A 94614-nucleotide genomic window follows, 5' to 3' on the forward strand; every position below is an offset into this window, starting at 1 on the left:
CCCATAAGCACCCAGATTTTTATTTTTTAATCTGTCTACTTATAGGGGAGCATATCAGAATCATAGGGGTTTATTTTTTGTGGATTTTGCTAAATGAATACAACAAAGGAGTAGGACGATTGATTGATTTTTTAAATAGGTGGTACCAATTAATAAGCCAAACATACATTAATAGAAAGAAAGCGCTTTCTTAAGTTGGAGTAAAAGGGGTATAACAATGAGATTTCTACCTGTATTTACAATGGTCTTATTAATTATTGGTGGTTTAAATTGGTTGTTTGTTGCACTTGATTTTAATCTTGTTCAAGAGTTATTCGGATCCATGCCACAAGTTGTGACATTCGTTTACTGGTTAGTTGGATTATCTGCTATTTATCAACTATACACTCAATTTTTAAAAGGGAGATAAAGAATAAGAAAGCTGGGACATAAGTCTTTCAGTTGGTAATAGATCCGAACTATTGTAAGTTAAATCTTCTTGCTAGTTCGGATCTTTTTTTTGATTAAAAAAGTTTAAAAGAATAGTGAAATGGAGCGTAGGACACTCGACTCCTGCTCAAGCAGCGCACTGCATATCCTATAGACTTGAGTAAATCAATCACTTTCTACTACTTGTGCTTGTTAACTAGCAAAAAAGTTTATAAAAACAGCCTATGATCAACAAATATTCTTTTCATTTACTATCAATATACGTTAAAGTATACATAATAGTTTTTAAGAGATGAAGTGAAGTTTATGGAAAAAGAGTTATTTCATGAATTAGTAAAAGAAACTTTATTACCGTATTTGCAAATTTCAAGTGATCGTTTACATGAGCCAGTCGTTGTGACAAATACACCTCAGTACTGGAAATGCATTGGTGTAGGGAATTATGCTGCTGTATTTGAACATCAAGACTATGAAAATTGGGTTGTGAAAGTATATAGTAGAGAGCCTCAGCAAATTAAGCAAGAAGTAAAGGTGTATAAGCAGCTTGGTATTCATCCTGCTTATTCCGAATTAATTGGATATGGTGAAAATTATTTGATTTTGAAAAAGTTAAAAGGTGTAACGTTGTATGAAGCCGTGCATCAAGGCATTCCAATTCCTGAGCAGGTGATTAAAGATGTAAGTGAAGCGTTAGATTATGCGAGAAAACGTGGATTGAATCCGTTTGATATTCATGGGAAAAATGTGATGATGAAAGAAAACAGAGGATACGTTGTTGATGTATCTGACTTTTATAAGTCGGGAATTGATCGAAAATGGCGCGACTTAGTAAAAGCTTACTATAAAGTTTATGTACCATTTTTTTATAAATATAATATTCGAATTCCTTACTTTTTATTAAACGGTGTTAGACGGGGGTATCGTTTATATCGCACTATCAAACGGAAAAAGAATGTACACAAATAAACCGGTTCGCTCATTTCATCATGAGGAACCGGTTTATGTTTGGTTGAACAGCATTATACACATCTAAATAACTGCATCTCCTTTAAGATAGGTTTTAATCGAAACATAACGGTTGTGTACATTTCATGTTTATAGACAGATGTTAGTGCGCGGTTTAATTGAGAAGAGATAAAGAAGAGATCAATTTGTTTTTGAATGTAACGGTGTATTTGTCCATGATAAAACAGTTTCTTCTCTTGAATGTTAGTTTTAACCTCTTCGACGAGAGAGAACGTAAATTGTAAGATTGAGTGATCAAACGTACCACAATATTCTTCTACGGTCATAGTTGTACCTCCTTTATTTGTCAAGATGTTTAAGTGATATTTTACATTATCTTTACAATATTTTAATATAAGATTCAAAAAAAGCAATAGACATGACAAAAAAAGACAAAATAAATAGGTGATGTCAAGCTCAAAGTGTCTCGCTTTACATCACCTTTCGCATTTTTTGCATATTCATCCTCGTTTGGATGATGAGGATGTGTGTCCAATCTACATTTAGTTTATCTAGACTGTGCTGATAAAAAGTGACGGTTATGCACGGTTTCCATAATATCTTGAATAATCGTAGTCGACGCATGTTGTTGATGGATACGTTGAATAGCTTGTTTCATTGTTTGAAGCATGTGTTCACTTTGAAATAAAAATGATATGGCTTGATATACTTCTTCTGTTCGATGAGTAATAATAGCTGCTCCTTGTTGTTTAAAGAAGAGAGCGTTTGCCTTTTCTTGTCCTGGTGTCGGTTTGTAAAGAATAAGTGGAACCCCAATGGCTGAAGCTTCTGTTAAGGTAATTCCTCCTGGCTTTGTAATCATGAGTGAGGCAAGTCGATACAGCTCATCCACTTGTTCAACATAGCCGAAAACGTGTAAGTGAGTTGGAAATGATTGTTGAAGAACGTCGAGCTCTGCTTTTAATTCTCGATTTTTACCACATACGACAATAAGCTGACAGTCCTCGTTATGTAAAAGCATGCTACATAGCTTTTTTATGTTTTTTAGCACACCCAATGCACCGGCCATAATGAGAACCACTTTCTTTTCAGTATCGATGTTATATTTTTTTCTCAAATCGTTTGAGGCAGGTTGTTCAAACGATGCGCGAATGGGGATACCAGATACAACTACTGAATGGTGAGGAATATTCAAAGCGTGTAGCCTTTCTTTTACATGAGGAGACGCCACATAATATTTATCAATTTCGTGTTGTACCCACGTGTTATGAACACAATAATCTGTAATAATGTTAACGATTGGAATTGAAATGCCGGTTTTACGACGAAGAGCGGATACCGCTAAAACTGGAAATGTATTAATAATGACATCGGGTTGTTCCGTATCAATTAGATAACTCAGACGCTTTTGACCGATTTTTGTCACCCAATTAGCGACCTTTTTATTACATACTTTATCAAAGCCATGATAGCAAAAGGAATAAAAGGGTTTGCCTAAAGGTGTGTAACTTTTTAAGTACATTGATTCTGAAATTGATGTCAGGGTAGGGTAAGATTCTGAATAAATACTAGAGACAACAACATCCGCGTATTTATGATTTAGAAGCTCCTGCACTAAAGCTTTTGCGACTTGCACATGTCCATTTCCATACTCTGCTGTTAGTAATAAAAACTTTGGATGTTTCCTCAACGCTCATCACCTCATTGTGTATTTGGAATTCCTACTTGTTTCATTTTACTATGAGGGTTCTTTGTATAATGTAAAGCTTTTCTAAAGAATTTGTAAGAATGATGATAGGTGCCAAAAAGTCATTGTGTCACAGATTTGATAAAAATAGGCTGAGAGAGTGATAGAAAAAGAATAATAGAATGTAGTAAAATGATTGATGTAAGGTGATAAAGAATCTTCATTGAAAATAGTTCGATTTGTGAATTCTTTATTTTTCGAATTGTTAGTTAATTGAAAGGAAGGGTGTTTGTGTTTACATCCGTAATAGAGCAAAATTTATTTGAACATAAAGGGTCTAAAATTGTCATTGGTGACCAGGAGATAAAAGTCGTCGCTCGATATGAGCAACCGTTAATTGTTGTCCTTGATGAGGTGCTGACACATGAAGAGTGTGATACATTAGTGACGTTATCAAAAGATCGATTAAAGAGATCAAGAATAGGGGCAACAAGGGATATAAATGACATTCGCACAAGTAGTAGTATGTTTTTTGATGAAGATGAAAACGAATTCATACGAGATATCGAACAACGCATTGCAGCGCTTATGTGTGTGCCGATCGAACATGGAGAGGGAATTCAAATCCTTCATTACGAGCCAGCGCAACAATTTAAAGCGCATCATGACTACTTTGTACAAGGAAGTAGAGCTGCAGCGAATAATCGAATTAGTACACTCATCATGTACTTAAATGATGTGGAAGAAGGGGGCGAAACACTCTTTCCAAACTTGAATCTCTCCATTTCACCTCGAAAAGGCATGGCAGTGTACTTCGAATACTTTTACAATAATCCTTTGTTAAACGAACAAACACTTCATGCAGGCACACCTGTTAGTCAAGGTGAAAAGTGGGTGGCGACGCAATGGATGAGACGAAAGCCATATCGCTTGTAAAATAAATTAAAAAAAGAAAGGCACAAAGCATCAGGGCATGCTTTGTGCCTTTCTTTTTACATGTACAGCTATATACTAAGAGATTGCTTTTTTGGGAACACGATGTTGCAATTTCTTTAATAATTGCTCAAAGAACGGGAAAGAGTATTGTACGACGAGCCCAAGTGTTAATGTAACAATAATCGTTCCAATTCCAATTGCTCCTTGAAACAAAAATGCTAGCGTTAAAGCGAACCCTTCACTCATAATTCGAGACGTACGTAAATTTAATCCAAATCGCTTATGAATCGCTACCATTAATGTATCCATCGGACTTGCGGGAAACTTCGCTTGTAAGTATATGGCAATCCCAACACCCATTGTTAAAATACCAGTGACAAGGGAGACAATTTGTAAAGCTAATACGTTTGAAGATTGAACAATAGCTAACCAAAAATCAATTAACGCACCAATGAGCAAAATACTTCCTGCAGCTAGAAACTCTGGTCGTTTTTTTAATAAAAATGAGTTAATAAAAATTAAAACAATTCCATTTATAAAAACAAATGTTCCAACAGATAAACCAAACATTTGTGATTCACCAACTGCTAATGCATCCCAAGATGATGCGCCTAAATTTGATTTTATAATAAGCGCTACACCAAGCGTTAAAAGCAATAAACCAATTGAGAAAAATAATACTCGTTCTTTCATTCACGATCTCCTTATCTCTATTTATAGTGGTCGGTCGTCAGACCTCTTTAAACCGCTTACATATGAAATCATACTGAATGCTGAGCATAAAAGCAAGATGAAATAACTGTTAGTGAAAAAGTTTTGTTTAAAGGTTATTTTTTCGGGAATTAAACAAGCAACAACTTACAATCATTCACAGGAGGAGATTAATATGACACAAGTAAAAGTGCGTGAAGAGAAAAGTAGTAAACTTGTAAAAGGAATCGTGATCGGTGGTATTGTTGGAGGAGTCATTTCATTGTTAGACACGACAACGAGAAACCAAGTGAAAAATACTGCAGTAGATTTAAAAGAGTCATCAAAAGAAATCTTTGATGAAGTAAGAGAAAATCCAGGCGAAGTGAAAAACCAGATGATTACTCAGTTTACAAGTGCATCAGAAACATTAAAAAATGCGATTAATGATGCACAAAAACTGTACCAACGTATTAACAATGATGTGTTCGGAAAAGTAAACGACGTTGTAGAAATAACGAATGAGACTTTATCAACTGCGAAGCAAGCAACAGAAGAACTGAGTGAAATTGGTTCAAAAGTAAAAGAAGCAGGAGCCGAATTAACAGAACCTCTTTCCGATGATGAAGGTGAAAAGAAGCAGAACTCATCATTAAATCAAGGTGCACCGCCACATGTAAAGAACTTAGCAGTGAAAGAGCATAGTTACTCGTAAACGTAAAATAAGGCTGGGACATAAGTGTTTCAGTCGATAAGAAGAGGGTGTCCCAAAAGGTATAAACTTTTGGGCACCCTCTTTTTAGGTTAGCTTCTAAAATTAGTCCGTTGATTTCCGTTCCAGGCGCTTCGCTTTCCGCGGGGCTGGCGCTGAGCCTCCTCATCGCTTCGCTCTTGCGGGGTCTCACCTGACCAGCTGCGCCCGCAGGAGTCTTCGCGCCTTCCGCTCCAATCAACTCAGCTTACGATATTTTCTTGTACAAAAATTATAACACAAACCAGTTAACTCTTCCAATGGACATTCAAGTTTTGATTCCTCAACAACACCTGTTCCGATTAATCGATTATACAGTTGACCAGATGAACCCCAATCTTTTTTTATCTCTGTATCCTGGTGGAGGCCGCCCGCCTTACCATCCTCAAATGATGTTAAAAGTCATTCTCTATTGGGGAGAGAAACAGCTTTTCCAAAACGGATACCGATGCCACCTTCATGCGAATGAAAGAGGACCACATGATGAATGGCAAGTTGAAGCCCGGATACAATGTTCAAATTGGCACGGAAAATCAGTTCATCACCAACTTCAGCCTGCATCAACGGGCGGGGGACCTTGGCTGTTTGATTCCCCATTTGGATCTCTTGGAACAATATAACCGCCCGAAGCCAAAGGCCGTTATTGCCGACTCTGGTTATGGAAGTGAAGAAAACTATGCATATTGTGAAGAACGAGAAATAGAAGCGTACATTAAATACAATACTTTTGATAAAGAACAGACAAAGGCATGGAAAGCACAAATTGGTCGTGTTGAAAATATGGAGTATGACGAAGAGCTCGATGAATGGATTTGTGTAAACGGAAAACGCCTGACTTTCCAGTATGAGAGTCAAAGAAAGTCCGATAACGGTTACGATTCCGTGAAGCGCACATACCGCTGTACCGATTGTATGAACTGTCCGTTCCAAACAACCTGTGCCAAAGACAAAGATACAAAAATCGTACAGGTCTCAGTGAGAAACCACCAACAACGAAAAGAAGTTCGTGAACGCTTGGCCACGGAAGAAGGAAGCAAAAGATACAGGCAGCGAAAAATAGATGTAGAGCCTGTGTTTGGACAGATTAAGCACAATCGAGCGTTTAAGAGATTTGGGTTAAGAGGCCTATCCAAAAATACCACGGATTGGGGTCTTATTTGCGCTGCACACAATTTACTGAAGTGGGCAGCCAACAAAGAAAGCGAACAAAAATTAGTGTAATGAAGGGAAGGAATATCCCTCTTTCCCTTATAAACCCATCAAACCAAAACCCAGAAACTGGATGAAAAGTAAAAGAGGCGACTCTCAGATCGAATTTATTCAACCTTTTGAGTCAGCCTCATTTTTTGATTAAAAAACCCTCATTTTTTGATTAAAAAACCAGTTTAAAAGAATAGTGGAATGGAGCGTAGGACACTCGACTCCTGCAGGAAATAGAGGAAAGGCTGAGACCCCGCAGGAACGAGGAGGCTCAGGTTCCTCCCCGCGGAAAGCGGGTGGCTGAAGCGAAATGGAACGAACTTGTTGTTGTAACATAACGATGACAGAAACGTTATTGTTCGTTTTTGAGAAGGCATCATTTCGTTATGTCCCACTCTCATTTTATCCTAGCTATTTGATGAGTCGTAATGTACAAAAGTGTAAAATCCATAATAAGCAAAAGTTAATCATAAATCCGATTGGTAAAAGAATAGGTTTCGTTAACCAAATCAAATGTAAAAAACTGGTGAAGAATGCTACGATCGCAAATTCTAGGTGTAGGAAGAAAGAAGAATTCGCTAACTCAAACAGTTCATCTAATACGGAATTTGTTTCATCAGTCATCTGCTTTTTAGAAAAACGAACCATGCATTTTCCTCCTTTATTGTGATCATTATCTTCTCCTAGATAACAAGCTTTTAGCCAGTGGGAGTATTGTTAGTATATGAAAAATAACTGTTGTCTTATGTAACGTATTCACTTGAAATCCGTCATTATATAGAGAAAAGTATAAGATGAAGGAGGACGGCTACTTGAATAAACGATTGATCGTAAGGAGTATGATAAGCTTGTGGATAGGTATGAGTATTTTAGTCATCACCGGATGTGGACGAACTTTGACTAGTGAATCACCGATAGACGAAATGAACGGAGGGGAACAAATGACGGAGCAACTACTAGGGGATGCGATTATTTCAAATGAGAAAAATGGCAGCGTGAAAATAGTGTACACGGTTAAAAATCAATCTGAAGAAGACGTGGAATTAACATTTCCAAATGGGTTGAAAGCAGATTATATTTTGTATGATGAAGCAGGGAATAAAAAAGCGAAATATTCAGAAGATGTTTTTACCACAATGGCAGTCGAACACCTCACATTGCATCCGGAAGAAGAGCTTACCCATGAATTTGTGATTCGTCACCTAAAAAGTGGCACTTATTCCGTTACCCTCTTTTTAAATGTAGCGGGAAAGAAGGGGAAGGTGACCAAGAGCTTTACGATTTAAGCATACGCAAAAAGCTGACTGCACACGTTAGTCGTAGACGGTCAGCTTTGGTTTCATTTATAACGTTTCACCATCTAACTTCTCTGTTAACTCGACATCGTGTTCTTTCGCTAACTTTTTAATATCAGCTTGATAGTCTCTCATATGCTTTCGTGCTTGATCTAGCATACTGTTTGCTTCTTCAATTAATTGACGATCTTGTTCTTCAAGAGCAGTCACCATTTTGACAAAAGCATTGTATTGAATGTTTGCTCCTTTAATGTACCCTTCATGAATGTTTCGTAATTCATCAGTTTCCATCTCAATCGCTTCTAACTCTTTAATAAACTCATTGTAAGTTGGAATGATTTCATTGTTAAGAGCGTCATATAAAACAAAGTCATCTGTGTAATTAACACCGGTTACACGATCGTAGGAACCGATTGCTTTTGCTTCTAACTCAAATACAGCTGGAATGTCGTCGTTTATATACGTAATCAAATCATCTTGTACAGGATCACTCAAACAGCCAGTTAGTAGTAACGCGGTCATGAAAAATGGAATAAGCCATTTCTTTTTCAACAAACCACCTCCATTTTTCAGTGTATGAAGGCCCGCAAGTCCAGTAGTACGATGTCCATTGGAGATTCATAAACATACAGTTGTATCAATCGAACATACATTAAGTAATGAAGAAAAAGACACATGAAAAGAAAATAAAGACATAGTGAATGAGAGTTGGTTGCTACGAGAAATAGTAGCGATACCCCTTGTCTATAAGTATCTTTTAGAATCTTTCATCACGTATTCTACTTAATTTTCAAAAAAGATTTTATCTATATTATAGTGAAAAAATACTATTGATAAATCTATAAATATAAAATATTATGTATAAGTAATCGAAATTATGGTGGGGTATTGAAAGGAGTATGACAAGAAATGAAGAAAGCTAGTATACTAGTTGCCGTTATTTTTACAATGTTATGTGCGTCTGTTGCTTCTGCGCACGGACCTATAAAAGGAAAGCAAAGTGGACAAGTCGCTTATAAGCATATGGCTTACATATCTGAAACAATTGGAACACGTGTAATGGGAACGGAGAAAGAAAAAGAAACGAGTGAGTATATCCAACGTAAATTACGTAAATTAGGCTATGATACAGAAGTGCAGCCGTTTACATTTACGAGAAAAGGGACGAGCATTTCATCGGAAAATGTAATAGCGACGAAAAAAGGAAAGTCTAAAAAAGAACTAATTGTTGGGGCTCATTACGACTCTGTTGCAACTGCGAAGGGTGCAGATGATAATGCGTCAAGTGTTGGAGTCATTTTAGAAACAGCAAAAGCATTGCAAAAGAAAAAGACACCATACACGATTAAATTCGTTTTATTTGGTGCTGAAGAAGGTGGCTTAAACGGATCGAACTATTATGTATCGCAAATGTCTGAAAAAGAGAAAAACAATACGGTTGCGATGATTAATTTAGATAGTTTAGTAGCTGGCGATTATATGTATGTATATGGAAGTAAAGAAGAAAAAGGTTGGGTTCGAGATCACGCATTAAAGATTGCTGATAAGAAAAAACTAGACTTAACCACAAACCCAGGAGTAAATCCAGAATATCCAAAAGGAACCACAGGTGACTGGAGTGATCATGCTCCATTTGAAAAAGCCGGTATTCCAATTGCTTATTTTGAAGCAACAAATTGGGAAATCGGTGATCAAGACGGATATACACAAACAGTTAAACACGGAGCGATTTGGCATACGGAAAAAGATAACATTTCCTTTTTAGAAAAAGAATTTCCTGGTCGTATCGAAGAAAGGCTCCATACATTTACGACAGTATTAACGGAGCTGTTAGTAAGCGTGAAAAAAGAAAAATAATAAGCAGTACGATGGGACATAAGTCTTTTAGCTAATGATAGATTCGAACGATCATGAGTTTTTTAATCGTTCGGATTTTTTTGTTGGGTTGGAAAACAAGGGTAAAAAATAGTGGAATGGAGCGTAGGGAACTATCTAGTATAGTAGCGCTTTAATTGGGTAGTTTGATAACTTTCTAAAATGTGGAAAAATGTAATTGACCTGTTTCGTGCAATCGCATACAATGAGTATAGTTATTAGTTTATTTAGAAAATTCAAAAGAGGTTATCTCATGCTAGAAGATGTAAGCAGACGTATAGGGAAAAACGCCATTTTACTAGCGTTTACGAATGAAGAGGGAGAGCTTCTTCTAAAAGAGGAATTAACAAAATTAAATTGGTCCTACTGTCAAGGTAAAGTCGGTGCGATGGAGTTGCAAAAAATTGTGGCGGCCATTGAAACATCTGCCAAAAGACAAGGTATTGTGAATGCAGACGTTTATCGAGAAATGCATGCGTTGTATCATGCCATTTTAGAAGCGGTTCACGGCATTACAAGAGGACAGGTCGAGTTAGGTGGATTGTTGCGCACAGCTGGTTTGCGCTTTTCAATTGTCCGCGGTAGACCCTATGAAAAGCAAGCAGAAGGTGAATGGATTGCGGTTGCGCTTTATGGAACAATCGGAGCGCCTGTTCGAGGATTTGAACACGAAGCAATCGGATTAGGAATCAATCATATTTAATAAAAGCCTAGAGTTTATTAGTTAAAGAGGGGGCTATATTGCAGACGGGATACGTCTGTCAATATAGCCTCCTCTTTTATTTTTTAGAGAAGAGGTGCATACAATGGTTGTATTGACAGGTGAAACATTAACCGTATCACAAGTGAAACAAGTGTTATATGACGATGCATTTGTAAGTGCATCAGTAGATAGCTTAAAGAGAGTAGAGAAAAGTCGAGAAGCTGTGGAACGAATCGTCGATCAGAAGAAAGTTGTATACGGCATTACGACTGGTTTCGGAAAGTTTAGCGATGTACTCATTGATTCTCAAGATGTTGAAGCTTTGCAATGGAATCTTATTCATTCGCATGCATGCGGAGTGGGAGAGCCGTTTCCAGAAGTGGTATCAAGAGCAATGGTCCTATTGCGGGCAAATGCTTTATTAAAAGGATTTTCAGGTGTTCGACCAGTGGTCATTGATCGGCTTTTAGAATTAGTAAATGCTCACATTCACCCGGTTATTCCTCAACAAGGTTCGCTAGGTGCAAGTGGAGATTTAGCGCCACTGTCACATTTAGCGCTCGTTTTGATGGGAGAAGGTGAAGTGTTTTATAAAGGTGAGAAACGACATGCACTTGATGCGCTAACAAAAGAACAGATTGAGCCGCTCACCTTGAAAGCGAAAGAAGGGCTCGCATTAATTAATGGGACGCAAGCGATGACTGCGATGGGGATTGTGAATTACATTGAAGCCGAACAATTGGCGTATCAAGTCGATGCAGTCGCTGCACTGACACTTGAAGGATTGCAAGGAATTGAAGATGCGTTTGACCCTCGGGTTCATGAAGTACGAGGGTACCGTCAGCAATGTGATGTAGCGGCGAGAATATGTCAAATGATTGCAGGAAGCAAGTTAACAACAAAGCAAGGTGAATTACGCGTTCAAGATGCTTATTCATTACGATGTATCCCTCAAGTTCACGGCGCTTCATGGCAAGCTCTTGATTATGTGAAAGAAAAACTTGAAATTGAAATGAATGCTGCAACGGATAATCCGCTTATCTTTGATGAAGGAGAGACTGTGATTTCAGGAGGGAATTTCCATGGTCAGCCAATTGCGTTTGCGATGGATTTTATGAAAATCGCCGTGGCTGAACTTGCGAACATTTCGGAACGACGCATTGAGCGTCTTGTGAATCCACAGCTAAATGATTTACCACCGTTTTTAAGTCCCGTACCTGGCTTACAATCAGGTGCAATGATTATGCAATATTGCGCAGCATCTCTCGTATCTGAAAATAAAACACTTGCTCATCCCGCTAGTGTAGATTCAATCCCATCGTCTGCTAATCAAGAAGATCACGTTAGTATGGGAACGATTGGTTCGCGTCATGCGCATCAAATTATTCAAAATGTCCGTCGCGTTGTTGCAATTGAATTAATTTGTGCTCTTCAAGCAGTCGAATATCGGGGAATTGATCAGATGGCGTCATTCACAAGAGCGGTGTATGACGAAGTTCGCAACGTCATTCCGAGCATTACACAAGACCGTGTATTCTCAAAAGATATTGAGAAAGCAGCAAGTTGGTTAAAAGATGTGAACTGGCAATCCATGATAAAAAAACATTTACCAATGAATGAAATAAAGGGGGAAGTACAATGACACAGAAAACGTCTAGAAACGTAAGAGCGAAAAAAGGAGTAGAAATTGAATGTAAAGGTTGGGAACAAGAAGCGGTATTACGCATGCTATATAACAACTTGGATCCAGAAGTAGCCGAAAAGCCGGAAGAATTAGTCGTATATGGAGGAATTGGAAAAGCCGCGCGTAATTGGGAGTCGTTTGATGCGATTGTGGCGACACTTCGTGAATTAGAAAGTGATGAAACCATGCTTGTTCAGTCAGGAAAACCAGTCGCTGTATTTAAAACGCATAAACATGCACCGCGCGTTTTACTATCGAATTCTGTTCTTGTACCAAAGTGGGCTAACTGGGAGCACTTCCATGAGCTTGATCAAAAAGGACTGATGATGTACGGCCAAATGACAGCAGGAAGCTGGATTTATATTGGGACACAAGGGATTTTACAAGGAACATACGAAACCTTCGCAGCACTTGCGAAAAAGCATTTTGGTGGTTCATTAAAAGGCACACTTACATTAACAGCTGGTTTAGGAGGAATGGGTGGGGCTCAGCCGCTTGCTGTCACGATGAATGAGGGAGTTGTCATTGCAGTAGATGTTGATTCAGACCGTATTCAAAAACGACTTGATACAAACTATTGTGACCGCATGACAAATTCGTTAGATGAAGCGTTAATGTGGGCGCTTGAAGCGAAGAAAAACGGAGAAGCTCTTTCAATCGGCCTCGTTGGAAATGCCGCAGAAGTACATCACAGATTACTAGAAAAAGGGATTAAGATTGATATTGTAACGGATCAAACATCTGCTCACGATCCATTAAACGGTTATGTACCAGAAGGAATGACAGTAGAAGAAGCCGATACTCTTCGAAAAGCAAACGTGAAAGAGTATGTGCAAAAATCAAAAGCAAGTATGGCAAACCATGTAAAAGCTATGCTTACGTTTCAAGAGCGCGGTGCGATTGTGTTTGATTACGGAAACAACATTCGTCAAGTTGCGCTAGATGAAGGGGTTGAGCAAGCTTTTAACTTCCCTGGGTTCGTTCCTGCGTACATTCGTCCGTTGTTCTGCGAAGGAAAAGGACCGTTTCGTTGGGCCGCGTTATCAGGAGATCCAGCAGACATTTACCGCACCGATGAGCTTGTAAAAGAGTTGTTCCCACACAATGAACCACTTTTACGCTGGATTGAGATGGCAAAAGAGAAAGTGAGTTTTCAAGGACTTCCATCACGTATTTGTTGGTTGGGGTATGGTGAGCGTGTCAAAATGGGGCTAGCGATTAATGAATTAGTACGTAAAGGAGAGCTAAAAGCACCGATTGTCATTGGGCGTGACCACCTCGATTGTGGGTCTGTGACGTCACCAAATCGTGAAACAGAAGCGATGAAAGATGGCAGTGACGCTGTAGGTGATTGGGCTGTGTTAAATGCGCTTATTAATACTGCAGCAGGTGGCTCGTGGATCTCATTCCATCACGGTGGGGGCGTTGGAATGGGCTATTCGCTTCACGCAGGCATGGTTGTCGTAGCCGATGGAACAGATTTAGCACAAGAGCGTCTAGAGCGCGTATTAACGACAGATCCTGGAATGGGTGTTGTACGGCACGTTGATGCAGGTTATGAGAAAGCCATTGAAGTAGCAGATGAGATGGACATGACCATTCCAATGAAAAAGTACGGAAAGGAGTCATAACGTGAAACTGGATCTTTTACTTACAAACATAGGGCAATTACTCACGATGGATCATGGCAAAGGACTTTTAAAAGGAACAGACATGTCTAATCTTCCTCTTTTAACAGATGCAGCAGTCGGTGTAAAAGATGGAAAGGTAGTTTTTATTGGATCTCGTGAAGAGAGTGAGCGATATGGGGCTAAACAAGTCATCGATGCGAAAGGGAAGCTTGTGACACCAGGTCTTGTAGATCCTCATACACACCTTGTATTTGGTGGGTCGCGTGAGCATGAGATGGTGCTAAAACAACAAGGTGTTCCATACTTAGATATTTTAAAACAAGGTGGCGGGATTTTATCTACGGTTGCGGCAACAAAAAAAGCAAGTGAAGAAGAACTGTTTGAAAAAAGTTCATTTCATTTAAATCGATTACTGTCATTTGGAATTACAACGGTGGAAGCAAAAAGCGGATATGGGCTAGACGAAGAAACCGAGTTAAAGCAATTACGTGTTGTGAAAAAGTTAAATGAGCAACATCCTGTTGAAGTGGTGTCGACTTTTTTAGGTGCACATGCGATTCCCCCTCAGTATCAAGAGAATTCAGATACATTTTTAAAAGATATGATTTCAATGTTAGACCTCATTAAAGAAGAAGAGTTGGCGGAGTTTGTCGATATTTTTTGTGAGACAGGTGTATTTACAGTCGAGCAATCACGTATTTTTTTAAGGGAAGCGAAAGAAAAAGGATTTGATGTGAAAATTCATGCCGATGAAATTGACCCTTTAGGGGGAACTGAGCTTGCAGCTGAGCTAGAAGCGGTGAGTGGCGATCATTTAGTTGGCGCATCTGATCAAGGGATTTCGATGTTGGCAAATAGTGAAACCGTCGCCGTGCTGTTACCAGGAACGTCGTTTTATTTAGCAAAAGAAAAGTTTGCAAGAGCACGTACAATGATTGATAACGGTTGTGCCGTTGCCTTATCGACGGACTTTAACCCAGGAAGCTCACCAACGGAAAACATTCAATTAATTATGAATCTTGCCGCGTTAAAATTAAAAATGAAGCCAGAAGAGATTTGGAACGCAGTGACGGTAAATGCAGCTTATGCCATTAATCGCGGAGGGCGTGCTGGCCAACTTAAGGTGGGACAGCAAGCAGACCTTGTGTTATGGGATGCACCAAACTACGAATATGTTCTTTATCATTATGGGGTGAATCACGTTCATTCTGTTTGGAAAAGTGGTGTGAATGTGTATGAAAGGGGGGGCTTTTTTGAAAGAGTTCCCGTATCTTAAAGCAAGTGGCAAGGCACAATTTGTTGATCGGTATGTGAAAAAAGCAGGTGAGCTTTTACAAACGTGTGAGAAGGCAAAGGTTGTTTTAGTGGGGGCTCCATTATCAAAATCCAGCATTAGTCATTCGGGGGCATTGCTAGCACCAACCACCATTCGAAACATGCTTCATTCATACAGTACGTATTCTATTGAAGCAGATGTTGATCTCGGTGATATGACAATCGCCGATGTAGGCGACATTTCGATGCATCCAACAGATATTGTTGGGTCGCAAACACGCATTTATGAGACAGTATCCTCTGTCACAACAGCTTATCCGAATGCCCTCTTTTTGTTACTTGGAGGCGACCACTCGGTTAGTTATCCATCGATTAAAGGTTTTTCTACCAAGAAAGGGACTGTCGGTGTCATTCAATTTGATGCGCACCATGACTTGCGAAACTTAGAAGATGGCGGGCCAACAAACGGCACACCTTTTCGAAGTTTAATTGAAGGTGGTGAGTTAAAAGGTGAACACCTTGTACAAATCGGTATTCGTGATTTTTCAAACAGTAAGCCATACTCAGATTTTGCAAAAGACCACGGTGTGGCGGTATATACGATGAAAGATGTAGCGTCTATGACCATTGCTTCAATCATCAAAGAAAGCATCAACTATTTAAAACAAAAAGTAGATATGATTTACGTATCGGTCGATATGGATGTACTTGATCAAGCATTCGCACCAGGTTGTCCGGCTATAGGTCCTGGAGGTATGGATAGTGCTTCATTGTTAGAGGCGATTACATTGTTAGGAAAAGAAGAAATGGTGCAAGGAATGGACATTGTAGAAATTGACCCAACGCTTGACTTTAGAGATATGACAAGTCGTGTCGCGGCACACGTGATTCTAGCTCTTTTAAAAGGAAAGCGAACAGTGGAATTGTTGTGAAGAAGCACCTGACATTGCGGTAGAATTCGTAATGTCAGGTGCTTTTTTTTTACGAAACCAACTTTTGTATAAAATAAATCCACTCGATTCATAATAAAAGAAATAATTGGAAAGGGGTACGAATATGCGTAAACTTGTGAGTTCGATCGGGTTATCAGCGGTTGTTTTAGTCAGTAGTTTCACATCTGCATATGCTGAAAAACCAGCGGAAGAAAAAGTTGTACAGCTAACGGAGGAACAAAAGCAAGAGCTTTCTATTTTACATAAAGAGTTACTTGAAAAAAGAAAAGAAGTGATTGGAAAATATGTGGAGTACGGTGTCATGCCGAAAGAAAAAGGAGACAAAATGATGTCTCATTTAGAGAAAAGATACGACAAGTTAGAGGAAAATGAATTTATTCCAAAGTGGGAGCATTATAAAAATCATCGCTCTCATTAAAGGGAAAGAGAAGGAAACAAGCTGTCACTTTGTTGTTGGCAGCTTTTTACTATCAGTGAGGTGAAAGGAATAGTTATGTCTAATCCAAAAAGTCATCATGTCAAGATACTTCCGTTTATTGCGATGGTTGTTGTTGGGGTTATCCTATGGTTCATTCCTGTACCTGCTAGTTTAGATCCGAAAGCGTGGCATTTATTTGCTATCTTTGTTGCGACAATTGTCGGCTTTATCATCAAGCCTTTACCGATGGGAGCTGTTGCGGTATTAGCGCTAGCAACCATTGCAATCACTCGAACGTTAACAATCGATGAGACGTTAACAGGGTTTTCGAATACAACGATTTGGCTCATTGTTGTGGCTTTTTTTATTTCCCGGGGGTTTATTAAAACTGGACTAGGTGCTCGAATTGCTTATTTGTTTGTAAAGAAGTTTGGAAAAAAAACATTAGGTTTGTCGTATTCGTTATTAGTGAGCGATTTATTACTTGCACCAGCGATTCCAAGTAATACGGCACGGGCAGGAGGCATTATCTATCCCATTATTCGTTCATTATCAGAAACGTTTGGCTCCAAACCTGACGATGGCACAGCGCGTCAGATGGGTGCCTTTCTTTTAAAAGTGGGATTTCAAGGAAATTTAATTACGTCAGCCATGTTTATGACGGCAATGGCAGCTAATCCGCTTATTGTTTCACTCGCAAGTAGTGTAGCAAATGTAGACATTAGTTGGACAAAGTGGGCGGTTGCGGCATTTATACCAGGGGTTGTGAGCTTACTTGTTATCCCGCTTATTATCTATAAGTTATATCCACCTGACATAAAGGTAACACCTGATGCGCCGCGTATTGCACAAGAAAAATTGGATGAAATGGGAGCGGTTAAGAAATCAGAGAAATTAATGATTGTTGTTTTTTTACTATTGATTGGTTTGTGGGTATTTGGAGAACAGATTAAGATCGATGCCACGACAACTGCGCTCATTGGTTTATCCTTTTTATTAATTTTTCAAGTGTTGACGTGGGATGACATTAAAAAGGAGTACGGAGCGTGGGATACGTTAACGTGGTTTGCGACGCTTGTCATGATGGCAAATTTCTTGAATGAGTTAGGAATGGTTGCTTGGTTCAGTGACACGGTGAAGCAGTCGGTGAGCGGATTTTCGTGGATTGTCGCCCTCTTACTATTAGCGCTTATTTATTTTTACTCTCATTATTTCTTTGCGAGCGCAACGGCTCATATTAGTGCGATGTATGCCGCGTTTTTAGCGGTGATGGTGGCAACAGGGGCACCGGGTTTATTGGCAGCGCTACTGCTTGCATTTTTTAGCAATGTATTCGGATGTACGACGCACTACGGAGCGGGACCTGCTCCTGTGTTTTTTGGCTCTGGTTATATTAGTCAAAACAAATGGTGGACGCTTGGGTTTATTATCTCGATTGTACACGTTATTATCTGGTTAGGTGTGGGTGGATTATGGTGGAAGGTGTTAGGCTATTGGTAAAAGTTGTTTGAACCATTACAATAGAAGGAAAAAGAACAGGTGCTGTGCGTCTGTTCTTTATTTTTTAACAGGAGGTGAAGAGGTTGAATGATCACATTGAAAAAGCAACGTTTGCTGGAGGGTGTTTTTGGTGCATGGTATCACCGTTTGATGAGCGGCCTGGTGTGATCAACGTCGTCTCTGGTTATACAGGAGGACGTGATGACAACCCTACATATGAACAAATAGTAGCCGGTGAGACCGGGCATTATGAAGCGGTACAAATTACGTTTGATTCTACCATTCTTTCTTATGAGGAACTATTAGATATCTATTGGAAGCAAATTGATCCGACAGATGGAGGAGGACAATTTTCAGATCGAGGAGATTCGTATCGTACAGCCATTTTTTATCATCATGAACAACAGCGTCAAGAAGCAGAAGCGTCTAAGCAACAGTTAGCGCAAAGTGGTCCGTTTTCAAAGCCAATTGTCACACCGATTTTACCAGTACGTTCTTTTTACATAGCGGAAGAAGAGCATCAGAATTTTTATCAAAAGAATGCGTTTCGCTATAAACTTTACGTGAGGGGATCGGGAAGGGAGCGATTTTTGCAGGCACATTGGCAAAAAGATTGTACGTATTTAAAAGAACAATTAACACCGATACAATACTATGTCACACAAGAAAATGGTAAAGAGCCTCCGTTTGAAAATGTGTACTGGAATCATACAGAAGAAGGCATTTATGTAGATGTTGTGTCAGGAGAGCCGTTATTTACATCGAAAGATAAGTGTGAGTGTAAAACAGGATGGCCTACGTTTAAAAAGCCTGTTATGTCGGCGAGTGTCAACTTGACAGATGTGGTGGATGAAGAAGGGGGACAAGAGGTGCGAAGTCGGGAAGGAGATAATCATTTAGGTTATGTGTACGAATGTGAATCGAAACATAGTGGTGTATACTACCGTATTAACTCTGCTTCCCTTCGGTTTATTCACAAAAATCGGTTAGAAGAAGAAGGATACGGTGATTTTAGAATATTATTTCGGGTCTGATATTCATCGTGTAATGAATATAGTAGAATAAGGAATAACTACATGTAGAATGGGTGTGAAAACATGGGGAAAGTCGAGTCATCCATCGTGAAAGAGCGCTTTATTCAAGTTGGATATGTTATGGGGTTATCGCTTATTTTAGCAGCGATTATTTACTTTTTTGCTGCTAATTGGCCTGGATTTGATAAGTGGACGAAAATTAGTTTAAGTGTTGGGTTAATGCTTTTGTTTTATGGAAGTGCATTTTTAGTGACAACATGGTTGAAACGTCGACCATTTTTAAGTGAGTGGCTTATGTTTGTAGGTTGTTTGACGTTTGGGGTGACCGTCGCTCTTTTAGGTCAGATTTATAATTCTCATGCAGATAGTTTTCAATTGTTTCTTGTATGGGCCATACCAGCACTTTTATTTTCCATCTTTACGAAGTATCAACCATTTTATTTGTTAAGTCATGTGCTCATTCATTTATCGCTTTGGTTTTGGTTGTTTCCATCATCAAGCTTTTTTGGCTTAGATGAAGGTTTGTATCGATCGCTTTTTAGCATCGTCGCTGTCAGTAACTTTATCTTGTTTTTGGTCGTTCAAAAAGGTTGGTTACAGTCCAAAGCGCTATCGTTTTTATCACTTGTGACGTTTCACGGAGCGATGCTAGCGTTAACGTTAGGAGAATTATTTGATCCGTTTATTATACTAATGAGTGTGGTTTATATAGCAGTCGCAGCGTGGTTGTTTTGGTATAGCAATGAACAAGGGTGGAATAAAGGATTTACGGTTATTAGTGGATTAGCAGCGACATTTTTTCTTATTTGGAAATTCATTGCCTTTCTGATTTACATTGGATCAGAGATGATCTTTTATTTGACGATTTTCTTCCCGTTTATTATCGTTGGGATAGCCGTTGTGCTTATTCGGAAATTTAAAGAACAGACGATTTCTAAACGCGTATTCATTGGTGTGATTGCAATCGTCGCCTCATTTATTGGTGCAAGTTCGTTTATTGGGCTTGTTGTATTAATAACGGGAGAAATGGAGCCAATTTTATTCGCGATTTTCGCGACAACGTTTTTAATTGTTCCGGCTGCTTTAAGGCCAACATGGGACTCTGTTATTCGCTATACGATGTTATTAACGGGTTATTTAATTGCAATTCCTTCTGTGTTATTTGAAGGAATGTGGATATCGCTGTTGCTCTTTCTTGTGCTAGGGTTTGTGTTTATAAAAGTTTCTAGTCACGTGTTTCAATATGTGACGTACTTTGCAGCAATGATCGTATTTACCGCATCGTTTTCAGTTGAGCATATGTCACCAGAGATAGCCATGATGATGGTGATTGCACTTAATCTACTTATTTTATTCGTTAGGACGTATGTATCTAAAAATGTACAACAAGTTTTATATCATAATAGTGTGATTTATTTGTTAGCGGCCTTCTTCGTTTGGACGTTTTTAAATGAAGAGTCATTTGCTTTCTACATGATAATCAATGTTCTTTACTTTGTGGTGGTCACAGCTCTGTTAATGATGGCGATTCGAAAACAAGCGACGTTTTTATTCGTTATAAGTCTTATCGGTTGGTTGGCGTATGTTGGCTATAAATATTACGACTTATTATGGAGTTTACTTCATAAGTCTATTACGTTTATGATTGTCGGTGTTTTCATTTTTACAGTCGTTAACTGGATTGACAAACGTACATCGTTTACAAGTGAGAATCGTAGCTTTGTAACAAAGGGGAAAAGAATTCTTATTAGCATCATAGCGATTCAGCTCGTACTCGTTAGTGTGCAAGTGACAAAAAGTGAACGGTTGTTAGCTAATGGGAAAACGGTGACCTTACAATTAGAGCCGTTAGATCCACGTTCACTTCTGCAAGGAGATTATGTGATTTTACGTTTTACTATTTCAAGAGTTGAGTTGACACAAGAGCCAAATTATAACGAAAAAATAAAAGTAGGGCTTGTTGAAAATGAACAAGGAATCTATGAATATCGCACGTATGTAGCCAAGGATCAGAACATAAATGATCAAGCTGACGTATGGATAAATGGACGTTATAAAGGGAGCGGAAATGTAGAATATGGAATTGAAAATTACTTTATTGCAGAAGGAACTGGACGGGATGTTGAAGAAAACGCAAAATACGCAAAAGTAAAAGTAGGAGAAAATGGAGATGCGTTGTTAATCGAGCTGGAGGAGTAAGGATAAAAAAGCAAGGGAATGCACCTGCTCGATTAACCAACAATAAAAAGTAGCCTACCTGTTACATATCTACTCTAACAGGTGGGCTACTTTTTTGATTAAACTGCATGCAGCCTTTAGCTAACAGAGACAGGATTATTTTTCGTCTCTGTTATCGTTGTTTCATTTATGACATCAATAAATAATGATGCAAAATAAGGATCCCATTGTGTACCTTTACCGTCTTCAATAATGGCTAATGCTTTTTCGACAGACATGCCCTTTCGATAAGGACGGTCAGAAGTCATCGCATCATAGGCATCAGCGACTGCAATGATTCTACCAAAAAGAGGTGTCTCTTTTTCTCTTAATCCTTCTGGGTATCCTTTCCCATCATAACGTTCGTGGTGGTACTTTACCCCTGGAAGAATCGGTTTCATCTCTTCGGTTAGATTGACTTGTTCTAAAATATGTGCTCCGATAACAGGATGTTGTTTAATATGATAAAACTCCTCATCTGTTAATCTGCCATCTTTTAATAACACATGATCAGGAATGCCGATTTTTCCGATGTCGTGTAATAACGCCGACTTTTTAAGTAAGTTCAATTCCTTCTTACTAAGGTTAGCTTTTTCACCGATTTGAACAGCATAATTGGCGACACGAATAGAGTGACCGGCTGTATAGTGATCTCTTGCGTCTAATGTCGCAGCAAAGACGGTAAAGAAACTTTCTAATAACTCCTTGTTCAACGCATCTCGCTCTTTAATCGCCGTCACCATATGATTATAGCCGGTTACAAGCTGTGAAAACTCGTCAGAATATGTATTTTCAAGTAACTGAAATTCCCCGTTCTTTACGTTATGAAACGCGTTTTGGAGTTCATTTAACGGCTGTTGGATGTTTTTATACAGTAAAAAAGCACCGCTTAAGGCAATCACGATAACCATGAGTAAAATAATACTAGCCCAACTCCAATATTCATTCCAAATTAACCCTTGTTGTTCAAAAATATGGACTTGGTTGGCAAGGCTAAAGAGCATAACAGGAAAAATAGCTGAAAATAGTGAGCTTGTTAACATCTTTTTTTGAATACTAATGAATCCATTTTTATGAACAGACAAAGTAACATTAAAGGCACTTTTTGCTCGGTTATTCAAATAAGTAAGCAACGGCTGAATGGTACGAAAAGTGAGAAAGAAATCAATCAATGCGTGCATCGTTGCAATCAAAATAGCTCCAGCCCAAGCGAGAATAATAAAGTAATAGGGGATTGTTAAGTGTCCCGTATAAATAAAAATGCTTGCTAGCAAGGAAGCTGGAATCGATAAGCCTAATAAGTGAGGAATCAAAATCCTTCTGACCGTCAAGACAGGAAAAATGTGAACTTGTTCGTAAGCTTGTTGAAGTGTGTTTAGATGATGAATGTCTTGACTAAAAGCGAGTTTAATAGGTTTTATTTGCTTTTGATATGTCACAAATTCACACACAACCATAATGATAACCGATACAGCCATAATACCTATTAAGATCATGATTTCAAAAGTTGATAAAGGAATCGTATAAAAGATGAGGGTACTTCCAACCCCGAATACGGCAAAAGCTGAACTGAGTAAATTGTTTAAAAACATTTTTTTTTGAAACGTTGAGAAAATAGGCAATGAAACCTGCCCCCTATTTACATAAAGTCATTAGTATCTTAAGTCGTAGGTAAATTATAACAGATAAGAGAGCAGTGTGGAACGAGAAGAAGTGACAAAAAAGAGAAAGCTGACATAACGGTAAGGGAGTGATGTCAGCTTTCTCTTTTTTTATGAAAATCGTCTTATTAGAATATTTTTAGGTGCTTCTGTTGTTTACGTTATAGAGGTTATCCGTTTAGAACTTGTTCTCCTACATTCCAATCCATTGGACAAGTACGAGCCATTTTCCTTCGTAAGTATTAAGTGTTACTGAAATCGGTAAGGTAGAAAAAGAAGAAACAGTATCTACTGTGAAATGTGGTGCTTTCGTTCCGATGTTTAACATTTGTGCCTTCTGTTGTAAGGTTGAAGTTTCGTAGTTCTACTATACTATTAAACATTCTCGGATAAAATGTTTATGCTCGCTAAAATAAAAAGAGAGTGGGACATAACGAAATGATTCCTTCTCAAAAACGAACAAGAACGTTTCTGTCATCGTTATGTTACAGCAACAAGTTCGTTCCATTTCGCTCCAGCCACTCGCTTTCCGCGGGGAGGAACCTGAGTCTCCTCGTTCCTGTGGGGTCTCAGCCTTTCCTCTATTTCCCGCAGGAGTCGAGTGTCCTGTGCTCCATTCCACTATTCTTTTAAACTTGTTTTTTGATCAAAAAATATCCGAACTATAAATGGGATGTAACTATAAATAGTTTGTATTTGTTGTCGACTGAAACACTTATGTCCCAGCCTAATCGTGTGTTATGCGCGTTTAAAGCCTTCTTCTTCCATATATTGCTCAGCTTCTTCATACGTTTCAAATGCTGCTTCTAAGTTTAGTCCGTCGTAAATGTTCCATAAATCGTCTTCGTCAATGAGTAAAAGAATTGCGTCATCTGGACCAATCCAACGTTCTTCTTCTCCTTCACCGATGACAGCCATTTCACGATGTACATCTGACTTTGGCGAAAGTGATCGAATGGATTCGTGGATAATTGTTTTTAGTTCTTTTTCTGAGAAATCACGAATATTAACAAACCCTTTATCATTTGTTTCATAGTTTGTTAAGTTTCCGCCGTATACAAATCCATTTCCGTTTGGATGTAAGTGATAAACAACGGTTTTTTTATCAAATGCACTTTCGTCATAATGAAAGTTCACGCGACCTAATGATACGTTGTTGCGCGTTAATTGTGAGAATGACTCAATAATAGCTATTTTTTCTTCAAAAGTTAACATGAAAATCCTCGCTTTGTTTATAATCTACGCTGCACTCGTCACTTATTGAATTTTTGAGAAAGTCAACTAAGTGACGAGTACATGGATAAATGTGCGTTTGTTGATTATACCACAATCCGTGAGAGTAACGAAAAAAGAGATGAGCTGAAAGGGGCAAAATACGCCCTCATATCGCTCATCCTTTCGTTTGTGATTACTTATTTTGAAAACGGTCCATAATTTCTCGGTTCATGCTGAACAGATACCCATTGAACAGTTGTAAACTCGTCTAGCGCCCATTCCCCGTTAAAACGGCCGAGTCCAGAATCTTTTTCTCCGCCAAATGGAAGGTGAGGCTCTTCGTTTACGGATTGATCGTTCACGTGAATCATCCCTGTTTTGATTTGACGTGCAAGCAATGTACCACGGTCTGTTGAACGTGTATGAATCGCGCCGCTTAAACCATAAGGATGTGCATTTGCCATCTTTAATACTTCTTCTTCTGTATCAAATGGAATAATAACTGCGACAGGACCGAAGATTTCATTTTTAGCAAGAGGCATATCATTTGTTACTCCTGTTAACACAGATGGTTCTAACACATTTCCGTTTGCTTTGCCACCTACTTCAAGAGTCGCGCCTTGTGCTACCGTTTCTTCAATTTCGTTTAAAATACGATCAACTTGATCACGATTAATAAGAGGTCCAACGTGTGTTTCTTTATTAGCAGGATCTCCAGCGTTAAGACCTTTCACACGATTGACGAATGCTTTTGTGAATTCATCGTGAATGTTTCGATGAACAAAAATACGGTTAATCGACATACAAATTTGACCTTGATGATAGAATTTCCCGAATAACGCTGATTCAACAGCACGTTCAATATCAGCGTCTTCTAGTGCGATAAATACGTTATTTCCTCCAAGCTCAAGGGCAGTTTTCTTTAGGTTTTTACCTGCTAATTCTCCAATATGACGCCCTACTTCTGTTGAGCCTGTAAATGAAATAAGTCGAGGGATAGGATTCGTCACCATATCGTCACCGATTTCTGATCCTTTGCCGACAATTACGTTTAATACACCTTTTGGTAATTCAGCAGCTTCGAAAATGCTAGCGAATAATAGTCCGCCCGTAACAGGTGTTTCCGTTGAGGGTTTAACGACAACTGTGTTGCCTGTTGCAATCGCTGTTGCGATTGAGCGCATAGCGAGATGGAACGGGAAATTCCATGGACTAATGATTCCAATAACACCTAACGCGTCGCGGTACACACGGTTTTCTTTTCCTGGTGTTTGCGAAGGTAAGATTTTACCTTCCATACGATAAGGATAAGTCGTTGCTTCTTTTAAGATATTTAGAGAGACATTGTATTCAGACATGGCTTTCATCGTTGTACTTCCAGCTTCTTTAATCAGCCAGTTCATAATAAGCTCTTTGTTTTCTTCCATTACACGAACTGCATTTTCTAAAATGCGTCGTTTTTCTTGTGGTAACGTTTTTTTCCAAGAGTCTTGAACATCTCGTGCCACTTCATACGCTTCATTTAAATCTTCTTTACTTGCAGCTTGAATCGTGACCAGTTCTTCTTGCGTGTAAGGATTTGTATCTTTAATGATTCGTTCACTTTTACCTTGTTGCCACTCACCGTTAATATATAAATGATGAAACTGTGTATTCATCGAATCGCTCCTTTTGAATAATTTTATACTTTTTATAATAAAATAGTCTAAAGTGTTGATTATCACTTTATCATCACAAGTAGACTTTGTAAACTAAAATGAATCATTTTGTCTAAAGTAATCAATGTAAGGTGATAAATATGGTATACTATTTGGACGAAAGGGGGCGGATTTGTTGCGTAAACTAGGACCTAACGAACGAAAAGGAATGAGAGTGACCTATGCGAAACGATTAATGAACGTCATTCGTACACAAGGCTTTAATGGATTGAAAATTCAAGACATGGCTCGTTCGATGAATGTAAGTAAAGCCACACTATATAACTACTTCTCTTCAAAAGAAGATATCATTGAAGAAGTAGCAAATGTCTATCTTGCATACATTCAAGAGATTGATGAAACCGTGTTGAACTCCCGCCTTTCATATGGATACCGATTTCAAAAAGTATTTGAGCAAGCGGCTTTATCTTCTATTTACACATCTGACATTTTTTTAAACGATTTAAAGTTAAGTTTTCCACAATGGTACGAAGAGATGATGACAGCTCGAAAAAAAAGAATGAATAGTATTGAAGCTTTTTATAAAGAAGGAATGAAAGAAGGGGTGTTTCATCCTTTAAATGTCATGATCTTAGTCAAACAAGATGAAGAGATGTTTCAAGCATTATTAAACCCTGATTTTTTAGCAGAAAAAGGGTTATCGATGAAGCAAGCATTGTATGACTTTTATGAAATGAAAAAGTATCAATTATTAAAATCATCAGTGATTGAAACGGTAGATGATGAGGCGATTCAAGACATTATTACATACATTTTAACGAAAGTATCAAACGCTTTTTAACATAGAAAAAAGAGCACGTCGTTCATTCAAACGCACGTGCTCTTTTTTCTTGATAAGAGTAAGCGATAAAGATAAGAGAGGAAAGAATCATTAGTCCGAATACACAGAGGTAGGCAGATTGGAAAGACTGAGCTGTATATGTTTTTCCGCTGAATTCAAGTACAATCGCACCAAGTACTGATCCAGATGCACTACCGACAAATTGGATGAGCTGCTTTAACCCAATAGCAGATGCCAAGTATTCTTTCGGTAAAATTTTAGATGTTTCGTTCGTTGTACTAGACGACAAGCTAGAAAAACCAAAGCTTGTAAACATGTAAGCAAACATAATCATGTATTCATGAATAGGTGACAAGAGATAGAACAGCACAGTCGATAGTACTAATAAAAGATGTGCCATCAATGTAATACGTGTATTGCCATACCGATCTAGTAAACGCCCAACGTAGATACCAGCAACTGCTGATAAAAGAGCACCCGGAAAAATAATGAGTCCAATCGCTGAAGGACCTTGATTGTATAGTTGTTTCAGCATAATAGGTATAAGAAATAAAATGGCAAAATGAGTACAAAAGCCAAGATAACTCATGTATAGCAATTGGCGATATGGTTTATTTGTAATGAGCGCTGGTTGAATAAATGGAATCGTTGTTTTGTTGATTCGAAACCAAAGTAACAGTCCAGCTAAAAAGCTAGCTGCTAAATAGAGCCAATTTAAAGTAGATAGAAAAAGTAAAAATCCTGTTACGACAAAAGCTGTTAATAGACTGCCAATAAAGTCAAATGAGCCAGGGCGCACATTTTCTTTTGGAATTAGTTTCTGAATCGATGGAATGACCGCAATGGCTAGAAGGGTAATAAGAAATAAGTAGTTCCAATCAAAATAATCTGTAATCGCTCCGCCTACAACAGGGCCCAAGCCGAATCCTAATGATGAAGCAGACGAAATCATTGCCACTGCACGTCCACGGCGTTCAATTGGGACGAATTTTCCAGCATAAATCATCGCGAGTCCAGGAATAGCTGCCGCTCCAACAGCTTGACATAGCCTTGCAATTAGTAAAAATAAAAAGCTAGTTGCGAAAAACCCGAGAATGGACGAAAACCCAAAAATAAAAACGCCTATCATCATTAATCGGCGAATCGGTAAGTAATCAGCAAGGCGTGAATAAGCGATAGTAAACACAGCTAGTACAATTGAATAGCCCGATACAATCCATGCACCTTCTGAAGGGGATAGCTGATAATCGTGTAAAATACTTGGCAGTGCGACATTAAACATCGTCGTATTCATGACAACAAGCCATACAGCAATACTTAAATACAACACTACTTTTGAATGAGATACTTGTTCTGTCGTTGTATCACTCATGGATTAACCACTCTTTCATTAAACTATTTTTATCATTTCGTTACTCGAAATACTATACCATAAAAGAAAGACACTTTAAACTTTATTGATAAAAAAAGTCTAAAGTGCTGTTCGTTTAATCACTTTCTATAACTAAGTCGTTTTGCTATTAACACATTTACAAGTAAGGCCATGTTTGTTTCGTCCATATTTCGGCTTAAGGATGAACGATTTATTTATACAAAAATCATTAGCGATATTGTTCAAGTAGTGAAAAGAATTCTGTTGCAAATTGAAAAAATACTTTTTCAGATGGTGCAAGATCACGGTTTGTTGGGGTGATGATGCCAACGGTGCGACGAACGATCGGTGTTTCGATTGGCACTTTCTTTGTGAAGCGTGGTGTGGTTTCATGGAATGTACTTTCGGGTAGAAGAGTTACACCAATACCAGCCGACACAAGACCCTTTATGGCATCTAAGTCTTCTCCTTCAGATGACACATTCGGCAAAAAACCAGCCTGTTTGCATGCATCCACGACAATTTGCTCAAGAATAAACCCTTTTGGAAACAACACAAATTGATCTTTTCGTAAGTCACGTAATCGAATGCTTTGACGCTCGGCGAGAGGGTGACTAATTGGAAGAAGAGCAGAGATGTTTTCCGTAAATAAGATGTGTCCCTCAATTTGCGGGTCGTCCGTTGGAACAGGGCCAAGAAACGCCAAGTCAATCTCTCTTTTTTTTACAGCATCAATTAAAAAGCTGTAAGAACCTTGTCGTAACTGAAAGGCAACATTTGGATGCTTTTTTTTAAAGGCAGAAAGAACCGTCGGAAGAAGATGACTAGCAAGGCTCGTGGGAAACCCAATTTTAATTGTCCCACGCTCTGGGTCTAGGTATTCATCAATTTGTTTTTTCGCATGTTCAATCGCTTTCATCGCAACTTCTGCTTCTGACAAAAAGATTTTTCCGATAGACGTAAGCTTTACATTTCTTCCTTCACGTTCAAATAGTTCAACACCAAGTTCACTTTCTAAATTGCTAATTTGTCGACTAATTGCAGACTGTGCAACATGTAAATTAGCGGCTGCTTCTGAAAAATGTTCTTTTTTGGCAACTTCAATAAAGTACCTTAATTGGCGTAATTCCATATGCTCCTCCAACATTCATCTCAAAATGAGATAGGTTTGATCTTAATTATATATTGTTTATATAATTCTGAAAACCTACAATAATTAATAAGTGATCTGGACTCGATAAATAGACAGAGGACAAAAGATAAAATTAACGAAACGGGGGAGAAAAGATGACATACAATCAGTTACCGAAAGCGCAAGGTCTCTACCGTCCTGAGTTTGAACATGATGCATGCGGAATCGGTTTATACGCACATTTAAAAGGGGTTCCTACCCATGATATCGTAAAAAAAGGGCTTAGCATGCTTTGTCAATTAGACCATCGCGGTGGACAAGGAAGTGATCCATTAACAGGTGATGGAGCAGGACTTATGGTACAGATTCCTGATGTTTTCTTTCGTAAAGAGTGTGACAACCTAGATTTACCTAAACAAGGTGAATATGGAGTTGGAATGATCTTTTTCTCAAAAGAAGATAAAAGTCGTCAAGACATTGAAGATAAAATAAATGAATATGTAAAACAAGAAGGTCAAGTTGTCTTAGGATGGAGAACTGTACCTATAAATGTCGGAAAAATCGGAAAAGTTGCACAAAAGAGTGCGCCGATTGTTCGTCAAGTATTCATCGGAAAAGGTGAACAAGTCGGGGATAACCTGGCATTTGAACGCAAATTATATGTGATTCGTAAGCAAGCTGAAAACTGGGGGAAACAGGAAGAGAAATCATTTTATTTCGCAAGCCTTTCTAGTCAAACAATTGTTTATAAAGGATTGTTAACTCCTGAACAAGTGGATGCATTTTATCTTGACTTACAAGACGAGTCTTTCATTTCAGCCTTTGCTTTAGTGCACTCCCGCTTTAGTACAAATACATTTCCGAGCTGGGAGCGAGCGCATCCAAATCGTTATTTAATTCATAATGGTGAAATCAATACGCTACGTGGAAACATCAATTGGATGAAAGCGCGAGAACAACAATTTGTTTCAGACGCATTTGGAGAGGATTTAAACAAATTACTTCCGATTCTTGATACAGATGGAAGTGACTCTTCTGTTCTTGATAATGCATTTGAATTTTTCGTACTAGCAGGACGTAAGCCGGCTCATACAGCGATGATGCTTATTCCAGAGCCATGGACAGAAAATGAACATATGGCAAAAGAAAAGAAAGCCTTTTATGAATATCACAGTTGTCTAATGGAACCATGGGATGGACCGACTGCGATTTCGTTTACAAATGGAAATCAAATTGGTGCGATTTTAGATCGAAACGGTCTTCGTCCGGCTCGTTATTACGTAACGAAAGATGACTACATTATTTTCTCTTCTGAAGTAGGCGTCATTGATGTGGAAGCAGAAAATGTGTTATACAAAGATCGTTTAAGTCCAGGGAAAATGCTTCTCATTGACTTAGAAGAAGGTCGTATTGTTTCAGATGATGAAATCAAGTCAGAAATGGCAACTGAGTATCCATATGCACAATGGTTAGAAAACCAAATTGTGACGTTAGAAGATCATAAAGAGAAAGTACCACAATCATTTAACGATTTACGTAGTCGTCAAAAAGCATTTGGCTATACGTATGAAGACATTCATAAATATTTACTGCCGGTGATAACAGAAGGAAAAGATCCACTTGGTTCGATGGGGAACGATACACCACTTGCGGTTTTATCAGATCGTCCACAGTCGTTGTTTAACTACTTTAAACAGTTATTTGCGCAAGTAACGAATCCACCAATCGATGCCATTCGTGAGCAAATTGTGACATCGACGTTATCATTTTTAGGCGCTGAAGGTGATCTTCTTCATCCGAACGAATCAAGCTGTCACCGTATTAAGCTAGATACACCTGTATTAACAAACGAACAGCTTGCAAGTTTACAAAACAATCGTTTTGAAGAGTTTCAAACGCGTACACTCGCGACGTTATTTACAGAGAATGTAGAAGCTGCAATTGAAGACGTTTGTGCACAAGCCGACGAGGCGATTGAAGAGGGCGTTAGCTTACTTGTTTTATCCGATCGTGAGATGAATGAAAGCAAAACAGCGATTCCCACATTACTAGCTGTTAGTGCCTTGCATCAACATTTAATTCGTCAAGGAACACGCGCAAAAGCAAGTATCATTGTCGAAGCTGGGGAAGTGCGAGAAGTGCATCATTTTGCGGCACTAATTGGCTACGGAGCTGATGCGATTAATCCGTACTTAGCATTCGCCACTTATTATGATGAAATCGAAGCAGGCGCTCTTGAAGCAACTTATGAAGAAGCGGTTGAGAAATATGTCAAAGGTGTGACAGAAGGCGTCGTAAAAGTGATGTCGAAAATGGGGATTTCGACTGTACAAAGTTATCGTGGTGCCCAAATTTATGAAGCAGTTGGAATTAGTCAAGACGTCATCGAACGCTATTTTACAGGTACAGCTTCACAGCTAGGTGGTATCGGATTAGACGTAATTGCGAAAGAAGCGAGCGTTCGTCATGCAGAAGGCTATAAAGAAACGCACGAACAGTCGTTAGAGTCAGGCAGTGACTTTCAATGGAGAAAAACTGGTGAGCACCATGCGTTTAATCCAAAAACGATTCATACCCTTCAATGGGCGTGTCGTAAAAATGATTACAACTTATTTAAAACGTATTCTCATATGGCAAATGAAGAGCGCATTGGGTTTTTACGTAACTTATTTGCATTTGATGAAGAGCGTCCAGCATTATCGCTTGATGAAGTAGAGTCCGTTGATTCCATCGTGAAACGTTTTAAAACAGGTGCGATGTCGTTTGGTTCATTAAGTCAAGAAGCACATGAAGCATTAGCGATTGCAATGAACCGTTTGGGTGGTAAAAGCAATAGTGGTGAAGGTGGAGAAGATCCAAGTCGCTATAAGCTTGATTCAAACGGTGATCTACGCCGCAGTGCGATTAAACAAATTGCGTCTGGTCGTTTCGGAGTGAAGAGTCATTACTTAGTGAATGCTGATGAGCTTCAAATCAAAATGGCACAAGGAGCAAAACCTGGTGAAGGTGGTCAGCTTCCTGGCAATAAAGTGTATCCATGGGTAGCAGACGTTCGTGGCTCAACACCAGGTGTTGGACTCATTTCTCCACCACCGCACCATGACATTTATTCAATTGAAGATTTAGCACAGCTTATTCATGATTTGAAAAATGCGAACCGCCATGCACGCATTAGTGTAAAGCTTGTTGCTAAGTCAGGTGTTGGAACCATTGCAGCAGGTGTAGCAAAAGGTGCTGCAGATGTGATTGTCATTAGTGGATATGACGGAGGAACAGGAGCGTCACCAAAAACGAGCATTAAGCATACAGGATTACCATGGGAGCTTGGATTAGCAGAAGCGCATCAAACGTTAATGCTAAACGGTTTGCGTGAAAAAGTAGTCTTAGAAACAGACGGCAAGTTAATGACAGGTCGTGACGTTGTCATGGCGGCGCTTTTAGGAGCTGAGGAGTTTGGCTTCGCAACCGCTCCATTAATCGTACTTGGCTGTGTCATGATGCGTGCTTGTCATTTAGATACATGTCCAGTTGGGGTGGCAACACAAAACCCTGAGCTTCGCGCGAAATTTATGGGTGACCCAGAGCACATTGTGAACTATATGCGCTTTGTAGCTGAAGAAGTGCGTGAGTTAATGGCTGAACTAGGCTTTAAAACCGTCGATGAGATGGTTGGTCGTACAGATGTGTTAAAGGTGAGTGAACGTGCGAAAGCGCATTGGAAAGCAAGTCACCTTGACTTAACACCCCTTCTCTATCAACCAGAAGGAGCACGTACATTCCGTACACCGCAAAATCATAAAATTGACGAATCACTCGATATCCAAAAATTATTACCAGCCGTTCGTCCAGCTTTAGAGAAACAACATCAAGTAGACATTGAATCGACAATTACGAATATTAATCGTGTTGTTGGAACGATTGTTGGTAGTGAAGTGTCTAAGCGTTACGGGGAAAAAGGATTACCAGAAGATACGATTACGCTCCGCTTTACAGGGGCAGCAGGTCAAAGCTTTGGTGCATTTGTACCGAACGGGATGTCGATGTATTTAACAGGTGATGCAAATGACTACGTTGGAAAAGGGTTGTCAGGTGGGAAAATTATTGTTTCTTCACCGAAAGAAGCAACACTTGTCGCAGCTGAAAATGTCATCATTGGAAACGTTGCGTTTTACGGAGCAACAAGCGGTGAAGCATACATTAATGGCCGTGCCGGAGAACGTTTCTGTGTTCGAAACAGTGGTGTAAAAACAGTTGTTGAAGGAATCGGAGATCACGGATGTGAATACATGACAGGTGGTCGAGTTGTCATTTTAGGTGAAGTCGGTAAAAACTTTGCAGCGGGTATGTCAGGTGGTATTGCGTACGTATTACCAGAGGAAGTTGACGCATTTAAACAACAATGTAATCAAGAGATGATTGGGTTTGAATCTCTTTCGAATAAAAAGGAAATCGAAGAAGTAAAAGCATTGATTGAAAAGCATTACGCCTATACAGGTAGTCCAAAAGCTGCGTACATTTTAGCCAACTGGAACGTATTTGTTTCGAAGTTTGTAAAAGTCATTCCAAAAGATTATAAACGAATGATGATGATGATTGAGGATAATGAAGCGAATGGATTGCCAAAAGAAGAAGCAATTATGAACGCGTTTCAAAAAAATGCAAATCAAGAGAAGAAGGTTGTCGCAAAGAAGTTAGAGGTTGTGTGAGAACGGAAAGGAGAGAGAATAATGGGAAAAGCAACAGGATTTATGGAATATACACGTGAAAAAGCGACAGAAAGAAATGCTAGCACGCGTATTAACGACTGGAACGAATATTCAGCTCCTTTCTCCGATGAATCATTAAGCAGACAAGGTGCCCGCTGTATGGATTGCGGGACGCCTTTCTGTCACATGGGAATGGAACTGAATCATGTAACAACAGGATGCCCAATTAACAATTTAATTCCTGAGTGGAATGACTTAGTGTATCGAGGTAGATGGGAAGAAGCATTGGAGCGTTTAATGAAAACGAACAACTTCCCAGAGTTTACAGGACGTGTTTGTCCAGCTCCATGTGAAGGTTCCTGTACATTGGCCATTACAGATCCAGCGGTTGCAATTAAGAATATTGAACGCACAATTATTGACAAAGGATTTGAAAATGGCTGGATTACTCCACGCATTCCAACAAAGCGTACAGGTAAGAAAGTTGCCATTGTTGGGTCAGGTCCTGCAGGACTAGCAGCAGCTGATCAGTTAAATCAAGCAGGGCACTCAGTTACTGTGTATGAGCGTGCAGATCGTCCTGGTGGATTGTTAATGTATGGGATTCCAAACATGAAGTTAGAAAAAGAAGTGGTAGAGCGACGTGTACGTTTACTTACACAAGAAGGCATTGATTTTGTGACGAATACAGAGGTTGGAAAAGACATTTCATCTGAAGAGCTAAAAACACAATATGATTCTGTCATTCTTTGTATTGGTGCACAAAAACAACGTGATTTAGTACTAGAAGGTCGGGAAGCGCAAGGCATTCATTTAGCGATGGATTACTTAACACAAGCAACAAAGAGTTTACTAGACTCAAACTTTGAGGATGGGCAATTTATCGATGCAAAAGATAAAGATGTGATTGTCATCGGAGGCGGTGACACGGGAGCAGATTGTGTTGCAACAGCACTACGTCAAAAATGCCGCACGGTTGTTCAATTTGGTAAACATCCACAGCTGCCAACGTCACGTACAGAAGACAATGCGTGGCCTGCTTATCCGAATGTGTATTCACTTGATTATGCATATGAAGAAGCAGCGAAGCAGTATGGGAAAGATCCGCGTGAATACTTAATTCAAACGAAAGAAATCGTAGCGGATGAGAATGGGAACTTAAAAGAATTGCATACGGTTCAAATGGAAAAAGTAAAAGGGGAAGACGGTCGATTTGTATTCAACGAGCTTCCAGGTACAGAAAAAGTATGGCCGGCTCAACTTGTCTTCGTCGCAATCGGATTTGAAGGAGCAGAACAACCACTGCTTCAACAATTCGGCATTGAAACAACAAACCAAAAAGTAAGAGCAACTTACGGAGAATACACAACAAACGTAGAAGGTGTCTTTGCTGCTGGTGATGCAAGAAGAGGTCAAAGTTTAATTGTATGGGCGATTCATGAAGGCCGTGAAGTCGCTCGTCAAGTTGATACGTACTTAATGGGGAGCACGGTATTAACATAAAGGTGTATGGGAGTTTTTCGCTAACAAAGGGGTTTTTATAAATAAAGGAAAGAGACTGAGACATCAGTCTTTCAGTTGATAAAAGATTCGAACTATCGTGAGTTATATACTTTTGATAGTTCGGATCTTTTTGTTATGAACAGCTTTTTTCGCTTTAGTCCAAAAACGAAACGTACGAGATTGAAAGGACGAATTGAAAAGTGATAGAGTAGCGAAACAATGATAAAGCATACAATTATTAGAAACGCCAGTTTGACTTCAAGTGCCCACGATAAATCTTTTATAAAGAAACCGATGATGACAATAACAGGTTGATGCAAAATGTAAAATGGCATCGCTGCGTCACTTGTATAAGTGAGGGTAGAATGTGAGCGTGTCAAATAGCGGTTTCCAAAATAGAACATAATCATCAGTAAGCTCCAGCAGCTTAGTGCACAAATGCTTTTAAACAAGAAGAAAATCGTTGTTTCTGCTTCGGACATATAAAAGATAAACCAAACTATATAAGCAACAGATGTAGAAAATGCGATTAATACATGAATTAAAATACTTTTATGTATCATTTCATAAAAATAATCGCCATGAAAGAAGTAATATCCATATACAAAGATAACAAGATAATAAAGGATATCCCAGCTACCTAAGTTCACTATATTGCTATTGGATAAAAGCATGAGTGGGAGCGGTAGTAACCAATAATAAGTAGTTTTTAGTTTCATTTGTCCTAAAAAACGAAACAACGGTAATGTAAGAAGTGAGAACGTTAACAAAACAAGTACATACCATAAATGAAGGCCTACAAATGCAAAATTGCCATTCCCACCAATATCAAGATAGAGACCATTCATATAATGTGGAAGGAATGAGAAAAAAGAACCTGAAAATTGATTGTGATACTGTCGTTTCAATTGTCTCATCTCTTCTTTCAGTTGAACTATACATTCATGTAATTATTCTAGCTTATGATACTTTTTTCCTGTTTTTGTATGATAAATGAGGTTGTTCTAATGAGTAATAGGTAGTTCACAAAACACCCTCTCTTTTGCTGTTTTTTTACATACTGTAGAAGGGGTGTTGTGTTTGGTTAATTCCCATTTGTAAATGGAAAACCTTGATACGGATAAATGGGTTGATGAGGTACAAATGGTTTGATAAGAGCTGGGTTTAAATAGTACATATGATAATGAGTTTGGTGAGGAGAAAGCTGATGCCAAGGACCTGATTTATAAGATGAGAAACCGTAGTATCCCCACGTTTGTGGAAGAAGAAAGCGGTTAAGTTGTATGAATGAGTAGTCAGTTGAATGTGAAGGATATAATTCTTCGGTGTTCAATCGACTTTCATCCATTTGCGTACACTGACGAACGCATTGCGTGTACATTAAGTTACTATTTTTGTAGTCGTCGTAACATCTCTTCATGCATTGTTGATCGCTTGTATTAAGTTGATACGTATAAAGTTGTCCTTGAGGATTAAACCAATTTTGACTGTAAGGTCCGTACCAGCTTTGCCATTGAGGATTCCAATTTACACTCCATGGATTATATGCTTGAATAGGTTGCACGTTTTTTCGTCCTTTCTTCATTAAGTGTACAGCATGGTGAACACAAGTGACATGAATCATTCTTTAAAACGGAACCGTTGTAATCTCCCGTTGCCTCAGCTTCTTTTGAGTTAGTAGCATCTTATTCAATTTTACATAACATGTGCTAGTATCGGTAAGGTTGCTTCAACGGCAATTTTGTTTGAACGCAGCGAGCTACCTATTTTATCTTTTTTAATTATACATTTAACAACAACTTGTTCAGTCTTAAAAAGTCATGCCGAAAAACGAATGAGAGCTATTTCGAAAACTGCTTCAGGTGAGCAAAAGATAAATCGCTTGCTTCATATCGGGGTGACTAAAATGAGGGGGCCCAATTCAACAGATACAGACGATAAGCTTCAGCAGTTATGTGACAAGTATCTCACCACAAAAGTAGATGTCCGAAAACTAAATACCTATCACTCTTCTAAAGAAGACATAGATGAAGATTTAAGGATACAAAAGCTATACGACATGTTCACGAAAACAAACACACAAGAGAGGGGACATTCTCATTTTGAAGAACAGCCTTATCCTCGGGACGACCAAGACGATGAGTACTACTTATAAAAAAGCACCAACGTCGTGTTGTCAGTGCTTTTTTTTATAAGTAGCGCATTCACTTTCTTTATTCTCCAACCATTTTCCTCCGAATTTTTTCTAACACCGCATCTAACTCATCAGGCTTTAAAAACTCAATGGGAGATACGCCTTTTTCAAATAAAATAGATTCAGCTTCCACAACGGCGACATAGCGACCGTTTACTTTCGCTAAATGAATGTTTTGACCGAAATCAGCTAGTAATCCTTTAATCTCCGTTTCTCCTAGTTTCATTTTTAACTCTGCTTCTGGAGAGTGCTCAATGATGTGAGCGGCTGCTTCAACGACTTGGTGTGTATCTAATCGTTCTTGAATTTCACGCTTTTCACTTATTGCCCACGTTTCCATTTCGACTTCAAATTGCTCAAGCTCTTCGCTTTCAAGTTCAAATGTCTCATGGATGTGTCCACGCACCATCTCCATCACTTGATTTTTCATGATTTCAGGCATCGGTTCTCCATACTCGACAAATTTTAAAAAGTCTTCAAAATACCGAGCATGTGAGGACTGATGGATTTTTAATTCATTTTCTTCAATCATGCCTTCTTCTGGCATGTACGGGTATTGAATAGATTTCATATTTTTTGTCGTGATGGCCATTTCAACATGACGAATGAGTGTTGATTCGTCCGCAATGGATGCTACTTTTGGTTCAAAGTCACATTTCATCACAAACACAAATGAGTGATCAAAGTATTTTCTTGGTGTCGCCGTTGCCACTAAGAACGCACCACCTCGTACGGCTGCTGTGTCAATATAAGCCCGTACAAACTCTTCACTTACTTCTTTGAATGCTTCGTTTGATTCAGCGTGAAGCGCACGGTGAAAGAGATTGTAGTTCGGATTGGATGTAAGTTCGTGCCCTGGTTCAACGATAAAATAGCCGAGCTTGGTTGGCACTTGCTCAGATTTCGGATGGCGTTCGACTTTACGTTTGACAATCTTTTTAAATTCACCGTCTAGAAAGTCTTTTAACGCACTGTTTTCATACTGTTCTTCGCTCAATGTTTGAAAATGTTTATACTGCTTCGTTGCTTGATCTTCTTTACCCTCTACTTGTACAACGTAGAAAGATAAAAAGCGCATTTGAAAATCCATTCTCTTCACCACACTTCTTTAGTAGTCATCCTTCAAGTATAGAAAAGCAGCCTTCGTTCGTCAATTTGTTCTTTGTGTATAAAATAACACCTTGATGTAGCGTGAATACAATAGCATAACAACATCGAACCAAGGGAGGAAGTGAGGTGACAGAAAACAAACTGATTGGTTCCTGGCTAATTGCAATAGGGAACACAGCCGTAGCCATTGGGACAACAAGAGAACTAGTAGAAAGTTCACGGGAAAATGACAACTTGGTTATAGTGGGAAACGGTTTTCAAGCGCTTGGAAATACGATTTCAATTGATGAACGGATCGATTCTGTAACGGAGAGGGTAGGAAGTGAGATACAGGCAGTTGGAAACGTGTCGGTTATTACAGGAGCCGTTGGCAATCAGCATAAAGTGAGTGTTGAAAATGATGTTCTTCTTGTGATCGGTAACGGTTTGCAGTCTGTTGGTGCAGCTATAAAGGTTATCGGTAACATCCAAGACCGTGCAACCAATCAGTTTGTCTTTTTAGATGTAACAGGAAATTCCTTACAATCGATAGGTGCGTTCATTCAAGCTTTGACGGGTGGTAATCTGCTAGGAAGTAAGTGGCCTGGTCAAAAAGTAATAAGAGCAATTGGGACGTGGATTCAAACGTCAGGAGCAATTATCATAGCAGTGAAGGAAACGATTTGATTCATACGATACTATATTACAAAAGGAGGGAGCAGCGTGGGGCAAACGGAATTGCTTGGAGCATGGATTACCGCAACAGGGAACATTACGGCATCGATCGGTGTGACAGAAGAAGTCAGGCAACCTTCTCGGCGAACGGAAGACATCATCATTTTAGGAAACGGACTTCAAGCAATCGGAAACTCCCTTCAAATAGCAGGACCTGTAGATGAGGTACTTGAAAAGCTTGGTAGTGAACTTCAAGTGGTTGGGAATTTATCAATCATTGGTGGCGTTTTATTAAATCGACGTGAGGAGCGTCTTGAAAATGAAGCGTTAATTGTCATTGGTGATAGTTTTCAATCAATTGGTGCAGGTTTAGAGGTGATTAATGATTTACGAAATGTTGATACGAATCAGCCAATCTTATTAGAGATTGTAGGAAACTCCTTGCAATCTCTCGGAGCATTCATTCAAGCCGTTTCCGGAGCGTATGAGTTAGGGATTGGGGAAGACCGACCGTTTGATGGAATATTTGGCGTCGTCGGAAGTTGGATACAAGCTACAGGGGCGGTGATCGAAGCAGTAAAGGAAACGATTCGTCCGAGCCCATCTAATCATCATGATGATGAAGAAGAAAAGAAGGAGGAAGAAGAGAAGGAAGAAGAGTCAGACTGTTCATTTTTTAATTATCCTCCTCACTATTTCTAAAATATAGTAACAAATCAACTTATTACTACATTAAAAATATTTGAATTATCAGTTAATTTGAGTTATAATAAAAAAGGACAAGGAGTTGATATTGATGGAAAAGAATCTAGTAAACGAATCGTACCAATCGGAAGAGAAAGTGATTGATGCTCTATTAGCAGAAATGTTTTTAGATAAGGTTCTGCGAGATGTCCATGAAAAGAAACTTCGAAGCCAAATTGATGTGTCACTGAAAGAACGAAATAAGAAAGCGTTTTTACGTTTAACGAAAGAATTGCGAAATATATAAGGATAACAAAAAGGATCTGCTCGTCAGATCCTTTTTGTGTGAATATTACTCGTCTTCTTCACCTAAACGTGTTGTTTGGGTAGGAAGTGTATCCCAAAAGCTTGTGTCGATTGTTTCAATTGAACCGTCAGCAATTGCGCGTACAGTAGAATCCAATGTTGTAATCGTCTGTTTAATTAAATAGCCGTTGCTTTTTTGACCAAGAATGTATGAGTCGTAGAAGTGATCAGACATGCCACGCATTTCAAATAAAAGTGTTGAAATGCCATATTGAGCGGCTGCGCCGTTACGGCCAATTGCGTTATCAGAACCACCGCTATATTTACCTAAATGCCCCCAACCTGTTGAATCAACTGCGTTGAACACAACAGCACCTAATCGTTTTGAGCGTTCAACCACCTCTTTATCGACACTTGGACTTGTTGGATAAAGAATGGATCCAGATACAAGTTTCCCATCGCGTTCACTTCGCGCACCTTGATGATGCAAATCAATCATATAGTCGATATCGTATTTCTTAAGAACATTGTTATGCAGGGCTTTCGTTTCAGGTTGTTCTTGTTTGACATGATCGCGGTTTAAATCAACTTCGTTTGCGTTATAACGTGTTAAGTGGTACTTGCCATCACCAAGGTAATTATCTAACGAGAAGTTCACATCACCCATTGCCCCGTCTGCGTTTTGCATCGGAACAATTAAGATATTAACGTGATCGAGTACACCTTTTGTTTTATTTGTTCCTAAATGTTTAATGAACTCTAGTGTACCTTCTGTTGTTAACTGCTCATTACCGTGTTGTTGTGTTAAAAATAGAATCGTCGGGTTCTCTGGATTTGACATGTATTTAACAAGGTGAATGTCACGTCCTTTTACCGTTTGACCAATTACTTCTAATTCCATTGCATTTTGCTTCGCTTCTTGTGTCTTTAAAAAGCTTACCATTTCTTCATATGTATGTAGAATTGAATTACGTATTGTTTCATTTCCGTTATAATTTGGCCCGTTCCCAACAGCTTGAGCTGGCATAGATGTTGTCGCGAACACTCCTAGTGCCATGACGCCTGATAATGAGAGTGATAGCATTTTCTTTTTCATTGTCATATCGTTTCCTCCTCAAAAATGGTTTACGTCCTGTTTCAATTGAACAAGCACGCTACCTATCTAGCTTATAATAGAGGTGGAAACGGATGCATGAGCGTAAAATACTGTATTTTAAGAATATTTTAATTAAAGAATATCGCATCATGAATAAAGTTTTAGGTTGAAAGTACCGCTGAATGAAAAAAGTGGTAATTTATAAATGATTGCAAATGAATCTCTTGGTGGAAAAACATCCACTAAGAGATTCCCTTTGTGTATGAGTGCTATGTTTCTTTAAAGTTGAAGAGCATACTTTGTTGCCGGTCCAACAATTCCATCAGTGGCAAGGTTATTTTGACGTTGAAATTCACGAACAGCCGCGTTAGTTGCCGGTCCGAATATGCCGTCGATGGTTCCTACTTTATAGCCTAAAGCGTGTAAAGTACGCTGAAGCGAAGCCACTTCATTGCCGCGATGTCCTTGCCTCAATGTACTAGCAATACGTGTTGTTGAGGATACGGTTCCTGGTGCTGAATTCGTAGTTGTGACTTTTGAAAGATTTAGCGCTTTTTGAGTCGCTAGTCCGACGACACCATCGACTGTTAACCCATTTTTTCGTTGAAACTCACGAACGGCTGCGTCTGTTGCTGGGCCAAATGCGCCATCAATTTCTCCGATGTTATAGCCTAACGAACGAAGCTTATGTTGAAGTTGTTTCACTTCATTTCCACGGTGTCCGATCTTTAAGGAGCTACTCGAACTAGGGGAGGAGACAACCGGTGTATGTGCTCCACCACTTACTTTAAATCCGTTCGCAGCTGCAATCGCGTCAAATGACTTTTGTGATGTCGTAATGATGACAGTTGCGTTTACGTTCAATTGGTCAAATAACCAGCGTACTTCTTCGTCATACATACGAATACATCCGTTACTTACATATTTTCCAATGGAGTTCGGGTTGTTATTTCCATGAATGGCATAGGTTGTTCCATATGTGCCACGTGCATTGAGACCGAGCCAACGATCTCCAAGTGGATTTTTCGGATCTCCACCTTTTACATTTCCTTTGTAATAAGGGCGGTTTTTAATTTTGTTCACAATTTTAAACGTTCCTTCAGGTGTGTAAGAAGGCTTTTTACCTGTTGCAACACGGAATACTTTAACGAGTTTACTATGATGATAATAAGCGAGTTGATTAGTGGATTTGTTAATAATGATGAGTTGGCTTCCTGAAGCTTCAGTTGAGGTTATACTAAGACTAAAAACAAGAAGGCAAGCGGTGATCAATGTGATAAGTTTACGTATCAAACATTTCCCTCCTATCATTTTCATAAATGGAACTCTATGTATGGTATGTGTAAAGAGCTTGAACACTTTACAGTTTTGTTAAAATTGTTACAAAAAGGAAAAATGACCTATAGTAGTTATTTTAAAATAGATAAGATACAATAAGCAGACTGAAGGTAAGTAGAGAGGTCGTGCATAAATAATGATAAGGATTCAACGGTATATAAGAGAGTCAGGCTATTGTTCAAGGCGAGAAGCAGAGCGATTAATTGCTGCCAAACGAGTAAAAATCAATGGAGACATAGCGACGAAAGACCATTTTGTAAAAGAGGACGATGTTGTATGGATTGATGAAGAAAAAGTGAAGGAAAATCATGATCCTTCTATTTATATTGCGTTAAATAAACCTGTTGGGATTACGTGTACGGCTGCGAACGAAATTGAAGGAAACATTATTGATTTTGTGAATCATCCATATCGGATTTTTCCAATCGGACGGTTAGATAAAGCGTCAGAAGGGTTAATTTTATTAACAAACGACGGAGACATCGTGAATAAGATTTTACGTGCCGAGCATAATCACGAAAAAGAGTATGTTGTGACGGTTGATCGACCGTTTAGCGATGCATTCATTGAAGGAATGTCAAAAGGAGTGCAACTTCCAAACGTCAAAACCAACCCTTGTGATGTGTTTCGTATAAACGATGTGACGTTTCGGATTATTTTAACGCAAGGACTAAATAGGCAAATTCGTCGAATGTGTCGTGCGTTTGGGTACACAGTGACCAAACTAGAGCGTATTCGAATTATGAATGTTGAATTAACAGGGATTGAAAAGGGGAAGTGGCGTGATTTAACAGAGGAAGAGGTTCAGACATTAAAGATGCAAGTAGAGAATAAGTAAAAAATAGCTTGTGTTTTAAGAGTAGAGATGGTATATTAATTGAGCGATGAGCTAATTTGTGTAAGTCGAGCGACACGCCTTTTGGTAACGTACGGATGTGGCCGTATGGTCGGTTTCGCCTCAAAACGCATCAAAGACGCCTGCTTTGTACAGGCGTCTTTTTATTATCTACTCGTTTAAGCAAATCGTTTTTTGTTTGAGACACTATGCGAAAGAATGTCACTAAAACTCCTGTGAATCACACAAGAACGTTCGTTTTTAAAACAAACTCTTCAACGACTTTTGCTACACCGTCATTCATGTTTGTGTCTGTTACATAATTTGCGATTTCTTTAATATCATCTGGTGCATTTCCCATCGCAACACCGAGACCGGCAAATTCAATCATTGCTAAATCGTTATAACTATCGCCCATAGCGATTACTTCCTCACGTTTAATGTCAAGCTTTTCAATTAACAAGTTTAGGCTCGTTCCTTTTGTGACGCCTACTTCGGTAAATTCTAAAAAGAATGGCTTTGAGCGCATAACGCTTAACTCTCCGTTTAGCTCTTCTTGCAATGTTTTTTCTACTTCTGCTAAACGTTCTGCTTCTTTTAACATCAATACTTTGACAACGGGTTCGTTCACTGCTTCAACGAAGTTATCGACCTTTACGATTGGCATACTTGTTAAATTGCCTTCTACATCCGTAAATTCATTCTCTTCTTCTGTCACAATGTCATTTCCTACATACGTGTGAATCCATACGTTTTCTCGGCGGCTAATGTCATATAAATGATGAACCGTTTCAGGAGGTAACGTACTACTAAATAGCTCTTTATTTGTTTGGCAGTTAATCACTTTTGCTCCGTTAAATGAAAGAATAAAACTACCATAATCTTTTAAGCGAAGCTCCTCGGCAATATGAGTCATCGCATACGTCGGACGTCCTGATGCGAGAACAACTTTTACCCCCATTTCTTGTGCTTTCATTAAGGCCTCTTTTGTACGTGGTGAAATGGTTTGGTCATCACGAAGAAGTGTATCATCTAAATCTAATACAATCATTTTATATGTCATAGTTATACGTCCTTTCTATCTAAGGTGTTCGTTTCTCTACTATCCTACTACAAATAGGTGAAAAATCAATGTGTAACTAGAAAGTAGACATAGTCAAACCTACCATTTAAAAATATAGTCTTATTTGTTACACCAATTGATTTTACGAAGCTAGACAAATTTGACCATTGGGTTCAAGCGCTAAGAGACGGAAGAATAAACGTCGATGAATTCATTGATGCTCATGGGATTATGCCTGCTAGTTTTATTGAAGCGGGTGTTCGTCTCGTTACCTCTCCTTTTTACTTTACTCCGTATCTCTCCTTATTAAATCGAATAGATGATCAAGAATATGTTCAAAAGTGGCGTCGCTTTCACGACTGGACAAAAGGGCATATTCCATTTGTCGGTGCAACGTTAAAACAATTATTAAATGATTTAGTAAAAGAAAATAAACTAGTAAAAGGACAAATGGTCATTCGTAACCAACGTATTGATTTGCGAAACATTTCTTCAAATTTATTAGTCATATCTTCTAAAAATGATCGTCTCGTTCCGAAAGAACAAACGTATCTAATTATGAATCTCGTCTCAAGTGAAGATAAACAGTATGTGTTAAATGATGGTGGTCATACGTCTATCACGGTCAAAAATGGTCAATTGCCTGAGTATCTTAAAGGATGGTTACAGGCGCGTTCTGACTCAATGTGAAAAGAGAGAAACTGTTAATGTCTGGAGGGGAAATAGATGTTTTTACTAAATGTGAGTGAGATGTCAAAAACAGCTCCTTATGTTGAATATTTAGGATTTGCTGGAGTTGTTTATTCTAGTTATTTGTTGGAATTACAAGAGAAAAGTCAATGAACGATAATCCAATAAACAGCCTGGAGGTGAGTGATAAGCCTTTAGGCTGTTTTGTTTATTTATATGTTCAAAGCTGGCAAAAGTCATGTTCTCATCTAGCGGGGAATAAAATAATGATATGAATGGGTTGATGACGGGAGATGAGAGTTTGTGAGAATTGTAGCTACTGAAAGTAATGAAATGGTTTCGACGATAAAGAACGGCTTGCCAGAATCTCAATCAATTAAAAATATTGTCATTATTGGAGCTGGAATGGCAGGGCTCGTAGCAGCTTCTTTGTTAAAAGAAGCTGGACATCACGTGACAATTTTAGAAGTGAACAATCGAGTAGGTGGACGTGTTTTTACAGAAAGGTCCCCATTTACAGAAGGATTGTATCTTGATGTTGGAGCGATGAGAATTCCAGAGACACATGAGTTAGTGCTTGAATATGTCAGGAAGTTTAATCTTTCGCTTGATCCTTTTATTAACCGCACACCAAACGATCTTATTTATGTGAATGGGGTAAGAACAACTTATGAACAATATGAGAAAAACCCAGACATTCTTAACTATCCTGTTGAAGAAAGTGAAAAAGGTAAAACAGCAGACGAGCTTTTAAATTGGGCAATTGAACCAATTACTAGTTTTATTAATAAAAACCCAAAAGAAAATTGGAAGAAAGTCATTAATGATTTCGACTGTTATTCAATGGATAGTTACTTACGATACAATCCATTTGGTCGAACACTCTCATCGGGTGCAATTGAAATGATTAATGTAATGGTAAATTTTGAAGGGCTATCAGAGTTATCTTTTTTGGCTATTTTACGAGAAATCATGGTGCTCTCTGTACCTAACTTAAAGTTTTATCAAGTAAGAGAAGGAAGTAGTCGCTTACCAGAAGCATTTCTACCACAGCTAAACGATTCATTGTTTTTGTCCCAAAGAGTGACAAGAATTGTTCAAGAAGAGGAAGGTGTAACGGTTCGATCCATTCATAAGCAAAGTTTAAAACGATATGAAACGAAGGCAGATTGCGTTATTGTCACCATTCCATTTTCAGGGATGAACTTTATTGAAGTTTACCCATATCATTCGTTGTCACACGATAAGCGTAAAGCGATTCGTGAGCTTCATTATGTGCCAACTACAAAAATAGGACTGCAATTTAAGACAAGATTTTGGGAGAAACAAGGTCTTTCTGGTGGAAGTGCAACGACTGATTTACCGATTCGACGAATATATTATCCGATCAATCAACAAAGTAAGACGGGAGCAGGTATTCTCCTTGCAAGTTATACGTGGGAAGATGATGCACTCATTTGGGATAGCTTAATCGAAGAAGATCGTATTCGAAATGCGCTTGAAAACGTTGCAGCAATTCATGGTCAAGAAATTTATCATGAGTTTGTGACCGGATCTTCTCACATTTGGTCACAGTATCCGTATGTAGGTGGCTTTTGTATGTTTAAACCTGAGCAACAAAAAGAACTCGGCGATGTGCTTATGACACCAGAAGGACGCATCCATTTTGCTGGAGAGCACACCTCCTCGTTACCAGGGTGGATTCAAGGAGCGATTGAATCAGGCATTCGTGTGGCGAAGGAAGTGAATGAGAGGGGAGAGTGACATTATAGTAAATCCCATCCTCGTTGTGCGTCAAGTACAATCGTATCGACGAAAACGGTGGATGGGAATGAGAGTTGTAAAGAAAGTGGAAGAGCGTGAAAGTCACATTGAAGGAGACTTTGCATCACAACTTGTGAACGATGTATCAAACAAGCAGCTTATCACCATCATTGATACACTTCAAGGTCCGGTAGAGGTTCAACATTTACCAGTAGACATTCAAGCAGCGTTTTTAAAAGCACAAGACTTTATCAGGTATGTTGATGAAAAGTAAACAATGGAGCTGAGCGAAAAGAGGGGAATGAACTTCCCTTTTTGGCTCAGCTCCATTCTCTTCTTGTTGAGAGTTAATCTGCATAGTAATCGACAGAAAGCCAAGGGGGTGTCCCTTTACAATCTCTTGGACATTGCAGGAGTTCATCACTTGAAAGAATGTGTAAGGCTTTGTCCATATTTACAACGTCCATATATAATATGTTGTCTTCTCCTGGGTAGATTGCTTTGACATTTACTCGGCACCATAAAGCACTGTAGATCGTGTTAAGTTGCCCGGGAACACCTGGGATGGTGGTCATTTGAATGACTTTTTTCTCTCTAAATTTAATGCCAAGAGAATTGAGTGTTAATCGTACCTTTCGAATCTCGTCTTCAAGCTCACTAGTTGTCGTGCCGGGGACGATTCGAACAAGGTTTTGATTAACAGAAATTTCAACTTGCATATAACCATTAATATTGATGGCTTGTTCCACAATTTCACTTAATGCACAGCTTAATCGATGATCAGTCGTCATGAAGCTAAATTGAGTTCTTGTATCCAAATGAAAGTTTTGATTACTCACGTAAGCGGTCATTCTCCTTTTCTATGAATCTTTTATTATTGTATGAAAAATCTCTCATTTTTGCTTAGACATTTAAGAGAAAATGGTCGTACATCAGTTCATAAAAAAAGTTGTGTCAGAGGAGAAAAGCTTCCTGACACAACTCGAAAATGTTAACGTATTACTCGATACATCTAAAAGTTACTTGGCTAGTCGATAACAGAAAATCTCGGTTCGTACAAATTGTGACCCAATCAATGACTTTTGGCACATTTACGCAAAGGAGACTAGGTTCGCATTCTGAAACGTAGGTAACATCATTATCACAAATTTCAGGGCGTGGCGATATGTGTCGGCCCGTGATTTGGATGTTCACATTCGTTTCAGACGTGATGCTTTGAGCTAATTGTAGAGAGAGAGCGATGCCTGTAAATTGTCCGTTTACACATAGTAGCGTAGTATCGCAATCTATCACGTTCGTTTGGCATACAACGTTTGTTCCTTTCGGTGCACATAAGATAACGCGCTCTCGTACAATCACATCAAATGAATCACTCACACAAGAGCCGTTATCACCTGTAACTGAGACAGTAAGTGTAATCGTACTCAAAAGTTGAACAATTTGAAGTGTAGCAATTGATCCATCCTTTAAAACAACTTGCACGTTTTTACGATTAGCAGGATTTACTTCTCCACATATGACATTAACAATGTGACACGAAAGGATTGGATTGATTAAGTCACAAGGGTTAAACGGTGGAACAGGCTCACGTGTTAAAATAATTTGCACAGGTGTAATTTGACCAGCAAATACCGTTGCCTGTGCTGTTCCGGTTACAAATCCTGTTGCTGAGACGCGGACTGTATACACATCAGGTTGTAAGCCTTCAATTAAGAAGTTACCAAATTCGTCTGTTCTGGCGGTTGCGACCACTTCACCGTCTACATTCACAATCTCTACGAGTGCTCCAGCAATTGGTTCGCTATCTTCCGCACTCAACACCGTTCCACTAATCGCTCCGAATGCCGTTGCTCGATTAAGTGCAAAGTTCACATCAAGACGACTTTCGCCTTCTGCAAGAGGCACAATTTGTTGCGCTTCTTGGTAGCCTTCTGCCGTAACGAATACAGTATACGTGTCTGGTGTAAGGTTTTGGAAGAAGTATTGACCGTTTGCATCTGTAAACGTAAAGGCGACGAGTCTTCCTTCCCTGTCAATCAGATCTACTTGCGCATTGACAATTGGAGCATTTGTTTCTGCATCGAATACTCTTCCAGCAATTACGCCACCTTCTGTTTGTCTCCGCGTTAATTCAAAGTCAAGTGTTTCGGTTTCACCAGCTTGCAGTTCAACGGTTGAAGATGCAGATAGATAACCAGGAGCAGATGCGATGACGGTAAAGGTACCTTGTGGTAAGCCTTCAATCACATAATTTCCATTTTCATCTGTTAACCCAAAAGCAATCGATACACCTGCCTCATCAAACACTTCAACGAGTGCACCGACAATTGGCAATCCAGTATCAGCATCTACCACTCGACCTCTCAATGTAGCAGGGTTTCCGACTAACTCAAAGTTCACGGTTGCGACTTGGTTTGGTCGTATGGTGACAGATTGTGTTTGTGCTTGGAAGTTCACGTTCAGTGCAACAACTTGATACGTTCCTGGCGCTAAATTAGATACGAGGTAATTTCCATCATCATCAGTTTGTGTTGTCGCAACGACAATGCCTAAGCTGTTGATCACACGAATACGCGTATTTGGTAGTGTTGCTCCCGTACTTGCATTGGTTACTCTTCCTTGAATGGTTGCTGTTTGAGCTAGGAGTAGAAATTCAAATGTGACGGTTTGACCAGCAAATACAGTCGAGTTAAATGCTTCTGTACCAAATCCTGTTGCTGTCGCAATAATGGCAATCGTTCCTTCAGCCACACCGGTAAATTCAAAGCGACCCAATGCATCCGTAACCACTGTAGCAAAAATAGGACCAGAAGCACTTTGATAACGCAGTGTGACTGTTGCGCCTGCAATCGGTGCTCTTGTTTCAGCATTTAATACAGTTCCGTTGACGGTTGCAAACAAGCGAGTTAGTTGAACATTTAATTGTGTTGTTTCACCTGCGCTAATAGTCGCACCTGCAGCTAAGCGCTGGAATCGTTGAGCTGTAAAGATGACACGGTAATTGCCAGGTGTTAGTCCGTCGATGCGGTATTGCCCGAAACGATTTGTTAAAACGGTCGCCACAAGTCCGTTTGTAATGTCGAATACTTGCACAGAGGCTCCTAAAATTGGTTCACCAAATTCATCTGTAACCGTACCAGCGAGCAGTCCAGGAGTTGGGCTAAGAGATAGTGTGACTGTTGTTGTTGTATTCGGCTGTAAGAGAACAGCTCGTGAATCCGTCCCAAATCCTGCTGCATTTGCTGTAATAATAATAGATCCAGGTGGCAAGCTTGGAATTGTAAAGTTGCCATTTACATCGGTCGTTGCAATCGCAAGAATTTGACCTTCAGGAGTTGTAGCAGATACAATGGCACCTTGAATTCCTTCACCTGTGTTAGCATTAACAACGCGACCCGTAACTGTAGCTGGATTCGGTTGCAGTAAAATGGTGACAGCTGTGTTTTCACCTGCGACAACAATGGCACCTGCTGTTCCCGTAATAAATCCTTCAGCAGAAGCGGTCACGACATACGTTCCTGGCGCTACATTTGGGAAGGCAAATTGACCGCTTGAATGAATCGTTGTTGTTAAAATGAGAATGCCGTTTTCATCGAATAAGGAAACTGCAATGTTTGATCCTGTAATCGGCTGACCTAAATTGTTTAATACAACACCACTTATTGAACCAATGATACGCGACAAGATAACATCGACTGTCGTAGTTGAATCAGATTCAACAATAGCGCCAACTGTTTGAGTATCAAAGCCAGAGGCACTTACTGTGACAATATAAGAGCCAGGGGCTAAACTTTCCACTCTGTATTGGCCGTCTTGATTTGTAATAGTTGTGGCGACAATTATGCCAGCAGGACCTGTCAGGCGAACGGTAATAACGGCGCCTGCGACCGGGTCGCCATTTTCATCGGTAATCGTTCCAATAATGGAGCCAGGATTTGCACGTAGAACGAAATTGACATCGTCACGCTGTTCACCTTGAATGAGTGTAAGACTTGATAGCAATGATTGAAAGCCAGGTGCGGATACAACGACTTTAAATGTACCAGCAGGAAGGTTTCCGATTGCATACGTGCCATCTGGACCTGTTACACCAAAGTTAAGAATGTTTTCATTTTGATCTAAAATTCGAACAACAGCATTGTTAATCGGTGTGCCATCTTCCGTTGTAACTGTTCCGGATATCGAAGCTGGGTTCGGCTGTAAGAATAAGTTAGCAGCAGTCGCTCGATTTGACACAACTGATGCGCCAGCAGATGCACTTGCAAAATTGAATGCAGATCCAAGTACGAGGTAATTACCAGGCTGTAATCCTGTAAATTGGTAATTTCCTTGTTGATCGGCAACAGCAAAGGCGAGTGGAACTAAGCTTTGATCCGTAAAGAGTTGGACAATTGCGCCTGGAATGGGTTGATTTGTTTCTGCGCTTCGTACAGTACCAAAGATGGAACCAGGGTTTCCGGCTAGTGTAAAGTTCACTGTCACCGTTTCTCCAGGTGATGCTTGGAAGCTTGACGAAGCAAATTGGAAATTCGGTTCAGTCACTGAAAGAACGTAGTTTCCAGCTGTAAAGCCTGTTAACAAGTAGCTTCCATCATTATCTGTTTGAATACGACGGACGAGTACACCTTGCTCGTTAAATAATTGAACAAGTGCATTCGCAATGCCACGACCACCTTCATCAGTTACTCTTCCTCGAACAGCACTAGGAAGAGGAGTAAGTGCCACATTTACAATCTCTGTTTCGCCAGGGTCCACTCGCACAGAAATGACTTCAGAGCCAAATGATGGTGTTCCACTTATAACAACCGTATACACATTAGGAGCTAAGCCCGTAATTTGATAAAAACCATTTTGATCTGTTACCGTTGTAGCAATAATTGGACCAGCAGGACTAAGGGCGCGGATGATTACACTCGCACTCGCAATTGGTTGACCTGTTGCTTCATTCGTAATTTGACCTTGAATTATACCAGGATTTGGAGTCAGTGCTACAGCTAAAATTGTTACGGTATTCGCATTGATAACAAACCCTCGTAATTCACTACCAAAATTTGATGCGCTAATCACGGCTGTATATTGTCCTGGAGTCAAATTAGCCACAGTAAAGTTCCCTTGACTATTTGTCACGACTGTTCCAATAAACGTACGATTTTGATCGAATAGTTGAATGGTTGCGCCTAAAATCGGTTCATTCGTTGATGCGTTTGTTACTTGACCCGATAATGTTCCTGGGGAAGGAGTCAAAGATAACGTTGTAGAAGTCACTTCTCCAGATGTTAAAATAACGGATGTTGTCGCATTGCCAAACCCAGGTGCTTGTGCGGTAACAAGGAAAGAGCCAGCAGGTAGGTTTGAAAATGTAAATGTGCCATTGTCACCACTTATACCTGTTGCAACAATCACGCCATTTGGTCGAACGATGGTAAGTGAAGCACCCACAATGCCGTCACCTGTCGTTGCATTGACAATTTGCCCAATTAACGTTGCTGGTAAATCTGTTAGCGTAACAACCACGTCTGTTTGTTCATTTGCGGTTACGTTCGCACTAACCGTATTGGCTGCAAATCCAGGTGCAGTCGCATTGACTAAATACGTTCCTGGTTCTAAATTTAATACGGTGAATGTGCCATCTTCTTGTGCAAGTAGAGTTTGAATTAAAACAAGTTGTTCACTAAAAATCTTCACTTGAATGTTTTGCCCGGTAACTGGATTTCCTTGTACATCTACAATACGTCCTAAAACGCTTCCAGGTAGAGGGCGTAAAGCGGCATTTAAAATCGTTGTAATTCCTGATACAAGTTGTGCCCCAAGCACGATTGTGCCAAAACCATTGCTTAAGAAGGTGACTGTATAAGACCCAGGTGCTAGATTCTGAACCGTATAACGTCCATCAACATTCGTAAATGTAGACGAAATAATTAGTCCAGCTTGATTGCGTACAACCACACTCACTCCGACAAGTGGTGAATTGTTTTCAGCATTGACAACTGTTCCTGTTAGCGTACCAGGATTAGCAATAAGAACGAAGTTAACGTCGGCTTTTACTTCACCTGGAGCGAGTGTCACGCTGCTTGTAGCTGTTGAAAATCCTGAAGCTGTCACAATCACGCGATATGTTCCAGAAGGAAGGCCTTCAACGACATACGCGCCGTTGCTACCAGAAATTCCTGTTCCAAGTACGGTTTCATTTTCATCGACGACTCGAACCGTTGCGTTTGAAATAGGAGCCCCATTTTGGTCGACAATCGTACCAGAAACCGTCGCTGGATTTGGCTGGAGCGCAAGGTTTGCTAAGGATTGCTCGTTTGCTACAACGGTCGTACCGATGCTTCCTCTTGCGAAATTCGTTGCATTCGCCACAACCGTATACGTGCCAGGAGCAATACCGATGAAGCGATAGCGACCGTTTTCATCTGTCACCGCATTCGCAATCGGGATTAGTCCTTGAGCAGAGAATAATTGAACAGCTGCTCCGGCAAGTGGAAGTCCTGTTTGGGTGCTTGATACAATACCAGTAATCGATCCGGGATTTGGCTGTAACGCCACGTTGATGACAACGGTCTGACCTGCTGTAATAATAAAACCAACTGTTTCACGCTGAAAATCTGCATTTACGACAATGAGTGTATACGTGCCAGGAGTGAGCCCTTCAAGGCCATAGCGTCCATTCGAATTTGTTTGCACGACACCGATAATAACCCCATTTCCATCAATGACGCGAACGAACGTGTTAGCTAGTGGATCTCCTGTTTGTGCATTTGTTACCGTACCTTGAACGATACCAGGATTCGGTGGTAACGCTAATTGAACCAATGCTGTTTCATCTGCATTGACAATGACGGATGCTGCTTGGGTACCGAAGTTTGCAAGTGTAGCAATAACGGTATACGTTCCCGGAGCAAGATTAGGAACGGTGAACACGCCATTTCCATCCGTTGCGGAACTTGCAACAATCGGTCCGGTTGGTGAAAATTGACGAACAACAATGCTCACGCCACCAAGTGGTTGATTCGTTTGTTGATTCACAACTGTACCTTGAATAGTTCCAGGATTGGGGACTAAATCAAAGTTTAGAATAGCTGTATCGTTTGCGACAACTTCGACTTCTTGAGCGACACTTCCAACATTTTGAGCAGATGCGATGACTCGATATGCCCCAGGACTTAAATTCGTCACAAGATATTGGCCGTTTTGAGTGGTAACGACTGTCGCCACAAGCGCTCTTGTAAAATCAAATACTTGAACAGTGGCTCCAGCAATCACTTCTCCCGTTTGTGCATTTCGCACCGTTCCTGTTAGAGCTCCTGCTTGTGGAGATAGCGCAAGTGTCACAGAATTTACAGCACCTGGACCAAGTTGAACGGAAGCAGAGGCTGAACCGAATCCAGGTTGTGTGGCAGTAGCAGTAAGAGTGACCGTATTTGGCGGTAAGTTTTGAATGATAAATTGCCCGTTTATGTCACTTACAGCACTTCCAACGATAAGCCCATTACGATCTGTCACTGTTATAATGACACCTGACAACGGTTCTTGCGTTACTGCATTAATCACAAGACCGTTAACTGTAGCTGGATTTGGAGTAAGTGGTACAGTAATGGTCGTCACTTCATTCGCAACCACATTGGCACTTGCTACAGCTGTTCCGTAATTTGGTGCCGTGACTTGAATGATATACGTGCCAGGGGATAAATCAATGATTGTGAACGTTCCATTCGTGTTTGCAAGCAATGTTTTAATTAAGGTGCCATTACTATCAAATACTTGCACTTGAATATTTGAACCGGTAATAGGATTTCCAGCTATATCTGTGACAGTTCCACTGATCGTACCTGTAAGCAGTGGAAGCCCTAAGTCGACAACCGTTGTAGAAGCTGCTTGAACGATTGCTCCAACAGTAATCGTTCCGAATCCAGTGGCTGTTCCAACGACCGAATACGAACCAGGTGCAAGACCTTCAACAAAATAGTTACCGTCAGAATCCGTCGTATCTGATGCCACGATGATACTCGTTCCTCCAACAGTACGAACGACAGCGATGGCGCCCACAATTGCTTCTCCGGTATCAGAATTAAAGATTTGACCAGTAATGTTTCCAAATAGAGGGCTTAAATCAACATTCACATTTTGTAACACTTGCCCAGGCGTCACCGTAACAGCTGTTAAATTTGTGGCAAATCCAGATGCCGACACAATAACAGTTAACGTTCCTTGTGGTAAGTTACTAATTGAATAGTTTCCATTCTCATCTGTAATCGCTGTTCCTAACACCGTTTCGTTTTGATCAATAATGCGTACCGTTGCGTTTGGTAAAGGAGTTCCCGCTCCTGTAATTGTTCCAGAAACCGTCGCTGGATTTGGTGTTAATTCAATGGAAGCAACAGTTTGTTCCCCGGCTGTAATAACAGCTCCTACACCTCTTCGTGCATAGTTTGTAGCGGTTGCCACAACATTGTACTCACCAGGCGCTAAGCCTAAAATCGTATATTGACCATTTGAATCTGTGACAGCTTGCGCAACCGGTGTGATGCTTTGAGAAGGGAAGACTAGGACAGTCGCGTTTGCAATTGGCCCGCCTGTAAATAAATCAGTGACAACGCCTGTTAATGTTCCAGGGTTTGGAGTGAGATTGACGTTAACCGTTGTCGTTTGATTTGGTGCGACTGTAAATCCAACGCTTTGCTGTTGAAAACCTGCATCCGTTACGACTAGCGTATAAGAGTCCGCAGGAAGACCTTCGACTGCATAAAAACCGACTGCATTTGTCGTTACTTCATCAACAAGTGTTCCGTCTCGGCGAATGACACGAACTGTCGCTCCTTCAATTAGTGTCGTTCCGCTTCGAACGGTTCCTTCTACAGCTCCAGGGGAAGGAGTAAGGCCAATCGTCACAGTAGAAGTCGCGTTCGCAAAGACAACCGTTGTCGCAGATTGGGTACCAAAATTTGTTGCTTGTGCAATAACCGTATACGTACCAGGTGGCAAGTTTGATACAGTAAAGACACCTGCTGCATCTGTTGTGGCTGTTGCGACAATAGGACCTGAAGGAGAGAATTGACGAATAATAATGGTTGCTCCTTCAATCGGATTGCTTGTTTGCTGATTAATAATCGTCCCAGTAATTGAACCGACAAGTGGTGCTAAGCTAACTGAAATTTGTTCCGTTTCTCCAGGTGTGAGTGTGACAGTTTGAGTAGCTGATTCAAAATTAGGTGCTGACACTGTCACATCAATGGAGCCTGCTGGTAAATTCACAAGTTGGAAGGTTCCGTTATTGTCAGTGACTGTAGTAGCAATAAGTTGACCATTGATAGATGCGGTAACCGTTGCGCCTTGAAGTGGTGTGTTTGTTTGTTGATTGAACACTTGCCCTGTAATGGTTGCTGGATTCGGTGTTAAAGGAATCGATACGGTTGTTGTTTGATTTGCTTGAACAATGACTGTCACAGAATTTGTTGCATAATTAGGTGCTTCAGCAACGAGTGTATACGTGCCAGGTTCTAAATATAAAACTGCAAACGTGCCATTTGGTTGAGCGGTAACAGATTTGATGAGTAAGTTGTTTTCATCGAATACTCGAACAAAAATTGTTGTACCTGTAATTGGATCTCCATTTGAGTCTGTGACTGTACCTGAAATCGTACCTGTATCAACAATGAGAGCGAAATTAGCTGTTGTTGTTTGATTACTTGTTACGGTCACGGTTTGAGTTTGTGTGCCAAAATCAGATTTGGTTACAGTGACCGAATATTGTCCTGGTGCTAAGCTTGGTGCAACATAATTACCTGCTTGATCTGTATTAACCGTTTGAACGACAATGTTTCCTGTGTTAATGGAACGTACGGTAATCGTGGCTCCTGCAATTGGTGTTCCTGATGATGAATCAGTCACTTGCCCGGCGATCGTCCCTGGATTTGCTTGTAGTGGAATGTTCACATTCGTTAAAACTTGAGCTGGCGTAAGCGTAACACCGATTGTGTTCGATCCAAAATTCGGTGCACTAGCCAACACAGTATACGTGCCTGGTGCAATGTTTCCGATTGTATAGTTTCCATTTAAATCAGTCGCACCAATGCCGACTACATTTTGATTTTGATCTAATAAACGTACGGTTGCATTTGGAATGCCGTTTCCGCCAAAGTCGGTGACTCGCCCAAAAATTGCGCCAGGTAAAGGAGGGAGTGCGAGCGTCACTGTTGTTGTATCATTTGGTGTCACAATTGCGCCTACCGCGACAGAACCGAAGTTAATTGCTCGCGCTACAACGGTATATTCACCTGGCTCTAAGCCAATGACTGTAAACAATCCATTTTGATTCGTAATGGCATTCGCAACTGGAACAATGCTTTCAGATTGAAAAATTTGAATAACTGCACCGGCAATTGGATCTCCCGTTTGAGCACTTGTCACTGTTCCAGTAATCGTACCAGGATTTGGAATGAGTGAAATGTTTTGTGTCACTGTTTGATTAGATGAAACGGTAAAACCAATCGTAATTCGTTGGAACTCTGGGTTAATGGCAACGAGAGTATACGTCCCAGGAGCTAACCCTTCCACTCGGTAAATTCCGTTTACATCTGTTTGCGATGTGGCAACTATCACGCCATTAATATCAACAATCCGAATGAGTGTGTTTGGTAATACGTCACCTGTTTGCGCACTCGTGATGGTTCCGGTGACGGTACCTGGGTTCGGTGGTAAGTTTAATAGAACAGTTGATACTTCGTTCGATTGCACAAAAGTCGAGGCTGCTTGCGTACCGAAGTTCGGTTGCGATGCAACGACCGTATACGCGCTCGGTGTAAGATTAAAGACTGTAAATTGTCCTTGTGAATTGGTTGTTGTTGTAGCGACAATCGGCCCAACCGGCGAGAACTGACGAATGGCAATGCTTGCTCCGGCAATTGGTGCACCTGTTTGTTGATTAAATACCGTACCTGTAATCGTCCCTGGATTTGGTGGTAAGCTGAAATCTAGCGTTGTGGTCGTGTCTGCTGTGACAGTAGTATCCTGTGTGACAGAGCCGAATTTGACAGCAGTCGCAGTGACACGATACAAGTTCGGTGCTAGATTTTGAAGTTCATAGACTCCATTTTGATCTGTCTGAACAGTTGCTACTAATGCTCGGGTAAAATCAAATACTTGAACAGTCGCACCTGCAATGGTATTACCTGTTTGCTCATCAACTACGGTACCACGCAGTGTTCCAGGATTTGGCGTTAAACTTAATGTCGTCGCTTCAATTTCACCTGGTGTGAGTAAAACTGCTTTTGAATCGCTGCCAAAGCCTTGGGCAATTGCTGATACAATCAATGTTGTTGCTGGAAGGTTTGGAATCGTGAAATTCCCGTTAAAATCACTTGTACCTGATCCAACAACGATGCCATTAAGATCTGAAATTGTTACAATTGCGCCACTAATTGTCGCACCTGTTCCGGCATTTATCACTTGCCCGGTTACCGTAGCTGGATTCGGTGTTAACGTTACATTCGCTTGTGTCGTTTGGTCTGAAACGACGACTGCACTTGTTGTTGTAGCAGCAAAGTTTGGTGATGTAATGACGAGCGTATAGCTTCCAGGAAGAAGGTCGAGTACATTGTACGTGCCGTCAGATGAAGCGAGTAACGTTTTTAACAACGTACCACTTTGGTCGAATACTTGAATTTGCGTATTTTCTCCTAAAATTGGACTGCCTTGTAAGTCGGTAATCACCCCCGTAATGGCCCCTACATTTGGGAGAAGAACAATGTTAGCAATTGTTGTAACGTCACTTTGAATGACTGCGCCTACCGTTGCTGTGCCAAAACCATTTCGAGACGCAACAATTGTATAAGAACCAGGAGCTAACCCGCTAATAAAATAACGTCCATCAATATCCGTTACTGTGTTCGCCACAATCACTCCAGCGCCTCCAACGAGACGAACAATTGTAATGGCACTCGGAATCGGATCGCCAGTTTGCCCATTTGTAATTTGGCCTGTTAAGTTGCCTGGGTTAGGCGTTAAGACAAAATTGACATTTTCAATAAAATCACCAGCTGTAAGCGTGACGCCGCTAATTTGAGTAGAGAAAGTAGCAGCAGCGACAATAATAGTATGAGAGCCTGGTGGTAGATTGCTAATTACATAATTTCCATTTTGATCCGTTAATGCTGTACCTAAAACGACTTCATTTTGGTCGATGACCCTCACGCTCGCATTTCCGATCGGTTGCCCACCTGTGCTTGTTACAACGCCACTAATTGTTGCAGGATTTGGAAGAAGTCCAAGATTGGCAACAGTCGTTTGGGTGGCAAAAACAGTCGCTCCAACCGCTCCCCTTGCATAGTTACGCGCATTTGCGGTTACCACATACTCGCCAGGTGCAAGCGCTACGATTTGGTAATTCCCGTTTTGGTCGGTTACAGCATTGGCAATAGGAACGAGACTTTGAGCAGGAAATACTTGAACAAGCGCTCCTTCAAGTGCTAATCCTGTTTGTTGATCAACTACGCGCCCGGTAATTAGCCCTGGATCTGGTGTAAGCGCAAGGTTGACGGTCGTTGTTTCACCTGATGCAACAGTAAAGCCAATCGTTTCACGCTGAAAATTAGGTGATACAGCAATCAATAAATAGTCACCCGGTGCTAATTCGTCTACTCGATAATTTCCATTTGCATCAGTTTGTATTTCTTGAATGATAACGCGGTTGCTATCTAATACGCGAACGAACGCCCCTGATAATGGATCGCCTGTTTGAGCATTTGTAAGAGTTCCTTGAGCGGTTCCAGGATTCGGTGCAAGCGCCAATATCACAGTAGAAGTAGCATTCGACTGAACAAAAACAGACGCTGCTTCACTTCCGAAATTTGGAGCCAAACTGATAACCGTATAAGAACCAGGAGCTAAATTATTGACGGTGAAAAACCCACTTTGATCTGTTGATAAAGTTGCGACAATTGGTCCAGTAGGTGAGAACTGACGAATCACAATCGAAGCTCCAGCTAATGGATCACCTGTTTGTTCATTCACAACTACCCCTTGAATGGAACCAGGATCAGGTGGTAAAAAGAAGTTCAACACTGTCACTTGATTGACAACGACGGTTGTTTCTCCTACGATACTACCAAAATTAGTAGCAGAGACAATTACGCGATATTGCCCTGTGGATAAATTTTGCACTTCATAGAAACCAAATTCATTGGTAACTAACGTTGCGACAAGGCCACGTGTAAAGCTGAACACTCTCACCGTTGCCCCAGCAATGGCCACACCTGTTGAGTCGTTAACGACTGTACCTTGAAGTGTCCCTGTTTGTGGCGATAACGAAATGGATGTTTCAAGCACTTGCCCAGGAGCAAGAATAATCGATTGTGAGACGCTGCCAAAGTTATCTGCAGTAATCGAGATGTTCAATGTTTGTGGAGGCAGGTTTTCAATCGTTACAAACCCATTTGCATCGGTTACACCATCGCCGACAATCGTTCCAGTTGGTAACGTTACAGTTACAATCGCCCCAGCAATCGGCTCTCCCGTTTCTTCGTTAATCACTTGAGCAATAACAGTAGCAGGATTTGGCTGTAAAATAGCTGTTAAATTTGTTGTTTGTTCTGATACAACAGTTGTGCTAAAGGTTCCAGTTGCGAAATTTGGAGCTGTAAAGGTTAATTGATACGTCCCTGGAGGTAGATCGAGAATAGTAAACGTACCGTCTTCATTTGCTAAAACTGACTTAACAAGCTGACCACTTTGATTAAATACTTGAATTTGAAGATTATTTCCAGTGATTGGATTACCTTGCGGGTCAGTTATAGTCCCTGTAATTGTTCCTGTAAGTGGTGTTAAAGAAAGATTAGCGATAGATGTTGCATCACTAATAACGGTTACACCAACAGAACCTACTCCAAAACCACTTCGACTCGCGGTTACGACATACGTACCAGGAGCTAAGTTATTCACAAGGTAGTTTCCATTGTTGTCTGTTGTCGTGCTTGCGACAATCACTGAAGTCGCGCCAACTTTTCGAATAATCACCTCTGCTCCAGCAATCCGTTCGCCAGTTTGTTCATTTGTGACGGTTCCTTGAACAGATCCTGGATTTGGTGTGAGTTCAGCGTTTACCCCTGTAAGAACCTGACCAGGTGTTAAAGTGACACCAATTATTTGTGTGCCAAAGTTAAGTGCTGACACAATGACAGTTTGTGATCCAGGAGGGAGGTTCCCGATTGTATAATTTCCATTTTGATCAGTCACGCCGATTCCGAGCACCGTTTCGTTTTGATCGATAATGCGAACTGTCGCTCCTGCGATTGGCGTGCCGTCTGTTGAAACAACCGTACCACTCACCGTTGCTGGATTCGGTACTAAGAAAAGATTAGCAACAGCAGTTGCATTCGGTGAAACAGTTGCCCCTACTGCGTTACTGGCATAATTAAAAGCTGTACCAACAATCACGTATTCACCAGGTTCAATACCAGAGATGGTGTACGTGCCATTTTGGTTCGTGATAGCATCTGCAATAGAAAGTAAGCTTTGTGCAGGAAACACTTGAACCAGAGCGCCAACGAGTGGAAGACCTGTTTGTGCATCGACGACCGTTCCTGTAATCGTGCCAGGATCAGGTGTTAATGCACGATTTAAAGTGACAGTACTACCAGCTCCAACAACCGCACCGACTGTACTGCTTTGGAAATCTGGGTTCGAAAAGACAACGGTATACGTTCCTGGAAGTAATCCTGAAACAAAGTAATTTCCATTAATATCTGTTTGAACCGTTGCTACTAACACACCATTATCATTAAGCACACGTACTTGCGTGTTCACAATCGGTTCACCTGTTTGAGCAGACGTTATTTGCCCTTGAATGGACCCTGGATTTGGCGGTAAGGCGAGTGAAACGGTTGAAACTCCATTTGATTGCACAATGGTTGTCGTACTTTGTGTTCCGAAGTTCGGGTTAAATGCCGTAACCGCATACGTTCCTGGTGCAAGGTTCAAAACAGTAAATTGTCCGCTACTATCTGTTGCTGTTGTTTGAGCGATTGGCCCAGCTGGTGAAAATTCACGTACAATAATCGTCGCTCCAACAATAAAGTCACCGGTTTGTTGATTCACAACCGTACCAAAAATCGATCCGGGGTTTGGTGGCAATGCAAAATTAACAGACGTCACTTGATTTGAAAACACTTGAACATCTTGTAACAATGATCCGAAATTGGTTGCTGTTGCGATCACTCGATAAAAGCCAGGTGCTAAGTTTGTAAATTGATAAAAACCGTTACTATCAGACACGACTGTTGCGACGAGGGCATTTGTAACATCGAATACTTGAATCGTTGCGCCAACAAGTGGATCACTCGTTTGCTCATTCGTTACAAAACCGCTAATTGCTCCAGGATTTGGTGTTAAGCTTAATGTTGTAGTCGCTGTACCACCAGGCGTTAAAATCACAGAACGAGAATCAGATCCGAAGTTTGGTGCCACCGCTGACACAATAACGGTCGTTGGAGGTAATTCAGAAATGACAAAGTTTCCGTTATTATCAGCCACCGTGTTCCCAATTGGAAGACCGTTTACATCGGTTACTGATACAATGGCTCCAGCAACTGGTACACTTGTTGACGCGTTGATAACTTGACCTGTAACGGTTCCAGGGTTTGGTGTAAGTGGGACAGTAATGACTGTTACTTCATTTGCAACGACAAAGGCGCCAACTGTGTTTGCCGCATAATTTTGTGCCAAAACAGTCAGTTGATACGAGCCTGGTGGTAGGTTATCAATTAAGAACGTCCCGTCTGATTGAGCGGCGATGGTTTCAAGTAAAAGGCCGCTTTGATCAAACACACGTATTTGAATTGGGATATTTAATAATGGATTTCCTTGAATATCAACCACTGTTCCAGAGATTGAACCAACAAGGCGAGACAAGGCGATGTTCGCTTCTGTTGTTGTGTCGCTGACGACGATGGCGCCAACCGTTGCAAGCGCAAAGCCTGTAGCTGAACCGGTCACTGTATACGAACCTGGCTGTAATCCATTTACAACATAATTCCCAAAATCATCAGTCGTAGTCGAGGCAACAACGACCGGAATTCCCGCAACGGTCCGAACAACCGCAATCGCTCCAATGATCGGCTCACCTGTATCTGCTGTGGTAATTTGTCCGGCGATACTACCTGCATTGGCTGTTAAGGTAAAGTTCACATCAGTAACAATTGCTCCTGGTGTTAAAATGACTCCACCTAGCTGAGCGCCAAAGCCTGGAGCACTAACAATCATTTGTTGATTTCCTTGTGGTAAATTTGCAATCGAATAGTTTCCAAATTCATCTGTTACCGCCGTGCCAAGGACAATCTCATTTTGATCTAACACACGAATGGTGGCATTGCTAATCGGATTACCAGTGTCTGACGTGACCGTACCTGAAATTGTTGCCGGATTTGGTGTAAGGAAAATGTTCGATGAAGTTGTTTCATTCGATCGAACCGTAATCCCTGTTGAAGAAGACGCGTAATTTTGATACGACGCGACGAGAATATAAGCACCAGGTGCTAATCCAGATAGAAAATAGCCACCAAATGCATCGGTTACGAGTGTGGCAATTGGGTTTAAGCCAATTGCAGGATACACAAGTACAGCAGCACCGACAAGCGGTGTGTTTGTTTCAACATCAAACACTTGCCCTGCAATTGAACCAGGGTTTGCAATTAAATTTGCGTTAACAACAGACGTTTCATTCGGCTGTGCAGTAAAACTTAACGTTCGAGCTTGGAACGTTGGGTTGCTAAAAGGAATCGTGTAATCACCAGCCGTAAACCCTGTAATTTGATAAAAACCATTCACATCTGTTTGCGTTTGCGTCACAAGAATACCGTTATCATCAATTAACTGAACAAGCGTATTTACAATCGGTTCGCCTGTATCAGCGTTCAGAACGGTTCCTTCTACAGCAGAAGGCAATTGTTCAAGTGTGAAATTTAAAGTCGCTGTTTCGCCAGGGGTTAACGTAACTGACGATGCTTGCGATCCAAATGAAGGCTCAAGAACAATGACAGTAAATGTCCCTTGTGGTAAGTTTGGAACAACGTAAAAACCGTTTGAGTCCGTAACAGTTGTCGCAATAATTGGGCCAGAAGCCGTAAATTGACGAACAATCACACTTGCACCAACGACTGGAGCACCTGTTGCCACATTTGTTACGCTACCTTGAATTTGTGATGGATTCGGTTCTAATGCGAAGCTGGCGACGGTTTCAGTGTTTGACGTAACTGTAAAGCCAACTGTTTGACTTGTAAATCCTTGAACAGTCGCAATCGCTGTATAGTTGCCTGGTGCTAAACTTGGAACAGCATATTGTCCGAGTGCATTGGATACAACCGAAACAACCGCAGCACCTGTTTGATCAAAAATTTGCACGCTTGCTCCAGCGAGAGCATCTCCATTCTCACGATTGACGACAAATCCTGTGACACTACCGGGGTTTGGTGTAAGTGGAAGGGTAGTTGTCGTCGTTTCACCTGCAACTAAAATGACAGCTCGCGATGCGGTTCCGAAATTCAGCGCATCAGCTGTTGCGATAAATGAGCCAGCCGGTAAGTTTTCAATACGAAACGTGCCATCTTGACTTGACGTACCTGCGCCAATTAAAACCCCTGTGTTCGGATTGATAATCGAAATAAGACTACCTGCAATGCCAACACCTGTTTGTTCATTAATCACTTGCCCTGTTAATGTAGCAGGGGAAGGCTGAAGTGAAACAGTCGTTTGTGTCACTTGATTCGCTTGCACTTGAACGCTAATGGTTGTTGCTTGGAACCCAGGGGCAGAAGCGTTGATTACATAGCTACCTGGTAATACATCAAAGAACGCAAATGTTCCATCCGGTTGTGCGAGAACGGTTGCAATTAACACGCCGTTTAAATCGAGTAAGCGAATTTGTAAATTTGGTCCTGTAATCGGGCTTCCGTTTTGGTCGACGAGCTGACCGGAAATGGAGCCGTTTAGCTCACGTAATGAAATATTGGCAATAGACGTTGTATCACTCACAACGATGGCCCCAACCGTATCTGTTCCAAACGTAGGGAACGAAGCGGTCACCGTGTAGCTTCCTGGTGTTAAGTTTTGAACAAGGAAGTTTCCGTTTAAATCGGTTGTCACTGTCGCAACAATAATGCCAGCACCAGTTGCTTGGCGAATTACAACGGTCGCATTAATAAGTGGCTCCCCATTTGCTTCGTTCGTCACAAGTCCACTTAGTGCACCAGGGTTTGGAGTAAGCGAGAAATTAACATTTGGTACGTTACTACCAGGCTGTAAGGTCACACCTGTAAGTGAATTGCCAAACGACGGAGCGGTAGCGGTAACCGTGAATGACCCAGGTGGAAGATTTCCGATTGAATACGCCCCATTCGCATCAGTTCCAGCCGTTCCTAAAATCGTTTCATTTGCATCTAACACACGAATTACAGCGTTTGAAATTGGACTTCCATCTGTATCACGTACCGTACCAGAAATGGTTGACGGATTTGGATTTACCGTTAAATTAACGGTTGTTTGGACATTTGAAGCGACAATGGCTCCAGCAGATTCAGTTGTAAAGTTTGGTGCTGTAGCTGTCACAATATAGTTCCCGGGAGCTAAATTTAAAAATTGATACGCACCGTTGCTATCGGCTACTGTACTTTGAATGAAGATATTTTGATTGTTGTATAGCTCGACTACCGTATTTGGTTGAGCAGGAGAAACGGTTCCGACAATTGAACCTGGATCTGGTGCAAGATTGACAACAGTAACTGTTGTTGTACTTGCTAAGACAATGGCTCCAGCGATATTCGTTTGGAAATTCGTTGCGCTCGCAACAACGTTATAATTGCCAGGTGGTAAGCCTTCGACTGTATAATTTCCTTGACTGTCGGTTAAAGCAACTTGAATTTGGACGTTGTTTTGATCAACAACACTCACAGTCGCCCCAGCAATCGGTGTTCCGTTACTTCTCACTTGACCGGTAATAAGACCAGGGCTTGGTGCTAATGCGATAGTTACCGTTCCTTGTTCCCCAGGAGGTACCGTGACAGTTGCAAAGTTCGTTTGAAAGTTCGATGCTGATGCTACAAGTGTATACGTTCCTGGTGCTAACTGCGGTGCAAGGAAATTTCCTTGTAAATCAGTAAAAACGGTAGAAATTACACTGCCATTTGCATCTAAAATACGTACTTGAATTTGAGCCCCAGAAATCGGCTCACCCGTTTGTTGATTCGTTACGGTTCCGACGATTGAAACAGGATTAAATGCTAATGTAAAGTTTAACGTTGTTGTTTGATTCGATTGAATCGCTGTTCCTTGACTGGCTGTTTGAAGCGTTGGAGCGGTTGCTGTTACGACGTACGTTCCTGGTGCTAAGTTCGGGATTGTATATACACCGTTTTGATTCGTAACACCTGTACCAACAATAGCGCCACCAATGTTTGTGCGCACATTAAGAATGGCACCTGCTACAGCTTCTCCGTTTGAATTTGTTACCGTCCCTGTTAATGTGCCTGGATCTGGGTTAAGCGAGAAGGTAACCGTTGTAGTTGTAAAACCAACGACTTCTGCCCCTAGTAGCTGTGATTGAAAGTTCTGCGCGGTTGCTGTTACTGTATAGTTTCCTGGTGCTAAGTTTGGAATGGTGTATGAGCCATTTTGATCTGTACTAACGGATGCAACAAGATTGTTGTTTAAAAAGACATTGATGATCCCACCAACAAGTGGTCCACCTTGATTGTTCGTCACCGTTCCACTAATAACTCCGACAATTCGATTGAGTGTCCCATTTAATGTTGTTGTCGCATTCGGTTGAAGAATGGCACCCGTTGTTTGACTAGCATAACCAGGCTGCCCAAACGTGACGGTATAGCTACCTGGTGCAAGGTTTGCGACAGTATATTGTCCTTGTGCATTCGTGGTGGCGGTTGCGACTGTAATGCCGCCTTGATTCACAATATTAACAGAGGCCCCGGCTAAAACAGTATTCGTTTGCGCATCTCGTACCGTCCCTGTTAAAGTTCCTGGAGAAGGTTGTAACACGACATTTTGGGTGGTTGTTTGACCTGCTTGAATAGTAAAGCCGAGTAAGCCAGTTTGGAAATTTTGAGCGGTTACGCGAAGCTGGAAGGTTCCTGGAGCTAGCTGACTAATCGTATACTGCCCTTGTGCATTCGTTGTCGCAGTTGCGATGACATTATTTCCAGCATCCAACACTTCCACAAGTGCCCCAGCAATCGCGGCTCCTCCTGGGTTTGTCACTGTTCCAGTGACGGTGCCAGGTGATGGTGCAAGCGTAAAATTTGCTGTTGTTGTTTGTCCAGATGTCACCGTAATTCCACGAGACTGCGCTTGAAAGTTTGTTGCGCTTGCGGTAATTGTATAGTTTCCTGGTGTAACATTTGAAATGGTATATTGTCCTTGTGCGTTCGTTGTCACGGTCGCAATGACATTGTTCAATGAATCAATGAGTCGAAGGGTAGCTCCAGCAATCGGTGTGCCACCAGAATTTGTCACAGTACCGGTGACGGTTCCCGGAACAGGTTGTAAAATGACATTCACAATTTGTGTTTGCCCTGCTAAAACAGTTGTGGATTGAGTGAGAGTTGTGAATCCTGCAGCGATAAAAGTGAGATTATACGTACCAGCAGCAAGTTGCGTGAAGCTATAGTTTCCTTGTGCATTCGTTGTTGTGGTTCCAACAAGCACGTTCGTCGAATTTCGTAGTTCCACGGTGACGTTACTAAGGGGTAAGCCTGTTTGCCCAGAGGTGACTTGCCCGGTAATCGCAGAAGCCGCTGCGACGGTGACATCATTAAACGCAACGGCATTCGCTAATTGCGTACCTGTTTGGTTATCAATACCAGAAGCTGTTACCGTATTCAGTCGTCTTGTGCCTGCTGATGTGAATGTACCGGTTACTGTATATGTTAATGTAGCGGTTTGTCCTACTGCAAGGTTACCGATGTTCCATGATAGCGTGCGATTAGACAAGTTAAACGTCGTTGTTCCAGTAGAAGCTGTAATAGAGCTTACATTCGATAAGAGATCAATGTTAAACACATCTGTTACATTTACTTGCCTTGCTAATGACCGTCCTGTATTGCTAACGGTTACCGTTTGCGTCCAAGTAGTCAGATTTCCAGTTAATACAGAAGTCGGACCTGATGAAATGACTTTCGTTGCATTTAATCGTGCGCGACTATCGACATCATCAGGTGAAACAGGATTCGTTAATGCATCGATAAATTTAAAGCCCTCTGACGTTCGCAATGAATCTTTATTGTAGTTATTTGCATTTGCTGACGTAAAGAAAATGAATCGTAAATCAGTAGAGGAACTAATGCCTAACGTCTGAAAAAATTGAGCAGCGGGATATTGAAAATCCACAAAATAATCTGGATTTCCTCCGAAGTTAGAACCATCGTTTGTTAATGTTGCGCGTGCTACATCAAAGTTGGCAATGGGCTGCGTGAAATTAGGCGTCCCGCGTCCATCGGTTCCTTCAGCGGGGTCATTCCACGAGTTAAAGACTTGCTGTGTATTTTCAATTAAATTGATGGTGTTGTTTAAACCGTTTACGTTCGCGAGCCAATTGTAAACACCTGGTGTACCGGTTGTGTTAATAAGTACACCCCATGCAAAGTTACGAAACCCTGTTAATTGTGAATTTCGCGGATCTGTGTTCACCCGAAGTCGAAAGTAAATAGTTGTTCCATCATAGGACACGAAAGCAGCGGGAAATTGCGTATTTCCTACAATGTCAGTTGAGGATGGTGATTCATCTCCAACCACATCAAAGAGCGGCTGTGCGCCTAGGAAGATAGGTTGAAATTGCTCATTTGATGGAAAAGCCATGTATATACCTCCTTGAAAAAGTAATCTTTACAACTTATTGTGTAGACAAAATGTGCGTGATACATAAAATATTATTTTGGGTGATTCGACAAGGATAGATAAAAAGAAGGAAGTCGTATGAAACGCTATTAGTCTATGAAAAACCTGCCCCTGTATATGCTAACAATGTGCAAAAGGGCAGGCTCTTATTATTCTTTCATTTCTAAATGAGCTTTTAATTCATTAGAAAGGTGCTGTAATTCGTCTTTATTTGGAACATGATAAAACGTTCCTCGTATTTTTTTACCTTCTCCTTTTACAGAATGCTGTTCAATATTATTCAAGGCCTCTGTATAATTTGATTGGATCGTCCACATATCGTCAAACGTAAGGTTCGTTTTCACGTTGTTTTCAACCACTTTAAACAAGTCGCCAAATTTCGCAAGAGAGGAAATGCTCGCTCCTTCCTCTAAAACTGCTTCAATCACTTCACGCTGTCGCTTTTGACGACCGAAATCACCTTGAGGATCGAGATGTCGCATGCGAGCATAGCCAAGAGCTTCCTCCCCATTTAAGTGAAGCTTTCCTTTTGGATAATGAATGTCGTAAAAGGTGAAGTCTAGCTTGTTGTTCACATCAACGCCTCCAACCGCATCGACAATGTCTTGAAAGCTGTTCATATTCACTTTAATAAAATAGTCAATCGGTACGTCTAAAAACTTCTCAACCGTTCCGATGGTTCCTTCCGTGCCACCAATCGCATGAGAGTGATTGATTTTTTCTTTCATAAACTTTCCTTGAATTTTTGTTCGGGTATCACGAGGAATACTGACCATTTGTATCGACTTTTTTTCAGGGTTAACCGTTAACAATACGAGTGTATCCGCACGCCCATGATTTTGATGAACTTCAGGGTTATCAACCCCCATTAGTAAAACTGAAAATGGATCACCATCATTTAAGCTAATTTTTTGAAGTCGTTTCTCTGACTTTTCGCGATTTAAATCTTCTTGAATATTGGCGAATGTCGCAGTTGCTGTATTCCATAAATAAATTGTATAACTTCCAGCGCCAAAAAGAAGTACACCCATTGTTGTTAATAAGAGCAGTAACAGTTTTTTCTTCAATGTTTCGCTCACCTCATTTTAATAGTCTTGATGTAAAAGGAGGTCGAATCAAAAGGAGAGACGTCTCTTTTTCATTCAACCTCTTTTATAAAGGACTGTTACGCGGCAGATTGCGAATCGGTTTGATATTTACGCCCTGTACGCTCCACTTTATTCCAGTTGTGGTTAAAGAAATATGCAATGCTGCCGTACATCACAATGTAAATAATGACAAAGCGATAAAGGAAGACGTCGATTAGTAACGTTGTAAGCAAGCGGCCGAAATCCCGATTCTCAAATGAAAATCCATAATGCTTGTTCATCAAGAGAGCCATTAAACTGTAAAGGAATCCAAAGATGAACATATAAATTAAGTACATCATCATGTAATGCGTGTAAGAATCAGGTGGATAGTAAATCGCCCTGACGATAAATAAAATCGCCATCACATAAGCAGATAGAGTACCTGCGAAAAATGATTCAAAAATATAGAAAAACGAAACGCCTTTTTTAAACAACGTCTTTGTAAAAAAAGAACGAAAATGAATGACGCAATCAATAAACGCTTTTTGCCAGCGAACGCGTTGCTTAAAGAAATCTTCCCACGTTTCTGGAAGTTCAGTATACGACACAGCGTCTGGTATTAATAAAATTTTCTTATTTTTAAATTTATGAATGTATTGATGAATCCGTAACGTAATATCAATGTCTTCACCAATACTCGATCGATAGCCTCCTACATCAAGAAGAACTTGCTTTCGGAAAATCCCGAATGCTCCAGAAATAACAGCAAGAGCATCAAAGCGAGCAAGCGATACTTTTGTAATGTAAAATGCTTTTAAAAAGTCTAACGTTTGTAGTCGTAATAATAAGTTAGCTTTTAACAATGACAAATGACTCAATGGTTTTGTTGTTTTTGTTTGTAAAATATGAACCATCCCACCTGCAGCCACGACATCACAATCAGCAAACTTTTCATTGACGACAGTCAGGGCTTCCTCTGTTAAAACCGTATCCGCATCAAGCGTGATGACGAGGTTGTTCGATGCATATTCAATCCCTGCATTGAGTGCATCTGCTTTTCCGCCATTTACTTTATCAATTACGTACATATGAGGGTAAAGCTCTGATTGATAAACAGCTTTCACTCGAGCGTTACTTAACTGTTTAAGTGGAGATTTTGTACATAATTTTAATTGTAAAAACTGATCAAGCAATGACATAGTATGATCTTTTGAACCGTCGTTAATATAAAGAACTTCAAAGTTGGAATACGCTAACTTTTTCATACTTTCAATAGACGTTTCAATAATGCCTTGTTCGTTGTAGCACGGAACGAGAATACTCATGCTATCTTCTTCATCAGGCTCGTATTTCATTTCCTCTTGTTTATCTCTAAACCAAGGGAGGCAATGGAAGAGATGAAGAAGTGGAAATGAAATCCCGATAATAAAGAAAAAGAGAACAAGACCTTCAAGAAGCGCATTTCCTTTATCTTTTGCATCCCACGTTCCACTCCGGCGAATATCAGCAATTCCTGTAATATCATGACTGCTTTTATCTAGTTCGAGTGCTTGAATGCCTCCGAAATAAATCGGTAGCAACTTCGGCTCAAGATTATAACCACGAGCAATCATGTCCGCTGTTAACTCTTCAGGAAATTCTTCTTCAATATACAAATACCCATTCTCACCGTAAAATCGTGGAGCATCCACTGCATCTTCGAGTGATTTCTCCATGTAGAGATGTCTTGATAACACTTGAGCCATGACAGTTGGAATACGTCGCCCCCCTGGACTTCCAATTCCTAATACTTTCTCATCCGTGACCACAATGGTTGGAGCAGAAAAACTTCTAGAACGTTTATTAGGCTCGTAGTTATTTAAAGAAGTAGAATAAGAGCTAAAATTATCGAGCGCATTGTTCACAAAGAAGCCATCGGTGTACTGACCAGAACCAAAGAAGTTACTTAACGTGTTCGTTGTCGAGATGGTCATTCCGTTTTTGTCAATAATGACGAAGTGAGTCGTATCCGTATGCTTGTCGTCGATTTTCTCCCCATCATTCTCCATTTCGGTAGACGGCTTTGATGACATCTCATCTGCCAGCTTTGTGATGTGTGCATCACTGACAAGATCGTTCACATCTAGTTCTTCAAAGTTAGGATCACCGACTTCCTTTACACGGTCATTGTTTGTTACACGTGCAATTTCTGCCATTAAATGAACAAATTCATCTTGACTGTCCTTCGTGCTTTCAATGTCCACTTTTTCAGCTAATTTTAATGATTGTGCTAACGTAATACCAGCAAGAGGAGCACTAGCGGAATAAACGGTTCCTTTTTCAAGCTCCACTTTCGTTGGTTTTGTTTCTTTTACTTTATAATTCTCTAAATCTTTCTTTGTTATGTGAGGAGCAACCTTTAAAAATGACTCTCCAACTTCACCACGATAAAACGCATCCGCTCCGTCTTCTTTAATTTTCATTAGCGTCTCTGCTAACTCAGGCTGCTTGAGTGTATCACCAGGTTGTAAATGCTTTCCATTCGGGTAAAAGCGAGGTAAATCGTCTACAGGTAAGCGCTTTGAACCGCCACCAAGACGTTGAGATAACAAATAATCAATTTCAAATCCTTCGTTTGCAAGGTCAATTGCAGGTGAAATTAATTCAGAAAAAGGTTTTGAACCGTAGTCTTTATGTAATTTATCCATTCCTTTTACAAAGCCAGGTACACCTGTTTGTTCAGAGGCTGCTTTTGGATTAGAAGGGGCTGTAACCCAATAATCGTATACGATTGGTTCGCTTTCTTTTGGTGGTAACAGCAAGGTTTGTCCACCGCCACCAATCCCAGAACCGAACGGCTCTACGACACTAAGGGTATACGACACAGCAATTGCGGCATCAACGGCATTTCCACCATTTTTTAACACATCCATCCCGACTTCAACCGCAAGTGGATGAGAAGCGCTTACGCCGTAATTGTCGGAAAAGTCAATGAGTTCATCAGTATGATCTCCTTCGGCTGTAGCGATCTGTAAAGGAGCGATGCCAAATAATAGGCAAATATGTAACAAAATAAAGAATGGTACTACTTTCTTTTGCAAAAACCATTCACCACCTTATGAAATTTTTAAACCGAGACATATGTTATCAGAAAGTACATGTAAAAAAAGTTGTTTAACAAAAAGTTTAAAAAAAGTTATTGCGATGTCATATCTGAAAAAATAAAGGAAAGGCATAACAATGATGGATGGATTTTGCATATTTATAGGTCAAATGACGATGTAGAGAAAGAAGTTTGAATGAACAGTTAAATCAAATCAATAAAGAACAAGAAAAAGGAGAAGATGAGCGTAGATATTTCTATTATTTTCAATAAAAATAAGCAAGTAGATGTGAACGGCTGATGAATGAAGGAAGGTTATAAGAAGAGAAAATGAGGCAGTGAATCGAAATGCTAGAATACTATTGTTCGATAATAGTTCTTCTGGCATGATGCAATAGCTCTTTTTTGACGAAATATTTGTGTGTGAAAAGCTCATATAATGAGAGGTGAAAACATTGATATCTGTTTAACATGAGGAGGGAGAAGAATGAACCAAAAAGAAAACGTTCGTCATCAGTTTGGAAAGAATGCGGCAAAATATGTCACAAGTCACGGACATGCTAAAGGAGAAGATTTAGCAATTTTAATAGAAATTGTTAAGGAGAAAAGTGGTGAACAAGCACTTGATATTGCGACAGGTGGAGGGCATGTAGCCAATGCAATAGCTCCTTTATATAAAGAAGTGACAGCTCTCGATTTGACAGCGAACATGCTTGAGAAGGCGCAAGAATTTATCGAAGGAAATGGCCATGACAACGTCACGTTCGTTCAAGGAGATGCAGAGTCGTTGCCTTTTGCTGATGAGAGTTTTCATACTGTCACGTGTCGCATTGCTCCGCATCATTTTCCACATGTCGATCAATTTATACGTGAAGTAAGTCGAGTTACGAAACGTGATGGCCTTTTGGTATTGATTGACAATGTAGCACCTGAATGCGAGGCGTTTGATCAATTTTATAACATGGTCGAAAAGAAGCGAGACCCTAGTCACTACCGAGCACTAAAGAAAACCGAATGGATGGCGAAGCTCGAACAAGCAGGATTTCGCATCGAGTCGATGATGACCTTTCAAAAAACATTTATGTTCGACCAATGGTGGGACATGATGGGCTTACCACTAAAAGAAAAAGAACAGCTCAACCAAAACATGATCTCAGCATCCGACGAAACAATGGCTCACTTTTCTATTACCATAAGTGATGAGCGCGTTCAGTCTTTTCAAGGGGAATCGGCGCTGTTTGTGGGGAGAAAAAGGTGATTTTATACGAGTTTTATCGTATCTTTAATAATGAAAATAGTAAAAAGGAGATTCACAATGACGCGTGCACTTTCTTTACCTACTGAATTAGAACGTTACCGAGAAGACATTAAAAAAACATTCAACCATTTATTTGAATAAAAACAAACCGAAAAGAAACGACGCTCTTTGAAAGCAAGTTTGCAGGTAATCCATACTGGCCACTTGAGATGACATATCCGACAGCTGAAAATGGAAAGCCGATGAAGCTATTAGCACAAATAAACTTTGCTGATCTTCCTCATTTGAAGGACTTTCCTAATTGTGGAATTTCGCAGTTTTTTTCATGACGCGAGAAGATTCGAAAAAGTGAGATTTTTCAAATGTCATTTATAATTGGGATTGCTATTGAGGAGTAAAACATATAAAGAGGGTGGGACATAACGAAATGATTCCTTCTCAAAACCTAACAATAACGTTTCTATCATCGTTATGTTACAACAACAAGTTCGTTCCATTGCGCTCCAGCCACTCGCTTTCCGCGGGGAGGAAGCTTGAGTCTCCTCGTGCCTGCGTGGCCTCAGCCTTTCCTCTATTTCCCGCAGGAGTCGAGTGTCCTACGCTCCATTCTGCTATTCTTTTAAACTTGTTTTTCCAACCAACAAAAATATCCGACCTACCAAAAGTATATAACTCAAAATAGTTCAGATATCTTATCTACTGAAACACTTATGTCCGAGCCTCTTTGGTTTGTTTATAAAATAGAATACCGACTATCCTTCTCATCCGTAATGAACATATGCCCCGGTGCATGTGTAATCATGAGACTCGGTTTACTTGACATCGCAACGGCTTGGGGTGTGACGCCACACGCCCAAAAGACAGGTGTTTCACCTTCTTTTACAGTTACTACATCGCCAAAGTCTGGTTGAGCTAAATCGTGAATGCCAATTTGTTTAGGATCGCCAATATGAATAGGTGAGCCATGAACAGAAGGAAACCGTGAAGTGACTTCGACGGCACGAATGGCATCTCTTGGTGAAAAAGGACGCATACTCACCACAACATTTCCTTGAAATGCACCTGCAGGCTCACAAGGTATGTTTGTCACATACATCGGCACGTTTCGCTTTTCCTCGATATGACGAATGGAAAGGCCGTTATCAAGAAGAGCTTGTTCAAATGTAAAGCTGCATCCAATTAAAAACGAAACAAAGTCATCTTGCCAATACGTTTCAATGTCATGTACTTCCTCAACGAGTTTACCACTCTTATAAATTCGATATTTCGGTAAGTCGAATCGTAAATCAGCATGAGCGGTCGTCCGTTTAGGGACGGGTGAACCGACATCAGTTACTTCAATTAATGGACACGATTTTGGGTTGCGCTGACAAAATAATAAAAAGTCATACGCCAATGCTTTTGGTAAAATGACAAGATTTACTTGTGTATGTCCAGGTGCATATCCTGCTGTTGATGCAGTAAATTGATTTCTGCGAATTAAGCTTCGTAGCTCGACAAGGTCGAGTTTTTGACTCATCGTCTTCATATTCATCACTCTACCTTTCGTCTTTTTAAAATATCTTACTTATTATAATTTACAAAAAATATAGAAATTTTTAAAGAGAAAACCCCAGAAAAGAGAGTATAATGTACATAGGGAATTTGTATTTATGCGAACAATTCGTGAACAAAAAGTGAACATTATTATTTTTTTATGACCTGATGCTAAAAATAATAGTAGCAGTTAACGCGATAACCTTGTATGATAAAAAGTGAATCAATTATTTTTGTGACCAAGTATTAAGTTTTGGTGATAATAAAAAGTGAATGACGCATAGAACGTATCAATCAAATTTTACTACCAATAACACTTTCCATCGTTTGTCGATAGTTAAAATTTAAAAATAAACGCACGTGATCGTGCATCTCGACCAAGAGAAGTTCAGGAGGCATTATGCGTAACGAAAATCAGCGTAATTTAAATAAGGAGATTGCTCCTTACACGAAGTCAGATTTGAAAAAGAGTATTCGTCAATTATGTAACACCATCATTCCATTTATCGTTTTGTGGTATTTGGCGTATGAAAGCTTAAGCATTTCTTATCTTCTAACATTGCCGCTCACCATTGTCGCTGCTGGGTTCACAATTCGAATCTTCATTATTTTTCATGATTGCTGTCACGAATCGTTTTTTAAACATTCAAGAGTGAATCGAATCGTTGGGACGATTACAGGGATCTTAACGTTTCACCCGTATTATCAATGGAAAAGAAGTCACTCGATTCACCATGCAACAAGTAGTAATTTAAATAAGCGTGGAACAGGTGATATTTGGATTTTAACGGTAGATGAATATTTAGCACAATCTTATTGGAAACGCCTCGCGTATCGTATATACCGCAATCCATTCGTTCTCTTTTTATTTGGTCCGTTTTACTCTATTTTAATTGAGAATCGATTTAACCGTAAAGGTGCACCAGCGAAAGAACGAATGAACACATATCTAACCAATGCTGGAATTATCGGGATTAGCGCATTGCTTTGTTGGTTAATTGGATGGAAAGCATTCTTACTTGTTCAACTTCCAATTTTTTATTTTTCTGGTGCAGCAGGCATTTGGTTGTTTTATGTGCAACATCAGTTTGAAGATAGCTATTTTGTAAAAGAAGAAGAGTGGGACTACGTAAAAGCAGCTGTTGACGGAAGTTCTTATTATAAATTACCGAAAATCATTCAGTGGTTAACGGGTAACATCGGATTCCATCACGTTCACCATTTAAACCCACGTGTACCAAACTATTATTTAGAAGCGGTTCATGAAAATACACCTGTGCTTCAAAACGTGACAACAATTACAATCTGGTCGAGTTTGAAAGCGATGAAATTCCGCTTGTGGGATGAACGAAATCGGAAGTTCGTTAGCTTTAAAGAAGTGAAAAAAGTGAATACAAGCATATAACTAGTAAAAAGCCAAGGTGTTTCATACCTTGGCTTTTTACTAGTTAATTTTCAGCTAATGTTGCTGTAACTGAACCTTCAGAAGATGTTTTTTGTATAGGGTCTTCCATTGGTGTAGCTCGTTTAATAAAGAACGTAAGAATGAACGCTACAACGGCAATAAGAGCCGAAACGAAGAACGCAAAGTTAATGCCATCTAACATGGCTTGCAACATAATTTGCTGTTGCATGTTTGCTAATGCTGCATCGGTTGGAGCGGTCGTCATGCTTTTTGTTGCATCTGCTAGTAAATCAGCCGCAACGGAATCTGTTCGATTTGACATGACAGTGATCAGTAAAGCAGTTCCGATTGCACCAGACACTTGATTTAGTGTATTGTTCATCGCTGTTCCATGCGGATAGAAGCGAGGAGGCAATTGATTTAACCCGTTTGTGGAAACAGGCATCATCACCATCGACATCCCAAACATACGGACAGCGTGTAACACCATTAAATACGTGTACGTTGTATCGAATGAAAGTGTGCTAAGTAAATACGTCGTATATGTCGTAATGGCTAAGCCAATCATTGCTAACACACGACCACCAAATTTATCGAATAATTTCCCTGTAACAGGTGACATCACCGCCATAACAAGTGCACCAGGAAGCATCATTAAACCAGCGTCAAACGGTGAAATGCCACGAATTGTTTGTACGTAAATCGGTAAAAGTAACATCCCTGAAAACATCGCCATGTTTAATACAATCGTAATTGTTGATGAAAGAGCAAACATCGGGTATCGAAACACACCGAAGTTTAGCATCGGGCGCTCTAGTATCGTTTGCCGATAAATAAACGCCACTAATGAAATGACACCAACAATGATGGTCGCATACACATGCGGGCTATCCCACCCTTTACTTCCTGCAGAACTAAATCCGTACAAAATGCCCCCAAATCCAACGCTTGATAACAGAAGAGAAAGGAGATCAAGACGAATGTTTACTTTTTCTTTTTTATCTTTTAATAAAAAGAATCCAAGTAATAAAACCGTCATTGCAATTGGGGTAATGAAATGAAACAACATGGGCCAATCGTAATGCTCAATAATCCAACCTGATAATGTCGGTCCAATTGCTGGAGCGGCCATTAAAATCAATCCGAAAATTCCCATAGCTGTCCCACGCTTTTCAATCGGAAAGCTTACAAGCATCACGTTCATTAATAAAGGCATCATGATAGCTGATCCAGATGCTTGAAGCATTCGTCCACCTAGTAATAGAGGGAAGAAATCAGCCATTCCTGCAATGACTGTTCCAACAGTAAACAAGCTCATCGCTGCAATAAAAAGATGACGTACTGAGAACTTTTGAATCAAAAAAGCTGTTGTTGGAATCATAATGCCATTTACAAGCATGTATCCCGTTGTTAACCATTGTACAGTTGATGCTTCAACGTTTAAATCCATCATAATGGACGGAAGAGCGATATTTAATAACGTATTATTTAAAAATGCAATAAAAGCACCAATCATTAAGATCGAAAGAATCCCGTAATTTGGACGACCTGTTTGATAGATTGATTGTTCCATCTTTTTGTTTCCCACCTTTGTATACCGATAGTCTAATATATTGAACTTATATTCCATTTCATATCATATACTAGTGGTTCAATTTATGCAATTATAAGTTACTACTAATTGTTTAAATGCTATAGATAGGGTACTATAAGAGGTATACAGGTGGTACAATGTGACGTTTACTGAACGTTTTATCATAAATTTTAGGGTAAAGGTGATAGCATGAACGATCGAAAATTGCATGTCCTTCAAGTGGCGTATCAATTATTTATTGAAAAGGGGTTTCAAGCAACGTCCATTCAAGATATTTTGGAATGCAGTGGTATTTCAAAGGGAACGTTTTATAATTATTTTTCATCTAAAAATGAACTGTTGCTTGCTCATTTTAAAGAGGTATACCGACGTATTGCGCAAGAACGTAATGAGTTACTCATCGGACAAGATCGATCATCGATTGATATTTTTATTCAACAAATCGAACTGCAAGTGAATGCGAATGAAAAACATAAATTTTTTGCTCTCTTTGAAGAAGTGCTTCTTTCAAATAATGAGGAGTTAAAGGAATCTATAAAAAAAGGTCAAATCAAAATGTTGAAATGGATTTATGAACGATTTGTTGATCTTTTTGGAGAAGAAAAAAAGCCGTATTTATTAGATGGAGCGATTATGTTTATGGGGATTTTGCACAACAACATGAAGTACTATGTAATGGCAAACGAATCGAAACCAGATGTGTCCAAAATTGTTCGTTACAGCGTAGAACGCGTGGCAAAGATGATGGAAGAAGTCGCGCAAACAGGAGAATACTTAAATCGACCTGAATTATTAACCATGTGGCTACCAGAAGAAGAGTGCGGTGTACGAGCGGTACAACAATCGTTGCATCGTACCATCATCGACTTAAAAAAATCAGTAGCACGTCATGAGCAGCAAACGAAATATATGGAGCTCCTTGATTTTCTTCAAGATGAATGTATTCATGCGGAAAGTCCACGTCGCTTTTTAGTGGAAACAGCTTTGTTACCGTTAAAAGAAAATCATGCGCCATTTGAGAACGAACAAGTAAACAAGCTAGAAGTGTTCATTCAACGTTATTTTACAGAAAAAGAAAGCGGTCTATAATGAATACTGTTTGACTCGTTTGAAAAGCTTGTACAATGAATAAACCGTGTCAAAAGGAGCCTTATTGACACGGACAATGCATTAAAATCCGTCTTCAGCCGCTGCAATGACGATGTTTAATCTTCGTTCAACTGTACGTAAACGTTGATTTAAACGATTCAACCGATTTGTGTGACGTTCCACAACGCGATTTAATCGTGTAATTTCTTGTGCTTGTAATTCATTTTGTCTTTCTAGATTTCGTACGCGTCTTTCAAGGCCACCGAGGTTTAGAAGTTGTTGACGATCTCCCGCCGTTTGCTCTTGATATGGCATATAGCTGTAACTCGTATAATCATAGTTTTGATAAGGTGTTTGCTGCTGGACATATCCGTTATAAAAGTAATATGGGTTCACTTTCATGATTCCTCCTCGTCATGTAAATACGTTATATGTTATGCGAATGCCTATGATGTGTTTGGGCAAAAGCCTAACGATGACGAAATAAACCCAAAAGGTCTAGGACGTGAAAAGAAGCATAAACTAAAAACAAGCATTCTCGTTACAGAAAAATTCTTGCTTGACAATCACTCGTTTTCAACGGATAATATCAAAAATTAAACTAAAAAAAACGGCATAGGACTAGTAAATCAATGGAATGTGGTAGAGAGTGAAACCCACCGGCTGAAAGGTTTCTCACAGAAAGTAGATTGAACCTACCTTTTTACGCCGCTTATGAAAACATAAGCCGTCTTCCTTCGTTACAGGATAAAGTGGATGCATAGGCATCAATGAAGGTGGTACCGCGGAACGATTTTTCCGTCCTTTTTATAAGGATGGGGAAGTCGTTTTTTATTTGTCTTTATGACTGTCATGATTTTAAAAAAGAAAGGTACGAATGCAATGAAAAAACAACGCATTGTCGTCAAAATAGGAAGTAGTTCGTTAACAAATGATGTAGGAACATTATCAGAGCAGAAGATGCGTAATCATGTGGAAGCACTCGCTTATTTAAAGCAGCAAGGTCACGATGTCATTCTCATTTCATCAGGTGCAGTCGCAGCAGGGTTCGGTTCACTCGGTTACATGACGCGACCAAAAACCGTTGCAGGAAAGCAAGCTGCAGCAGCAGTCGGACAGGGGTTATTAATGCAAGGATATCTCTCGCTTTTTAGCGAATATAACATCGTACCGGCTCAAATGTTGTTAACACGTGAGGACTTTTACAGTCAAGAGCGCTTTCGGAATTTGTATTCAGCAATGTCAGAACTTCTTGAGCGTGGTGTGTTACCAATTATTAATGAAAATGACTCGGTGTCGATTGAAGAGTTAACGTTCGGAGATAACGATATGTTGTCGGCGCTCGTTAGTGGCTTTTTACATGCGAATGCGCTCATCATTTTAACAGACATCAACGGACTGTATGATGGCAATCCGAATGTATCAAAAAGTGCTAAAAAATATCATTTCATTCCAGCTGTGACAGATGAATTAGTAGGAGTAGCAGGTGATAGCGGTTCTTCTGTCGGAACAGGTGGCATGAAATCGAAACTTCTTGCAGCAAAAAAAGCTCTTTCACTTGGGGTTAGTGTATTCGTTGGAAAAGGGGAAGGAAAAGAAAAACTGGTGGATATGCTTGCAGGTAAAGGAGACGGCACCTACATCGGAGGACCATTTCAAACGCAAATGCAGATGAAAAAGCAGTGGATTGCCCATCACTCTCAAGTAGCAGGTGTCATTGAAATTGATGAAGGGGCAGAACGAGCTCTCATTCAAAATGGAAAGAGCTTACTTCCCGTTGGTATTACGACAGTAATTGGCACGTTTAATGCTCTTGATGTCGTTGTCGTTCGAAACCAAAAAGGACAAACGATTGGAAAAGGGCAAATTTATTACTCTGCTGACGACTTGCAAAAAGTAAAAGGATTGCCGAGTGAACAAGCGAAAAGCTATTCAATTAATCAGCGTGCAGAAGCGATTCATCGAGACAATTGGGTAACGGCTGAAAAGGAGCGTGTGTAAAGATGAGTGAGTTAATTCAAAAAGCAACAAAGGTAAAGCAAGCAGCTAAAGCATTAGGGATGGTTACAACTACAGAAAAAAATGAAGCATTAGCGAAAATAGCTGATCATTTACTAACAAAAAAAGCATGGATTGTCATAGAAAATGAAAAAGACATTAAAGAAGGCAAAGAAAAGGGATTTTCACCTGCACTGTTAGACCGCTTACTGTTAACAGAAGAGCGAGTTGAGCAAATGGTAGACGGCATTCACCAATTGATTCAATTAGACGATCCAATCGGTCAAGAAATAGAGTCATGGGAACGCCCAAATGGTTTACATATTCAGACGATACGTGTTCCTCTTGGTGTTGTTGGAATGGTGTATGAAGCACGCCCGAACGTTACAGTAGATGCAGGGAGTCTTTGTTTGAAAGCAGGAAATGCGGTGCTTTTACGAGGTAGCTCATCTGCACTTCATTCAAATAAAGCACTTGTTCATGTGATGAGAGAAGCGCTAGCGGATTCAGCAATTCCAGCGGATGCTGTTCAGTTGTTAGAAGATACGAGTCGTGAAACAGCGGCTGAAATGTTTAAGCTGAACGACTACTTAGATGTGCTCATTCCACGCGGTGGAGCAGGTTTAATTCAAACAGTTGTACAAAATGCAACGGTACCTGTATTAGAAACAGGAGTAGGCAATTGCCATATCTTTGTTGATGAAACAGCACAACAACAAATGGGTATAAACATCGTCGTCAATGCGAAAACACACCGTCCATCAGTTTGCAATGCAGCCGAAACGGTGTTAGTTCATAAAAATTGGCCTTACACATCACAATTGCTTTATACCCTTCATGAAAAAGGAGTGGAGCTACGTGGGGATGCAGAGCTTGCTTCGACGTACTCGTTTATTAACTTGGCAACAGAAGAAGATTGGCGCACAGAATTTTTAGCCCCAATTTTAGCGGTTAAGCTTGTAGATGATGTAAAAGAAGCGATTGCTCATATCGATCAGTACGGAACGAAACATTCAGAAGCAATTGTGAGTGAAAAGGAGCAAAATGTGAATCTCTTTTTCCAAACGGTAGATGCCGCTGCCTTGTATCATAATGCATCCACTCGTTTTACAGATGGTGAACAATTTGGTTACGGGGCCGAAATTGGCATCAGTACACAAAAACTTCATGCCCGTGGACCAATGGGATTACGAGCGATTACCACATCAAAAGCAATTATAAGAGGAACAGGACAGATTAGGGGATAAGCAATTTCAAAGCAAGGTGTTGGATGGTCTCTAATTAATTAACGAAAAGAAGTTCGTGAACGCTTGGCCACGGAAGAAGGAAGCAAAAGATACAGGCAGCGAAAAATAGATGTAGAGCCTGTGTTTGGACAGATTAAGCACAATCGAGCGTTTAAGAGATTTGGGTTAAGAGGCCTATCCAAAAATACCACGGATTGGGGTCTTATTTGCGCTGCACACAATTTACTGAAGTGGGCAGCCAACAAAGAAAGCGAACAAAAATTAGGGTAATGAAGGGAAGGGATATCCCTCTTTCCCTTATAAATCCATCAAACTAAAATCCAGAAACTGGATGAAAAGTAAAGGAGGCGACTCTCAGATCGAATTTATTCAACCTTTTGAGTCAGCCTCATTTTTTGATTAAAAAACAAGTTTAAAAGAATAGTGGAATGGAGCGCAATGGAACGAACTTGTTGTTATAGCCTAACAATTACAGAACGAGTCATTTATATACATAGTGAAGAATCCTCCAAGGCTGAAAGTTTAACTTATTATATGATGTTGATACAACGAGAGGTGCAAGGTCTATTTGGGCATATACAACAGAATGGGAGTGAGAGAGAATTCGCTCAACTATGTTAAATTAAAATATTCAGTAAATAATTCTTGAAGGCTCGAGAAGAATTTGGTAAGATAAGAGCAATTCAAAGACTACATGTAACTGGCGAAACACGGATGACCGTGAGGGAGCATGTAGTGTCGTTTAGCCGTTCGCCTGGGCAGAGGTAAGGGAAAGCAGTCCTTACCTTTTTCTGTTTATAAGGAGAGGATGCAACGAGACGACTTTTACTTTTAGTATGTAATTGTACCTATAAGCTTTCTAACGTTTCAGATGTAAGTTGAAAAAATCATCAACAAAAGAGGGGAAAACAAAATGAGCGCATTATTAGTACAAAAAGTCAAAACCATTAAAACATTAAACAACATCGCACAAAGCGGATTAAAAGTTTTTAATCAAGAGACATTTACAATTGACAATGACAGCGAAAATCCTGATGCTATCGTTGCTCGTAGTTTTAACATGCATGGCATGGAGTTTGGCTCTAATCTAAAAGCAATCGCGCGTGCTGGAGCGGGTGTGAACAACATCCCAGTGGATCGATGCACAGAACAAGGTATTGTCGTGTTTAACACACCTGGTGCGAATGCAAACGCGGTTAAAGAAATGGTACTAACATCATTAATGGCTTCATCTCGTAATCTTTTTGCTGGTGTAGCATGGACGAAAACGTTGGAAGATCAAGGCGATCAAATTCCGAAACTCGTTGAAGCAGGAAAGAAACAATTTGTCGGAAAAGAAATTAAAGGAAAAACGTTAGGTGTCATCGGCTTAGGTGCAATCGGAGCACTCGTAGCGAACGATGCGCTTGATTTAGATATGGATGTTGTCGGATTCGATCCATTTATTTCGGTTGATACAGCATGGAACTTATCGCGTAACGTACAGCGAGCAATGACACTTGAAGAACTGTATGCAGAAGCAGACTACATTACGGTTCATGTTCCATTAACAGATAAAACAAAAGGAATATTTAATAAAGAAACGTTTAGCATTATGAAAAAAGGTGTTCACATTTTAAACTTCTCACGTGGAGAGCTTGTGAATGAAATCGACATGGCAGTAGCGCTTGAAGATGGAATTGTAGGTAAGTACATTACGGACTTCCCAAATGAAAATGTCTTGAAAATGAAAAATACGATTCCAATTCCACATCTAGGGGCATCGACACAAGAGTCAGAAGAAAACTGCGCGGTGATGGCAGCTCGTCAAGTTAAAACCTTTTTAGAAACAGGAAACATTAAAAACTCAGTGAACTTCCCGAATGCATCGATTCCATATGCAGGAAAACGACGCGTCACAGCGTTCCATAAAAATGTACCAAACATGGTAGGGCAAATGACGGTTGCAATTTCAAGTTACAATTTAAACATTGCTGACATGGTTAACAGAAGTCGCGGTGAATACGCATATACGATGATTGACATTGATAACGAAGTAAATGGTGAAGTAATTCCAGGGTTAGAAGAAAAATTAAGCCAGATTGAAGGCATGATCACCACGCGTATTATTTAATGACTGGTTACGTGAAAAGTCTCACTTTCTTTAGGAGAGTGAGGCTTTTTTTGCATAACGAGAGAAGTGACTGGGAATTCTTTTAACGAAGGTAAAAAGAGCCAACCAATTGGCTGACTCTTTTGGAATTAAAACGTATGTGCGACATCTTTTGCACGGGCAATTGCATTTTCTTTAATTTCTTGTGCCTTATCCGGCATTGCCGCATGTCCTTCTACAAACACCCCTTCAAAAGAAGGAACACCGAAAAACTGCATGATGATGCCTAAATAACGATGGCCCATTTCAAGTTCGGCAGCTGGACCTTCTGAATAAATACCGCCACGTGCTTGAATATGCAACGCTTTTTTATCGGTTAATAAACCAACAGGACCTTCTGCCGTATATTTAAATGTTTTTCCAGAAACTGCCACAGAGTCAATGTACGCTTTCATCACTGGTGGAAACGAGAAGTTCCATAATGGTGTAACAAACACGTATTTATCTCCAGAAACAAATTGATCGCATAGCTCCGATAGTCTGCCTACTTTTGCTTTTTCTTCAGCAGATAGCTCTTCGAATCCTTTACCTGATTGAAGTTTCCCCCAACCACTAAACACATCGACATCAATGTGAGGAATATTTTCTTTGTAAAGGTCAATATGAACGACGTTATCAGACGGATTCACTTCTTTATACGTATCAATAAATGCTTTTCCCACAGCCATACTATATGAAGAGGTATCATCGTGTGGATGAGCGGTAATGTACAGTACTTTAGCCATTGTTACACTCCCCCTATATCATTGTACTAAAAGTCTGTGCGTTTTAGTTTGTGAAGAGGTTCTATATTTATGTGCATCACAGCTATTGAAGTATTTTGATGAACTGTCTTTATCTAACAGATTAATTTGGTGTTTAGTTGCTTATACTAACCATAATACAAATACGCTTTTTACACCCTCGATTCAACATGAACGGGGGTTAACGTCGTCGTAATGGGTGTTCGTCAAGGTAGGCAATCGGTGCGAACACCTATGAATTCTTGAATTATGCATCCATCGGTCTTCTTGATATTGCAAATGAAGCATTGAATCTTGGCGGAGATACCGATACGATTGGTTTTATTACAGGCACGATTGCAAGCATATATGATAAAATGGACTGCATTTCAAACGAATGGATTGATTAGTTAACGAGAAAAGATGATCTGCTAGATGCGTGTAAACGGTTTTTCCATTCTTTTCATGAACGCGCCGATGCACAGAGGAAAAAACGTGGAGAGTAAATGAACGATGAATGGATAAATGAAACACAAGAGCCGAATGAGAGAACAACCTCTCGTTCGGCTCTTTCTTGTGATTTATCCTATTTCTAACATTTTATCTAAATTTTCTGAATAGTAAATAGTAATACGTGCTGTTTCAAAAGAACTAGGAGGCTTTTTATATAGAAAGAATAAAGGAGGCGTTGCCGTGAAAGTTACGCTTAGTGATATTCCAGCTATTGATGTTCATGCACATCCATATGAAGCAAATATACGACCTTATACGGAAGAGGAGTATGTGAAAAAATTGTCTCTTTCCGTTATTCCCACAAAGATTTCTCGTGATGCAAGAATGCCAAAACAACCTTTTCCAGGTACAAACATGTGGGTGCAAATTTTAATTCAGCGTCTCGCTTCGTTTTTAGGGTGTGAGCCTATCTTAGAAGAAGTGGTTGCTCATCGCAATCGCCGGGCAACAAACTTCCAGCAATTTACGCGTGAGCTTTTTCAGGACGCTCATTTAACAGGGATTGTCGGTGACTTTGGCTATCCACAACCTCCGCTTACGAAAGAAAGCTATCAAGATTTATGTGGCGTTCGTATGTGGGAAGTATATCGAATTGAGCCAGTGATGGTTCGAATGAGCGAACAATGTGATTCGTTTACACAGTTTGTTGAAAGTTACCGAAAAGATGTCAGAAACGAGTTGAAAAAAGACGGAGTGATTGGGTTAAAATCAATCATTGCTTACCGAAGTGGTCTTGATATTCAAGAGATGGATGAATCAAACGCAAAAGCGGATTACGCTACATTTAAAGCGAACACACGTGCAGAAGTGAAAAGGTTGCGAGATTACTGTTTGCATATTGCGATGGAGGAATGTACAAAAGCAAGCAAGGTGATGCACATTCACACAGGAATTGGTGATGGAGAGGTCATCCTTCCAAAAGCTAGCCCGAGCTTTCTTCTCGATATGTTGCGAGATGAACAATATAAAAACACAAAGGTTCACCTTGTACATGGTGGTTATCCATGGGTGGAAGAAGCAGCTTTTATTGTGAGTATTTTACCAAATGTCTACATGGACATCTCGCTGCAAAACCCATTTAGTGGGCATGGTGTGAAGCGTGTTTTATCACAAGTGTTTGAGTTCGCACCTTTTGACAAAGTGATGTACGGATCTGATGCATTTACAATGCCAGAGATGAATTGGCTTGGTGTGCATTTGTTTAAAGAATGCTTTGAAGACGTATTAACAGATTGGGTGGCGCACAACTACATGGATGAAGGTACGGCAAGAGTGATTGGTGAAATGGTGTTATATCGAAATTTTGAGCGTGTCTATCATGATCACTTGAAGGGAGATACATCATGAGTAAACCATTAACATTGGGTATTGAGCCACAACGGAAGCTTGGTTACTGGTCGATTTGGGCGCTAGGGGTCGGAGCGGTAATTGGAGATGGTATTTTCGTTTTAATGGGCCAAGGAATTGCAACAGCAGGACCAAGCGCGATGCTTGCGTATTTAATTGCGGGACTTTCACAACTATTTTTAGTTATTGCACTTGGAGAATTAGCAGTAGGGATGCCGAGTGCAGGAGCGATGTCTCAATGGGTTGAGCGCTTTATCGGCAAATGGTGGGGCTTTTTAGCTGGATTTGCATTTGCGATTGGGTGGGTTATTGCAGGGGGAAGTGTCGGGCTTGCGTTAGGGAAGCTCACCATGTGGTTCTTTCCTAGCTTAACAGGCAATGTATGGCCTGTGTTCTTTGCGATTGTGTTTTTGTCCATTTTTGCTCTGTTAAATATTTTAGGAGCAGAAATTGCCGCGAAAACGCAATTGGTTCTTGTCGTGCTCATGACACTCGTGATGGCATTATTTTCAATCATTGGATTAAAAGACATCAATATCGCGAACTTTCAACCATTTTTTGCGACAGGCTCTGATGGATTTTGGGGAGCGATTCCACATGGAACGTATGCATACCTTGGAGCGGTGACGCTTGCGACGGCAGGGGGAGAAGTACGAAATCCAAAAGATTTACCAAAAGCATTAATTTGGGCAAGTATTACGTTCCTTGTCTTATATACAGCGGCACAAGCGGTACTACAAGGGTTAATTCCATGGGAACAAATCACAATGGACGGATCACCGTTTACGGATGCAGCTGGAATGGTATTTGGTATGGCAGGAGCGTACATTATGAACATGACGGCTTGGATTGCGGCAGCTACCTGTTTATTAATGGGAACGTTGTATGCATCTTCACGCATTTTTTATGCACAAGCAAAACGCGGTTTTCTTCCGGGCTTTCTTGGGAAGCTTCATCCGAAAACAGGAACACCTGTAAACGGCATTGTTGTAGTATGGGCAATCTCTATTTTACTTATCATTCTAGGTTCATTTAATCCTGATTTTCTTTATGTAGAACTATCAACACAACTTGTGCTCGCTTGGCTTGTATCTTGGACATTAGCACTTATTGCAGCTGTTTTATACCGAAAACGTGCTTTTGATGAAGTGCAACAATTACCATGGAAACAGCCACTTTATCCACTATTTCCAATCTTAGGGTTCATCGGAATTCTCATTGTGTTTTATGGAACGTTCATTGGCGCTCCGATGACACTTGTACGCGGAATTATTTGGATGGGTATTCTGTACGTTCTCTTCCGAATTTTTTATAAAAATAAACAAGAGTCCACCAATGACAGTGAGTAAAAAAGTATGAGCAAATCAATACGTGTCTCTCCATCGTTAGCAGAGACTTTAACAAGCATTCAACAACATTTACACAAGTATCCCGAGTTGTCTTTTCAAGAGTTTCAAACGTGTGAATTTATCGTGTCGATTTTAAACAAGTGGAACATTCCGTTTACGAGAGTCGGAGAAACGGGGATTTTTGTTGATATTGTCGGTCAAAACGGAGCAGGCCCTCACATCGGAATTCGAGCAGATATCGATGCTCTGCCTATTGAAGAGAAAACCGACTTAGACTTTGCTTCTGTTCATCAAGGTGTGATGCATGCATGTGGCCATGACGGACATACCGCGATTTTACTTGGGACGATTTATCAACTGTATCATCATCGCCATCTCTTATGTGGAAGGGTTCGCTGTATCTTTCAACCTGGTGAAGAAGCAGACGGTGCTGCACACCAACTCATTCAACTAGGTGTTTTAGAAAATCCGAAAGTGGATGAAATGGTGGCGCTCCATTTATGGCCACACCTTCCGCATGGGACAGTAGGAGTGAAATATGGTGCCGTTACCGCTTCTTGTGATGATTTCAAAATCGAGATAAAAGGAAAAGGAGGTCATAGCGCAAGACCTCATCAAGCCATCGATGCGATTATGATTGGTACACACCTTCTCCAAGCATTGCCAACAATCGTCACGAAGTTAACGAACCCTGTGGAACCCGTTGTTATTCACGTCGGAAAAATACGTGGCGGAACGGCTAGTAATGTGGTGGCTGATTCTTTTGTATTAACAGGGACAACGAGAACGGTAACGAGGGAAACAAGAGCTAAAGTCAAACATCAACTGACTGAACTAGCTGAAAAAATGGCTGGCGCTTTTGGTGGAAAAGCAGATGTATTGTATGAAGAAAGCCATCCACCTGTTATCAATGACGAAATGCTAACAAAGAGAGTAGAAGAACGTGCACGGGAGTTATTCGGAGACGAACGTGTCGTGTTGCTAAAAGAACCTTCGATGGGAGCAGATGATTTCGGAGCGTTCGCAGAAGTAGTGCCAAGTACGTACATTCGACTTGGCACAGCTCTTTCTAACCAACCTGTTTACGACTTGCATCATCCGCAATTCACGTTTGACTCAAGCATCATCTCAATTGGTGTGGAGTTATTTACACAGATTGTGTTAAACAAGCAACAAAAAGGAGGAGTGAATGAGTGACAACGAAAGACGATGTACTAGAACTCGTCAAAAAACGAGAAATTGAATTTATTCGCATTGAATTTTTAGATTATGCAGGTGTAACAAGAGGGCGTACGATTCGTCCTTCCCAACTAAAAAGTGCATTTGAACAAGGTGTGAATTTCAGTACAGCGATTATGAGCTTTGACATGTTTGATGAGTACATCCCTGATCCTACATTTGGTCCGGACGATGGTGACTTTTTTGCTGTTCCAGATCCCGCAACATTTGCGATCCTTCCTTATCGAAAAAAGACAGCGAGAATGCTTTGTGACTTAGTCGACATAGACGGACAACCGTGGCCAGGGTGTCCTCGAAACGTCTTGAAACAAATGCTAAATGAAGTGGAAGAGATAGTTGGCGGGACCTTAAACATGGCGTTTGAACAAGAAGCGTATTTGTTAAAAGAAGTCGATGGTAAAATCGTTCCAGCTGATCAAAGCCACTGCTTTTCAACAGATGGGGTCGACGTACAAGAAGACTTTGTTCAAGATTTTGTGTCTGTTTTAGAAGCGATGAATGTCACGACTGAACAAGTGTCAAGTGAATACGGACCCGGTCAACTTGAGATTAATTTAAGGTATACGAATGCGTTAAAAGCAGCGGACGATCAAGTCACGTTTATGCATGTGTTTAAGCAGCTTGCTCGTGACAAAGGGATGATTGGAACGCTTATGCCAAAGCCGTTTCAACATCTAGCAGGAAGCGGTCTTCACGTACACATGAGTTTATTCAATGAAAAAGGAGATAATTTGTTTGCAGATACAGAAGATGAGAGAGGTCTTGATTTATCGGAAACCGCGTATCAGTTCATTGGTGGTTTGTTAAAACACGGCATGGCGCTTGTCGCAATTGGTGCACCGAGTGTGAACTCGTATAAGCGCATGCAACCAGGCTCATGGGCACCTGCGCATCTTTGCTACGGAATGGGAAATCGTTCGGTGTTGATTCGTGTCGTCGATAAACGACGCACAAGACGATTTGAATACCGTGGGGCAGATGGGACGTGTAACCCATACTTACTCGCAGCTTCCCTTATTGCAGCCGGTCTCCAAGGGGTTTATCACCGCATCGACCCAGGCGACCCTGCCCATTTTGATGTAGGACACGCAACAGAAAGTGAACTACACGAAAAAAACATCAAACGCGTACCAAAAAATTTAAACGAAGCCCTCACCACCCTCCAACAAGACACCATACTTGCCCAAGTCATCGGCCCCACCATCTGGAACGAATTCATTAAAATCAAACAAACCGAATGGGATAAATATGTCGGGTATGTGAGTGAGTGGGAGTTGGGGGTGTTTTCGAGGAGGTTTTAACTCTCCTTAAATAGTAAGTAATTAAACTCATGAATATGGTAAAATAAAGGATAAATGGCCAATAAAATTAAATCGAGTCATATGACTCATTCTACATGAAACCACTGCTTTCAGTAGTGGTTTTCTATAATGGGGGGATGGAACGTTATGCATGTCACACATACACAGTTAAGAAAGATGACGTTAGATGAATTAGAAGAGCTCGAACAAGAACTTCATGATAAAGAGGACGACATCGAGTATTCTTTGTATCCTCAAAAGATTGACGTTTATAAAGAAATGCATAAAAGACTTCAAAAAAGCGTAAAGGAGAACAAAGAAGAGGAATTTTACCTTGAATATATAAAAAAGCAGCTTTTGATTTGTTTGATTCATTATGGCACGTATTTAAAAATGAAGTATATAAAAGATGATAGGATGGCGATGAGTTGCTTAGAAGAAGCATTAAAATATGACCGAAGAAATCCAATCGCCGCATATCGAATTGGCTTCTTATTTTATAAGCAAGCAAAGTATTACAATGCGCTAAATTACTTTCAAATGGCGATTAGCAACCAAACTTATGATGAAAGTAGAAAAGATTATCTCTTAAATCAACAACAAGTGATCAATGCACACCTTTATTTAACAAACAGTGCACTTTACATAGCGGCAAACACACAGGATGATCTAGACGCAATGAAACATCCGAATCAACAAGAGCTTCCAAACTATGAATTTTCATCGCTGTATCGTAGTTTAAAAGAAAATGAGACCTATTTAGAAAAGAATGCATTTTACAAAGTGAGTCAAGATGGAAAAGTGATGTGTTCAAAACAAGAATGTGAAGAGTTCGTTCATGAGAATGAGTTAACGAACACGCTTCTTCTTTATTTTAATGACCGAGATATCAAACTCTATTTTCGTGGCTATTATTATCAGATTAGTCCGGATCATGCTGGGATTTTGCGTTACTTATTGACGAGCACATCTCAACACTCACCAGGTACAAGAATGAAGATGAGTTCGTATTTTAGAGATTGCCATGTGAACGGTGAACCATCAAGAGATACTTTTAAACAAGCGATTAGTCGACTAAGAAGAAGATTAAAGAGTTTGAAAATTCCTGAAATCATTCAAACGACTAATCATCACGGGGAACTAGCTTACTATTTTGATGGAACGCTTTCTTATTACGTGATGTACAGAGTAGACGAGACAATTGAATAGCTCTCTTCAAAAGGTGGTGACAGGGGTGTCACCGCCTTTTTGCGATAATAAAGTCATAACGAAGAGGGAGATGATGGAATGAAAACATGGAATCAATTATTTACTCGTCATGGATTTATGGTGCAAGAAGAAAGAGCTAACGAATTTGTTTGTTTAGGTGAAACGGAAGAGAATCTCATTTTCTTAATGGAAAGCTTAGAAAACGCATCTGTACCATACAAATTTGAACACGGGTTTTTAACAATCGAACGTCCAATTGTTTCAGAAGAAACATGGTTAAAGAGTGTCGATTTTCAATATAGAGGTAGAGGGGAAGGGTTATGGTTTCGACCAGGGAAAGAGGAACCAAAAGTGAAAGAACTGGATACGTATGTCGCAGGTGTTGTACGTCAATTGAATCGTTTAGGTCTTCACACGATGTATTGCTGTGATGGTCATGATACAAGAAGACCATCAATTGGCTTTGAACAGTGGGTAGATATGACGAGTGTAAGCAACGTTTTACAAGCAATCGGAGTTTCAACATTTCATGTGAGACATCAAGTAATTAGTTTAAAAATATCACGAACTCAACTTTTAGATCTCGCGGAAAAGATGGCGTTAGTGAACAAAGAATGGGTCAATGAAGACTGCGAATGGATCAAAAAACAGTTGTTTCTACATCAGCTAGAGCAATGTTTATCAATAAATGGAGAAAGTGGGAACGAAAGCGAAATTCGAGAATACGTGATTGAGCAACTAAATCCTCATGTCGATTTTCTGACGGTCGACCGAACAGGGAATATCCTCGCTCAAAAAATGTGCGGAACCGGTCGTGGACCAACCGTTTTAGTCAATGCTCACCTTGATACAGTCGAAATGATTGAAAAAGGAAGAAAGATTGTAAAAGAAGGCTCCATTTGGTCAAGTAGCGAAGGAATACTAGGAGCGGATGACAGAGCGGGTGTAACGGTCTTAATCGAATTAGCAAAGCGTCTTGAAACATTGAAGTTTCATGGTGCGGTGAAATTTATTTTTACAGTGGAAGAAGAAGTGGGGTTAGTTGGAGCTAGACGTGTTGATGGGTATTTTCTGTGGGACGTGGATGCTGCATTTGTTGTCGATCGCCGTGGAACAGGTGATATTGTGACATCATGTGGAGGATATGAGCCGTTTTGTCACGAAAACTATGGAGCATTTGTTGAACAAATCGCCATAACTGAAGGGTTAGAAGGGTGGAAGTGTGCAGCTGGAGGAAGTAGTGATACAAGAGTTTGGGCTGGTTACGGTATTCAAAGTGTTAATTTATCTGCCGGCTATCAACATGAACATACGAATGACGAGACATTACATGTAGATGCTTGTTATGAAACGCTTATGTTATTAAGTGGTGTGTTTCAGCATGGAAGAGAGTTAGAGAGAGTAGTAAGAGAGTTGAAGAGAAGCGATGTAAAGAGTAATCGTATTAGCTAAGCAAATAGTAACAAAAAGCCCATGTGGACGTTCATGGGACTGACCCCTGTTTTTGAGACAGGGATCAAAACACCTTTTAAACAACCAGTTT

Annotated in this window: 65 protein-coding genes, 2 pseudogenes, 1 riboswitch and 1 other annotated feature; of the genes and pseudogenes, 42 read left to right on the plus strand and 25 right to left on the minus strand. The window is 40.2% G+C overall.

The genetic code is table 11. From position 1 onward, the window contains the following. Positions 1–217: 217 nt before the first annotated feature. Both DIS06_RS14780 and DIS06_RS14785 read left to right on the plus strand, forming a co-directional pair. Positions 218–409, plus strand: a complete 192-nt coding sequence (locus DIS06_RS14780) for a DUF378 domain-containing protein (RefSeq protein WP_110114007.1) — start codon at positions 218–220, stop codon at positions 407–409. Between the two features lie 326 nt (positions 410–735). After that, positions 736–1395 carry a serine/threonine-protein kinase gene (locus DIS06_RS14785; RefSeq protein ID WP_110114008.1) on the plus strand — a complete coding sequence of 220 codons (660 nt, stop codon included), beginning with the start codon at positions 736–738 and terminating at the stop codon, positions 1393–1395. Between the two features lie 53 nt (positions 1396–1448). Here DIS06_RS14785 and DIS06_RS14790 read toward each other — a convergent pair whose 3' ends face one another. Together DIS06_RS14790 and DIS06_RS14795 are read right to left on the minus strand one after the other, a co-directional pair. Then, the gene (locus tag DIS06_RS14790; RefSeq protein WP_110114009.1) at positions 1449–1721 is read right to left on the minus strand and encodes a hypothetical protein; all 273 of its coding nucleotides are present in this window, start codon (positions 1719–1721) and stop codon (positions 1449–1451) included. Positions 1722–1942: 221 nt separating this feature from the next. After that, a complete protein-coding gene (locus DIS06_RS14795; RefSeq protein WP_110114010.1) occupies positions 1943–3085 on the minus strand; it encodes an MGDG synthase family glycosyltransferase in 1143 nt (380 codons plus the stop codon). Positions 3086–3373: 288 nt separating this feature from the next. Between DIS06_RS14795 and DIS06_RS14800 the strand changes: the two genes are divergently transcribed. Continuing rightward, entirely contained in the window at positions 3374–4018 is a 645-nt protein-coding gene (locus DIS06_RS14800; RefSeq protein ID WP_239422073.1) for a 2OG-Fe(II) oxygenase, read from the plus strand. A 75-nt stretch (positions 4019–4093) separates the two neighbouring features. Here the strand turns inward: DIS06_RS14800 and DIS06_RS14805 are convergent, their stop codons facing one another. Continuing rightward, positions 4094–4711: a YczE/YyaS/YitT family protein gene (locus DIS06_RS14805; protein WP_110114012.1), complete on the minus strand. Its 618-nt coding sequence runs from the start codon at positions 4709–4711 to the stop codon at positions 4094–4096. Positions 4712–4904: 193 nt separating this feature from the next. Between DIS06_RS14805 and DIS06_RS14810 the strand changes: the two genes are divergently transcribed. Beyond that, positions 4905–5423, plus strand: coding sequence for a YtxH domain-containing protein (locus DIS06_RS14810; protein WP_110114013.1), 519 nt, complete (start codon positions 4905–4907; stop codon positions 5421–5423). Positions 5424–5876: 453 nt separating this feature from the next. Then, positions 5877–6680 (plus strand): annotated as a pseudogene (locus DIS06_RS14815) (transposase); the annotation flags it as partial. A gap of 390 nt (positions 6681–7070) precedes the next feature. Here DIS06_RS14815 and DIS06_RS14820 read toward each other — a convergent pair. Then, positions 7071–7307 (minus strand): hypothetical protein, encoded by a 237-nt coding sequence (locus DIS06_RS14820; protein ID WP_110114014.1) that lies wholly within the window; start codon positions 7305–7307, stop codon positions 7071–7073. Between the two features lie 164 nt (positions 7308–7471). Between DIS06_RS14820 and DIS06_RS14825 the strand changes: the two genes are divergently transcribed. Beyond that, on the plus strand, positions 7472–7945 hold the full coding sequence (locus DIS06_RS14825; protein ID WP_162595984.1) for a BsuPI-related putative proteinase inhibitor: 474 nt from the start codon (positions 7472–7474) through the stop codon (positions 7943–7945). A gap of 57 nt (positions 7946–8002) precedes the next feature. On the opposite strand, the gene DIS06_RS14830 is transcribed toward DIS06_RS14825, so the two are convergent. Next, positions 8003–8506 carry a hypothetical protein gene (locus tag DIS06_RS14830; protein ID WP_239422075.1) on the minus strand — a complete coding sequence of 168 codons (504 nt, stop codon included), beginning with the start codon at positions 8504–8506 and terminating at the stop codon, positions 8003–8005. A gap of 357 nt (positions 8507–8863) precedes the next feature. On the opposite strand from DIS06_RS14830, the gene DIS06_RS14835 reads away from it, so the two are divergent. The 10 genes from DIS06_RS14835 to DIS06_RS14880 all read left to right on the plus strand — a co-directional run bounded on the left by DIS06_RS14835 (position 8864) and on the right by DIS06_RS14880 (position 21226). Beyond that, positions 8864–9811 carry a M20/M25/M40 family metallo-hydrolase gene (locus tag DIS06_RS14835; RefSeq protein ID WP_110114016.1) on the plus strand — a complete coding sequence of 316 codons (948 nt, stop codon included), beginning with the start codon at positions 8864–8866 and terminating at the stop codon, positions 9809–9811. Positions 9812–10082: 271 nt separating this feature from the next. After that, entirely contained in the window at positions 10083–10532 is a 450-nt protein-coding gene (hutP, locus tag DIS06_RS14840) for a histidine utilization transcription antiterminator HutP (RefSeq protein ID WP_110114017.1), read from the plus strand. A gap of 103 nt (positions 10533–10635) precedes the next feature. Further along, entirely contained in the window at positions 10636–12174 is a 1539-nt protein-coding gene (gene hutH / locus DIS06_RS14845; RefSeq protein WP_110114018.1) for a histidine ammonia-lyase, read from the plus strand. Then, a complete protein-coding gene (gene hutU / locus DIS06_RS14850; protein WP_110114019.1) occupies positions 12171–13847 on the plus strand; it encodes a urocanate hydratase in 1677 nt (558 codons plus the stop codon). The genes hutH and hutU overlap by 4 nt, the downstream gene beginning before the upstream one ends. A gap of 46 nt (positions 13848–13893) precedes the next feature. Next, the gene (hutI, locus tag DIS06_RS14855) at positions 13894–15123 is read left to right on the plus strand and encodes an imidazolonepropionase (protein WP_110114060.1); all 1230 of its coding nucleotides are present in this window, start codon (positions 13894–13896) and stop codon (positions 15121–15123) included. After that, positions 15101–16054: a formimidoylglutamase gene (gene hutG / locus DIS06_RS14860; protein ID WP_239422077.1), complete on the plus strand. Its 954-nt coding sequence runs from the start codon at positions 15101–15103 to the stop codon at positions 16052–16054. The genes hutI and hutG overlap by 23 nt, the downstream gene beginning before the upstream one ends. A 124-nt stretch (positions 16055–16178) precedes the next feature. Beyond that, complete coding sequence (locus DIS06_RS14865) at positions 16179–16493, plus strand: YckD family protein (RefSeq protein ID WP_110114021.1); 315 nt, start codon at positions 16179–16181, stop codon at positions 16491–16493. A gap of 75 nt (positions 16494–16568) precedes the next feature. Then, positions 16569–17993, plus strand: coding sequence for an anion permease (locus DIS06_RS14870; protein ID WP_110114022.1), 1425 nt, complete (start codon positions 16569–16571; stop codon positions 17991–17993). A gap of 74 nt (positions 17994–18067) precedes the next feature. Further along, positions 18068–19027, plus strand: a complete 960-nt coding sequence (gene msrA / locus DIS06_RS14875; protein WP_481746870.1) for a peptide-methionine (S)-S-oxide reductase MsrA — start codon at positions 18068–18070, stop codon at positions 19025–19027. Between the two features lie 63 nt (positions 19028–19090). After that, complete coding sequence (locus DIS06_RS14880) at positions 19091–21226, plus strand: GDYXXLXY domain-containing protein (RefSeq protein WP_110114023.1); 2136 nt, start codon at positions 19091–19093, stop codon at positions 21224–21226. Positions 21227–21342: 116 nt separating this feature from the next. On the opposite strand, the gene DIS06_RS14885 is transcribed toward DIS06_RS14880, so the two are convergent. From DIS06_RS14885 to DIS06_RS14895, 4 genes are all read right to left on the minus strand, one after another. After that, complete coding sequence (locus DIS06_RS14885) at positions 21343–22866, minus strand: HD domain-containing phosphohydrolase (RefSeq protein WP_239422079.1); 1524 nt, start codon at positions 22864–22866, stop codon at positions 21343–21345. A gap of 232 nt (positions 22867–23098) precedes the next feature. After that, a complete protein-coding gene (locus DIS06_RS20770; protein ID WP_275425434.1) occupies positions 23099–23233 on the minus strand; it encodes a hypothetical protein in 135 nt (44 codons plus the stop codon). Positions 23234–23643: 410 nt separating this feature from the next. After that, positions 23644–24120, minus strand: coding sequence for a hypothetical protein (locus DIS06_RS14890; RefSeq protein ID WP_110114024.1), 477 nt, complete (start codon positions 24118–24120; stop codon positions 23644–23646). A 197-nt stretch (positions 24121–24317) separates the two neighbouring features. Further along, positions 24318–25778 carry an aldehyde dehydrogenase family protein gene (locus DIS06_RS14895; RefSeq protein WP_110114025.1) on the minus strand — a complete coding sequence of 487 codons (1461 nt, stop codon included), beginning with the start codon at positions 25776–25778 and terminating at the stop codon, positions 24318–24320. A 175-nt stretch (positions 25779–25953) separates the two neighbouring features. Between DIS06_RS14895 and DIS06_RS14900 the strand changes: the two genes are divergently transcribed. Then, a complete protein-coding gene (locus tag DIS06_RS14900) occupies positions 25954–26619 on the plus strand; it encodes a TetR/AcrR family transcriptional regulator (protein ID WP_110114026.1) in 666 nt (221 codons plus the stop codon). A gap of 22 nt (positions 26620–26641) precedes the next feature. Here the strand turns inward: DIS06_RS14900 and DIS06_RS14905 are convergent, their stop codons facing one another. After that, positions 26642–27991: an MFS transporter gene (locus DIS06_RS14905; RefSeq protein WP_110114027.1), complete on the minus strand. Its 1350-nt coding sequence runs from the start codon at positions 27989–27991 to the stop codon at positions 26642–26644. 229 nt (positions 27992–28220) lie between these two features. Continuing rightward, the gene (gene gltC / locus DIS06_RS14910) at positions 28221–29123 is read right to left on the minus strand and encodes a glutamate biosynthesis transcriptional regulator GltC (RefSeq protein WP_110114028.1); all 903 of its coding nucleotides are present in this window, start codon (positions 29121–29123) and stop codon (positions 28221–28223) included. Positions 29124–29278: 155 nt separating this feature from the next. On the opposite strand from gltC, the gene gltB reads away from it, so the two are divergent. Next, complete coding sequence (gene gltB / locus DIS06_RS14915) at positions 29279–33829, plus strand: glutamate synthase large subunit (protein WP_110114029.1); 4551 nt, start codon at positions 29279–29281, stop codon at positions 33827–33829. A gap of 21 nt (positions 33830–33850) precedes the next feature. Beyond that, positions 33851–35332: a glutamate synthase small subunit gene (gltD, locus tag DIS06_RS14920; RefSeq protein ID WP_110114030.1), complete on the plus strand. Its 1482-nt coding sequence runs from the start codon at positions 33851–33853 to the stop codon at positions 35330–35332. 92 nt (positions 35333–35424) lie between these two features. Here gltD and DIS06_RS14925 read toward each other — a convergent pair whose 3' ends face one another. Continuing rightward, entirely contained in the window at positions 35425–36240 is an 816-nt protein-coding gene (locus DIS06_RS14925; RefSeq protein WP_162595985.1) for an acyltransferase family protein, read from the minus strand. Positions 36241–36416: 176 nt separating this feature from the next. After that, a complete protein-coding gene (locus DIS06_RS14930; RefSeq protein ID WP_162595986.1) occupies positions 36417–36896 on the minus strand; it encodes a hypothetical protein in 480 nt (159 codons plus the stop codon). A gap of 177 nt (positions 36897–37073) precedes the next feature. Between DIS06_RS14930 and DIS06_RS20190 the strand changes: the two genes are divergently transcribed. Further along, entirely contained in the window at positions 37074–37487 is a 414-nt protein-coding gene (locus DIS06_RS20190; protein WP_162595987.1) for a hypothetical protein, read from the plus strand. Positions 37488–37545: 58 nt separating this feature from the next. Here DIS06_RS20190 and DIS06_RS14940 read toward each other — a convergent pair whose 3' ends face one another. Continuing rightward, the gene (locus DIS06_RS14940; protein WP_110114034.1) at positions 37546–38616 is read right to left on the minus strand and encodes a DUF3900 domain-containing protein; all 1071 of its coding nucleotides are present in this window, start codon (positions 38614–38616) and stop codon (positions 37546–37548) included. 146 nt (positions 38617–38762) lie between these two features. Between DIS06_RS14940 and DIS06_RS14945 the strand changes: the two genes are divergently transcribed. The 3 genes from DIS06_RS14945 (at position 38763) to DIS06_RS14955 (ending at position 40281) form a co-directional block, all read left to right on the plus strand. Beyond that, positions 38763–39302 (plus strand): DUF6944 family repetitive protein, encoded by a 540-nt coding sequence (locus tag DIS06_RS14945; RefSeq protein WP_110114035.1) that lies wholly within the window; start codon positions 38763–38765, stop codon positions 39300–39302. 36 nt (positions 39303–39338) lie between these two features. Then, the gene (locus tag DIS06_RS14950) at positions 39339–39992 is read left to right on the plus strand and encodes a DUF6944 family repetitive protein (protein WP_110114036.1); all 654 of its coding nucleotides are present in this window, start codon (positions 39339–39341) and stop codon (positions 39990–39992) included. A gap of 94 nt (positions 39993–40086) precedes the next feature. Next, positions 40087–40281: an IDEAL domain-containing protein gene (locus DIS06_RS14955; protein WP_110114037.1), complete on the plus strand. Its 195-nt coding sequence runs from the start codon at positions 40087–40089 to the stop codon at positions 40279–40281. A 45-nt stretch (positions 40282–40326) separates the two neighbouring features. Here DIS06_RS14955 and DIS06_RS14960 read toward each other — a convergent pair whose 3' ends face one another. Both DIS06_RS14960 and DIS06_RS14965 read right to left on the minus strand, forming a co-directional pair. Beyond that, positions 40327–41376 carry a M14 family zinc carboxypeptidase gene (locus DIS06_RS14960; protein WP_110114063.1) on the minus strand — a complete coding sequence of 350 codons (1050 nt, stop codon included), beginning with the start codon at positions 41374–41376 and terminating at the stop codon, positions 40327–40329. 279 nt (positions 41377–41655) lie between these two features. Further along, entirely contained in the window at positions 41656–42669 is a 1014-nt protein-coding gene (locus DIS06_RS14965; RefSeq protein WP_239422081.1) for a L,D-transpeptidase family protein, read from the minus strand. 184 nt (positions 42670–42853) lie between these two features. Here DIS06_RS14965 and DIS06_RS14970 point away from each other — a divergent pair, with 184 nt between their 5' ends. Next, positions 42854–43552 (plus strand): pseudouridine synthase, encoded by a 699-nt coding sequence (locus tag DIS06_RS14970; RefSeq protein WP_110114065.1) that lies wholly within the window; start codon positions 42854–42856, stop codon positions 43550–43552. A 238-nt stretch (positions 43553–43790) separates the two neighbouring features. Here DIS06_RS14970 and DIS06_RS14975 read toward each other — a convergent pair whose 3' ends face one another. Continuing rightward, positions 43791–44612 (minus strand): Cof-type HAD-IIB family hydrolase, encoded by an 822-nt coding sequence (locus tag DIS06_RS14975; protein ID WP_110114038.1) that lies wholly within the window; start codon positions 44610–44612, stop codon positions 43791–43793. 231 nt (positions 44613–44843) lie between these two features. Between DIS06_RS14975 and DIS06_RS14980 the strand changes: the two genes are divergently transcribed. The 3 genes from DIS06_RS14980 (at position 44844) to DIS06_RS14990 (ending at position 47340) form a co-directional block, all read left to right on the plus strand. After that, positions 44844–45302: a DUF3141 domain-containing protein gene (locus tag DIS06_RS14980; RefSeq protein ID WP_110114039.1), complete on the plus strand. Its 459-nt coding sequence runs from the start codon at positions 44844–44846 to the stop codon at positions 45300–45302. A gap of 333 nt (positions 45303–45635) precedes the next feature. Continuing rightward, positions 45636–47066, plus strand: coding sequence for a flavin monoamine oxidase family protein (locus tag DIS06_RS14985; protein WP_110114066.1), 1431 nt, complete (start codon positions 45636–45638; stop codon positions 47064–47066). Between the two features lie 67 nt (positions 47067–47133). After that, positions 47134–47340 (plus strand): hypothetical protein, encoded by a 207-nt coding sequence (locus tag DIS06_RS14990; protein ID WP_110114040.1) that lies wholly within the window; start codon positions 47134–47136, stop codon positions 47338–47340. Between the two features lie 73 nt (positions 47341–47413). Here the strand turns inward: DIS06_RS14990 and DIS06_RS14995 are convergent, their stop codons facing one another. The 4 genes from DIS06_RS14995 to DIS06_RS15010 form a co-directional block, all read right to left on the minus strand. Further along, entirely contained in the window at positions 47414–47905 is a 492-nt protein-coding gene (locus DIS06_RS14995; RefSeq protein ID WP_110114041.1) for a hypothetical protein, read from the minus strand. Positions 47906–48065: 160 nt separating this feature from the next. After that, on the minus strand, positions 48066–68921 hold the full coding sequence (locus DIS06_RS15000) for a BMQ_0737 family morphogenetic spore coat protein (RefSeq protein WP_110114042.1): 20856 nt from the start codon (positions 68919–68921) through the stop codon (positions 48066–48068). Between the two features lie 188 nt (positions 68922–69109). After that, complete coding sequence (locus DIS06_RS15005) at positions 69110–69991, minus strand: LCP family glycopolymer transferase (RefSeq protein WP_110114067.1); 882 nt, start codon at positions 69989–69991, stop codon at positions 69110–69112. Positions 69992–70125: 134 nt separating this feature from the next. Next, entirely contained in the window at positions 70126–73110 is a 2985-nt protein-coding gene (locus DIS06_RS15010; RefSeq protein ID WP_110114043.1) for a gamma-glutamyltransferase, read from the minus strand. Positions 73111–73599: 489 nt separating this feature from the next. On the opposite strand from DIS06_RS15010, the gene DIS06_RS15015 reads away from it, so the two are divergent. Beyond that, on the plus strand, positions 73600–74370 hold the full coding sequence (locus DIS06_RS15015; RefSeq protein WP_110114044.1) for a class I SAM-dependent methyltransferase: 771 nt from the start codon (positions 73600–73602) through the stop codon (positions 74368–74370). Positions 74371–74507: 137 nt separating this feature from the next. Beyond that, positions 74508–74699 (plus strand): DUF1963 domain-containing protein, encoded by a 192-nt coding sequence (locus DIS06_RS20975; protein WP_481746871.1) that lies wholly within the window; start codon positions 74508–74510, stop codon positions 74697–74699. Between the two features lie 404 nt (positions 74700–75103). Here the strand turns inward: DIS06_RS20975 and DIS06_RS15025 are convergent, their stop codons facing one another. Next, positions 75104–75898: a putative hydro-lyase gene (locus DIS06_RS15025; protein WP_110114046.1), complete on the minus strand. Its 795-nt coding sequence runs from the start codon at positions 75896–75898 to the stop codon at positions 75104–75106. 408 nt (positions 75899–76306) lie between these two features. On the opposite strand from DIS06_RS15025, the gene desA reads away from it, so the two are divergent. Next, positions 76307–77311, plus strand: coding sequence for a Delta(5) desaturase DesA (gene desA, locus DIS06_RS15030; RefSeq protein WP_110114047.1), 1005 nt, complete (start codon positions 76307–76309; stop codon positions 77309–77311). Between the two features lie 43 nt (positions 77312–77354). Here the strand turns inward: desA and DIS06_RS15035 are convergent, their stop codons facing one another. Further along, positions 77355–78884 (minus strand): DHA2 family efflux MFS transporter permease subunit, encoded by a 1530-nt coding sequence (locus DIS06_RS15035; protein ID WP_110114048.1) that lies wholly within the window; start codon positions 78882–78884, stop codon positions 77355–77357. Between the two features lie 210 nt (positions 78885–79094). Here DIS06_RS15035 and DIS06_RS15040 point away from each other — a divergent pair, with 210 nt between their 5' ends. Beyond that, a complete protein-coding gene (locus tag DIS06_RS15040) occupies positions 79095–79994 on the plus strand; it encodes a TetR/AcrR family transcriptional regulator (protein WP_110114049.1) in 900 nt (299 codons plus the stop codon). 81 nt (positions 79995–80075) lie between these two features. Here DIS06_RS15040 and DIS06_RS15045 read toward each other — a convergent pair whose 3' ends face one another. Continuing rightward, positions 80076–80390 (minus strand): hypothetical protein, encoded by a 315-nt coding sequence (locus DIS06_RS15045; RefSeq protein ID WP_110114068.1) that lies wholly within the window; start codon positions 80388–80390, stop codon positions 80076–80078. 209 nt (positions 80391–80599) lie between these two features. After that, positions 80600–80803 (plus strand) — a binding site (T-box leader). Between the two features lie 73 nt (positions 80804–80876). Here DIS06_RS15045 and proB point away from each other — a divergent pair. The 4 genes and pseudogenes from proB (at position 80877) to DIS06_RS15065 (ending at position 85352) form a co-directional block, all read left to right on the plus strand. Then, positions 80877–81995 carry a glutamate 5-kinase gene (gene proB, locus DIS06_RS15050; RefSeq protein WP_110114069.1) on the plus strand — a complete coding sequence of 373 codons (1119 nt, stop codon included), beginning with the start codon at positions 80877–80879 and terminating at the stop codon, positions 81993–81995. Between the two features lie 2 nt (positions 81996–81997). Beyond that, complete coding sequence (locus DIS06_RS15055) at positions 81998–83239, plus strand: glutamate-5-semialdehyde dehydrogenase (RefSeq protein ID WP_110114050.1); 1242 nt, start codon at positions 81998–82000, stop codon at positions 83237–83239. Between the two features lie 42 nt (positions 83240–83281). Then, a pseudogene (locus tag DIS06_RS15060) lies at positions 83282–83509 on the plus strand (transposase); the annotation flags it as partial. 416 nt (positions 83510–83925) lie between these two features. Beyond that, positions 83926–84006, plus strand: a riboswitch (ZMP/ZTP riboswitch). A 146-nt stretch (positions 84007–84152) separates the two neighbouring features. Continuing rightward, on the plus strand, positions 84153–85352 hold the full coding sequence (locus tag DIS06_RS15065) for a phosphoglycerate dehydrogenase (protein WP_110114051.1): 1200 nt from the start codon (positions 84153–84155) through the stop codon (positions 85350–85352). A 128-nt stretch (positions 85353–85480) separates the two neighbouring features. On the opposite strand, the gene DIS06_RS15070 is transcribed toward DIS06_RS15065, so the two are convergent. After that, complete coding sequence (locus DIS06_RS15070; RefSeq protein ID WP_110114052.1) at positions 85481–86116, minus strand: FMN-dependent NADH-azoreductase; 636 nt, start codon at positions 86114–86116, stop codon at positions 85481–85483. Between the two features lie 260 nt (positions 86117–86376). Between DIS06_RS15070 and DIS06_RS20195 the strand changes: the two genes are divergently transcribed. The 7 genes from DIS06_RS20195 (at position 86377) to DIS06_RS15100 (ending at position 94523) form a co-directional block, all read left to right on the plus strand. After that, on the plus strand, positions 86377–86523 hold the full coding sequence (locus tag DIS06_RS20195) for a hypothetical protein (protein ID WP_162595988.1): 147 nt from the start codon (positions 86377–86379) through the stop codon (positions 86521–86523). Positions 86524–86806: 283 nt separating this feature from the next. Beyond that, positions 86807–87973, plus strand: coding sequence for an amidohydrolase family protein (locus DIS06_RS15075; RefSeq protein ID WP_110114053.1), 1167 nt, complete (start codon positions 86807–86809; stop codon positions 87971–87973). Continuing rightward, positions 87970–89322: an APC family permease gene (locus DIS06_RS15080; RefSeq protein WP_110114054.1), complete on the plus strand. Its 1353-nt coding sequence runs from the start codon at positions 87970–87972 to the stop codon at positions 89320–89322. Before DIS06_RS15075 ends, DIS06_RS15080 begins: the two co-directional genes overlap by 4 nt. A 6-nt stretch (positions 89323–89328) precedes the next feature. Then, entirely contained in the window at positions 89329–90519 is a 1191-nt protein-coding gene (locus tag DIS06_RS15085) for a M20 metallopeptidase family protein (RefSeq protein ID WP_110114055.1), read from the plus strand. Beyond that, positions 90516–91862 (plus strand): glutamine synthetase family protein, encoded by a 1347-nt coding sequence (locus DIS06_RS15090; RefSeq protein ID WP_110114056.1) that lies wholly within the window; start codon positions 90516–90518, stop codon positions 91860–91862. The genes DIS06_RS15085 and DIS06_RS15090 overlap by 4 nt, the downstream gene beginning before the upstream one ends. A gap of 147 nt (positions 91863–92009) precedes the next feature. Next, positions 92010–93071 carry a hypothetical protein gene (locus DIS06_RS15095; RefSeq protein WP_110114057.1) on the plus strand — a complete coding sequence of 354 codons (1062 nt, stop codon included), beginning with the start codon at positions 92010–92012 and terminating at the stop codon, positions 93069–93071. A 78-nt stretch (positions 93072–93149) separates the two neighbouring features. Continuing rightward, on the plus strand, positions 93150–94523 hold the full coding sequence (locus DIS06_RS15100) for a M20/M25/M40 family metallo-hydrolase (protein ID WP_110114058.1): 1374 nt from the start codon (positions 93150–93152) through the stop codon (positions 94521–94523). The last annotated feature ends 91 nt before the right edge of the window (positions 94524–94614 follow it).

Origin of the sequence: Bacillus sp. CGMCC 1.16541 (assembly GCF_003184905.1) — a bacterium.
Taxonomy (GTDB): Bacteria; Bacillota; Bacilli; order Bacillales; family Bacillaceae_H; genus Priestia.

What these genes read in the sequence shown, in the direction of transcription:
- DIS06_RS14780 (WP_110114007.1), top strand. Translation starts at nt 218, where the DNA reads ATGAGATTTCTACCTGTATTTACAATGGTCTTATTAATTATTGGTGGT.
- DIS06_RS14785 (WP_110114008.1), top strand. Translation starts at nt 736, where the DNA reads ATGGAAAAAGAGTTATTTCATGAATTAGTAAAAGAAACTTTATTACCG.
- DIS06_RS14790 (WP_110114009.1), bottom strand. Translation starts at nt 1,721, where the DNA reads ATGACCGTAGAAGAATATTGTGGTACGTTTGATCACTCAATCTTACAA.
- DIS06_RS14805 (WP_110114012.1), bottom strand. Translation starts at nt 4,711, where the DNA reads ATGAAAGAACGAGTATTATTTTTCTCAATTGGTTTATTGCTTTTAACG.
- DIS06_RS14810 (WP_110114013.1), top strand. Translation starts at nt 4,905, where the DNA reads ATGACACAAGTAAAAGTGCGTGAAGAGAAAAGTAGTAAACTTGTAAAA.
- DIS06_RS14820 (WP_110114014.1), bottom strand. Translation starts at nt 7,307, where the DNA reads ATGGTTCGTTTTTCTAAAAAGCAGATGACTGATGAAACAAATTCCGTA.
- DIS06_RS14835 (WP_110114016.1), top strand. Translation starts at nt 8,864, where the DNA reads ATGAAGAAAGCTAGTATACTAGTTGCCGTTATTTTTACAATGTTATGT.
- hutP (WP_110114017.1), top strand. Translation starts at nt 10,083, where the DNA reads ATGCTAGAAGATGTAAGCAGACGTATAGGGAAAAACGCCATTTTACTA.
- hutH (WP_110114018.1), top strand. Translation starts at nt 10,636, where the DNA reads ATGGTTGTATTGACAGGTGAAACATTAACCGTATCACAAGTGAAACAA.
- hutU (WP_110114019.1), top strand. Translation starts at nt 12,171, where the DNA reads ATGACACAGAAAACGTCTAGAAACGTAAGAGCGAAAAAAGGAGTAGAA.
- hutI (WP_110114060.1), top strand. Translation starts at nt 13,894, where the DNA reads ATGGATCATGGCAAAGGACTTTTAAAAGGAACAGACATGTCTAATCTT.
- DIS06_RS14865 (WP_110114021.1), top strand. Translation starts at nt 16,179, where the DNA reads ATGCGTAAACTTGTGAGTTCGATCGGGTTATCAGCGGTTGTTTTAGTC.
- DIS06_RS14870 (WP_110114022.1), top strand. Translation starts at nt 16,569, where the DNA reads ATGTCTAATCCAAAAAGTCATCATGTCAAGATACTTCCGTTTATTGCG.
- DIS06_RS14880 (WP_110114023.1), top strand. Translation starts at nt 19,091, where the DNA reads ATGGGGAAAGTCGAGTCATCCATCGTGAAAGAGCGCTTTATTCAAGTT.
- DIS06_RS20770 (WP_275425434.1), bottom strand. Translation starts at nt 23,233, where the DNA reads ATGTTAAACATCGGAACGAAAGCACCACATTTCACAGTAGATACTGTT.
- DIS06_RS14890 (WP_110114024.1), bottom strand. Translation starts at nt 24,120, where the DNA reads ATGTTAACTTTTGAAGAAAAAATAGCTATTATTGAGTCATTCTCACAA.
- DIS06_RS14895 (WP_110114025.1), bottom strand. Translation starts at nt 25,778, where the DNA reads ATGAATACACAGTTTCATCATTTATATATTAACGGTGAGTGGCAACAA.
- DIS06_RS14905 (WP_110114027.1), bottom strand. Translation starts at nt 27,991, where the DNA reads ATGAGTGATACAACGACAGAACAAGTATCTCATTCAAAAGTAGTGTTG.
- gltC (WP_110114028.1), bottom strand. Translation starts at nt 29,123, where the DNA reads ATGGAATTACGCCAATTAAGGTACTTTATTGAAGTTGCCAAAAAAGAA.
- gltB (WP_110114029.1), top strand. Translation starts at nt 29,279, where the DNA reads ATGACATACAATCAGTTACCGAAAGCGCAAGGTCTCTACCGTCCTGAG.
- gltD (WP_110114030.1), top strand. Translation starts at nt 33,851, where the DNA reads ATGGGAAAAGCAACAGGATTTATGGAATATACACGTGAAAAAGCGACA.
- DIS06_RS14940 (WP_110114034.1), bottom strand. Translation starts at nt 38,616, where the DNA reads ATGGATTTTCAAATGCGCTTTTTATCTTTCTACGTTGTACAAGTAGAG.
- DIS06_RS14955 (WP_110114037.1), top strand. Translation starts at nt 40,087, where the DNA reads ATGGAAAAGAATCTAGTAAACGAATCGTACCAATCGGAAGAGAAAGTG.
- DIS06_RS14960 (WP_110114063.1), bottom strand. Translation starts at nt 41,376, where the DNA reads ATGAAAAAGAAAATGCTATCACTCTCATTATCAGGCGTCATGGCACTA.
- DIS06_RS14975 (WP_110114038.1), bottom strand. Translation starts at nt 44,612, where the DNA reads ATGACATATAAAATGATTGTATTAGATTTAGATGATACACTTCTTCGT.
- DIS06_RS14980 (WP_110114039.1), top strand. Translation starts at nt 44,844, where the DNA reads ATGCCTGCTAGTTTTATTGAAGCGGGTGTTCGTCTCGTTACCTCTCCT.
- DIS06_RS14985 (WP_110114066.1), top strand. Translation starts at nt 45,636, where the DNA reads ATGGTTTCGACGATAAAGAACGGCTTGCCAGAATCTCAATCAATTAAA.
- DIS06_RS14990 (WP_110114040.1), top strand. Translation starts at nt 47,134, where the DNA reads ATGAGAGTTGTAAAGAAAGTGGAAGAGCGTGAAAGTCACATTGAAGGA.
- DIS06_RS15000 (WP_110114042.1), bottom strand. Translation starts at nt 68,921, where the DNA reads ATGGCTTTTCCATCAAATGAGCAATTTCAACCTATCTTCCTAGGCGCA.
- DIS06_RS15005 (WP_110114067.1), bottom strand. Translation starts at nt 69,991, where the DNA reads ATGGGTGTACTTCTTTTTGGCGCTGGAAGTTATACAATTTATTTATGG.
- DIS06_RS15015 (WP_110114044.1), top strand. Translation starts at nt 73,600, where the DNA reads ATGAACCAAAAAGAAAACGTTCGTCATCAGTTTGGAAAGAATGCGGCA.
- DIS06_RS15025 (WP_110114046.1), bottom strand. Translation starts at nt 75,898, where the DNA reads ATGAAGACGATGAGTCAAAAACTCGACCTTGTCGAGCTACGAAGCTTA.
- desA (WP_110114047.1), top strand. Translation starts at nt 76,307, where the DNA reads ATGCGTAACGAAAATCAGCGTAATTTAAATAAGGAGATTGCTCCTTAC.
- DIS06_RS15035 (WP_110114048.1), bottom strand. Translation starts at nt 78,884, where the DNA reads ATGGAACAATCAATCTATCAAACAGGTCGTCCAAATTACGGGATTCTT.
- DIS06_RS15040 (WP_110114049.1), top strand. Translation starts at nt 79,095, where the DNA reads ATGAACGATCGAAAATTGCATGTCCTTCAAGTGGCGTATCAATTATTT.
- proB (WP_110114069.1), top strand. Translation starts at nt 80,877, where the DNA reads ATGAAAAAACAACGCATTGTCGTCAAAATAGGAAGTAGTTCGTTAACA.
- DIS06_RS15055 (WP_110114050.1), top strand. Translation starts at nt 81,998, where the DNA reads ATGAGTGAGTTAATTCAAAAAGCAACAAAGGTAAAGCAAGCAGCTAAA.
- DIS06_RS15065 (WP_110114051.1), top strand. Translation starts at nt 84,153, where the DNA reads ATGAGCGCATTATTAGTACAAAAAGTCAAAACCATTAAAACATTAAAC.
- DIS06_RS15070 (WP_110114052.1), bottom strand. Translation starts at nt 86,116, where the DNA reads ATGGCTAAAGTACTGTACATTACCGCTCATCCACACGATGATACCTCT.
- DIS06_RS15080 (WP_110114054.1), top strand. Translation starts at nt 87,970, where the DNA reads ATGAGTAAACCATTAACATTGGGTATTGAGCCACAACGGAAGCTTGGT.
- DIS06_RS15085 (WP_110114055.1), top strand. Translation starts at nt 89,329, where the DNA reads ATGAGCAAATCAATACGTGTCTCTCCATCGTTAGCAGAGACTTTAACA.
- DIS06_RS15095 (WP_110114057.1), top strand. Translation starts at nt 92,010, where the DNA reads ATGCATGTCACACATACACAGTTAAGAAAGATGACGTTAGATGAATTA.
- DIS06_RS15100 (WP_110114058.1), top strand. Translation starts at nt 93,150, where the DNA reads ATGAAAACATGGAATCAATTATTTACTCGTCATGGATTTATGGTGCAA.